Genomic DNA, 87327 nt, shown 5'->3' with positions numbered 1-87327 from the left:
CCCCAACATCTAACCCCCCCCGGGCTAGTCCGGGGGGCTCCGGCCCCGCCGATAATAAACCCACCTCGGGGCGCCCGGGGGGGGGCCCGGGGGGGGGGGGGCCCCGGGCGGGGCCCCGCCACGGCCGGCACCTGCTCCCCGTCGCGTCACCCGCACGAACCTCCAGGAACGAATCCATCGAGAACGCTTGGAGTTTCACATGAGAGTGCGTCCGAGGCAGCTGCTGTGCCTTCTCGCGCTAATGGTCTCCCTGCTCGCCCTCGCCGCTCCTGCCACACCGGCGAGCGCCGCCCCCGACCCGGTCAACGCGAAACCCGCAGTGGTGCCCGCCCTCCAGAAGTGGGAGGGCCGCACCGGATTCTTCGAGCTGAGCCGGCACAGCCGCATCGTGTTCGCCGGAGCGCACCGCGACCGTCTGCGCGATCAACTCGCCACCCTCCCCGACGAGATCGAGCAGGTCACGGGGCGCAAGCCGGCCCTGTCGCCGCGCCAACCGCACAGTGGCGACATCGTGCTCTCGATCGACCCCACCGTGCCCGAAGCGGTGGACAGCGCCCGGTTCGAGGAAGAGGGCTACACCTTCACGGTCACCGGCGAGAACGTGCGGATCACCGCGCCGACCGCGAAGGGCGTCCACTACGGCACCCGTACGCTCCTGCAGATCCTGCTGCTCGACGACGGCCGTGACTCCGTCCCCGTGGGCACCGCCGTGGACTGGCCGAACTACAAGGTGCGGGGCTTCACGCTGGATGTCGGGCGGCGCTTCTTCACCGCGGACTTCATCCGCGACTACATCCGTCTCATGGGTTGGTTCAAGCTCAACGAGTTCCAGATCCACCTCAACGACAACGGATTCAAGGGCGACCGGCCCTGGAGCGAGGCCCAGGCCGGTTTCCGGCTCAGGACCGACGACCCCGCACTGTCCGGCCTGGCCTCGAAGGACGGGGCGTACGACCGGCGCGACTGGGACTCCTTCGAGGACACCGCCGCCGCCAACGGCGTCACGCTCGTCCCCGAGTTCGACGCCCCTGCCCATTCGCTCGCGTTCATCCGGTTCAAGCCGTCCCTGGGCCTCAACAACGGCGACTCCGACCACCTGGACCTGTCCAAGCCGGAGACCACCGCGTTCATGAAGTCGGTGTTCGACGAGTTCACGCCGTGGTTCCGCGGCCCGGACGTGCACTTCGGCGCCGACGAGTACCGGTCGGACAAGCCCCGCTACAAGACCTACTTCAACGAGATCGCCGCCCACATCCGCACGCTCGGCAAGCACCCCCGCGCCTGGGGCAGCCTGTCCCTGATGACGTCCGACACCACGGGCTTCGACCGCGACGTCACCCTCAACAGCTGGAACAACTCGTGGTACGGCCCACAGGCAGCCAGGAAGGACGGCTACTCGTTCATCAACACCAACGACGCCCTGCTCTACATCGTCCCGTTCGCGAGCTACTACCACGGCCACGGCCTGGACGGTAAGTACCTCTACGACAACTGGGAACCCAACGTCTTCCCCGACGGCCAGAGCGTCGCACCGAAGGACCCCCAGCTCCTCGGCGCCATGTCCGCGGTGTGGAACGACCTGACCAGGTCCAGCTACACCGAACTCGACGTGCACAAACTGGTCGAGCCCACCTTCGGCGTCCTCGCGCAGAAGATGTGGGGCGGCGCCAACCAGGGTGTCCCGTACAGCGATTTCATGTCGACCGTGCGCAAGCTCGGCGTGGGGACGGGGCTTACCGAGGTCGCCACGACACTCGCCACCCCGGCCAACAGCGAGCTGAGCGCGGGCGAGCCGGCGTCCGCGTCCGCGGGCACGGCCGACGCGGCGTTCGACGGGGTGAGCACCACCAGGTGGCAGAGCGGCCGGGGAGACCACGCCTGGCTCCGCGTGGACCTCGGCCGCCCCCGGATCGTCACCAGGGCCGACCTGGAGTGGGCGCCCGCACACGGCCGCGACTACGCGATCCAGGTGTCCGGCGACGGCACGACCTGGACCACGGTCGCCCACCGCACCGGCCGCATGTCGGCAGGATCCGACACGCTCACCTTCGAACCGGTCACCGCCCGGTACGTGCGTCTCGTCGGCACCGAAGCGGCCCGTCAACAGGACGGCTACGCGCTGTGGAGCATGCGCGTCTTCGACGCGCCGGACCTGGCGTTGCACCGGCCGACCACCGCGTCGTCGTCCGAAGTGCCCAGCCTGGGACCGGAGAACGCCACCGACGGCGACCCGGCGAGCCGCTGGGCCAGTGCCTACCGCGACAGCGAATGGATCCAGGTGGACCTGGGCCGGGTGCAGACGGTCCGCCGTGCCCTGCTCGACTGGGAGACGGCGTCCGGAAAGGACTACGACATCCAGGTCTCCGACGACGGGACGAACTGGAAGACGGCCTCCGCCGCCCGGGACAGGCCCGCGGGCGCCCGCGTGGACGACCTCACCTTCGCACCCGTGTCCGGCCGGTACATCCGCATGCAGGGCATCAGGCGCGCGTCGTCCTTCGGCTACTCGCTCCGGCGCCTCGAAGTCAGGGCCGCGAGCCCGGCGACGAACCTCCTGGGCCGCTGAGACGTGTGTGCCGGCCGGTGACGGCACCGGCCGGCACCGCTGTACAACCCCTGCCAGGCACAGCACAGTCGCTATGGGAGAAAGGGTCACTCGGCAGTGAGCAACAGCTATGGAAGGTTCGCTTCCTTGTTGGGGGTGATGATCGTCGCATCACTCCTGTTCGGTGTATCCACAACGAAAAAAGCGTCCGCGCAGCAGGTGTCCGGGAACGCTTCGTTCATCAACTCCTGGCTGGTCTCGGGACCATTCGAATCACCGGTGATCGACAAGCGATATGAATGTGAAGCCGACGACTCGAAGGCCCCGGTCGACGGGAAGACGGAGATCGCCCCGAAGGCCGGCGGTTCGTTGAGCTTCGGCAACGAAAGCAGGAAGTGGGAGTACTTCGACGACCGCATCTACAGCCGGAACTACGACGACTACCAGGATCTCTACGGATACTACTCCGTCAAGAAGGATGTCGATACGAGGAACAAGTACGTGTACGCGCACACGTACGTCTACAGCCCGGTCGAGCAGCAGGCATATTTCAACGCCGGTGCGAGCGGTTCGTACCGGCTGTATGCGAACGACAGCTGCCTGACGAACCCGAGCACCCCGGTGGAGGTGCAGAAGGATCTGACGAAGCAAGCCGTACAGCTGCACGCGGGCTGGAACAGGCTGATGCTTCAGATCAAGCACACCTACACGGAGGACGTGAATTCAAACGGTGTGCCGACAGCCAAGGACCAGAACGTCGCCTATCTCGGGTTCTACGGCCGGGTGGCGGACCGGAACGGCAACAGGATCGATGGCCTGGTCAATTCCGTGACCGGGCCGTCGGAGAGACTGCAGATCGTGTCGCAAGGACTCTCGACCGACGATGCGATACACACTCCGCTTCCGAAGAACAACATGCCTGTCGGCTACAAGGAATGGCCGTACGTCTGGAACAAGTCGGCGTCCGGCAACAAGTACGGCGTCAGCGCTTCGGCTTTCCAGTTCATGGCGGCCGGTGGCGCGCCGGGCTATACCTGGAAGGTCACCGACGGGAAGCTGCCCGATGGTCTGGAGCTGAACACCGATGGCTCCGTCGCGGATGGACCGGTCGACGGGAAAGTCGATCTGAACAGCACCAAAGGCATCGTTGGCGTCAACACCGAACCAGGTGACTACCACTTCACCGTCCAGGTGGCCGACAGGGAAGGGAACACTGCTTCGAAGGACTTCAGCATCACGGTGAAGGAACGTCCGAACAAGTGGTTCGAGGAAGGCAGGGTCGGCGCGCTGACCCATTCCACCGCGACGTACAACTACTTCGTGGATCCGAACTACTCCGTTGATCAATGGGCAGCGAGAGCGAAGCGTGAAGGACACTCGCTGGTTTCGATCGAAGCTCTGCAGCAGAACTACTTCTGGCCGTCGAAATTTGCCGATCCGAAACACATCAGGGCGGAATACGTCCCCAAGGACGAGAACGGCAAGGTGGTAGACGGATTGAAGCAGTACGAGCAGGCGGTGAAGCGGTACGGCATGAAATTCGGCCTGTACTACGCGACCGAGGGCGGCGGCTTGCAGCATTACTCCACCGATGTGTTCGTGCAGAATGTGGAGGATCTCATCCGGCGTTACGCTCCGGAGTACCTGTACTTCGACGGTCCACAGGCGATGCCCAATGCCAACTACGACGCGATGTACAGCGCGGTACGCAACCGCAGCGATGAGATCATCGTGGACTCGAATGCCTGGGGGGCGGAGTACGGCGATCCGGATGTGAGAACCGGCGAGGCGTCGGGCATCTACGCCAATACGGGGAGGAACCATCTGCTCAAGCGGACCCCCATGGAACCGTGGAAGATGATCCACACCAAGAACATGCTCTCGCCGTACTACGGCAAGCGCGACGACTTCAGGCAGGTCACCAAGGAGATGGTGATGAATGCCGGTCGGGGCTATGTCGACAACAACGATCAGTCGGTTCTCGACAGCCGGGGACCGAACTGGGACTCTGCCCAGGACATCGCCACGAGGTATCCGAAGGCCGCCCAGGAGTTCATCGACGTGAGGGAGAACCTCGCCGGCTGGTTCGGTCCCGAGGACGGGCCGGAGAGGCACGAGTCCACGACGGGCACCACGCCGTACTTCCTGGCCGGCTACGGCTATGAGGACGATGGACGAGGGAACTACGAGAAGTTCGCTTTCCCCAACAGCACGACCGGCCCGCAATGGGGATATGCGACCGCCAGGGACAACAACATCTATCTGCACATCGTGAAGGGGCCGGACGGCAAGAGGGGCTTCGACGCGATCACCGACAGGTCCCTGACGATTCGTCCGGTCAAGGACCGGGTGAAGTCGGTGAGTTGGCTGAACAGCGACGTCCCGGTCACGTCGTTCAGCCAGAAGGGCGACAGCCTGACCATCGACCTGGCCGATGTGAAGGAAGACCCGATCGACACGATCGTCAAGATCGTGACGGACAACCCCGAGCGCGAGTACAAGCTGACCGACGTCGACGTCACCGGTGAGCAGCTGGCGCCGAAGGTGCTGAAGGTCAAGGCCGAGGGCTACATGACGTATCCCGCGCTGAAAGCCGGGCTTTCGGGCGTGACCTACAGCAGCGCGAACCCTGGGACGGCGAAGGTCCGCCCCAGTGGAATCGTGGATCCGGTGTCGGACGGCACGACGAGCATCACGGTCCGAGGCACTTACGAGGGTGTGACCGAGCAAGGCGTGCTGAAGGTGACCGTCAAGGACGGTCTCGTCCATGCCGCCGACATGCTCAGTGCGTCGTTGTCGGTGGAAGGGAAAGAGGCCTACGGCGAGTTCGGCCTGAACGACGGGCTCGCGTACGAGATACAGGGCAGGTCGGCCTCGGGCGGGCCCGTCGGCCTGGACGCGGCTCGGATCACATGGCATGGCGGAATCGTCGATCTGGCCGGGGGTGACAAATACAAGCCGGTCGCCATCAAGGAAGTGGACACGTTCACGTTCAAGGGGAACAAGATCATCACCCCGCAGGTCGCGGCACCCACGAGAGGGGTCGTCTGGGCGGACGTGACCCTGGACGGAAAGACCTACCGGACGAACAGGGTCTTCATGGACCTCCTGCCGTACCGGAACCTCGCACAGGGCGCCGAGATCACGGCCGGCCAGGGGCAGGACGCGTTGTCGAACCTCACCGACGGCAGGCTCATCGACGGCGAGCACTTCGATCGGTCGAAGTGGTCGGTGCCGGGAGGCGAAGAGGCTTGGATTCAATTCGAGCTGCCCGCTCAGTCGGATATCGCGAACATCGACATCGACTTCAACACGCTGGATCAGCAGTACGTCAACACGCCCAGGACGATCAAGATCCAGACCAGTGTCGACGGCGTGTCCTGGAGTGATGCCAGTACTGTCGACGGCCCGACGGGTACCGCCTATTTCGGGTTCCACGACCAGTACCCCCTCAGCGCGCGGGCCCAGTACGTGAGGCTGGTGTTCGACGGCGGCTCGAACGGGTCGACGACCGACCTGCTGGAGGTCGCCGTCAACGGGAGATAGCCGGCACGGCGACCGGCCGGCGTCGTGGCCCTCATCGGCGACGACACCGGCCGGCACCACCGCACAACTCGACCGCACCCTCCACGCAGGACACGAGACATATCGACGCATGTCGTTTTGGAGGAATCGTGGACAGAAGAAACTTCCTGATCGCCGGCGGTGTCGGTTCACTGGCACTGATCGCGACGCCGGCCCTCGCCCAGCCGGCGGCAGCAGCGGGGCCGGCGAACACGGAGCAGGCCGACCGCCCGTTGCGGATCAGGGCGGGATTCCTGTCGCTGGGTCTCGACCCGACGGGCCGGGTCGTCGAACTGAAGGACTTACGCACGGGAACCGACCATCTGGCGGCGGGCAAGTCGCTCCCCCTGGTGTCCGTCGTCCTGGGCGACGGGAAGCAGGACGCCCCCACCCGGGTGGAGGTCTCGCGGCGGGACCGGCACGTGCTGGTGTTCAGCGGCGACCGGACGACGGTCGAGGTCGAGGTCGTCGACCACGCGACATACGCGACGCTTGAGGTCGTCGGTCTGGACGCCGCACCGGGCGTGGACGTGCGGACCCTGCTGTGGGGGCCGCTGACCACCGGCGTCACCGACACCGTCGGCGAGGCCGTCGGTGTGGTCCGCGACAGCGGCTTCGCCCTCGGCATCACCCCGCTCAACGACAAGACCGTCGGCGGCTGGCCCAAGGAGTTCGACGCGTACGGGTTCGGCTCGGAGGTGAAGCCGAAGCCGTACGGGGAGGCCGGGACGCAGAACGAGTGGGGCGCCGCGGCGAAGACGTCGTGGGGCAGCATTCTGCGCGCCTACTCCTACGACTACAGCACCGTTCGGACCCGCGAGGACGGCATCCGGATCGGCCCGCTGCCGGGCTTCGAAGGCCGGATCCTCGGATCGAAGCTGGCCGTGTACGGCAGCACTCCCGATCTCGTGCTCACCGTGCTCAGCCAGATCGCGCAGGGCGAGCACCTGCCGTACCCGACCATCGACGGGCAGTGGCAGAAGACGGCCCGGGCGACCCGGCAGCCCTTCCTGGCCCTGTCGTTCCTCGGCACCTCGAACCTCTCCGACGCCATGAGGTTCGCGAAGCAGGCGGGCATCAAGAACGTCTATTCCGTGCAGGGCGCGGCCGGCCCCTGGAAGTCGACGGGGCACTACCGGTTCAACAGCGGCTTCGGCGGCTCCGACGCCGCCGCGGCTCAACTGGTGGCGACCGCCGCCGCCGGCGGCATGCGGGTCGGCGTGCACACCCTGTCCAACTTCATCCAGGCCGGCGACCCGTACATCTCTCCCGCACCGGCCGACCAGCGGCTCACGGTCGGCGCGACCGTGCAGCTGACCCGCGCTCTGGCCGCGTCGGACACGACCCTGTACGCCGACGGGGACTCAGGCGGCGGCGGTCACGTCATCGGCCGCAGGCTGCGCATCGGCGACGAGTTCCTCACGTACTCCGGTGTGACGCAGGCCGACGCCGGCGAGTGGCAGTTCACCGGCGTCAGCCGGGCGCAGTGGGGATCGGCCGCGGCGGCCCACCCCGCCGGGGCCGACGCCACCCGGGTCAGCGAGAACCAGTACGGCGGTGCACGAGGCGATCTGCCGGTCATCGACGAGATCGCCATCCGCCTCGCCACGATGGCCAACACCACCGGCGTCCGGAGCATCTCGTACGACGGGCTGGAGGAGGTGTCCTGGAGCGGCTGGCGCGGTCAGGGATTCGCTCACCTGGTCAATGGGATCCACCGCCGGCTCGACTCCCCGGACGGTTTCATCTGCGAGGCCTCCAACCCGTCGTCCAACTCGTGGTTCGCCCAGTCGCGGATCAGCTGGGGCGGCATCGGCTGGTCCGACTCCAACTACGCGCAGGTGATCAGGAACAACAACTTCTACCGGGCCAACTTCCTTCCCGCCATGGGTGGTTCACTCCCGATCGGCGGCGGCACGAGCATCCTCGGCGTCGAGCACAACCTGGCCCTCGGCGCGTCGATCGGCGCGAACTTCGGCTGGTTCGAGACGAGCACGGACAGTCTCGCCGAGGGATCCGACACCGCGGCGGTCCTCACCGCTGTGCGGATCTGGAACTCCGCCATCGAGGCCGGCGCCTTCACGCCCGCCCAGCAGCAACTCATGACCGACGAGAAGAAGAACTGGCATCTGAGCGAGGTGACCGAGGGGAAGGAGTGGTCGCTGCAGGAGCTGGACCCGTCCGGCAGTCCGGTCGGGTCGGCTCGGCCGGTGCGGGCGCCGAAGCCCGGTTTCACGACACCGGAGCCGGCCGACGGCCGCGTGGGTGAGCTGTACGCGTTCAAGGTCACCTCCAGCTCGCCCCGGACGGTCCGGTACGAGGTCACATCCGGCGCGCTGCCCGCCGGACTGAGTCTGAACAAGGACACCGGCGGCATCACCGGAGTCCCCACCGCCCCGGGCACCAGGCGGTTCACGATCACCGCGCGCAACAACGGCACCATGGCCGACGCGGAGGTCACGTACAGCCTGCGGGTCGGGATCATCAGCTAAGGGCTGCACCGATCCTGGTCACACACCGTGCGCCGGACGGCGCTCATGCGGTGTGACCGGGGTCGGTGCCCGCCGTCAGGCCCCGGACGGGCAGAGCGCCCACGGCCGGACCCGCGGCGGGCGCGCCGGAGGTCTTCGCGGCTCTGCCGTAGCGCCGGGCGAGGGGAGCGGACGTGATGCCGTGCGCGAGGACGCTGAGCAGCACGGTGCAGACGACCACCGGGACGATCGTCCGTGCGGCGGACGGGGCCAGGTCCTCGACCGCCAGCAGACCGAAGATGACCGATGCCAGGCCGCGCGGGCCGAACCAGCCCACGAAGAGGACGGTTCTGCTGTCCAGCCCGCTTCCGATCAGGGACAGGGCCACCGGCACCATGCGCAGCACCGTCAGGCTCAGTACCGCGTAGAGCAGGACCTGCCAGTTGAGGTGGGTGACGGCGGCCGGTACCAGTACGGCACCGAAGAGCAGCCAGACCAGCACGGAGAGCAGCGAGGAGGACTGCTCGACGAACAGCAGCACGCGCTGCGAGGCCGCGTGTGCCGAGCCGAAGGCCAGACCGGCGATGAAGGCGGCGACAAAACCGTTGCCGCCGATCGCGATGGACGAGGTGTAGCTCAGCAGGGCCAGTGCCAGGACGCCCGGCGCGGCGACGGCTTCGGTGGTCCAGCCTCTGCGCAGGGCGGAACGCAGCAGCCACCCGGCCGTCAGCCCCAGCACCGTGCCGTAGGCCAGGCCGATGGCGAGTTCCACCAGCGCGCCCTCGGAGGCATGGGCGCTCGACGTGCTTCCGGCCGCGGCGACCGCGGCGAGGGCGACGACGACGAACGGGGTGGCGATGCCGTCGTTCAGACCGCTCTCGACGTTGATGAGCCGGCGGATCCGCTCGGGCACCACCGGATCGACCATCATCGTGGCGCCGAGCGCGGCGTCCGTCGGGGCGAGCGCGGCCGCGACGTACAGCGCGGCCCAGCCCGAGACTCCGGGGAGCAGGACCACGGCCATGAGCGCGCCGAGGCCGATGCACATCGGCAGGGCGAGCAGCAGGAGCCGCAGGTACGGCCCGAGGTCGGGACGCAGGGCCCGGAAGGACAACCGTGCGGCGTCGGTGAAGAGCACCCAGGTCAGGGTGGTCTCGGCGAGCGCCCGCACCGTACCGGGCGAGGGGGCCAGGTCCAGTACGCCGAGCCCCTCGGCCAGCAGCAGGCCCAGAGCCACGAACGCCACGGGGGCGGTGAGTTCGACGCGTGCCAGTCGCTGCGAGTACAGACCCCAGAGGAAGAGAAGCAGGAGAATCAGCGAGAGGGTTCCATCCACCGTGCACTCCGTGATCGTGGCCGCAAGGCCGGCGGAGGGCCGATTCTCGGTGGTCGCGGTGGCATGCGGGTCCAACCGGAGGGTGTGACCACAGCTTTCACCCGAGTGGGGCCCGGGCGGCGGAACGGATCACACGAGGCCGCCACCGCCGTGCGGGGCGTAGAGATCGAGGAGACGCACCCGGGCGGCCTGCAACCGGTGGGCGAGGACCTGGCCGACCCAGTGGCCGATGGCCGAGCCGAAGGCGGGGTCGGCGTCCATCGCCATCCGTACCGTCACCGCGTCGAACTCATGGGTACGGACGGGAGTCATCGCCTCGGCGCCGAGGTGCCAGACATAGGGATCGAACAGCCAGGACCAGCCCACGAGTTCGCCGGGCCCGAGGTTCTCGATCGCGGCCCGGGCGGTCCCGGGGACGCGGAAGTCCAGCGTGACGGTGCCCGAGCGCAGGATCCAGAACCGGTCCGCGTGGTCCCCCTCGTCGAAGAGGCGGGTCCCCTCCTCGAAATTGACCTCCTGCCCGATCTCCATCAGGCGGGCGCGGTACGGGGCGGGCAGGGCCGAGGTGATACGGGTGGGAGAAGCGCTCATGGCGGGTGGCCTCCTCTGCGGCTTCCGAGAGTTTTCCATGAGCACCTCCCGGCGGGTTCCGCCCGATGCGCCGCCCCTCCACTATCTGCCTCCCGCGCACCCCGGGCCAGCCGGATGGTGCGCTCCACATGCGCCGCCGGAGGATCTGGGGTACTTGTCGGATGAAGAGGACCCGTGCCCGGCGCGTCTGCGCAGCTGCTCGACCCCGTCGATCCTCTGCCGCCGTTCCGGCTTCCTGAGAGACGGAGGCATTTCGTCATGGAGCCAGTCGTCACCGTCGGCCTCGACGGGTCGCCCGAGAGCCTGGCCGCAGCGCATTGGGCCGCCGACGAAGCCGAGCGGCGCAAGCTCACGCTGCGCCTGCTGCACGCCTGGCCGCTGCTGGCGGAGGAACCGGCCGGCGTTCCCGCCGAGAAGGACCAGAACTACTGGGCGAGACGCATCGTGGACACCACGCGGGTGGAACTCCAGGCGCACCACCCGGGCCTCACCGTCGTCGGCAGCCTGGTCGCCGACGACGCAGAGCACGCCCTGCTGCAAGCGGCGGCGGAGTCCGAGATGACCGTGCTCGGTTCGCGTGGGCTGGTGCCCGTCGAGAGCTACTTCCTCGGTGACATCAGCCTGCCCGTCGTGGCCCGCGCCGAACGGCCGGTGGTCCTGGTGCGGGCCGGTACGGGGGACGACGGCCGGCGGCCCGCCCCGGGCGGGACGAGCGGTGTGGTGGTGGCGGTCAAGCTGCACGGACCCTGCGAGGACCTGCTCCGATTCGCCTTCGAGACCGCCGCCGCGCGCGGCATGCCGCTGCGGGCCGTCCACGGCCGGAGCCTGCCGGTGGAGGCGTACGTGCCCTGGGGCGTGGACCACGACGTGGCCGAGGAGATCGTCCAGGACACGCGAAAGCTCCTCGGCCGTACCCTCCTTCCCTGGCGTGAGAGGTTCCCGCAGGTGGACGTCACCGACGGCACGGTGCTGGTGAGCCCCGCCAAGGCCGTCGTGCAGGCCGCCGAGGGTGCCGATCTGCTGGTCGTCGGCCGGGGCAGGCGCCACCGTGGCCCGGCACCGTCCCTGGGCCCCGTGGCCCAGGCCGCCATCCATCACGCCCGCTGTCCCGTCGCGGTCGTCCCCCACGAGTGAGGCGCGGGGGTCTGGAGCTTCGGCCCGGTCGCGCGCATCCTGTGGAGGCGTACGGCGTACGTGCGTACGCCGCCGAGCGGGAGGTACGAGCGACATGGTGGACGCCGACCCGGGGCTCTTCGGGCCCGAATCCGTCACCTGGCAGATGCACGGCGACCCGATGATGTGGATCGCCGGAGTCCGGGCGCTCTACCTCCAGGCGCTGCACCCGCGGGCCGTACGCGGCGTCGTGCAGAACTCCGACTTCCGCAAGGACGCCTGGGGAAGGCTGATGCGCACGGCCGACTTCGTCGGCACGATCACCTACGGCACCACCGAGGCCGCCGAGCAGGCCGGTGCCCGGGTCCGCAGGATCCACCGGCTCATCAAGGCCACCGACCCCCGGACCGGCGAGAGCTACGGCGTCGACGAGCCCGAACTGCTGCTGTGGGTGCACTGCGCGGAGGTGGACTCCTACCTCCAGGTCGAACGACGGTCCGGCTTCCCCCTCACCACCGCCCAGGCCGACCGCTACGTCGACGAGCACCGCCACAGCGCCCGCCTCGTAGGCCTCGACCCCGTGGACGTCCCGGCCACCACCGCACAGCTCGCCGCCTACTTCGAGGGCGTACGTCCCCGGCTCGCCGCGTCCGCGGAGGCGCTGGACGTCGACGACTTCCTGCGCCGGCCCCCCGTCCACCCGCTGCTCGTGCCGGCGCGGGCCCTGCTGTGGCGGCGCGTCGCGGAACTCGCCTACCAGTCACTGCCCCCGTACGCCCATGAGCTCTACGGCAGACCCGCCGCACCGGTGCGCACCGTCGACCGGCGCCTTCGCACCACCGGAACCGTGCTGCGCAGCATCCCCGCCCGGCTCCGCTGGCGGCTCCCGCCCGGTCACATTCTGAACGCGATGGCCCGGCTCGGTCCCGGCAGCCGCCCCACCCCGTACAAACTGCGAAGCCGGGCCGCCATACTGGACGGGCCGGGGAGGGCGCAGCAGCAGACAGCAGGCGGAGCAGACGGGGGCGACAGCAGGAGATGGCGGACACCAGGCTGATCCAGAGCCGGTACCGACTGCTCGATCTGATCGGGCGCGGGGGCATGGGTGAGGTGTGGCGCGCCCGCGACGAGTCGCTCGGTCGCCATGTCGCCGTCAAATGCCTCAAGCCGATGGGGCCCCAGCACGACCAGTCCTTCACCCGCGTCCTGCGCGAACGCTTCCGCCGCGAGGCCCGGGTCGCCGCCGCGCTCCAGCACCGCGGCGTCACCGTCGTCCACGACTTCGGCGAGCACGAGGGCGTTCTCTACCTGGTCATGGAGCTCCTCGACGGGCGCAACCTCAGCCAGATCCTGGAGGACAACAAGCAGCACCCGCTGCCGGTTCCGGACGTCGTCGACATCGCCGAACAGGTCGCCGACGCCCTCGGCTACACCCACCAGCAGGGCATCGTGCACCGCGACCTCAAGCCCGCCAACATCATGCGGCTGGCCGACGGCACGGTGAAGATCTGCGACTTCGGCATCGCCCGGCTCGGCCACGACATCGGCTTCACCTCCCGCCTCACCGGCACCGGCATCGCCATGGGCACCCCGCACTACATGTCGCCCGAGCAGATCAGCGGCGGCCAGATCGACCACCGCAGCGACCTCTACTCACTGGGCTGCGTGCTGTACGAGATCGCCACCGGGGTGCCGCCGTTCGACCTCGACGACGCCTGGGCCGTCCTCGTCGGACACCGTGACACCCAGCCCCGCCCGCTGCGTACCCACCGGGCCGAACTGCCGGGCTTCTTCGACCGGGTCGTGCTGGAACTGCTGGCCAAGACCCCCGAGGAGCGGCCCGTCGACGCGGGCGATCTGCGGCAGCGGATCGCCGTCGGCCGCACCGGTGAGCAGCCGCACCTGCCGCCCACCGGGCGGGTGCCGCTCGCACCGCCCGTCCCCGTCGTGCTCCCGGGGCAGCAGCTGCCCGCCTGGGCCCGCTCCATGACCACCGGGCACAGGGCGACCGGTACCCACGCCGTGCTCGCCCCGCCCGACCACTGGGCAGGGCTCACCGGCGAGTGGACCACCGGCACCGACCTGCGCGGCCTCACCGGCGAACTGCCGCCGGTCAGGGCCGAGCGCCCGACCCCGTCGCCGGAACTGCTGGCGGTCCTCGCAAGCCGGCACAGCGCGGGCCTCAACCTGGGCCGCCTCGGCCACTGGGAGGAGGCCGGCGAAGTGCATCGCGCGGTCGCCGCCGAACGGGAGCACGCGCTGGGCCCCGACCACCCCGACACGCTCGCCAGCCGCTACGAGATCGGCTTCACCCTCAGCCGCACCGGACGTGCCACGGACGCCCTGCGGGAGTTCGAGCGCGTCGCCCGGGGCCGCGAGCGCGCCCTGGGCCCCGACCACCCGGAAACCCTGGCCGCCCGCCAGGAGTCGGCGTACGTGCTGGGCCGGCTGGGCCGGCACTTCGAGGCCCATCAGGTGTACGCCGAGGTGCTCGCCTCCCGGGAACGGTCCATGGGCCCCGACCACCCCGACACCCTGCGCTGCCGCCACAACCTCGCCTTCAACCTCGGCAGGCTCGGCCGCCTGGAGGACTCCTGCCGGATGGCCAGGGACGTGGCGGCGGCCCGCGGCCGGCTGCTCGGCGCCGACCACCCCGACACCCTGGTCACGCTCTACGAGGTGGCATACACCCTGGGCCGGCTGGGGCGCTGGACGGAGGCCCTGCAGGCGTACCGGGACGTCGCCCGGGCCCGGTCGAGATCGCTCGGCCCCGACCACCCCGACACGCTCTCCGCCCGCTACGAGGTCGGCATCAGCCTCGGCCGCCTGGGCCGCAGCGCGGAGGCCCTGGAGCTGTACTGCGCCCTCGTGGCGGACCGGACCAGGGTGGGTGGCGCCGCCGACCCCGAGACGCTCCGCGCCCGTCACGGCCTCGGCGTCAACCTGGGGCGCCTGGCCCGCTGGGAGGAGGCGCTCGCCGAGGCGCGCGACGTGTGCGCGATCCGCGAACGCGTGCTGGGCCCGGACCACGCCGACACCCTCGTGAGCCGTCGCGAGGTCGCCGTCGGCCTCGGGTGGCTCGGCCGCTGGGCCGACGCCCTCACCGTCTACCGCACCGTCGCCGCGGCCCGCGACCGGCTCCTGGGCGCCGATCACCCCGACGCCCTCGCCGCCCGCAACGACGAGGCGCACTGCCTGGAGCAGCTCGGCCGGGGCACGGAGGCCGTCGAGCTCTACCGGCAGGTCGCGGCGTTGCGCAGTGGGCAGCGGCCGCCGCACTGACGGGGTACCACGGGCTGTGGTCACGCGGCAGGTCGGCGTTGCGCAGTGGGCAGCGGCCGCCGCACCGACCGGGCACCACGGCCTCTGGCCACGGGCGATCGCGCCGTGCTACGAAGGGTCATGCCCGCACCCGACAGCTATGACGCAGTGATCGTGGGCGGCGGCCACAACGGTCTGGTCGCCGCCGCCTACCTCGCCCGTGCCGGACAGTCCGTCCTGGTCCTGGAGCGGCTGGCCACCACCGGGGGAGCGGCCGTCTCGACCCGCCCCTTCGACGGGGTCGACGCCCGCCTGTCGCGCTACTCGTACCTGGTGTCCCTGCTCCCGAAGAAGATCGTCGGCGATCTCGGACTGGACTTCGCGGTACGGAAGCGGACCGTCTCCTCGTACACCCCGACCGTGCGCGGCGGCCGTGCCACCGGGCTGCTCGTCGGCGGGGAGGGCACCCGGGACTCGTTCGCCGCGCTCACCGGCTCCGACCGGGAGTACGCGGCCTGGCAGCGGTTCTACGGGATGACCCGGCACGTCGCCGAACGAGTCTTCCCGACCCTCACCGAACCGCTGCCCGGCCGCGACGCCCTGCGCGAGCGGATCGACGACCCGCAGGCCTGGCGGACGCTCTTCGAGGAGCCCATCGGCGTCGCCGTCGAGAAGAACTTCACCGACGACCTGGTACGCGGCGTCGTCCTCACCGACGCCCTGATCGGCACCTTCGCCGACGCGCACGATCCGTCGCTGCTCCAGAACCGCTGCTTCCTCTACCACGTCATCGGCGGCTCCACCGGCGACTGGGACGTCCCCGTCGGCGGCATGGGCGCGCTCACCGACGCCCTGGCCGGCGCCGCCCGCGCGGCCGGGGCGCACATCCGGGTCCGGCACGAGGCGACCCGGATCGACACCGACGGGACACGGGCCGAGGTCACCGTCCGCTCACCCGAGGGCGAGCAGACCGTCGCGGCCCGCAAGGTCCTGGTCAATGCCTCCCCGCAGGCGCTCGCCGCGCTCCTCGGGGAGGAACCGCCGGCCCCGGCCGAGGGCGCGCAGCTGAAGGTGAACATGCTGCTCACCCGGCTGCCCCGGCTGCGCGACCGCTCCGTCGACCCGCGCGCGGCCTTCGCCGGGACGTTCCACATCGCCGAGGGGTACGGGCAGCTCGCCGACGCCTACCGGGACGCAGCGGCGGGGCGGCTGCCCGCCGCCCCGCCGTCCGAGATCTACTGCCACTCGCTGACCGACCCGTCGATCCTCGGTCCGGACCTGGCCGCCCGCGGCTACCAGACCCTCACCCTCTTCGGTCTGCACACCCCGGCCCGGCTCTTCGCCGCCGACAACGCGGCGACCCGCGCCGAACTGCTCGCGGCGACGCTCGCCCAGCTCGACGCGCACCTGGACGAGCCGCTGACCGACTGCCTGGCCCGCGACGCGAACGGCGAGCCGTGCATCGAGGCGAGGACCCCGCTCGACCTGGAGCGGGATCTGCGGCTGCCCGGCGGCCACATCTTCCACCGGGACCTCGCCTTCCCGTACGCCACCGGGTCGACCGGCCGGTGGGGGGTGGAGACGGCACACGCCAATGTGCTGCTCTGCGGGGCCGGTGCGGTGCGCGGCGGCGGGGTCAGCGGGGTGCCCGGCCACAACGCCGCGATGGCGGCGCTGGGCCGGTGACCAGGAGCTGCCGCTACTGGCCGAACACACCCCGCAGCGCGCCGAGCTTGCGCGGCAGGTCGTACTCGGCACCGCCCTCGTGCCCGTTGTACGTGAACACCTCGATCTCGGCCGGACCCGCGTAGCGGTGGTAGGCGGCGAACACCGTGGACGAGGGGCAGATCCTGTCCATCAGGCCGACCGAGAACCACGCCGGGGCGTTCGCCCGTGCCGCGAAGTTGACCCCGTCGAAGTAGGACAGCGTCTCCATCGCCTCGTCGATCCGGAAGCGGTGCCCGGACAGCCAGCGGGCGATCTCCGCGTACGGTCCGGCGTCCGTGATCTGCGAGGCACGCCGGTAGTGGCACAGGAACGGAACATCGGCGACGGCGGCCACGACGTCGTCCCGCAGCCCGGCGACGGCCAGCGCGAGCCCGCCGCCCTGGCTGCCGCCGAGCACCGCCACCCGCGAGGCGTCCACCGCCTCGTGGGCCTTCGCCGCGTCCACCGCCCGCACCGCGTCCGTGATCAGCCGCCGGTAGTAGTGGCGGTACGGGTCCTCGATGCCCCGGGTCAGGAAGCCGGGCGAGGAGGAGCCGTGCCCGTCCGGGCCGATGTCCGGGGTGTCCGCGGTGTTCTTGCCGCCGCCGCCCTGGCCCCGGTTGTCCATCACCAGATGGGCGTAGCCGAGCGCGCTCCAGGTCAGCCAGGAGTACGGGATGCCCCGGCCGCCGTTGTAGCCGATGTACTGCACCACGGCGGGCAGCGGGCCCGAACGCGTCCTCGGCAGCATCAGCCAGGCCTTGACCGGCTGGCCGTCCCAGCCCCGGAACGTCACGTCGAACACGTCGACGGTCGCGAACCCGGCGTCGTACGGGACGAACTCGGCGTCCAGGCCGTGGCGGGCCGTCTCGGTGAGCGTCTTCTCCCAGAAGGCGTCGAAGTCGGCCGGCTCCTCCGGTTCCGGCCGGTATTCGCGCAGCCGGTCCAGAGGCATGTCGAACAGCAAGGGTCTAGCTCCTCTTCAGGGTGAGGTTGAGGGTTGCGCCATGGCGTCCGGTGGTGTCGGCGGTGATCCGGATACCGCTGCCGATGGGCGCGGCGCTGACACCCGGATCGGCGGAGACGACGCTCAGGCCGCGCTGCGCCAGGTCCAGCACGACCGAGGACCGCAGCTGTGTCGGGTCGGACAGCGACACCTTCACCGTCTTCCCGTCCGGGCGGACCAGCACCGAGGCGGGGCCGTCCGAGGACAGGTCCTGCGCGGTGCCGGCCGTCCAGAAGTTCGCGGCGACCAGCCCGTCCGCGCAGCGGCGCACCGCGTGCACGGCGGTGGAGCGGGCGATCAGCTTCACCGGCGGCGCGGCGGACCACTGCTTCGTCCGCTCGGCCGAGGCCGCCGGGGCCTGGAGCCAGAAGTAGCCGGCCCCGCTCGGGGCGGCTCCGTGGTCCTGCCAGAGCGTCAGGTACGGGCGGGTGACCGAGGTGTCCGTGCCGTACTTGAGGTTGATCTCGCGCCAGGTCGCGGTGCGGTCCTCGCGCAGACCGTTCAGCGTGACGGGCTCGGGGAAGACATAGCCGCCGGTTCCGGCCACGTGCAGCCACCGCACCTTGTCGAGGCGGGCCGACCAGCCGGCGTCCGTGGGCGCCGCCGTGCCGTTGACCAGCAGGGCGGCCTTCGGGTCGCGCAGCTTACGGTTCTCCACGACCGTCTCGGCCGTGCCCGCGTCGGCGTCGATGCCCGAGCCGACGCAGGCGATCACGTCGTCCAGGCAGAACCAGCTCTTCAGCCCGTGCAGCGAACTGCCGTACGCGCGCAGCTCCATGCCGTACGCACCGAGCGTGGTGCCCGGCAGCGCGGTGCCGCCCGCCCAGTCGGCGGTGCTGGTGGTGCGCTGGCCCGCCGCGTCCGCGGGGCGCCCGGCGATGACCGTGGTGCCGGGCAGCCGGGCCGGGTCGATGGTCGGCCAGTAGTCCTCGCTGTAGTGCCCGAGGTCGTCGGTGTAGAGCAGGACCATGCCGTCGGAGAGGTGCCAGGCGTGCAGGTTCTCGTTCTGGATCGACTCGTAGTTGTAGATCCGGGACGAGTACGCGGAGATGCCCAGCGAGAAGGACGGCCGGCGGTGGGCCGCCTTGTCCATCCGCGGGTGCTGCTTGTGTGCGACCAGCGGCCCCCGGGCGGGCACCGGGGAGGCGATGACCTGCCGGGCGGCGACCAGCGAGGCCAGGTCGGCGACGGCCAGGAAGTCCCGGTAGGTGTCCTCGGCGATCCACTGCTTGACCAGGGCGGTGAACCGGTCGGCCGTCTCGCCGGGGAAGCTCGGGATCAGCCGCACCACCGCCTCGATGACGGTCTGCGCCGACACATGGCCCTGCTTGCTGGGGCGGGCGATCTCGCGCCCGCACACCGAAGCCATCACGTCGCCGCGCACCAGCAGCGGGTCGAAGCCGTCGTCCACCCAGCTGCGGATGTTGTCGAGGTCGGGGTCGGTGACCGCCCACGTGGTCCCGGCGAGGAGGTTGAGCAGCCGGGACAGGTTGTTCAGCAGTTCCTTGCCGTACCCGCCGTTGTACGGGTGCTTGTAGTGCTGGAGGAACGAACCGTCGGAGTAGAAGCCCTCGCCGGTGCCCTCCGCCGCGGCGCTCGCGTCGTTGAAGGCGAGGACGCTGTTGGCGCCCGAACCCTCGACGTCCGAAAGAGCGTCACGGACCCGGGCGAGATCGTCGCCCGTGCCGCTGAGCACCGCGTTGACGGCGACCACGGTGGAGATCCACACCCGGTTGGCGCCGGTGGCGATCTGCCGGTCGGCCCGCCAGAGGTTCGGGTCGGGCGTGTAGTGCCGTACGGCCGCGGTGATCCGGCCCAGCCGCTCCGTGCCGAGCGCGTCGTACAGCAGCACGGTCGCGTCGTTGAGGGCGAGCGCGGAGCCGATCTCCCAGTCCCAGTCGTTGTCGAACCGGGTGTGGCCGGCGCCGTAGCGGTTGGTCAGCATCCAGTCGATACCGGCCAGCAGCAGATCGCGCAGCGCGGTGTCGCCGTACTGCGGGGTGCCGGGGACGGCCCACGCGGTCGCGACCGTGGCGAGCCGTTTGAACGACGTCGTCACGTGGTTGGAGAGCGTGGTGCTGGTCAGATCGGGGAACAGCCCGTCCGTCCGGGCCGGGTCGAGGCCCTTGGCCGAGGTGGTCGCGGCCTTGCCGATCCTGGCCACGGCCGCGGCGATCTGCGGGTCCGTCAGGTCGAGGCCGGGGCCACCGGTGAGCAGGGTGTGCCAGCGGGTGCGCAGGGCGGTGGCGTCGTCGATGACGGTGGGCCCGTCCGCCGCGTGCGCGGTGGACGCGGCGGCGGTGAGCGTCAGCGGCAGCGCGGCGGCCGCGCCGAGAGCCGCGGCACCGACGAGAACGGTGCGGCGGGTGGTGCCTGGAGTGGTGCCCGGGTTCGTCATGCGGCCCTCACAGGAGATTTCGGCGGTCTACGGCCGCTGCCAGTGCGGCATGACCGGAAGGATTGGGGTGGAGTCCGTCCCCGCTGTCGTACGCGGGCAGCAGCCGTGCCGGGTCCGCCGGGTCGCGCAGCGCCGCGTCGAAGTCGACGACGGCGTCGAAGACCCGGCCGGTGCGCACCGCCGCGTTGATCCGCTGCCGCACCGCTTCGAGCTCCGGCGTCCAGCGGATCCAGCCGCCGAACGGGGCGATGGTCGCGCCGACCGTCCGCAGCCCGGCGTTGCGGGCACGCAGCACCAGCTGCCGGTATCCGGCCAGCACGCGTGCCGGATCGGTCTGGCTCGGCGGCTGCTGGAGGTCGTTGACGCCGAGATGGACGAGTACGGTGCGCAGTCCGGGCAGCGACAGCACATCGCGGTCGAAGCGCGCCTGCCCGCCCGGCCCGAACCGGGCGTCGTCCAGCAGCAGCCGGTTGCCGCTGATGCCGAGATTGGCGACGGCGGAACCGGGGAGCCGCCTGGCCAGCTGGTCGGGCCAGCGCAGATCGGCGTCGTCGGGGGTACCGACGCCCTCCGTGATGGAGTCGCCGAGCACCGCGACCACGGGCCCGTGCGCGCCCGTCACCTCGACGCCGGTCAGCAGGAACACCGAGGTGGTGCGCTCGCCGTCGACGGAGTGCGAGGCGTGGGTGTTGCGGTGGAAGGAGAGCGGACCGGTGGGGCCGGGCAGCCTGGTCTCGACCGTCAGCCGCGCCCCCTCGGCGACCCGCAGCCCGGCGACCGCGTCGCTGGTCAGGGTGGCCCCCGCGGCGATCCACGCCTGCTGCCGCCCGCCGAACGTCACCGGCAGGCCGCCGGCCGTCACCGGGCCGACGAGGACCGGGGCCGTGCCGAAGGCGTTCCCGTAACGCAGCCGGACGGTTCCGCCCGCCGAGAGCCGTACGTTGGCGACGCAGGTGCCGTCGGTCAGGCCGACGCTCGCCACCGTGTCCGTGGCGGTGGGCGCGGTCTGCGCGGTCGACCAGGACGTCGTCCAGCGCGACCGGTTCGCGCCGCCGCCCGGCCGGTCGGCCGCCTGCGCCGCCGGCGCCGCGGCCGCGACCGCCGCCAGAGAGGCCGCCGCCGTCAGTACCCCGCGTCTCGCGGGTCCCCGCCCGGTCACTGGGGGCACGCACCCGTCGGGTCGTACTCGCTGCCGTAGGTGCCGACCGCGTCGCCACCGGTGTTGCCGCTCATGGTGTTGGTGCACACCGGACCCTGCGGGGTGCGCATGAACTTGATGCCGCCGCCCGCGTTACCGGTGATGGTGTTGCCGTAGACACTGGTGTTGGTGCCGTCCGTCGCGGTGTCACCACCGAGCCGGATGCCCGCGCCGACGTTGTCGTGAATGGTGTTGTAGCGGAAGATGTTGCCGCTGCCGCGCGCGTCCAGGCCGCCGGAGCTGGAGTCCTTCTGACCGCTGCAGTCGTTGTACTCGACGTAGTTGTTGGTCGAGTTCTCCTTCACGTCGACGCACTCGTTGCCCTGGGTGGCGATGGTGTTGTGATGGATGCGGTTGTTCTTGCTGATGTCGGGGGCCGCGTCCGGGGCGCCGTTCGCCCCCTGCTGCTCCGGGGCCGTGCCGAGGTAGATGCCCTCGCCGTTCTTGCCGCCGCCGCCGAACTTGAAGTCGGCGACCCCGCAGTTGGTGATCGTGTTGTCGGAGATGTCCGCGCCGGTCACCAGGTAGCGCACCCGAAGGCACTCGTCGGCGGCGTTCTTCAGCGTCATCCCGGTGATCCGCAGCGCCCCCACCCCGTTGCCCGGAGTTGTGCTCATGACATAGATGAGTTTGAGGCGGTATCCCGACACATCGGTGGACGACCCGTGCAGCCCGTCCACGGTGAAGCCGCTGAGCGTCGTCGAGTCGTGCTGCACCTGGATGATGCGGGCGTCACCGGCCCCCTTCACCACGGCGTTCGCCGGACCGGTGATGGTGACACCGGAGCGCTTGGTCACGACGTCCTGCTTGTACGTACCGGCGGCGAGGTTGACCACCGCGCCCGTCGGTGCCAGGTCGACCGCCTTCTGGATCGTGGCGAGCGGGGCGCCCGCCGACGTACCGGCGTTGGAGTCGCTGCCGGACGGCGACACGTAGTACGCGGTGGCGGCCTCGGCGGCCACCGACGGCGGGGGGAAGGCGAGCGGTGCGCCGGCGGCCAGCGCGGCGACGAGGGTGGTGCGCAGTACACGGCTCATGGGGTGTGCCTCCTGGGGTCTGCGAAGGACAGAGCGAGCAGTACGGGGATGCTGGGGCCGAGGAGCAGGGGCCCCAGCGGTACGACGAGGGAGATCAGCGCGGCGGAGATCACCGCGCCGAGCAGTGCGGTGCCACGGGCCGCCGAGCCGAAGCCGAGGGCCAGCGCACCGCGCGACCAGGTGCGGACCGTGCCGTGCGGCGAGCGGCCCGCCTCGGCCGCGAGCGCCACATGATGGATGGTGAGCGCGGCCGCGATGCCCACCTGCGCGGCGAGCAGCACGAACGTCCACGGCTCCGGACGGCCCAGCAGATGGACGATGTTGGCGGCCAGGACGATGCCTGCCGCGGTGGACGCCAGACTGTGGCGCCACAGGGACCGCCAGTACTGCGGGAAGGCGGCGAAGGTGTGGGTGAAGCAGCGGCTGTCGCCCTCCTCCCGCCACCGCTGGAGGGCGTGCCCCATCGCGGCCAGCGCGGGGAGCCAGGTCACGACACCGAGCGACAGCAGGGTGAAGGCGGCCCCGGCGGCCGCCGGGTAGGCCACGAACTCCAGCCGCCGCAGCAGCGTCGGCCAGCCCGACGAGAGGGTTGCCCGCATGGTGATCAGCCGACCTTTCCTGTGTACGGCTCCGGTACATCGAGCAGCACGCGGCCATCCAGCTCCAGCCGGGTGGCCGCCACCACGTACGGGGCCGAGCCCTGTGCCCCGAGCAGCACCGCCGCCGCGTCGGCCGACACCGAGGCGGTACGGATGTGCCGTTCGACGGGGGAGAGGAGCACGGTCTCCGCGCCGAACGTGACGCCCTGGCCCTGCGCGCACTCCACCCGCTCGGCCGGGGCCGGTGCCGGGCCCGGGACGATCGCGGTGAGGAAGAGCGCCTGTGCCGAGGGTGAGGTCGTCGCGCGCAGCGTGTGCAGCGTGCGGGTGAGACGCAGCTCCGGCGTGCTCGACGTCGGGTTCGCCTCGACCTCGGTGGCCTCGGAGACGACCGACACGTCCTGCGGCGCGAACCGCCGTACCAGGGCACAGGCCGCCCCGGACCGGATCAGCCGGCCGCCGTCCGGCCCGGGTTCGGTGGGCCGGTCGGTCTGGAGCAGGAACGACCACTCCCGCTCCGTGTCCGCCTCCGCGAGGTCCAGCAGTACGAGCCGACCCGACGGGGTGAACACCAGTGTCCGGTCCAGCCGCCGCACCCCGAGCGCGGGATCGTACATCGCGGCGATCTCCGCCGTGGCATGCGCCCACGCGCAGTCGGGACCGGCGAGCACATCGCGCTGCCGGGCCTGCCGCTCGTACGGAATGTCCTGGTAGACGTGGTAGCGGTCCTCGTCCGCGTACCCCTGGCCGTCCACCAGCAGCAGATTGTGGTGCGCGGCCCGTTTGCGGTTGCTGTACCCCTCGTCGACCGCGAGGAACTCACCCTGCGACACCAGCACGAACGAGCCCGAATCGGGGTGGTGGTGGCCCTGGTTGAGCGTCTCCCAGCCCCGTTCCGCCCGGTGCTTCGCGGAGGTCTCCCACGCCTTGTGGCCACCGCCGGGGCTCGCCTTGAACGAGACGAGCGTGGCGTCGTCGTCCCATCCGGTGCGGGCCGAGAGCAGCCCGAGATCCGGGAAGAACGCCCGGGTCCCGGTCGGACGGGCAGCGGCCACCGACGGGTCGTACCAGAGGTATTCGAGATACGCCTCCGGCAGGATCCCCGGCCGCACCCCGCTCTCGGCCGCCTCCTGCCAGAGCAGTTCACCCGAGGCGAGATCGCCCAGCCACTGCGCCTGGGGAATCCCGTACTGTGCCGCGAGCCGGTAGTACAGGCCGGCGCTGTGTCCGCTGCGCCGGTCGTGGCAGTCGCCGTGGTCGACGTTGAACGCGAAGCCGGGAGCCAGCTGGTGCAGCCGGTAGTGGAACGTGTTCGTGAGGAAGCCGCCCCGGTCCCACCAGTCGATGCCCTCGGCCTCCTGGAGGAGGTCCAGGTGGATGGCGAGGAAGGGCACGCCGTAGCGCCAGTAGACGACCCCTTCGGCGTGCGAGCCGTCGTCCGGCATCAGATCGAGGACCGTACCGAGGTTGTCCTTGGCGCGTTCGGTCCACTCCTCCTTGCCCAGCACGTAACCGGCCGTCGCCAGACCGGCGTAACAGATCCAGTTGTGGTTCTGCCAGTACGACGACGACCACCAGCGGCCCTCGCTCGCCACCGCGAACTCGTACATCCGCCGCCCCTGGAGCAGCAGCTTGTACCGCAGCAGGGCCCGCACGCCGTCCGGCAGATCGTCACCGATCCACCGGTAGGCGAGCGAGAGGTGGTGCAGCAGCCAGCCGGCGTCCAGGTCGTGGTCCGGCATATGGGCCCTGCCCCAGTGCGGCAGCCTGACCGCGGCCTCGATCCAGCGCCGGCTCTCCGCCAGATGGCCCGGGTCGCCGCTCACCCGGTGGGCCAGCGCCGGGTTGGAGGCGGCGGGGCCGAGCCAGGTGATGCTGGCCAGGGGGTGTGTACGCGGCGGGGTCAGCCCGCGGTGGCGGGCGGCCTCCTCGTACAGCCGCGCCTGCTGTGCGGGGCGCGGGCCGGGCGGCGGGGTCGCCGAGAGCAACAAGGGTCAGTCCTCCGTCCGGAACCGTGCGGTGCCGCCGTCGGTCAGCGAGACCGTCAGCACCCCGTCACCGTCCAGCGTCACGTCGGCCACGGCGGGCCCGGCCGACGCTGCCTGGTACACCGAGGCGAAGGTGACCTCCTGCGACTGCGCGGTGAAGTCGACCCGGGTGCGCACCCGTTGCGGGTCGTCCGCCGGCCCCGGGCCCGGCCGGGAGACCGGACGCACGGTGGCGCCGGGGGTGTGGGTGTGCCAGCCGTGCAGGGTCTCGTCGCCGTACCAGGTGGTGCGGACCTCGCCCGAGGCCTGGAGCTGGACGTCCAGCGCGACACCGGGGCGCAGCTGCGCGGTGAGGCGCCGCTCGTCCTCGGCCCGCACCGTCAGCAGATCGACCAGATAGCTGTCACCGAGCACCACCCGGCGCACCGCGCGCACACCCTCGTACGCGGTCGTCACCTCGGCGGTCACGGACGAACCGTCCGAGCCGAGCAGCCGCCCGGTGCACTCGGCCTGTTCCGCGCCGTTCGCCCGGAACGCCGGATGGGCCTCGGTCGACGCGTACAGATCCCGGAACTCGGCGTGTGCGTAGGGCACTTGACCGGGGTCGGGCTGCCACGGGGTGGTGTCGCCGTACAGATACAGCGACAGCTTGTCGCGGTGGCCGTGCGAACCGCCGTGCGGACCGAAGTCCAGCAGCGCGTGGACGCCCGCGTGGTGCAGCACCGCGTACCCGGCGGTCGCGAACACCGTCACCGGACCGGGGGCGGGGCGCTGCGGCAGCGGCGGGCCGGCGAACCAGCCGTCCAGCTCCCGGTCGAGCCCGTCGTCGCCCGCGCCGAGCTCGGCACGGGCCCGGCCGGCCACTGCCTCCAGAGCCGGAGACGGCACCAACTGCTGGGCCAGTGCCACGAGTTCGAGCCACTCCAGAGCGAGCGGACCGCGCAGATACGGGCCGTCGTGCAGCGCAGGCAGGATGCCGCCCGGCGTGGCGATCGCCGCCAGCACATCCGTCATCCCGGCCAGCACGTCCACCACGTCGGACGGCACGGCCGCGGGGTCGGTGCCCCGCAGCGCCAGCAGCGCCGCCCGCAGCACGAACCCGTGGTAGTAGGTGCTGCCCTCCCATTCCCAGCCGTCATCGGCGACCGCGACCCGCAGATGCGCGTACAGCCCGTGCTCGCCCTCCAGCCACTGCCCGGCACCGTCCCACTCCTGGCCACGGGCCGCCGCGGCCCCCCGACTCGCCGCCACACCGGCCGCGTTGAGCCACGCGGTGTAATTGGAGGCGAGGTGGCCCTGACCGGTGAGCACGTCCCGGGCGTCGAGAGCGGCCCGCTCCAGCGCGTCCAGCAGCGGCAGCACCGGCGCCAGGTCCTCGGTCGACTGCTCGGCGAGCGTGATCACGGCGTGCCCGACGTTCACCGCCCAGATGGCGTCAGTCAGCGCCTGGTGGAAGAGCCGGCCGCGCAGCATCCAGGACTGGGCCTCGCCGTGCCGCTCGGTGGCCAGCGAGGCGTACAGCCCCGCGTACTCCACCAGCCGCGACACGGACTCGGCGCGCTCCTTGCGGTGGGCGAGCACCCGCAGGTGCCGCGCCCACGCCTGGTGCGAGAGCACCAGCCAAGCGCCCCGCACCGCCTCGTCGTCCACCCGGCAGCCGTACGCGCAGCGCGCACCGCCCTCGGGGAACACCCCGGAGAGCAGGTCACCGTGGTCGAGCTCCACGCCGTGCGCCGGGCAGACGTACGCGTGCCACCAGCCGCCCCGCTCCCGGGCGATCCGCCTCAACGCGGCCACACGCCACCGTCGATGTCCACGGTGGTGGCGGTGAGGAAGCCGGACGACGGCGACGCCAGGTGGACGACCGCGGCGCCGACGTCCTCGGGGGTGCCGGCCCGGCCGACCGGGATGCCGGCCTCCATCGCCTGCTGCGCCTCGGGCGCGGTGAACGTGTCGTGGAAGGCGGTGCCCTTGATGAAGCCGGGCGCGACGGCGTTCACGGTGATGCCGGTGCCACCGAGCTCCTTGGCCAGGCCCTTGGTGAACCCGCGCACACCGGCCTTGGCCGCCGCGTAGGCCACCGAACCGGGGCCGCCGCCGTTGTGCGCGGCCAGCGAGGCCATCGTGATGATGCGGCCGGCCGCCGACTGCTTCAGGTGCGGGATCGCGGCGCGCACGGTGCGGAACGTGGACGTCAGATTGGTGGAGAGGACCTGGTCGAAGTGGTCGTCGGACATCTCGGCGATGGTGGCCCGGCCGATCAGATGACCCGCGTTGCAGACCAGCACGTCCAGCCCGCCGAGGAAGCCGGTCGCCTCTTCGACGAGCCGGTCCACATCGCCGGTCACCGTGACATCGGCCTTGAACGCCTTCGCCCGGCGGCCCAGCGCCTCGATCGCCAGGACCGTCTTCGCGGCCTCGTCGGCGGAGGAGTGGTAGTGGACGGCGACGTCCGCGCCGGCTTCGGCGAGCGCGACGGCGATGGCGCGGCCGATGCCGTGGCCCGCCCCTGTCACCAGTGCGCGGGAGCCGTTGAGATCAGCAGACATGGAGTAAGTACCTTTCGAAGAACGGTTGTTCGGGCGAAAGCCGGTGACGTGCGGCCTGCTCCGGTCACGGGGGACCGGAGCAGGTCACTTGAGACCGGCGGTCGCGAAGCCCTGCACGAAGTAGCGCTGGCCGATGAGGAAGAGAATGACCATGGGCAGGGTGGCCAGCGTGGTGCCGGCCATCAGGAAGTGCCACTGGGGGCCGTTCTCCGTCTTGAAGACGGAGAGTCCCACCTGGATCACCCGCAGGCTGTCCGTGCGGGTCACCAGCAGCGGCCAGAGGAAGTTGTTCCACGACGACTCGAAGGTCAGCAGCGCCACGGTGGTGAGCGCGGGCTTGACCTGCGGCGTCATGATCCGGGCGTAGATCCGGAACTCGCCCAGACCGTCGAGCCTGGCCGCCTCCTCCAGCTCCACCGGAAGGTCCAGATAGAACTGGCGGAAGAGGAAGACCGCGAACGGGGTGACGGCGCCGGGAATGATCAGCGCCCACCAGGAGTCCAGCCAGCCGCTGCCGCCCTGGCCGAGGATGTCGTTGCCGCCGGCCAGCGGCATGAAGCGGACGATCAGGAATTCCGGCAGCACCTTGGTGTACGTGGGGATCATCAGCGCGGCGATGAAGAGGTAGAAGATGACCTCGCTGCCCCGGAACTTGATCCGGGCCAGGGAGTACCCGGCCATCGACGCCACGACCACGTTGATGAGGGTGTGACTGAAGGCGATGATGAAGCTGTTGCGCGCGTACGTCGCGAACGGCGCCGCCTTCAGCGCGTCGACGTAGTTCCCGAACGCCCAGTGTTCCGGCAGCAGTCCGGCGTCCTGGGAGGCGATCTCCACCGGAGTCTTGAGCGAGGTGAGCACCATCCAGACGAACGGCACCACCATCAGCAGTGAGACGACGGTGAGGGTGACGTAGAGCCCGATCCGGCCGGCGGTGAGCGGCTTGCCGTTCTTCACCGGCCGGGGCTTGCGTGTGGCCCCCGGCGCGTGCAGCTCAGTTGTGGCCACGGGTGCCTCCCATGATCCGCCGGTTCACCAGGGTGAAGCCCATCAGCAGCACGAACAGCACCAGTGACTGCGCGGAGGCGTACCCGATGCGGAACTCCCGGAAGGCGGACTTGTAGATCTCGAACGTCATCATCGTGGTGCTGTTGCCCGGGCCGCCGTCGGTCAGGATGTAGATCTGGTCGAAGGACTGGAACGCGCTGATCATCGACGTGATGAGGACGAAGAACGTAGCGGGCTTCAGCAGCGGCAGCGTGATCGAGAAGAACTGCCGCACCTTCGAGGCGCCGTCCACCGAGGCCGCCTCGTACAGCTCCTTCGGCAGGGACTGCAGCGCGGCCAAGTAGATGAGCATCTTCATGCCGATGCCCTGCCAGATGCCGACCAGGATCACCGAGGGCATCGCCCACGTGGTCGACGAGAGCCAGGCCGGGCCGTCGATCCCGAGGAAGGACAGGAGTGTGTTCAGCAGCCCGTTGCCCGGGTTGTAGATCCACAGCCAGACCAGTGCGATCGCGACGGTGGCCGTCACCTGGGGAATGAAGACCGCGGTACGGAAAATGCCCCGCGACTTCAGTCCGGTGTGCAGTGCCAGGGCCACGAGCAGCCCCAGCGCCATGCCGAACGGGACGGTGAAGAAGGTGTAGACGACGGTGTTGACGATGGACTTGCGGAACACCGCGTCGTCCAGCATGTCGCGGAAGTTGTCCAGACCCACGAACTGCGGCGCCGTCAGCACGTCGTACTTCGTGAAGGCCAGGACCACCGATGCGAGGACCGGCAGGCCGATCCAGAGTGAGGCATGCAGCAGCGCGGGCGCCACCATCAGCATGCCGGCGCGCTGCCTGCGGCGCCCCGGCCCCGTCGGGGCCCGGCCGGAGCGCTTCTTCGGGACCGTGCGCCCGGCGGGGGCGGAGGGCGGCGCGGGGCGCGCCTTCAATACGGATGTAGCTCCCACAGTGACGGGTCCTTACATCCGGCCGATCGCGGCTTCGGCGAGCCGGCCGAGTTCCGCGATGGCGTCCTTCGCCGACTGGTTGCCCACGATCGCGGGCTCCAGCGTGGGCTTGATCTTCTCGCGGATCTCCATCCAGGCGGTGGTGCCGCCCTCGGAGCACGCGTCGCCCATGCTCTGCAGGGAGAGATCGACGAACTTGTTCTCCTTCACGTACGAGGTGTCGTTGAGGTCCTTCAGACCGGGCACCGAACCACGCTGCTTGGCCGCACCGAGGATCGACTCGGGCGAGGCGAGGTACTCGACGAGCGCGCGGGCCGCCGCGGGGTGCTTGGAAGTGGCGGACTGGGTGACGAGGGTGCCGCCCTGGAGCATCGCGGGCTTGCGGTTGGCGAGGACGAACGCTCCGAGCTTGTCGTCCTTGATCAGGTCCGGCGTCTGTTCCCCGACCTGGGTCCACAGGGCACTGGTCGTCATCATCATCGACGCCTTGCCGGTCTGCACGTTGGTCGGGGCGCCGGCGTCCGTCTTCTTGGCGTAGTCGGCGGAGCCGTCCTTGATCAGGTCCTTGAAGAACTGCAGCGACTCGACCCCGCGGGCGTCGGTGAACAGCACCTTCTTGCCGTCCTCGCTGAACAACTGGCCGCCGTTGGCGAAGAGGAAGGTCTCCCAGCACTGGCGCAGATGGATGGAGAACGGGTCGAAACCGACCCGGCCGTTCTTGGTCAGCTGCTTGGCCACGGCACGCAGTTCGGCCCAGTTCGCCGGGGTCTTCTTGATGCCGGCCTCGGCGAAGTGGTCCTTGCGGTAGACGACGATGCGGGTGTCGAGGACGACCGGCAGCGCGTACAGCTTGCCGTCGTACCGGGACGGCTCCAGCACCCGCTTCTCGTAGTCGTGCGCGGTGGCGAACTTCTCGGGCAGCTCCGCGATCGCCTTCTTCGAGGCGAACGGCGGGATCCAGCCCACGCCCATCATCAGCACGTCGGGCAGCAGACCGCCCGCGAGCCCCGTGGTGATCTTCTCGTTGAGCTGGTCGTACGTGGTGTAGTCCACGTTCACCTTGACGTCCGGGTACTTCTTCCGGAAGCCGCCGAGGATCTCCTGCTCCAACAGCTTCTTGCCGTCGGCACCTTCGTAGATCGGGGTGAGCAGAGTGATCTCACCCTCGGCGGGGCCTTCGGCGGAGCCGCCCGTCGAAGTGCCGGTACCGCACGCGCCGAGCGCGGCGACAGCGGATCCGGCGCCGATGGCGGCAAGCAGCGACCGTCGGTTGAGTTGCATGGGACACCCCTTTTGAGGTGGAGACTGTGGATCGATCCAGCGATGAGTCCCAGCCATGGCTGGGAAGTGCTGGTAAATCGATGCACTGATGCTAGGAAGGCCTTGAGAGTGACGTCAACAGCTGATGCACATCAATTTTCGGGGATGTTAACGGGTGTACCGGTAAACGAAGTTCGGTAAATCGATACACTGGTATGGTCTAGCGAGTTCCGAACCGGAGGTGGCATGAGCGGGGTAACGATCCATCAGGTCGCGGAGGCTGCGGGGGTCTCCGCGAGCACGGTCTCCAACGTCCTGAACGGGCGGACGGACCGTATGCAGGCGGCCACGCTGGCCCGCGTGGAGCAGGTGATCGAGCAGCTCAGCTACCGGCCCAACCGAGCCGCCCGGATGCTGCGCACCGGCCGCATCAAGGTCATCGGCCTCATCGTGCCGTCGGTGGCCAACCCGTTCTGGGGGGCGCTCGCCCGGGAGCTGGAGGCCATCGCGCTCGCCGAGGGCTATCACGTACTGCTCTGCAACAGCGAGCGCGACGCGGCCCGCGAGCTCAAGTACGGCGAGGAACTGCTCGCGGACGGGGTGAGCGGAGTGGTGCTCTGCTCCTCGCTGCCCTCGCTCGACCACATGACGCCGCTGCTGAGCCGCGGGCTGAAGATGGTCGCCTTCGACCGCACCGCGCAGGCGGGCGATCCGCCGTCGCTGGCCTCCATCAGCGTCGACAACGCGATGGGCGCCGAGATCGCCACCCGTCATCTGATCGAACTCGGTCACCGCCGGCTGGCATTCGTCTCCGGCTCGGTCAACAGCGTCAACCGCCGCGAACGACTGCGCGGCTTCCAGGCCGCCCTGGAGGCGGCCGGTCTCGACCCGGCCGACGCGATCGTCTGGCCCGGCGCGGACGCCACCGAGTTCGGTGACAAGGACGCGGCCGAACTGGGACGCAACGCCGCCAGGGAGCTCCTCGCCGGCCCGCGCCCGCCCACCGCGTTCGTCGCGATCAACGACATGTGCGCGATCGGGATCTGCCGGGGGGCCAAGGACGCCGGGCGCAGCGCCGGACAGGACGTCTCCGTGGTCGGCTTCGACGACATCCTCCTCGCCGACCTCTTCGAACCGCCGCTCACCACGGTCCGCCAGCCGTTGCCGGAGATGGCCGCGGAGACCTTCCAGCAGTTGCGGGCCCGGATCGACTCGGCCCCGGCGGCCGGACGTTCACTGCTCATCCGGCCGAGGCTGGTCGTACGGGAGTCCACCGCCCCGGCGCCGGCCGGTGCGACCGCCGCGATCCCGGCACCGGCCGCCGCCGAGCAGCCGGTCGCGGGCCGGACGGAGTAGGGCGCCGCGGTCACTCCGGCGGAGTGCCGGTCCGGCTCCTCGGAGAGCGCCGCCCGTAACGCGTCGTGCCGGGAGCCGAGCGCGAGGTGTCCGGCCCATGGACCTACCGGCGCTGACCACCCCGATCCATCACAGGCGCTGTTCGGCCAGATCCAGCCAGTGCTCGACCTCGCCCGGGGCGAAGTGCCGGATCGCCCAGTCGGTCATGCGTAGACTCATATGGGCCCAGCAGGGACGCAGGATCTCCTCGGGCAGGGCGTCCAGGACGTCGTCCAGGCGGCGGACGACGCCCGGCGGCTGCTCCTTCGCGTGCAGTCCGAAGCGCAGGGTGACCAGGTCGAACCGGCGGTCCCCGCGCCCGGCGCCGTCCCAGTCGATGACCCCGGTGATCGTGCCGTCCACCGCGAGCAGGTTGCCGTGGTGGAAGTCCAGGTGCACGACGTCGTGTCCGGCCAGCCGGCCGGGAGAACCGGCACCCACGGATCTGATCCGCCGCTCCAGGGCGGCGCCGCGCGGGCCGTGCCGGCGCAGTGGTTCGTGGAGGCAGTACCCGGGGCCGTCGTCGAGCAGGTACAGGTTCACCGAGGGGACTTGCGGGTGCTCGGCCAGCAGTCCCGCCTGCGACGCGTTGAGGGCGAGTGCCCGGTCCAGCCCGCGGTGGTCCAGGAACTCCACCGGTGTGCCCGGCAGAAGTTCCTGGACCAGTACCACCGCATCGCCCACCTGGAGCGCCAGCTCCGTCGCGGGGCAGGGGTACCCGTGGGCGCCCAGCACTTCGCAGACCGCCAGCGGACCCGCTCGCAGCTCCTCGATCCGGGCGCCCGGCCGCCACTTGAGGACCGAACGGCGGCCGTCGGGCCACCGCACGTACGCGGCACCGACCTCACCACCCGGACAGGGCCCCTCGACCATCAGCCGCACACCGGTCAGGGCGTGCACGGCTGCTGCCGTCCGGTCGGCGTCCAGGCGCTCGGCGCGTGCCCAGCTCTGCGATGACGATGTGCTCATCGGGACATTGTCCGGTGCGGCTCCTGGTGCGGCCCGGCGCGGGTCAGTCCGCCGACGCCGTCCAGCCCAGCGCCTCGATGCGCGAGGCGTCGCCGGACCGGTTCTCGTCGAAGAGAGTCCGGTTGCCCTCCTCGACCCGGACGGCGTTCACGTACGCCCCGCGCCCGACGTACAGCTGGTCCGTCGTGTACCGCCACCTCAGCCGGACCTCCTTGCCGTGCCAGGCGGCGAGGTCCGCGTCCAGGCGGTGCCACACCCGGCCGGACCAGCCGGAGACCGCGCCGGTGGGGTGCGGTTCGGGCTCGGGGAGGGGTTTTTGCGAGGTCGGGACGGTGGTGAAGGGAACCGGCTGCCAGGTCGCCCCGGCGTCCGCCGACGCCTCCAGGAAGAGGAAGTCGGACCCGGGCTCGGTGTCCCACCACAGCGCCGAGGTCAGCCGGGCGTGCGAGGAGGCGATCCGCAGCGGCGGCAGGGTGAGCGTGGCCGAGGCGGCGCTCGCCATTCCGGAGAACCACGCCGTACGGCCACGGGCGGGACGGACCGCTACGGCGCGCGCCAGCTGATTGGCCGTGGCGACGCGCGGTGCGCTTCCGGAGCGCCAACTGCGCACCGGGTGAACCGAGTTGCCGAGGACGATCAGGAACGAGTCGGTCGTCGGGTCCAGTACGAGACTGGTGCCGGTGAAGCCGGTGTGGCCGGCGGTGCGCGGGGTGGCCATCGCCCCCATGTACCAGTGCTGGTAGAGCTCGAAGCCGAGACCGTGCTCGTCGCCGGGGAACGCGGTGTTGAAGTCGGTGAACAGCAGGTCGACCGATTCGGCGGAGAGGATCCGCGCGCGGCCGTAGACCCCGCCGTTGAGCAGCGTACGGGCGAGGATCGCCAGGTCCCAGGCGCAGGAGAAGACCCCGGCGTGGCCCGCGACCCCGTCCAGGCTGTACGCGTTCTCGTCGTGCACCTCGCCCCAGACCAGCCCGCGGTCCAGCCCCGACCAGGGCAGCCGGGCGTCCTCGGTCGCGGCGATCTTCGGCTTCCAGGAGGCCGGTGGGTTGTACCGGGTGCGGTGCATCCCGAGCGGGGCGGTGATCTGCTCCCGGAGCAGGACGTCCTGCTTGCGGCCGGTGATCTTCTCCAGGACCAGCTGGAGCGAGATCAGATTGAGGTCGGAGTAGAGGTACACCGTGCCGGGCGGGTTGGCCGGCACCTCGTTCCACAGCAGCTGGAGCTTTCCCTCCCGGGTCGGCGCCTTGTACAGCGGGATCCAGGCGCGGAAGCCCGAGGTGTGCGTGAGCAGCTGACGGATCGTGATGTCCTGCTTGCCGCCGCCCGCGAAATCGGGGAGGTACGAGGCGACCTTCGCCTCCAGCTCCAGCGTCCCGCGCTCGATCTGCTGCACGGCCAGGATCGAGGTGAACAGCTTCGAGACCGACGCCAGGTCGAAGACGGTGTCCTCGGCCATGGCGATCTGCTGGTCCGGCGGGAACTCCACCCCGGTGTCGGACTTCTCGTCGTACGCCGCGTAGCGCACGGCCTTGCCGATCGGCCGGTGCAGGGCCACCGTGCCGCCCCGCCCGGCGAGCAGCACCGCACCCGCGTACCAGGGGTGCTTCGGGGAGGCGGCGAGGAACTTCTCCGCGTCGGCGACCAGTTGGTCCAGCGGCTCCTGGAGCAGCCCGGCGCGGTCGGCCGGGCCGCGCCGCAGCGTCGGCCTGCCGTGCCCCGGTGCGCCGCTCCCGGTGACCCCTGTACGCATGTCCGACGACCCCGTCCCCGACTCCATGGCCGACGCCCGCTCCGCGAACGGAATCGGCGCCAGGGCGAGCGCCCCGCCCAGGGCCAGCATCCCACTGCCCAGCCTCCGCCGGCTGATCCCTCTGTCCGCCGCGTCCTCGGTCATCCGGAACCCCTTCTCACTGCGCGAAAGTTACTTTCGAAAATTCGTCCGGCAATGAAACTTCCTGCCGCCGCAGAGATTACTGTCACCCCCCGCCGTCACGGAGGCCCCCTGCGTCACAAAGAATCTGACACTGCATCAGAAAATCTCTTCCCTCGGGGGACCGGCTGCGGCATCCTGCGCCCCATGGAGACGGAGCTGAGCAAGAAACTGGGAGTCGAGCACGCCATCTTCGGCTTCACGCCGTTCCCCGCGGTGGCCGCGGCCATCACCCGGGCCGGCGGATTCGGCGTACTCGGCGCGGTCCGCTACACCGCCCCCGACGACCTCGCGCGCGACCTCGACTGGATGCAGGAGCACACCGACGGCAAGCCGTACGGCCTGGACGTCGTCATGCCCGCGAAAAAGGTGGAGGGGGTGACCGAGGCCGACGTCGAGGCGATGATCCCGGCCGGTCACCGCCAGTTCGTCCAGGACACCCTCGCCAAGCACGGCGTCCCCGAACTCCCCGAGGGCGAGGCGTCCGGCTGGCGCATCACCGGCTGGATGGAGGAGGTGGCCCGCAACCAGCTCGACGTCGCCTTCGACTACCCCATCCGGCTCCTCGCCAACGCCCTCGGGTCGCCGCCCGCCGACGTCATCGAGCGCGCCCACGACCACGGCGTGCTCGTCGCCGCCCTCGCCGGCAGTGCCAAGCACGCCCGCCATCACGCCGACGCGGGCATCGACATCGTCGTCGCCCAGGGATACGAGGCGGGCGGCCACACCGGCGAGATCGCCTCCATGGTCCTGGTCCCGGACGTGGTCGACGCCGTCGGAACGCTGCCCGTCCTCGCCGCCGGCGGCATCGGCAGCGGCGAGCAGATCGCCGCCGGACTGGCCCTCGGCGCCCAGGGCGTCTGGCTCGGCTCCCTCTGGCTGACCACCGAGGAGGCCGACCTCCACTCCCGCGCCCTGACCCGCAAACTCCTCGCCGCCGGCTCCGGCGACACCGTCCGCTCCCGCGCCCTCACCGGCAAGCCCGCACGGCAGCTCCGTACCGAATGGACCGACGCCTGGGACGACCCGGCCGGACCCGGCACCCTTCCCATGCCGCTCCAGGGACTGCTGGTGGCCGAGGCCGTGTCCCGCATCCAGAAGTACGAGACCGGCGCGCTGCTCGGCACCCCCGTCGGCCAGATCGTCGGACGGATGAACAGCGAACGCAGTGTGCAGGCCGTCTTCGACGACCTGACCCGCGGCTTCGAGCGAGCCGTGGACCGGATCAACCGCATCGCCGGACGGAGCGCGTCATGAGTCAGCCGCCCAACGGCTTCTGGGCCCAGGCCACCGCCGACCCCGACCGCACGGTCCTGACCGCACCCGACGGCGAGAGCTGGACGGCGGGCCGGTTGCACGCCGCCGCCAACCGCCTCGTCCACGGACTGCGCGCGGCCGGGCTGCGAACGGGCGACGCGTTCGCCGTCGTGCTGCCCAACGGCGTCGAGTTCTTCACCGCCTACCTCGCCGCCGCCCAGGCCGGCCTCTACCTCGTACCCGTCAACCACCACTTCGTCGGCCCCGAGATCGCCTGGATCGTCGCCGACTCCGGCTCCAAGGTGCTCATCGCCCACGAACGGTTCGCACAGGCCGCGACCGAGGCCGCCGACGAGGCGGAGCTGCCGGCGAGCCACCGCTACGCCGTGGGCACGGTCGACGGCTTCCGCCCGTACGCCGAACTGCTCGAAGGACAGCCCGAGGACGCCCCGCAGGACCGCACCCTGGGCTGGGTCATGAACTACACCTCGGGCACCACGGGCCGCCCGCGCGGCATCCGCCGCCCGCTCTCCGGCAAGCTCCCCGAGGAGAGCCACCTCGGCGGATTCCTCGGCATCTTCGGCATCAAACCGTTCGACGGCAACGTCCACCTGGTCTGCTCGCCGCTCTACCACACCGCCGTCCTGCAGTTCGCGGGCGCGTCCCTGCACATCGGACACCCGCTGGTCCTGATGGACCGGTGGACGCCCGAGGAGATGCTGCGGCTCATCGACACCCACCGCTGCACCCACACGCACATGGTCCCGACCCAGTTCCACCGCCTCCTCGCCCTCCCCGACGAGGTGAAGCGGCGCTACGACGTCACGGCCATGCGGCACGCCATCCACGGTGCCGCGCCCTGCCCCGGCCATGTCAAGCGCGCCATGATCGACTGGTGGGGGAGATGCGTCGAGGAGTACTACGCGGCCAGTGAGGGCGGCGGCGCCTTCGCCACCGCGGAGGACTGGCTGAAGAAACCGGGCACGGTCGGCAGGGCCTGGCCGATCAGCGAGCTCGCCGTCTTCGACGACGACGGCAACCGGCTGCCGCCCGGCGAGCTCGGCACCGTCTACCTGAAGATGAACACCGGCGGCTTCAGCTACCACAAGGACGAGACCAAGACGAGGAAGAACCGCATCGGCGACTTCTTCACCGTCGGCGACCTCGGCATCCTCGACGAGGACGGCTACCTCTTCCTCCGCGACCGCAAGATCGACATGATCATCTCCGGCGGGGTCAACATCTACCCCGCCGAGATCGAGGGCGCCCTCCTCGGCCATCCAGCCGTCGCCGACGTCGCGGTCTTCGGCATCCCGCATCCCGACTGGGGCGAGGAGGTCAAGGCGGTGGTCGAACCGGCCGAGGGGCACGAGCCGGGCCAGGAGCTCGCCGCCGCGATCCTGCGCCACTGCGAACAGCACCTGGCCGGGTACAAGCGCCCCAGAAGCATCGACTTCATCGACGCGATGCCCCGCGACCCCAACGGCAAGCTCTACAAGCGGCGGCTGCGCGACCCGTACTGGGAAGGCCACTCACGGGCCCTGTGACCCGCCGTCCGGCCGCCGCCCGACGCGCGGGCCCGCACCCGCTCTGGCAGGGTGTGGCCCATGAACGCGCTCGCGACGGTCCGGACACTGGCCACCCGGTGGACGGTGGTCGTGCCGGTCGTCGCCGCGCTCGCCCTGGTCTTCAGCTGGGGCCGGGAGCTGCCGGCGTTCGCCGTCGCCGTGGTCGCGCTCTGTCTCGCGGGCGCCGTCCTGGCCGCCGTGCACCACGCCGAGGTCATTGCGCACCGGGTCGGCGAACCGTTCGGATCGCTCGTACTCGCCGTCGCCGTCACCGTGATCGAAGTGGCCCTCATCGTCACGCTGATGGTGGACGGCGGCCCCAAGACGTCCGCGCTCGCCCGGGACACCGTCTTCGCCGCCGTGATGATCACCTGCAACGGCATCGTCGGCCTGTCGCTGCTCGTGGGCGCCGTCCGCAGCCGCGTCGTCGTCTTCAACGCCGAGGGCTCCGGGGCCGCCCTCGCGACCGTCGCCACCCTCGCCACGCTCAGCCTGGTCCTGCCGACCTTCACCGTCGGCAAACCGGGCCCCGAGTTCTCCCCCGCCCAGCTGACCTTCGCCGCCGTCGCCTCGCTCCTCCTGTACGGACTGTTCGTCGCCGTGCAGACGGTGCGGCACCGCGAGTACTTCCTGCCCCTCACGCCCGAGGGCGCGCTCAAACCCGACGAGCACCATGTCGCGCTGCCCGGCCGGGGCGCCACCGCGCTGAGCCTGGTGATGCTGCTGATCGCTCTGGTCGCGGTCGTCGGCGACGCCAAGTCCGTGTCGCCGACCATCGAATCGGGGGTGGAGGCGGCCGGGATGCCCCAGGCGGTGGTCGGTGTCGTCATCGCGCTGCTGGTGCTGCTGCCGGAGACCCTGGCGGCGGTACGGGCCGCCCGCCGCGAACGCGTCCAGACCAGCCTCAATCTCGCCCTCGGCTCGGCGATGGCGAGCATCGGCCTGACCATCCCGGCCATCGCGCTCGCCTCCGTCTGGCTCGACGGACCGCTCCATCTCGGTCTCGGCGCCACCCATATGGTGCTGCTCGCCCTCACCGTGGTGGTCGGCGCGCTGACCGTCGTACCGGGACGGGCCACCCTGCTCCAGGGCGGCGTCCATCTCTCGATCTTCGCCGCGTTCGTCTTCCTCGCGATCAGCCCCTGATTCCTCGTGACCGGTCCCTGTCCGCCCCCACCGGGCGGGCGGACAGGGACCGGTCGCACCGCGAGGAGCTACCGGCGTTCGTGGACCCGTACGATCCGCAGCGCCGGCGAGCGCATGATGTCCTTCTCGCAGAACCGGGACGTCACCCACCGCTCACCCGAGTACAGCTCGGTCTGGTCGCTGTAGTGCGCCGAGCCCGGGTCGGAGGACTGGGAGTACGTGAGCAGGGTGCGTGCCACCGGGCACTTGCCGCCGTTCCAGCCGACCGCCTGGATGTAGCTGGAGCCGGCCGACACCTCCTGGTATCCGCCGGCCGCCGCGTCCCACACCGGCTCCGTCTTGTTCCAGATGCCGAGCGACTCCGTACCCCCGCCGATCGGGATGCGCTTCCCGTTCCGTTCCACCCACTGGTGCCGGCCCAGCGGGGCGTCCGGCGCGATCCCGGCAGTCCGCAGTTCGGCCACCGTGTCGGCGAGCGCCCTGGCGACGCCGGGCGCCGAGGTGTTCAGCGTGTTCGGCGTACCGACCGGATCGGCGGGGGAGAAGGGCACCTTCCACAGCTCGCTCTGCGGGACCGCGGCCGTCACCCTGCGCCAGAACCGGTCGAAGAGCAGCGCGCCCCGGCTGCCGGTGTCGGTCTTCCGGTCCCAGCGCCGCAGCACCTCGCACGCCGCCGACACATCGACCGCCGTGCCGTTGCTGCCGGCCGCGCTGCCGCCGGGCAGCGCCGCGCAGGCCGCCGCCAGGTCCGCGGCGGTCAGATCACCGGCCGGGGCACGGTTCGCGAACTGCTGGCCCTGGAGATCGGCCACGGTGAGCCGGCCCCTCGCCGCCATCGCGGAGACATCCTCGATCGCGCCCCGGGTCCGCATCGAGCGGGGCGTGCCGACCGTGCCGAACACCCGCTCGTACCCGGCCAGCGGCGCGTCCGCGTTGGTCAGCCAGGCGCTGTCGTTGGAGTTCTCCACGTACGGGGCGTCCTTCACGGTGGGCATCCGGCCCGGCCCGAAGATCCCCGGCTGCACGGCGTCCGGGTCCGACCCGATCGCGCAGTCGCTCCTGGAACCGTCCAGCACCGCCAGCCCGGACGCCGGATACGTCGCCCTGCCCAGTGCCGTGGAACACCGCCCCGCGAGCTCGTCCGTGATCCTCGGCAGCACCTGCGACTGCGAGAAGAACGCGTGCCCGGACGCATCGGCGGCGATGGTGTTCACCCACGGCAGCCCCTGGGTACGGCGCAGCGCCGCCTCGATGTCCGCGGTGCTGCGCGCCCGGCCGAGCCCGAGACCGGCGTCCGAGAAACGCAGATTCACCGCGTTGGGGTCATTGAGCGCGTACGCGGTCGTCGTCGTCCAGGGCAGCGGCAGCCCGGTGCCGAGCGAGGTGATGACCGGCCCGTACCGGGTCGAGAACTGGGTGCGGGTCACCGCACCGCCGCCCTTCACCGCGACCGAGACCGTACGCTTCGTCATCCGCTCGGGTCGGCCGTCCACCAGATACACGGTCGGATCGGCCGGATCGAGGGTGAGCTGATGGAGGTTGGCCGGGACACCGGTGGCGACGGTGTGGCTCCACGCGATGTCCGCGTTGTGCCCGATCGAGACGACCGGCGCGCCGAGCAGCGAACCGCCCGCCACGTCCAGCTCGCCGGGAATCGTCTGCTGGGACTGCCAGAACCGCCGCCCGCCCTGCCACGGGTAGTGCGGATTGCCCAGCAGCAGGCCCCGCCCGTTCGCCGTCGTGTCGCCGCGGAACGCCACCGCGTTGGAGCCCATGTCCGCGTTCCGGGTCGACAGCAGCCGCCGGGCCGCGTCCGCCGCGTCGCCCGGCGACGGCACCTCGGGCGTCCCCGCCGCCCCGGTCGGCGGCTGAGCGCCCGTGATGCCGTCGATGCCGCGCCCCTGACCGCCGAGCACCGACAGCGCGTAGCCGCGCGCCACCACGTCCAGCGTCGTCACCGGCCGCACCCAGTCGGCACCCCGGCAGGCCGGGTCGTCGATCCGGTTCTGTGCCAGCCAGGCGTTGTAACCGGCCGCCCAGCCGCGCTCCAGCTCCCTGACAGCACGGCTCTGACCCGCCGGCGCGGGCTCCTTCAGCAGCTTCTCCAGGGTGCGGGCCTCGCGGATCCGGCGGAAGTACAGATCGCTGGAGAGGTTCTTCGTCGCGGCGGACAGCGATCCGTCCGGAGCCGCGTCCGGCCCGAAGTACCTCGACCGCTCGCCGCGCAGCGTCACGAAGCCGTCGGCGAGGGTGCACACCTGGTCGGCGGCCTGGGCCCAGCCGTTGCCGAAACCCAGGTTCGCGTAGTCCTTCGCCACGATGTGCGGGATGCCGTACTCGGTGTACCGGATCGTGGCGGACAGCCCGCCGCCCGCCGGACGGTGGGAGCGCGGGCCGTCGGCCGCGGCGGGCGGCAGCGACGCCGAAACGGTCAACAGCGCGAGGCCGGATATCGCAAGAAGTCTCAGACGGTTGCGGAGCGGCAACGGTCCTCCCAACTGTGCAGGTGCGAAAGGCGGTTGCCCGAGGGTTCGAGCCGCCACGCGCAACTCAGCCAGCACCCTCGCACCCCTGTCAACATCCGCACCGGTGACCAGACCCTTGACCCCCGGGTTCCGGCCGCACAGGATCACGCCATGACAGGTGTACGGAGCAGCACAGTCGACGGAGTCCTGGCCCGGAGCGCCCGGCGCACCCCGGAGCGCACCGCCCTGCGGTACGCGGACAGGTCATGGACGTACGCGGAGCTCGACACCGCCGTGAGCACCGCCGCCGCCGTCCTTGCCGGCGAGCACGGACTGCGCTTTGGCGACCGGGTCGCCTGCTACGCGCACAACTCCGACGCGTATCTGATCGGCTTTCTCGGCTGCGCCCGCGCGGGCCTGGTCCATGTACCGGTCAACCAGAACCTCACCGGCGACGACCTCACGTACCTCCTCGAACAGTCCGGCAGTGCCCTCGTGCTCACCGACCCGGACCTCGCCGACCGGATCCCGGCCGCGTTCCCCGTACGCCCGCTGCGTGACGCCCCCGACTCCCTGCTGGCGGCGACCGCTGCCCCGCGCCCCTTCGTCCCGGAACGCGAGCCGGCCGCGACGGACCTCGTCCAGCTGCTCTACACCTCGGGCACCACCGCGCAGCCCAAGGGCGCGATGATGACCCACGGGGCGCTCGTGCACGAGTACGTCAGCGCCATCACGGCGCTCGACCTGCGCGCCACCGACCGGCCCGTCCACTCGCTGCCGCTCTACCACTCCGCGCAGATGCACGTCTTCCTGCTGCCCTGCCTCGCGGTCGGGGCGCGGAACACCATCCTTGACGCACCCGACGCCGACCGGATCTTCGACCTCGTCGAGACAGGACAGGCCGACAGCGTCTTCGCCCCGCCGACCGTCTGGATCGGCATCTCCCAGCACCCCGGCTTCGCCACCCGCGAACTCGGCGGCCTGCGCAAGGCGTACTACGGCGCGTCGATCATGCCCGTACCCGTACTGGAACGGCTCCGCGAACGGCTGCCCGCGCTCGCCTTCTACAACTGCTTCGGGCAGAGCGAGATCGGCCCGCTCGCCGCCGTCCTCGGACCGGACGAGCACGAGGGCCGGATGGACTCCTGCGGCAGGCCCGTCCTCTTCGTCGAGGCCCGGGTCGTCGACGAGGACGGCAAGGAGGTCCCCGACGGCACGGCCGGCGAAGTGGTCTACCGGTCACCCCAGTTGTGCGAGGGCTACTGGGACAAGCCCGAGGAGACCGCCGAAGCCTTCCGCGACGGCTGGTTCCACTCCGGCGACTTGGCGGTGCGCGACGCCGAGGGCTTCCTCACCGTCGTCGACCGGGTGAAGGACGTCATCAACTCCGGCGGCGTCCTCGTCGCCTCCCGGCAGGTCGAGGACGCCCTCTACACCCACCCCGCCGTCGCCGAGGCCGCGGTCGTCGGACTGCCCGACGAGCGCTGGATCGAGGCCGTCACCGCCGTCGTGGTGCTGCGCGGCGACGCGACGGCGGCCGAACTCATCGACCACGCCCGCGAGCGGCTCGCCCACTTCAAGGCCCCGAAGAAGGTCCTCTTCGTGGACGAACTGCCGCGCAACGCCAGCGGGAAGATCCTCAAGCGGGAGCTGCGCGACCGGTTCGCGTAGGGCCTCTCGTCCGGATCGGGCCGGGCCCGTCCAGCCGAAGGCCCCGGCCGGCGGCGGACGGCCCGGAGCCCTCAGGGCGTGCCCGCACGCCCGTCGCGCTCGTCCACGATCCGCCGGAACTTGCCGACCGACCGCTCCAGCGTCTCGGGATCGACGATCTCCACCCCGACCGACACCCCGATCCCGTCCTTGACGGCCGCCGTGATCGACGCCGCGGCGGCCGTCCGCTGCTCCGGGGTGGCCCCGGCCCGTGCCTCGGCCCGCACGGTCAGCGCGTCGAGACGGCCCTGGCGGGTCAGCCGCAACTGGAAGTGCGGCGCCACCCCCGGGGTGCGCAGCACGATCTCCTCGATCTGCGTCGGGAAGAGGTTCACACCGCGCAGGATCACCAGATCGTCGCTGCGCCCGGTCACCTTCTCCATCCGCCGGAACACCCGCGCCGTGCCCGGCAGCAGCCGGGTCAGGTCCCGCGTCCGGTAGCGGATCACCGGCATGGCCTCCTTGGTGAGCGAGGTGAAGACCAGCTCGCCCTCCTCGCCCTCGGGCAGCACCTCACCGGTGAACGGGTCGACGATCTCGGGATAGAAGTGGTCCTCCCAGATGTGCAGCCCGTCCTTCGTCTCGACACATTCCTGCGCCACACCGGGCCCCATCACCTCCGAGAGCCCGTATATGTCGACGGCGTCGATGGCGAACCGCTCCTCGATCTCGCGCCGCATCTCCTGTGTCCACGGCTCGGCACCGAAGATCCCGACCTTCAGGGAGGTCGACCGCGGATCGACACCTTGCCGTTCGAACTCGTCGAGCAGGGTCAGCATGTACGACGGGGTCACCATGATGATCTCGGGACGGAAGTCCTGGATCAGCTGCACCTGGCGGGCGGTCATGCCCCCCGAGGCGGGAATGACCGTGCAGCCGAGCCGCTCCGCCCCGTAGTGCGCGCCGAGCCCGCCGGTGAACAGCCCGTATCCGTACGCCACATGGACCTTCTGACCGGGGCGCCCGCCGGCGGCCCGGATGGAGCGGGCGACCACGTCGGCCCAGGTGTCCAGGTCCCGCTGGGTGTAGCCGACGACGGTCGGACGGCCCGTCGTCCCGCTGGACGCGTGGATCCGGCGCACCTGCTCCTCGGGTACGGCGAACATGCCGAAGGGGTAGTTGTCCCGCAGGTCGGCCTTGGTCGTGAAGGGGAAGCGGGCGAGATCGGCGAGCGTACGACAGTCGTCCGGGCGCAGCCCGGCCCGGTCGAACGCGGCCCGGTAGTGGCCGACGTTCTCGTACGCGTGGTGCAGCGTGGCCCGCAGCCGTTCCAGCTGGAGCGCTTCCAGCTCGTCCCGGCCCAGCCGTTCCGCCTGGTCCAGCGCAGACGTCATCGGGATCTCCCTCCTCCGAGCAGGCGACCGATCATTCGGTCGATCTTTCGGTAGCAGTAATTCAGTATGTTCCGCCCGATGGCAAGAGGGGCGACGCGGCTGATCCACATCGGGGCTTCGCTCATACCGAACACGGCTGCGCCGCCCGTCGGGCGCTGTTTGGATGGCGGGCATGCCGATCTTCCACGCATACGACGGGACCGAACTCGCCTACCGCCTTCTCGGGAAGGGCGCACCGCTGATCTGCCTGCCCGGCGGGCCGATGCGGGCCGGTGCGTACCTCGGGGACCTCGGCGGCCTCTGCGCCCGGCGCCGGCTCGTGGTGCCGGATCTGCGCGGCACCGGGGGCTCCGCCGTACCGCAGGACCCGTCGAGCTACCGCTGCGACCGGCTGGTCGACGACGTCGAGGCGCTGCGCGAACACCTCGGCGAGGAACGTATCGACCTGCTCGCCCACTCCGCCTCCGGCAATCTGGCCGCGCTGTACGCCGCCAGGTACCCGGAGCGGATCCGTACGCTCACGCTCGTCACCCCCGGCACCCGGGCGGTCGGCATCGACGTCACCGACCAGGACTGGCGCGAGGCGAGTGAACTACGGCGCGACGAACCCTGGTTCGCGCAGGCGCGGGCCGCCCTGGACGACCTCCTCGCCGGTCGCGCCCCCGGCCAGGTCCGCGCCGCGGTCGCACCGTTCGCCTACGGGCGCTGGGACGATGCCGCCCGTGCCCATGCCGCCGAGGCGGCCGCACAGACCAACTCCGGGGCCGGCTCGGTCTATTACCAGGACGGCGTCTTCGATCCGCCCGCCACGAACGCCGCGCTGGCGGCGGTCACCGCACCGGTGCTCGTCCTCGCGGGGGAGTACGACGCGGGACCGACACCGGACCGCGCCGCCGAACTGGTCGCCCTCTTCCCCGACGCCGAGTTCGTCGTGCAGCGCGGCGCCGCGCACTTCCCCTGGCTGGACGACCCGGGCGCCTTCGTCCGTACGGTGGAGGCGTTCCTCGACCCGGAGGTGCACAGCGTGCACGCCGGTGGCATCCGGCTCGCCCACCGGGTGTGGGGAGACCCGGCGGCGCCCCCCGTCGTGCTCGCCCACGGCCGCTGCGACAACAGCGGGACCTGGACCGAGGTCGCAGAACGCCTCGCCTCCCGACACCGGGTGTACGCCTTCGACTTCCGGGGCCACGGACTCAGCGACTGGCCCGGCCGCTACTCCTTCGAGCTGTTCCGGGACGATCTGCACGCCTTCCTGGAGGCACGCAATCTGGCGGGGGCCACCGTGATCGGCCACTCCATGGGCGCCGCTGCCGCCTGTCTGCTCGCCGAGCGGGAACCCGGGCTGATCGGCCGGCTCGTCCTGGAGGAGATGCCACCGCCGTTCCCGCTCGATCCGCCCCGCCCCCTCGCCGAACGGCCCGACGGCGAACTCGACTTCGACTGGGCCCTGGTGCCGTCGACCGATGCCCAGCTCAACGAGCCCGATCCCGCCTGGGCGGAACGGCTCGGCGGGATCACCGCCCCCACCCTCGTCATCGGCGGCGGCCCCACCAGCCAGGTCGCCCAGGAAAGCCTGGCCTGGCTGGCGGGGCGGATACCGGACGGCCGGTTCGTCACCATCGACGCCGGACACCTCGTCCATACCGACCGGCCGGAAGAATTCCTCTCGGCGCTACGGGCGTTCGGCCTGTCCTGAGCCCGCCGCCGGCGCCGCCGGCCAGGTCAGGAGCGGTGCAGCAGAGTGGTCAGGACCTCGTGCAGGGTGCTCTCGGCATCCGCCGCGGGGCCCGTGGCCCGCCAGGCCACGAAGCCGTCCGGACGCACCAGCACGGCGCCCTGGGCCGTGGTGCCGTGGAGCTCGGCCCAGTCCGCGCCGTTCTCCGGCTCCAGATCGGCGCCCGCACCGATGCCGTACGCCTGGAGCCGCACCGAGAGCCGGTCGGCGACCCGTGCCGCGGCCCGCCGCCAGTCCACGTCCGCACCGTCGGTGAGCAGCACGAGCGTGTGTTCGTACAGATCGAGTGTGGACTTGCGCTCACCGCCCTGATGGACCCACAGATGCGGTGCGCGACTACCAGGTTCACCGTTCAACTGCACGCCCTGCGGCACCACCGGCTGCTCGGGGTCGGTGCCCAGCACCGCGCCGCGGACATAGCGGTAGCCCAGCGCCACGCTGAGCATGCCGCCCTGCTTCCCGCCGCCCACGCCCGGCGCCGCCGAGTACCCCGGGTGGCTGTGCTCGCTGGAGCGCGCCGATGCCCGCCGGCTCGTCGCCCGCGCCACCGGCAGCCGCTCCGCCTCGTAGGTGTCCAGCAGGCCGGGGCCCGCCTCGCCCTTCAGCACGGCGGCGAGCTTCCACGCCAGGTTGTGCGCGTCCTGGATGCCGGTGTTGGAGCCGAACGCGCCGGTGGGGGACATCTCGTGCGCCGAGTCACCGGCGAGGAAGACCCGGCCGGACGAGTAACGCTCGGCGACCCGCTCCGCGGCGTGCCACGGTGCCTTCCCGGTGATCTCGATGTCGATCCCCGGCGCGCCGACCGCGGTGCGGATGTGCTCGGCACACCGCTCGTCGGTGAAGTCCTCCATGGTTTCGCCGAGTTGGGGCTGCCACGGCGCGTGGAACACCCAGTCCTTCTTGTTGTCGACCGGCAACAGGGCACCGTCCGCTGCCGGGTTGGTCAGATAGCAGACGATGAACCGCCGGTCACCCAGCACATCGGCCAGCTGCCGGGAGCGGAAGGTGATGCTGACGTTGTGGAACAGGTCGCCGGGACCCGTACGGTCGATGCGCAGCTGCTCACGGATGGGGCTGCGCGGGCCGTCGGCCGCGACGAGGTAGTCCGCGCGCACCCTGATGTGCTCGCCGGTCTCCCGGTTCTTCAGCGCCGCGTCCACCCCTGACGGGTCCTGGTCGAAGCTCTGCATCTCGGTGGAGAACCGCAGGTCACCGCCCTGTTTCCGGGCCTGCTCCATCAGCACCGGCTCCAGGTCGTTCTGGCTGCACAGGCACCAGCCGGTCGGGCTGAACCGGGCGATCCCGCCCCCCGGGTCGATCTCCTTGAACAGCCACTCCTGATCGTCCCCGGTGAGTGAACCGGCCTGCAGGATGCCGTGGTTGTCGGCGAGGACCGAGGCTGCCCGCCGGATGCCCGGCTCGGCGCCCGCCGCACGGAACACCTCCATCGTGCGGACGTTGTTGCCGCGGCCGCGCGGGTGCGTGGAGGTGGACCGGTGCTTCTCGACCAGCAGGTGCTCGATCCCGAGCCGGCCGAGGAATAGCGAGGTGGACAGGCCCACCAGGGAGCCGCCCACGATGAGGACCGGTACGCGGATGTCGACGTTCTCGTTCATCAGTTGCTCCAGCTCGGAGACCTTTCGGATGCAATGTTCAATGCCCTGGTGAGAGCGGTTCGGACGCCTGCTCACCTGAACGGTTCATAAATCTCGCGCCGCCCGGACCAGCGTTTCACGATCGGTCACGGAGACGACGCCCGCGGCCCAGGGGGCGGACCGATCACATCCGCCGGGAGAGTCCCCGCTCCGAATCCACTCGCCAACCGACGGTTGACGGCGTGCCACCCGGTACGGCCGGCGAACCGTCCTCGAAGGAGATCGAAAGATGACCACCACCCTCTCGGAACGGATCTCCCAGTCCGCCTTCGACGGTTCCCGGCTGCGCGTCGTGCTGCTGCTGGACCTCTACGACGGTGCCCAGAAGGAGTTCCTGGAGGCGTACGAGCACCTGCGCAACCAGGTGGCATCCGTTCCCGGGCACATCAGCGACCAGCTGTGCCAGTCCATCGAGAACCCCTCCCAGTGGCTGATCACCAGCGAATGGGACAGCGCACCCCCGTTCCTCGCCTGGGTGAACAGCGAGGAGCACGTCGCCACGGTCCAGCCGCTGCACAACTGCGTGCGCGACACCAGGTCGCTGCGGTTCAGCGTGCTGCGGGAGACCGGGAAGGCCTTCGAGATGGCTCCCGAGCCGGCCAAGGGCCGCCTCCAGGCGTCCCCGCGCCTGGGCGACGGCGTGGTGCGCCACGCGCTCACCTTCACCGTCAAGCCGGGCACCGAGGACATCGTGGCCAAGATCCTCGCCGACTACGACTCCCCCAACGCACGGGTCGACGAGGACACCCGACTGCGCCGTACCTCGCTCTTCATGCACGGAAACCGCGTCGTGCGGGCCGTCGAGGTCGAGGGCGACCTGCTCGCCGCCCTGCGCCACGTCGCCCGGCAGCCCGAGGTCAGGGCCGTCGAGGAGGCTATCAACCCGTATCTGGAGCAGGACCGGGACCTCAGCGACCCGGACTCCGCCCGGATGTTCTTCACCCGGGCGGCGCTCCCCACCGTCCACCACGTGACCGCCGGCCGGCACAAGGCCGAGGACGTCCGCCGCCACGCGCTCTTCTACCAGGCCAAGGAGGGCTGCGGCATGGCACTCGCCCGGCTCCTGGCCGAGCACGACGAGGAGGCGGCCGACGACCCGGCGAGCATCATCGACAGCAGCACCATCTTCCAGCGCGACGACGTCGTCGTCCGCCTCCTCGAAGCGGTCGAACCCATCGACGCCCAGCCCGCCCAGGCGGTGGGCATCGACGGCACCGGCAAGGTGGCAAGGCTCGGGCGTCTCCTCGACGGCGGGAACAACGCCGTGCCCACGGACGAGCGGGGCATCTCGCGCTTCCTCACGCAGTCCGAGATGACCCTGATCACCGATCGGCGGGCCATGGAGTCCTGAACCGCGCATCCGCACCCTGGGGGGTTCTCGCTCAACCCGTCAATACAACGCGCAATGCGCCAGGAGGAAAGCAGTCATGACCATGCACCGGCCACGCATCGTGGACCTCAGTGAGACGCAGCCCAACCGCAGGCGCGGAGGAGACCTGCGCGCCATGCTCACGCCGACAGCGGTGGGAGCCACCAGTGGCTTCATGGGGCTGGCGATCGTCCAGCCCGGCGACCGCATCGGCGAGCACTACCACCCGTACTCGGAGGAGTTCGTGTACGTCGTGAACGGGCTGCTGGAAGTGGACCTGGACGGTGAACCGCACCGGATGCGGCCCGACCAGGGCCTGCTGATCCCTCCCCATGTACGCCACCGATTCCGCAACGTGGGCGACGTCGAGGCCCGCATGGTCTTCCACCTCGGCCCGCTCGCCCCGCGCCCCGAACTCGGCCACGTCGACACCGAGCACACCGAATCCGCCGACCGTGTCGCACCGCCGGAACGAACGGAGGCCGCTTCATGACCCGCCGCGTGGCGGTCACCGGTGTCGGTGTCGTCGCCCCGGGCGGCATCGGCGTACCGGCCTTCTGGGACCTCCTCGCGAACGGACGCACCGCAACCCGGGGCATCACGCTCTTCGACCCGGCCGGCTTCCGCTCCCGGATCGCCGCCGAGTGCGACTTCGACCCGGCGGCGCACGGCCTGGACGCCGGCACCGTCGACCGGTCGGACCGCTACATCCAGTTCGCGATGGTGGCGGCCAGGGAGGCCCTCGGCGACGCGGGCCTCGACCCGGAGAAGGTGGACCCCTGGCGCATGGGGGTGTCGCTGGGCACCGCGGTCGGCGGTACCACCCGGCTGGAGCACGACTACGTCGCGGTCAGCGAGAGCGGTACGCGCTGGGACGTCGACCACCGGCCGGCCGGCCCGCACCTGGAGCGGGCCTTCTCACCCAGCTCGCTCGCCTCGGCGGTCGCCGAGCAGGTCGGTGCGCACGGCCCGGTGCAGACCGTCTCCACAGGCTGCACCTCCGGCCTCGACGCGATCGGGTACGCCTTCCAGTCCATCGAGGAGGGCCGCGTCGACGTGTGCGTCGCCGGGGCGTCCGACTCACCGATCACCCCGATCACCGTGGCGTGCTTCGACGCGATCAAGGCCACCTCGGCGAACAACGACGACCCGGAGCACGCCTCCCGGCCGTTCGACGCCCGCCGCGACGGCTTCGTCATGGGCGAAGGCGGCGCGGTCCTCGTCCTGGAGGAGCTGGAACACGCCCGTGCCCGCGGTGCCACCGTGTACTGCGAGATCGCGGGCTACGCCACCTTCGGCAACGCCTACCACATGACCGGGCTGACCCCCGAGGGCCTGGAGATGGCCGAGGCGATCAACCGGGCGCTGGGCCACGCCCGCATCGACGGCTCGCAGATCGACTACGTCAACGCGCACGGCTCGGGCACCAAGCAGAACGACCGGCACGAGACCGCCGCCGTGAAGCGGGCACTGGGCGCGCACGCCTTCGACACCCCGATGAGTTCGATCAAGTCCATGGTCGGCCACTCGCTGGGGGCGATCGGGGCGATAGAAATCGCGGCCTGCGTACTCGCCCTGGAGCACCAGACGGTGCCGCCGACGGCGAACTACGAGAGGCCCGACCCCGAGTGCGACCTCGACTACGTGCCCCGCACCGCACGCCCGATGAAGCTGCGCAGCGTCCTCTCGGTGGGCAGCGGCTTCGGCGGCTTCCAGTCCGCGGTCGCCCTGACCCGCACAGGTGGGAGGACACCATGAGAACCCGCAAAGCCCGGCGCACCGTCGTCACCGGCATCGGTGTGGTCGCCCCCAACGGCAACAACACCGAGGCATTCTGGAAGCGGACGCACGAAGGAATGAGCGTCCTGGACCGGGTCACCCGCGAGGGCTGCGAACACCTGCCCCTGCGGGTCGCGGGCGAAGTGCGGGGATTCGAGCCGGTCGAGCTGATCGAGGAGCGCTTCCTCGTCCAGACCGACAAGTTCACGCACTTCGCGATGGCCGCCGCGGACATCGCGCTGGACGACGCCCGGCTCGGCCGCGCCGACTACGAGGACTCACCCTTCGACGTCGGCGTCGTCACCGCGGCCGGGTCCGGCGGCGGAGAGTTCGGCCAGCGTGAACTCCAGCGGCTGTGGGGACAGGGCTCCAGCTATGTGGGCCCCTACCAGTCCATCGCCTGGTTCTACGCGGCCAGCACCGGCCAGATCTCGATCCGCGGCGGCTTCAAGGGGCCGTGCGCGGTCGTGGCCAGCGACGAGGCCGGCGGTCTGGACGCGCTGGCGCACGCCGCCCGTTCGATCCGGGGCGGCACCGAGGCGGTGGTGGTCGGCGCGGCCGAGGCCCCGCTGGCGCCCTACTCGGTCGTCTGCCAGCTCGGGTACGACGACCTGAGCACCGTCGAGGACCCCACCCACGCCTACCGGCCGTTCACCTCGGGAGCCTGCGGCTTCGTGCCGGCCGAGGGCGGCGCCATGCTGGTGGTCGAGGAGGAGCAGTCGGCACGCCGGCGCGGCGCCAGGGTACGGGCCGAACTCGCCGGGCACGCCGCCACGTTCACCGGAGCGGCCAGGTGGGAGGAGTCCCGGGAGGGCCTCGCCCAGGCGATCATCGGCGCCCTGCGGGAGGCCGACTGCGCGCCGGACGAGATCGACGTCGTCTTCGCGGACGCCCTCGGCGTACCCGCGGCCGACCACGCCGAGGCACTGGCGATCGCCGACGCGCTCGGCGCGCACGGCAAGCGGGTCCCGGTGACGGCGCCCAAGACCGGGATAGGGCGAGCGTACTGCGGTGCACCGGTGCTGGACGCGGCCGCAGCGGTGCTCTCCATGGAGAACGCGCTCATACCGCCCACACCGAACGTCTTCGAGGTGTGCCACGACCTCGATGTCGTCACCGGCTGCGCCCGCCCCGCCGAACTGCGGACGGCGCTGGTGCTCAGCCGCGGGCTCATGGGCTCGAACGCCGCGATCGTGCTGCGGTGCTCCACCGACCCCCGAACGTGAGAAGGAGAAGTCCTCATGACCGACCGACTGACCTACGCGGAACTCGCCGTCCTGATGAAGAAGGGCGCCGGAGTCTCCGTCGACCCGCTCGACATGGAGCAGCGCCCCGGTTCGGCCTTCGACGAGTACGGCCTGGACTCGCTGGGCCTCCTCGGCATCGTCGGTGTGCTGGAGAACCGGCACGGCCGGCCGCTGCCGGCCGACGCGGACCGTTGCAAGACCCCGCAGGAATTCCTCGACCTCGTCAACAACAGCCTCATGACAGGAGCCTGAAGTGCCCGGACACACCGAGAACGAGATCACCATCGCCGCCCCCCTGGACCTGGTCTGGGACGTGACGAACGACCTGGAGAACTGGCCGCGGCTGTTCAGCGAGTACGCCGCGGTCGAGATCATCGAGCGGGACGGCGACAGCACCACCTTCCGGCTGACGATGCACCCCGACGAGAACGGCAAGGTGTGGAGCTGGGTCTCCGAGCGGACCGTGGACCGAGGTGGGCGCACGGTCCGCGCCCGTCGTGTGGAGCCCGGTCCGTTCCAGCACATGAACATCCGGTGGGAGTACTCCGAGGTGCCCGGCGGCACGAAGATGCACTGGACCCAGGACTTCGCGATGCGTCCCGACGCACCTGTCGACGACGCCTGGATGACCGACAACATCAACCGCAACTCCAAGGTCCAGATGGAGCTGATCCGGGACAAGATCGAGCAGCGTGACCGGGAGCGCCGTACCGCCTCGGTCGGGGCCAACTGACCCGCCATCCGCCCACGGCCCGCCACCCGCCCCCTCGGGGCCGGGTGGCGGGCCGGGAACCAGAAAGGCATCTCCCGATGCACCACGCTCTGATCGTCGCCCGGATGGCACCGGGTTCGGCGCCGGACATCGCCGAACTGTTCGCGGCCTCCGACAGCGGCGAACTGCCCCATCTCGTCGGCGTGACCAGGCGCAAGCTCTTCCAGTTCGGCGACGTGTATCTGCACCTGATCGAGTCGGAGCAGCCGCCGGGCCCCGAGATCGCGAAGGTGACCGAGCACCCCGAGTTCCGGGACATCAGCGACAAGCTCACCGCCTACGTCAGCGCGTACGACCCGAAGACCTGGCGGAGCCCCAAGGACGCCATGGCCCACGAGTTCTACACGTGGGAGCGCGGCACCCCCGCCTGAGACGGACGATCGCCCCGGGTCCGGCCGAGAGGCCGGGCCCGGGGCGATTCGCATGCCCGGGGAGGGGAGGTCAGCCGGGGACCACGCACTCGAACGCGTCCAAGTAGGGGTTGACCGCGACGATGTCGCCGATCAGCAGCCCGGCGTCCGAGATCCGGGTGACCAGGCTCTCCCTGGTGTGCTTCGCGCCGCCGACATTCAGGAGCAGCAACAGGTCCATCGCGGTGGTGAACCGCATCGAGGGGGTGTCGTCGACGAGGTTCTCGATGACGACGACCCGGGCGCCCGGCCGGGCCGCCGCGATCACATTGCGCAGCGTCCTGCGGGTGCTCTCGTCGTCCCACTCCAGGATGTTCTTGATGATGTAGAGATCGGCGTCGACGGGGATGGCCTCACGGCAGTCCCCGGCGACGATCCGGGTCCGGTCCACCAGCGCGCCCTCGTCCCGCAGCCGCGCGTCCGCGCGGGCCACCACGCCCGGCAGATCCATCAGCGTGCCGTGCAGCGAGGGGTCCTTCTCCAGCAGGCTCGCCAGTACGTGCCCCTGGCCGCCGCCGATGTCGGCGACCGTGGACACCCCGGTGAGGTCCAGGAGTTCGGCGACGTCCAGCGCGGACTGCATGCTGGAGGTGGTCATCGCACGGTTGAAGATCTGTGCGGACTCGTGGGCCTCCTGGTGGAGGTAGTCGAAGAAACCCTTGCCGTGCACGTCGGCGAAGACGCTCTTGCCGGTGCGCACCGCGTCGTCGAGGCGCGGCCAGACGTCCCAGGTCCAGGGCTCGGTGCACCACAACGAGATGTCGCGCAGGCTGTGGGGGTCGTCCTTGCGCAGCAGGCGGGACATCTCCGTGTGGGCGAACTGCCCGTCCGGGGTCTCCGCGAAGATCCCGTAGCAGGACAGGGCGCGCAACAGCCGTCGCAGCGGCGCCGGCTCGGCGTTCACCAGCGCCGCGAGGTCCTGCGCCGTGGCGGGCGTCTCGCCCAGCGCGTCGGCGACGCCCAGGCGGGCGGCGGCGCGCACGGCGGCGGCCCTGGCCGCGCCGAAGACCAGCTCACGCAGTTGCATGGCCGGCTGCGGGGGAGCGACGGGGTGCGGGAGGGCGGCGTGTACGGGGGAGGGAGTGGGGGGCGGGGTGGGGCTCACAGTGGTCATGCTGTCTCGCTTCTCCTCGTGCGGGGGTGCACCGGTCAGCACATGCCGGCCGGCGCGGACTTGGCACAGACGTTGTCGGCGAAGGTGTTGTTCTTGCCGGTGTCCCCATTGGCGAGGTCGGCCGGCTTGTTGCCGAGCACGACGTTGCCGCTGATGGTGTTGCCGGTGTTCTTCGTGCCGACGAAGCTCTTGAACAGGACGACACCGCCGGACATCGGGGTGGTGCCGGAGTTGTCGCGGATGGTGTTCGAGCGCACCTTGGTGTCCGCGGCCCCGGTGAGTACGAGGCCGGAGCCCTGGAGGGCCGACAGCCGCTCGGTCGCGGAGCAGAACTTGTTGTTGCCGGTGATCTTGTTGGACTCGATGGTCATGGCGCCGGCCTGCGGCTTTCCTTCGTCGCCCACGACGAACACACCGGTGCAGTTGCCGGAGACGCTGTTGTCGTGGACCGACAGGTTCCGGACCCGCCTGGCGGTGAATCCGATCCGGTTGTCCTTCAGCGCGTTGTCCCGGACCTCGGTGCCCCGGGTGTCGGTGGCACCGCCCTCCTCGTCGACGGTGTTCGCGACGAAGATGCCGGCGTCGCCGTTGGCACGGGCGGTGTTGCCGATGAACGCGCCGCGGGTGGAGCGCTCCTGGGCGATGCCCCAGACACCGTTGTGCTCGGAGGTGACCCGGCGCACGGTCAGCCGGTCCGTCCAGGAGGCCCAGACGCCGTTCTTCTTGAACCCGGAGAGGGTCAGCGATTCGACGCGGACGCCGTCGACGGTCTTGCCCGACCGGCCCTGGACGCAGATTCCGCTGCCGGCCTTCGCGCAGGTGTCGGCGGCTTTCGTGGCCGGCCGGAGCACGGTCCTGGTGCCGGAGCCGCGCAGCGTCAGGTCGGGCTTGGTGACCAGGACGCTCTCCCGGTACGTGCCGGGCAGCAGGACGATGGTGTCACCCGGCTGGGCGGCGTCCACGGCCTTCTGGATCGACTCGCCAGGACGGACCTCGTGCGAGTCCGTGGCCGAGGCGGAGGACATTCCGCACCCCGCGGCCGAGAGGACGATGATCGGGACAAATGCCCTGATGTTTCGTTTCTTCATGAGTAGAAGCTATGGGCGATCTCCCCCTGTTGCCACATAGCGTGAGCTGACGGGTTCGGAGCGTGCCCGAATGGGTGACGCGGGCTCCGCCGCCGGGTGACCGGGCCCGGTCCGCCCGCGCGGCCGGGCCCGCCCTCACTCCCCGGATCCGGGTCGTGGTGCGACGACCGAGCGGGCCCACCGGTAGTCGGCCTTGCCGCTCGGTGAGCGCTGGATCCGGTCGGCGATCACCAGCCGGCGAGGGATCTTGTAGCCCGCCAGCCGGGTCCGGCAGTGGGTCTGGAGATCGTCGAGCGTGGGCTCGGCCACCCCCTCGCGCAGTTGCACCACCGCCGCGACGCGATTGCCCCACCGCTCGTCGGGCACCGCTGCGACCAGTGCGTCGTACACGTCCGGATGGGCCTTCAGCGCCTGCTCGACCTCCTCGGGGTACACCTTCTCGCCCCCGGTGTTGATGCACTGCGAGCCGCGGCCGAGGACCGTGACGATGCCCTCCTCGTCGACCGTCGCCATGTCCCCGAGCAGGACCCATCGCTCGTCGCCCCGCCGGAAGAAGGTCTCCGCGGTCTTTGCGGGGTCGTTGTAGTAGCCGAGCGGCACGTGCCCGCGCTGGGCGAGCCGTCCCGGCTCACCCGGAGCCACCGGCTCGTACGTCGCCGGATCGACCACCGCAGTACGGGAGTTGACACGGAGCCGGAAGCCGTTCTCCGGGCCCGAGTCGGCCGTCGCCGTGCCGTTGAACCCGGACTCCGACGAGCCGAAGTTGTTCAGCAGCATCACCGTCGGCACCAGTTCCTGGAACTCGGCGCGCACCGAGTCCGACATGATCGCGCCCGAACTGGACACCGAGAACAGCGAGGAGCAGTCGGTGCCCTTCAGTGGGCCCCTCAGTGCGTCGATCAGCGGTCGCAGCATCGCGTCCCCCACCAGCGACACGCTGGTGACCTTCTCCTTCTCGATCGTACGGAGCACCTCCTCGGGCACGAACTTGCGGTGCACCACGACCCGCTGCCCGAAGTTGAAACCGATGAAGGCGGTGAGCGTCGAGGTGCCGTGCATCAGCGGCGGGGTGGGGAAGAAGGTGATGCCGTCACCGCCCGCGGCGACCCGTTCGGCCAGCTCCTGCGGGGACTTCACCGGCTCGCCGGTGGGCGCGCCCCCGCCGAGGCCGGAGAAGAAGAGGTCCTCCTGGCGCCACATCACACCCTTGGGCATTCCGGTGGTGCCACCGGTGTAGATGATGAACTGGTCGTCGGCCGACCGCGGCGGGAACCCGCGCTCCGGGCTGCCGGACGCCTCGGCATCGGTGAGGGCGACGGCGTCCGGGCCGCGCCCCCCCGCCTCCGGCGCTCCCACCCGTACGAGATGGCGCAGGCCCGGGGCCTTCGGCGCGGCGGCCGCGACCCGCTCGTCGAACTCGGCGTCGAAGACCAGTGCGGCCAGATCCGCGTCACGGTAGAGGTAGATCAACTCCTCTTCCACGTAACGGTAGTTCACGTTGACCGGGACGATCCGGGCCTTCAGGCAGGCCAGCACGGTCTGGAGGTACTCCACCCCGTTGTAGAGGTGCAGCCCCAGATGCTCGCCCGGAGTGATGCCCGCCTCGATCAGGTGGTGGGCCAGCCGGTTGGCCGCCGCGTCCAGCTCCGCGTACGTCAGCCGGCGCTCCGCGCCCGTGCCGGGACGGTCGACGTACACGAGCGCCTCGCGTTCCGGGACCGCGTCGACGACCGACTCGAACAGGTCGGCAAGGTTGTACTCCACCGTTCCTCCTGACCCCGGAAGCTGACTGGCTCGGCGGTCATTAGAGCGCCGGGAGGCGCAACTGGGAAGGGGTGCCGCGAGGAAATCTGACTAGCTGTCAGAAAACTATTGAACTGGGCCACCACCTACTGCAACCTGTTCTAGGTCTTTAGACGGGAGGCGGACAATGGGTGGTACGGAACACCTCGACGTGCGGCGCGAGGGCGCCACGCTGGTGCTCACCCTGAACAGGCCGGAGGCGAAGAACGCCCTGTCCCTGCCGATGCTGGTCGGGCTCCACGACGGCTGGCTGGCGGCGGACGAGGACGACGGCATCCGCTCGGTGGTCCTCACCGGCGCGGGCGGCTGCTTCTGCGCCGGCATGGACCTCAAGGCCCTGGCGGGCAAGGGAATGGAGGGCGAGCAGTACCGGGACCGGATGACCGCCGACCCCGATCTGCACTGGAAGGCGATGCTGCGCCACCACCGCCCCCGCAAACCGGTCATCGCCGCCGTGGAGGGCCACTGCGTCGCGGGCGGCACCGAGATCCTCCAGGGCACCGACATCCGGATCGCCGGGGCGGGCGCCACCTTCGGGCTCTTCGAGGTGCAGCGCGGGCTCTTCCCCATCGGCGGCTCGACGGTCCGGCTGCCGCGCCAGATCGCCCGGACCCACGCGCTCGAAATGCTCCTGACCGGGCGTGCGTACAGCGCCGAGGAGGCCGCCGGCATCGGGCTGATCGGCCGGGTCGTCCCCGACGGCACGGCACTGGAGGAGGCCCTCGCCGTCGCCGAACGCATCAATGCCTGCGGACCGCTCGCCGTCGAGGCCGTCAAGGCGTCCGTGTACGAGACCGCCGAGATGACCGAGACCGAGGGGCTGGCCGCCGAACTCAAGCGCGGCTGGCCGGTGTTCGCGACCGAAGACGCCAAGGAAGGCGCCCGCGCCTTCGCCGAGAAGCGCCCGCCCGTCTACCGGCGCGCCTGAGCCGAGGAGTCAACCGTGCCCGAAGCCCTCAGCGCACCGCTGGTGGTCGAATTCCCCTTCACCCGCTCCCTGGGGCCGGTGCAGAGCGCCTTCCTCACCGGACTGCGCGAACGCACCGTCCTCGGCGTGCACACCGCCGACAGAAAGGTCCTGGTCCCGCCCGTCGAGTACGACCCCGTCACCGCGGAGGAACTCCGCGAACTGACCGAGGTCGCCGCCACCGGCACCGTCACCACCTGGGCCTGGAACCCCGCCCCCCGCCCCGCCCAGCCCCTCACCACCCCCTTCGCCTGGGTCCTGGTCCGGCTCGACGGCGCCGACACCGCACTGCTGCACGCACTCGACGCCCCCGGCCCCGACGCCGTGCACAGCGGCATGCGGGTACGGATCCGCTGGGCCGCCGAACGCACCGGCGCGATCACCGACATCGCCTGCTTCGAGCCGTACGACGGCGGTGACACCGGGCGATCGGCCCCGCACGACGGCGAGTTCACCGACCCCGTCACCGGCATCGTCACCCCGGCCCGGCTCGACTACCGGTACACCCCCGGCCGCGCCCAGAGCGCCTACCTCGGCGCACTCTCCCGGCAGCACATCGTCGGCGAGCGCTGCCCGTCCTGCCACAAGGTGTACGTACCGCCCCGCGGCGCCTGCCCCACCTGTGGTGTCGCCACCACCGAACAGGTCGAGGTCGGCCCGCGCGGCACCGTCACCACGTTCTGCATCGTCAACATCAAGGCCAAGAACCTCGACATCGAAGTCCCCTACGTCTACGCGCACGTCGCGCTCGACGGCGCGGACCTCGCACTGCACGCCCGGATCGGCGGCATCCCGTACGACCAGGTACGCATGGGCCTGCGCGTCGAACCCGTGTGGACCGAGGACGGGCGGCACCCCGATCACTACCGGCCGACCGGCGAGCCGGACGCCGACTACGACGCGTACAAGGAGCTGCTCTAGATGCGAGACGTGGCGATCGTCGCCTTCGCGCAGACCGACCATCTGCGGCAGACCGACGAACTCTCCGAAGTCGAGATGCTGATGCCCGTCCTCCACCAGGTCCTCGGCGCGACCGGGCTCAGGGCGAGTGACATCGGCTTCACCTGCTCCGGCTCCAGCGACTACCTCGCGGGCCGGGCCTTCTCCTTCACCATGGCGCTCGACGGCGTCGGCGCCAACCCGCCGATCTCCGAGTCCCACGTGGAGATGGACGGGGCCTGGGCGCTGTACGAGGCCTGGGTGAAGATCCAGACGGGCCAGGCGGACACCGCGCTCGTCTACTCCTACGGGAAGTCCTCGCCCGGCCAGGTGCGCGACGTCCTCACCCGCCAGCTCGACCCGTACTACGTCGGCCCGCTCTGGCCGGACTCCGTGGCGCTCGCCGCCCTCCAGGCCCAGGCGCTGATCGACGCGGGCGACACGGACGAGGCCGCGCTCGCTGCGATCGCCCACCGCAGCCGCACCGCCGCCGCGGACAACCCGCACGCCCAGCTCAAGGGGCCGGTCCCGGCCGGCGACTACCTCGTGCAGCCGCTGCGCACCGGCGACTGCCCGCCGATCGGCGACGGCGCGGCAGCCGTGATCCTCGCCGCCGGTGACACCGCACGGGCCCTGTGCCCCCGCCCCGCCTGGATCCGCGGCATCGACCACCGCATCGAGGCCCACTCCCTCGGTGTGCGGGAGCTGACCGACTCACCGTCCACCCGGATCGCCGCGACCCGCGCCGGGTTCTTCGAACGGCCCGTGGACACCGCCGAGTTGCATGCACCGTTCACCTCCCAGGAGGTGGTGCTGCGCAAGGCGCTCCGGCTCGACGACAGTGTCGACGTCAATCCCTCCGGCGGCGCGCTCGCCGCCAACCCCGTCATGGCCACCGGGCTGATCCGCCTCGGCGAGGCCGCTGCCCGCATCCACCGCGGCGAGTCCGACCGGGCACTCGCCCACGCCACCTCCGGGCCCTGCCTGCAGCAGAACCTGGTCGCCGTCCTCGAAGGGGAGAGCGCTCATGCCTGAGGAGCCCGTGGCCGTCGTCGGCATCGGCCAGACGAAGCATGTGGCCGCACGCCAGGACGTCTCCATCGCCGGACTCGTCCGCGAGGCCGCCGTCCGCGCACTGGAGGACGCGGCCCTGACCTGGGCGGACATCGACGCCGTCGTCATCGGCAAGGCCCCCGACTTCTTCGAGGGCCTGATGATGCCGGAGCTCTATCTCGCCGACGCCCTCGGCGCGGTCGGCAAACCGATGCTCCGGGTGCACACCGCGGGCTCGGTCGGCGGCTCCACCGCGCTGGTCGCCGCCAATCTGGTCTCCGCGCGGGTGCACCGCACCGTCCTCACCCTCGCCTTCGAGAAGCAGTCCGAGTCCAACGCCATGTGGGGGCTCTCGCTGCCCATCCCGTTCCAGCAGCCGCTGCTGGCCGGAGCGGGCGGCTTCTTCGCCCCGCACGTACGGGCGTACATGCGCCGGACCGGGGCGCCGGACACGGTCGGCTCCCTCGTCGCGTACAAGGACCGCCGCAACGCGCTCAAGAATCCCTACGCGCACATCCACGACCCGGACATCACCCTGGAGAAGGTCCGCTCGGCACCGATGCTCTGGGACCCGATCCGCTACTCGGAGACCTGCCCCTCCTCCGACGGGGCCTGCGCGATGGTCCTCACCGACCGTGCCGGGGCGGCCCGTTCACCGCAACCGCCCGCCTGGGTGCACGGCGGCGCGATGCGCAGCGAGCCGACCCTCTTCGCGGGGAAGGACTTCGTCTCGCCGCGGGCGGGCCGCGACTGCGCCGCCGATGTGTACCGGCAGGCGGGCATCAGCGACCCGCGGCGGGAGATCGACGCCGTGGAGATGTACGTGCCCTTTTCCTGGTACGAGCCGATGTGGCTGGAGAACCTGGGCTTCGCCGACGAGGGGGAGGGCTGGAAGCTCACCGAGTCCGGTGTCACCGAGCTCGACGGCGACCTGCCGGTGAACCCGTCGGGCGGCGTGCTCTCCACCAATCCCATCGGCGCCTCCGGCATGATCCGCTTCGCCGAGGCCGCGTTGCAGGTACGGGGGCAGGCGGGCGCACACCAGGTGGCGGGGGCCCGGAAGGCGCTCGGCCACGCCTACGGGGGCGGGGCGCAGTTCTTCGCCATGTGGCTGGTCGGAGCCGAGCCGCCCAGCAGCTGACACCGGTCGGTCCCGGGCCGGCGGAAGCCCCCTTCGCGCCCTGTCCGGGACTGCCGGGGGTGGCTACCCTTTGGCCCGGGACGACAAGTGGGAGGAGCCGAAGTGGCGGAGCGCACCACGGCCCAGCACCCCTTCGCGGGCTGGGACAAGCCGGATCTCGACCTCGGCAACGCGCAGTGGAGGTCGGGCAGTCAGGGCGTGGGGGACGTCCAGATCGCCTTCGTCGAGGGATTCATCGCGATGCGCAACGCGGGGAAACCCGGCAGCCCGTCGATCGTCTTCACCCCGGCCGAATGGCGTGCCTTCGTGGTGAACGCACGCGACGGCGAGTTCGACCTGACCTGAGGGCGCGCCGCGGCCTGACACGACGCGGTTCCGGGGCCGGGGCCGGCCGGGGGCTCCGGACCGCGACCCGTCGACCCGTGATCACCCGACCGGCGGCACGGCGGGACGGAAAGCGGCCGGCGGGGCCGCGCACCGAGGGTGGCGCGGTCGCCGCGAGCGGTGAACGTGATCTCCGCACGCGGCCGAGCCGGACCGCGGCCGGGGCCGGACCCCGGCCGCGGAATTCTCCCCGGAGCCGGCCCGCGTCCGCTCCGGGGCCCCGGCCTGCGCGGACCCGGCTCCGCAAGGTGAGCCCGGACACGTAACATGTCTGCATGTCCTTCCTCCGCCGCCGTAGCGCCGCCACCCCCGCGGGCCCCGACTTCGACGTCCTGGCCATGGACCCGGGCGACTGGCCCGGAAACCTCGGCGCCGGTCTGCTGCCCGCTCCCGACGGAAGCTGTCAGGGCGTCTTCCTGCGCTACGACCTGTTCGGCGGCCGCGGCCCCGCGATGATCATCGGCAACCTCCCGGAGGGCTCGCCCGCCCGCGAGACCGAGGAGGGCCAGGTCCCGTTCGAGGTCGCCCAGCTGCTGCTCGCGCTGGAGAACGACGAGCCGGTCGAGGTCACCGGCACGGAGGACATGCCCGTGATGCAGGGCGACAACCTGCTGATCGTGCGCCGCGTCAAGCTCTCCGAGAGCCGGATCTCCTGCGTCCAGTTCGACCGCAGCGACGGTGTGCTGGTCACCATCGCCAGCTGGGACCGGCCGATCACCGACGACCTGTACACCCTGCTCAAGCCACTGCCCGCCGAGCTGTTCCAGCAGGGCTGACTTCACACCGCTCGCAGGCCGCCCGCAGGTACCGGGCGGCTGCGGGGGCGCACCCGCCGACATCCGTCCAAGTACTCGCGGCCTCCGTCCAAGAGGCCGCTTTGTCATGCTCCTTGTCGGGTCAGTCGTCGGACCTTTACGGTCGGCCGCATGACATCCGGGATCACGCGACGTACCACCGTGAAGACAGCGATAGGGGCAACTGGTGCGCTGGCACTGGGGATCCCTGCCCTTTCCGGCATGGCTGCTGCTGCCGGTACCTCCGATGAATCGGTGAGAGCCGCCGACTCGAAGAAACAGGCGGAGCCCATGCTCCGGTACGACGCGCCGGCTGCGAGCTGGGAGCGCGAGTCGCTGCCCATCGGCGGCGGTGCCCTCGGCGCGAGCGTGTTCGGCACACTCGCCTCCGAGCAGCTCACCTTCAACGAGAAGACCCTGTGGACCGGCGGCCCTGGCTCCGCTCAGGGCTACGACTTCGGGAACTGGACCGCTCCCAGGCCAGGCGCCCTCGCCGACGTGCAGCAGCGCCTCGACAGCCAGGGCGCACTCGGCCCGGACGCCGTCGCCGCCGAACTCGGGCAGCCGCGCCGCGGCTACGGCGCCTACCAGGTCTTCGGTGACCTGAGACTGGATCTGCCGAACGCCCCGGCCGCCCCCGACGCCTCCTACCGCCGCACCCTCGACCTGCGCAACGCCCTCGCCGCCGTGACCTACACCCACCAAGAGGCCAGGCACACACGGGAGTTCTTCGTCTCCCATCCGGGCAGGGTCATCGCGGGCCGCCTCGGCGCCGACCGCCCGGGCCAGGTCTCCTTCACCCTGCGCTACACCTCGCCCCGCAGCGACTGCACCGTCACCGCCGACCGGGACCGGCTCACCGTACGCGGCACCCTGAAGGACAACGGTCTGCGCTTCGAGGCCCAGATCCGCGTCCGGACCAGCGGCGGCACCGTCACCGCGGGCACGGACGGCACCCTCACGGTCACCGGCGCCGACAGTGCCTGGTTCTTCCTCGCCGCGGGCACCGACTACGCCGACAGCTACCCCGCCTACCGGGGCGAGGACCCGCACACCGCGGTCAGCGCCGCCGTGGACCTCGCCGCCCGTGGCTCGTACGAGAAGGTCCGCGACGCCCACGTACGCGACCACCGCGCCCTCTTCGACCGGGTCGCCCTCGACATCGGCCAGGAACTGCCCGACCTGCCCACCGACCGCCTGCTCGCCGCCTACACGGGCGGGACGAGCCCCGCCGACCGGGCCCTGGAGGCGCTGTTCTTCCAGTACGGCCGCTACCTGCTGATCGCCTCCTCGCGGGCCGGCTCGCTGCCCGCCAACCTCCAGGGCGTGTGGAACAACTCGACCACCCCGCCCTGGTCCGCCGACTACCACAGCAACATCAATCTGCAGATGAACTACTGGCTCGCCGAGGTCACCAACCTCGCCGAGACCACCGCACCCTACGACCGCTACATCGAGGCGATGCGCGCCCCGGGCCGCAGGACGGCGAAGGAGATGTTCGGGACCGACGGCTGGGTGGTGCACAACGAGACCAACCCGTACGGCTTCACCGGCGTCCACGACTGGTCCACCGCCTTCTGGTTCCCGGAGGCGGCCGCCTGGCTCACCCAGCAGATGTACGAGCACTACCGGTTCAGCGGATCCACCGACTACCTGCGCTCCACCGCCTACCCGGCGATGAAGGAGGCCGCCGAGTTCTGGCTGGCCAACCTGCGCACCGACCCGCGCGACGGACTGCTCGTCGTCACCCCCAGCTACTCACCCGAGCACGGCGACTTCACCGCCGGTGCCGCGATGTCCCAGCAGATCGTGCACGATCTCCTCACCAACACCCTGGAGGCCGCCCGGACCCTCGGTGACACACCGGCCTTCCGGGGCAGGCTGGAGACCGCCCTCGGCCGGCTCGACCCCGGACTGCGGATCGGGTCGTGGGGGCAGCTCCAGGAGTGGAAGACCGACCGGGACGACCCGGCCGACGACCACCGCCATGTCTCGCACCTCTTCGCCCTGCACCCCGGGCGGCAGATCGAACCCGGCAGCAAGTGGGCCGATGCGGCCGAGGTCTCCCTCGGGGCGCGCGGCGACGGCGGCACCGGCTGGTCGAAGGCGTGGAAGATCAACTTCTGGGCGCGGCTGCGCGACGGCGACCACGCCCACCGGATGCTCTCCGAACAGCTGAAGAACTCCACCCTGCCCAACCTCTGGGACACCCACCCGCCCTTCCAGATCGACGGCAACTTCGGCGCCACCTCGGGCATCGCCGAGATGCTGCTGCAGAGCCAGCACGACACCGTCGACATCCTCCCCGCCCTCCCCTCGGGCTGGCCGGACGGATCGGTGCGCGGACTGCGCGCCAGGGGAGGCTTCACCGTCGACATCGAATGGGCCGCCGGGCAGGCCCGCCGTGTGGTGGTCACGGCGAGCCGCACCCGCGAAGTGACCGTCCGCAGCTCGCTGTTCGCGGGTGGCGAGAAGGTCTTCAAGGCACGTGCCGGTGGCCGCTACACGCTGACCGCCGAGGGCTGAGCGAACAGCGCGGTCACCCGCGCCGCCGACACACCGAGCCCCGTGGGACCGCTGAGGTGCCACGGGGTGCCGGTGCCGCGCAGCAGGTCCTGCTCCCGGTAGCGCCGGCAGTCCCGGTGCCAGATCAGGATGCCCGCGATCCAGTGCTTCAGCTCCTGGACGTACCCGGCCAGGACCTCCCGGGCCTCCGCGTCCAGTCCGAAGTCGTCGTAGAGCACGGGGAGTTCGTGCTCGGCGACGTGCAGGAACTGCCTCAGCCTCGACTTCATCAGGTCGTGCACGATCGCCACCCCGGTCGGATAGTCCACCCCGAAGAAGTTCTGCACGACCAGGACGCCGTTGTGCACCTCGCCCTCGAACTCGATCTCCTTCTGGTACGAGAACAGGTCGTTGAGCAGACATGCGTAGTCCGCCGCCGCGTTCTCCAGGGAGCGCAGCGGCCCACTGCGGTAGACCTCAGGCGGAACCTTCCTGCCGTGACCCAGCCGGCTCAGGCTCATCGTGAGGTCGGAGCCGAACGTCATGCGCCGCATCTCGATGTAGTCCACCGGGTCCGGGATGCGGTTCTGCACCTGGTTCGCCAGCTCCCACACCCAGCTGGCGGTCATGTCCTGGACCGACGTGCGGAACGCGCGGCGCCCGCTCGCGTCCATCGGGGCCGAGGTCCGTGCCCAGAGATCGGCGAGCCCCCGCTCCAGGGCGTTGACCGGCTCGGGCGTCCCCGACCCGTCCAGCGGCATGAACAGCGACAGCCGCTCGTTGGCGAGCTCGGCGCCCGCCAGATCGCGGGCCCGCCCGTGCACCACCGGGAACCAGTCGTCGCCGTACGTCCCCCAGGTCAGCCACTGGGAGGAGAGATCCAGCTCCTGCGGTGTCGCGTCCGGGTGCAGACCCGCAGCGCACAGCGGCAGATCGGCCGCCAGGAGCCGCGCCTCGTCCCAGATGTGCGAACCGGGCACCCCCGGCTGGGCCTCCAGAAGGCCCATCCGGCGCGCCCAGTCGACGATGCGGACCCGCGCCCCGTCCAGATGCGGACTGAGCCTTGTGTCGAAGGGCAGTTCGATGGCGGGCACCAGCGACGGGCCGACGCGCCGGTAGGGCACGTGGGTGTGGCTGCGCAGCCGGGCCGCCTCCGAGCGCGCGGTGAACCGGATCGACGCCGCGGCCATCCCGAAGCCGGTGGTGGCCGCTTCGACCGCGCCGTCGTTCATGTAGCGGCTGGAGCGCATGTGCCACTCATGGCCGCCGGACTGCCAGTCCTGCAGGCCCTTGACGTACGCGAGCACCGCCGCGGTCTGCGCCGGGTCGAGCCCCTTCCGGGCGCAGAGCGGCCCGAGTTCGGTGAGCGCGGTGTTCTCGAACTGCTGGAGCCGGGACGTCAGAAGGTCGTTCACCGCGTCGGCGGCCTCCTGCGTGGAACAGCCGAGGAAGTGCTCCAGGACGAGCACACCGTTGCTGTTCTCGCCCTCGTCCTCCACCTCCCGCTGGTACGAGAAGAGGTCGTTGCGCAGATGCACGGCGTCGGAGAAGGCGTCGCGCAGCACCCGCAGCGCACGCTCGCCGGCCACCGCCTCGGGGACCTCGGCGCCCGCCGCGTACTCCACGAGCCCCGCCGACCACGGGGCGCCGCCCACCTTGCGGCGCATCTCGATGTACTCGACCGGGTTCGCGACGCGCCCCTCGTTGATGTTGGAGAGCTCCCACAGCGACTCGTTGAGCAGGTTCTCGGTCGCCACGGCGAACCTGGCCCGCCAGGCGTCGGACATGCCCGGCACCGTACGGGTCCACAGATCGGCCAGCCCCGCCTCGACCGGATTGACCGGCTCCGGCATCGGGGCCCCGCGGTCCATCGGCATGAACGCCGGCAACCGGTCCAGATAGCGCTTGGCGCCCTCACGGTCGGGGTTGCGTTTGAAGAGTTCCAGGAAGTGGTCGTCGAAGAAGAAGACCCACACGTACCAGTCGGTGACCAGGGAGAGCGCCTCGGCCGAGCAGTCGGGATGGGTGTACGCGCACAGCAGCGCGTAGTCGTGGGAGTCGATGTCCTTCTCCTCCCAGATGCCCGAACCCTCCACCATCCCCATGCTGCGCGCCCACTCCTTGGTGTGTACCCGGGCCTCTTCGACATGGGCGTTGAGCCGCGCCGGATACGGAACGTAGAAGTCCGGCAGGGTGAAGGGCTGAGCCATGTGCGTACGGCCTTTCCTGGGGCGCCGCGCGGGGCTCGCGCGGACGTGATCGTGTCGGCGCGAGCACTACCCTTCGTCCGTTCGAGGCACGCACATTCGGGATTAGTCACATAAAAGGAGTGTGTGCGGATGGGTCTCCGGCGCGCTCGGGCGGCCGTCCGCACGGTGCCCAGGGCCCAGGCAACAGGCCGTCGGATGTGCCTGGTTGATTCTTTCCTTCGCAGGTCAGACGCCCTGCCAGTGGTCTGGTCCACTGGCTCGGTCAGCGACCCCCACGGATCCCTTGACGCGCTGTCATCTCAGGTCGGAGAGTGTGCGCGCACAGCGGATCAATGAGAACGGAACACGCACGGCTCCAGCACGCACGGCTCCAAGAAGGGTTGTCATGACGTCCAAGCAGAGGACCGGACTCGCAATCGCGCTGACAGGCGTCGGCGCACTGAGCATGGCGCTGCTCAGCCCCGTGGCGCAGGCCGGTGCGGACGGGGTGCGACCGGAATGCCCGCGCAGCCTCTCGTGCGACTGGGTGCCGGCGGCCTACCAGCAGACGGGTGACCCGGCCGACAAGGAGACGTACGGGAACTACGACACCGCGGACCGGCCGCACACCAACAAGGTCCGGTTCATCGTTCTGCACGACACCGAGGAAGACTTCGACACCACCCTGAAGATCTTCCAGAACCCGCTGAAGCAGACCTCCGCCCACTACGTCGTGCGCTCGGGCGACGGTCATGTCACGCAGATGGTCAAGGGCAAGGACGTCGCCTGGCAGGCCGGCAACTGGTACGTCAACAGCCACTCCATTGGCATCGAGCAGGAGGGCGTCGCCGTCGAGGGCGCCAAGTGGTACACCCCCGAGATGTACCGCTCGACCGCGAAACTGGTGCGCTACCTCGCCGCCAAGTACGACATACCGCTCGACCGCCAGCACATCATCGGCCACGACGGAGTGCCGCCCACCAGCGCGTCCGGCACCAAGAACATGCACTGGGACCCGGGCACGTACTGGGACTGGAACCGCTTCATGAAGCTGCTCGGCAAGCCCACCGTGCCGAGCGCCCCCAAGAACAGCGAACTGATCACCGTCAGCCCGGACTTCAAGAAGAACCAGCAGGCCTTCCGCGACTGCGAGAAGGGCGTCGACCTGCCGGTCCAGGGCTCCAGTGCCGTCCCGCTGCACACCGCGCCGTCCGCCGACGCGCCCCTCTTCTCCGACCCCGGCCTCCACACCGACGGCTCGCCCGGCACGAACTGCGCCGCCGACTGGGGCAGCAAGATCAGCGCCACCCAGCAGGCCGTCGTCGCGGACCACGCACCCGGATGGACGGCGATCTGGTGGTACGGCCAGAAGGCCTGGTTCGAGACCCCGGCCCGCAGCGGCAACACCACCCCCACCTCCGGCTACGTCGTCAGGCCGAAGGTCGGCCGCACGGACGTCCCGGTGTACGGGGTCGCCTACCCGGAGAAGTCCGAGTACCCCGCGGACTTCGCGGACAAGCGGGTGGGCGCGCCGCTCCAGTACAAGATCAAGGCCGGCCAGTCCTACCCCGGCGGCGGCGAGGCACCGACGGGATTCTTCTACGCGCCGACGATCGACTCCTCGTACCCGCTCGACCACGCGTACTTCCGCGGCGCGGAGAAGTACGTGACCGTGCAGATCGGCCACCGGATCGCCTTCGTGAAGGCGTCCGACGTGGACATCGTGCGCACCCGCTGAGACCGCACCGGGGCCGTCGCCGCGGCGGCGGGACGCCGGGAATCCGTAAAGCCGAGAAGGAGGACCTCATGTACAGGCCGACCAGGACCGCCGCCACCGCGGCCGCGGGCATCGCCATGGCGCTCGCACTCACCGTCGCCCCGGCCGCCCTCACCGTGGCCACGGCCTCGGCCGCCGCCGCTTCCGAGACCGGGGCACAGGGCTGGGACGTCTCCGGCACGTTCGACACCCAGCAGGAATGTGTCGCGGCCGGGGACGCGGGCGTCGCCGACGGGAGCTGGGCACAGTACCGGTGCGTGCTGTTCGAGGCCCGGTGGGACCTGATGACTCCGGCGTGACCGTCTGACGCGTGACCGATGCCCCTCCGCGCGCGGAGGGGCATCCGCGCTCACCCCGCGACCAGCCGGTTCACCTGCGCGGGGGACAGCGCGTGCTCGATCGCGAGGATGCCCGCCCCCACAGCCGCCGCGTTCTCGCCCGTACGGCTCGGCTCGATCCGCAGCAACTGGGTGGCCAGCGGATGCGAGCGCCGGTACACCGCTTCCCGGACCCCCGCGAGCAACTGATCGTGTACGGCGGCCAGCGCGCCGCCCATCACCACCGTGTCCGGATTGAAGAAGTTCACCAGACCGGCGAGGACCTCGCCCACCGCCCGCCCGGCCTCCCGCACCATCCGCACCGCGTCCCGGTTCCCGGACCGCACCAGGCGCACGACGTCACTGCCCGACGTCGCGTCCAGCCCCAGCCCGACCAGCTTCGCCGCCAGTGACGCACCGCCCGCGACGGCCTCCAGACAGCCCGAATTGCCGCACCGGCAGGGATCGTCCAGATCCCCGACCCGGATATGGCCGATGTCGCCCGCGCACCCCTGCGCGCCCCGGTGCAGCTTGCCGTCCGCGACGATCCCGCAGCCGATCCCCGTACCGACCTTGATGTACAGCAGATAGCGGCAGTCCGGGAACGCGCGCCGCTGCTCGCCCAGAGCCATCACGTTCACATCGTTGTCGACCAGCGCCCGCACCCCGAAGCGGGAGGCGAAGAACTCCGGGATCGGGTACTGGTGCCAGCCCGGCATGATCGGCGGATCGACCGGACGGCCGGTGGAGAACTCCACCGGACCCGGCACTCCGACACCGATGGACCGCAGCGTCGTCGGATCCCGGCCCGTCTCCTCCAGCAGTGCCCGCACGGTGCGTTCCACGTGCCGCAGCACGGAATCCGGGCCGTCCCCGATCAGCAGCGGTTCTTCGTGCGCAGCGAGCGTGGTCCCGCCGATGTCCATCAGTGCCACCCGGCAGTGCGAGGCCCCCAGGTCCACCCCGGCCACCGCGTGCTCACGGGTGCTCAGCGCCAGCCGACGCGGCGGACGGCCGCCGGTGGAGCCGCCGTCGGCGTCCTCGTCCACGAGACCGTGCGCGATCAGCGCGTCCACGCGCTGGGAGACCGTCGAGCGGGCCATTCCGGTCACCCGGGCGATGTCGGCACGGGTCGCGACCGCCCCCGAAGCGATCAGCGTGAGCACCTCGCCGGGCGAGTGCGACACGGCAGCCAAATTGCGATCCGACGGCGAAGACATGGCAGTCACCCTAGGGACGACTTCCGCTGCTCACAAGGCATCCGCTGTTCGTTCATCGACATAAGTACGTGCCAAGTCACCTGAAAACAAAGGCGCTTGAGCCCTTGACACTCCCAATGTCTGTCACGACTCTGCTTTGCAGACCACTGAGCGAGGAGCAGTTCGATGCTGACGATGCAGGGTGTGTCCAAGAGCTTCCTCGGGGTGCGTGTGCTCGACGGGGTGGGGCTCGACCTCGAAGCCGGGGAAGTGCATGCCCTGGTGGGGGAGAACGGCGCCGGAAAGTCGACCCTCATGAAGATCCTCGCGGGCGAGCACCTGCCCGACGAGGGGACCCTCACCATCGACGGCACCGCCCACTCCTTCAGCCATCCGGCCCAGGCCCAGGCCGCCGGGGTCGGCATCATCCACCAGGAGTTCGCGCTCCTGACCCACCGCACGGTCGCCGAGAACGTCTTCCTCGGCCGCGAACCGACCAGATACGGCCTGGTCGACCGGCGCGCCATGGAACAGCGCACCGCCGAACTCCTCGCCGAACTCGACGAGACCGGCATCGCCCCGCGCACCCCCGTCCACGAGCTGTCCGTCGCGCGCCGGCAGACCGTGGAGATCGTCAAGGCCCTCGCATCGGATGTCCGCATCCTGGTGATGGACGAACCCACCGCCGCGCTCGCCGACCACGAGGTCGAGCGACTCGGCGCCCTCGTCCGCCGCCTGACCGCCCGCGGAATCGGCATCCTGTACATCTCGCACCGGCTCCGCGAGGTGTTCGACCTCTCGCAGCGCATCACCGTCCTCAAGGACGGCCGCCGCGTCACCACGCTCACCACCCGCGAGACCGACGCCGACACAGTGGTGCGCGCCATGGTGGGACGGGAGCTCGGCGCCTACTACCCGCCCCGGGCCGGGCCGGGAGAGCCGGGCGAGGAGCGGCTCACGGTGCGCGGCGGCGGCAACTCCAGGATCTCCGGCATCGATCTGACCCTGCGGGCCGGCGAGGTCGTCGGCGTCGCCGGCCTCCAGGGCTCCGGCCGGACCTCCCTGGCCCGCGCCCTGTTCGGCGCCGCCCCCTTCACCACGGGCACCATGACCGTCGGCGGACGGGCGCTGCGCCCGGCGAACCCCCGGGAAGCCGTCCGGGCCGGGATCGCCCTGGTCACCGAGGACCGCAAGGGGGAGGGCCTCGCACTGCACCAGTCCGTGGCCGACAACGCGCTGCTGGTGACCCGGGCCGTCCCTGCGCGCCGCGGACCGGCCGCGTGCCGCGAGGTGACCGCACTGCTGGAGCGCGTACGCCTCCACGCCCACGGCGAGGACCAGCAGGTCCAGTACCTGTCCGGCGGCAACCAGCAGAAGGTCGTCATCGCCAAATGGCTTGCCGCAGGCCCCCGGGTGCTCCTCTTCGACGAACCGACCCGCGGCGTCGACGTCGGCGCCAAGGCGGCCATCCACACCCTGGTACGGGAACTGGCGGGCGAGGGCCTCGCCGTACTCATCATCTCCTCCGAACTGCCCGAGCTGATCGGGATGAGCGACCGCGTCCTCGTCATGTCCGAAGGCCGCCTCGCCGGCGAACTGCCCGCCGGAGCCACGGAGGAGGCGGTCATGCGCGTCGCCACCGGCGGCCCCGTCACGGAGGGAGCAGCATGACCGCACTCCGGACCGGCCCGGAAACCCGGCCCCGTACCGCCCCGCCCCGGACGGCCCCACCGCGCCTCACCGGCCCGGTGGCCGGGGTCTGGCTGGCCGCCCTCGCCGTCACCGTGCTCGGCTGGATCGTCGTCGCGGCCCGCGGCGGGGACTTCCTGACCATGACCAACGTGGTGACGATCCTTCAGAACTGCGTCGCCCTCGGCCTCGTGGCCGTCGGCCAGTCCGTCGTCATCCTCACCGGATCGCTCGACCTCTCCGTCGCCTACCTCATCGGTCTGGGCACCCTCGTCGCCGCGGAGACGATGGAGAGCGGCAGCGTGCTCGTCGCGGTGATCGCCGTGCTCGCCCTCAGCGCCGCCGTCGGCCTGGCCAACGGGCTCATCGTCACCGGCCTCAAGGTCAACGCCTTCATCGCCACCCTCGGCACCGCCTTCATCCTGCGCGGCTGGATCGAGGACAACTACACCGGCCCCGCAGGCAAGGTCCCCGCCTCCTTCCAGCACCTCGGCTACGACCGGATCGGACCGGTCCCCGTCTCCCTCTTCCTCCTCCTCGCGGTCGCCGCCGCCCTCTGGCTGATCACCCGCCGCACCCGGCTCGGCCACCACATGTACGCGACCGGCGGCGACGAGCACGCCGCCCGGCTCTCCGGCGTCCGCACCCGGCGCACCGTCGTCGCCGCGCACCTGCTGTGCTCGCTGTGCGTCGGCGCGGCGGCCCTCTTCCTCGCCGCGCGGCTCGGCGCCGGTGCTCCCTGGGCGGGCACGGAAGCCCGCTACGACCTGGAGTCCATCGCCGCCGTCGTCCTCGGCGGCACCGCGCTCGCCGGCGGGCGCGGGGGAGTGGCGGGCACCCTCGGCGGAGTACTCGTCCTCTCCGTGCTCGACAGCGTCTTCAACCAGCTGTCCGTGGACCCGTTCTTCAAGAACGTCGTCCGGGGCGTCGTCATCATCGCGGCCGTCGCCCTCTACGCCCGAGGCCGCCGCACCCCGAAGGAGCGGACCGCATGACCACCGCCCAGGCGCCCGCCGGCCGCCGCGTCCTGCGTGCCCTCACCACCGGCACACCCGTCTACCTCCTGCTCGCGGTGCTCCTGGCCGCACTCGCCCTCACCGACCCCGGCTTCTACGAACCCGACCGCTTCCTCGCCTTCGTCAAGCGCGCCGCCCCCCTCGTCATCCTGGCCGCCGGCCAGTACCTGGTCATCGTCTGCGGCGAGTTCGACCTCTCCGTCGGAGCGATCGTCACCGCCGGGGTGGTCGTCGCCGCCGAACTGTACGGCTCGTTCCCGGCCGCGCCCTGGCTCCTGGTCACCGCGGTCCTGCTGCTCGCCGGAGCCCTCGCCGGACTCGTCAGCGGACTGATCACGACCCTGCTGCGCGTGCCGTCGTTCATCACCACGCTCGGCATGATGCTGATCCTCGAAGGCGCCGTCTTCTTCTGGACCGGGGGTTCACCCCACGGCGCGCTGCCCGCCGAGTTCCGCAGGCTCGGGCGCGGCACCGCGTTCGGCTGGCTGCCGTGGGCCGTACTCGCCTGCGCCGTCGCGGGCCTGCTGGCCGTACGCCTGATGCGTTCCGACTTCGGTCGTACGCTGCTGGCCACCGGCGACAGCGAACGCGCCGCGGCGCTCGCCGGCGTCCGGGTCGCACGCGCCCGGACCATCGCCTTCGTCCTCTCCGGCGCAGCGGCCGCGCTCGCGGCGGTACTCGTCGGCGGCTTCTCCGGAGTCTCGGCACAGGCCGGCCGCGGCTACGAGTTCGAGGCGATCACCGCCGTCGTCCTGGGCGGCGTGGTGCTCGGCGGCGGCCGGGGCTCCGTCGTCGCGGCGATGGCCGGGGCGTTCTCGCTCCAGGCACTGTTCACCCTGCTCAACCTCCAGGGCGTCTCCGGCGCACTGGAGTCGACCGTGCAAGGCGTCATCGTCATCGCCGCCGTCGCCATCGGCGCAGCCGACTGGTCCCGGCTGCGCCGCCGCGGCACCGAACACCCGGGAGCGAAAACCTCATGAGTACGCGAAAGCTCGGACACCTCCTCGCGCCGGTCGCCGCCCTGCTCGGCGCGGCCCTGCTGGCCGGCTGCACCAGCGACGCCCCGCCCGACGCCCCCACCGCCGGAGCGAGCGGCGGCACGGGCGACCCGGGCACCGGCAAGCAGTCGGAGTTCTTCGACCGGGCCGAGTACGACCGTCAGCTCGGCCTCGCCGAGGTCACCCCGCAGGGCCCCGCCGGAAAGCCGTGGGAGCAGATGCTCCGCCCGGAGCTCGTCGACACCGGTCAGTACAAGAAGAAGGGCTCCGGCGGAATCCACCTCTGCTTCTCCAACGCCGGGGTCTTCAACCCCTGGCGCCAGGTCGGCCTCAAGAACATGCGGGCCGAGGCCGGGCTCCACAAGGAGATCACCGAGTTCACCGTGCTCGACGCGCAGGGCAAGGACGACAAACAGATCTCCGACATCCAGGAGCTCGCCGGCCGGGACTGCGACGCCCTGATCGTCTCCCCGAACACCACGGCCACCCTCACCCCCGCCGTCGAGCAGGCCTGCGGCAAGGTGCCCGTGATCGTCTTCGACCGGGGCGTCGAGACCGACTGCGCGGTCACCTTCATCAACCCGATCGGCGGCTACGGATACGGGGCGGTCGCCGCCGACTTCCTCGTCGGGAAGGTGAAGCCCAAGGGGAAGATCCTCGCCCTGCGGATCTCACCCGGCGTCGATGTGCTGGAGACCCGCTGGTCCGCGGCGAAGCTCGCGTTCGACAAGAGCGGACTCGACGTCGTGGACGTGAAGTTCACCGACGGCGACCCGGCGAAGACCAAGGCGATCGTCACCGACGCCCTCACCCGCAACGGCGACATCGACGGCGTCTGGATGGACTCCGGTGCGACCTCCGTCGCCGCCGTCGAAGCCTTCGAGGACGCCGGCAAGGACGTACCGCCCATCACCGGCGAGGACCAGCAGGACTTCCTTGAGGCATGGAAGGAGAAGAAGCTCACCGCGATCGCCCCCTCGTACCCCACCTTCCAGTGGCGCACACCGGTCATCGCCGCGCTGCGGATCCTCAAGGGGCAGCAGGTCCCCAAGGAGTGGAAGCTCCCGCAGCCGACCGTCACCCAGGACACCCTCGACCAGTACTACAAGCCCGGCATGCCGCCCCTGCACTACGCGATGTGCGGCTGCGAGAACCTGCCCGGATTCCCGGAGAACTGGGGAGGCAAGAAGTGACCGCAGCCTTCCCGCTCGGCGCCAACCCGTGGATCTGGCACTCGCCGGTGACCTACGAAACGCTCGGTGACGTGCTGCCGAAGCTGTCCGGGTGGGGCTTCGACTGCGCGGAGATCCCGCTGGAGAACGAACGGGACTGGGCGCCCGCATCCGTGGCCAAGCTCCTCGATGCCTCCGGAATCGCCCCCGCCGCGGTGATCGCCGTCATGCCGCCCGGCCGCGACCTCGTCCGCACCGAACCGCGGACCGTCCACGCCACCCAGGACTACCTGTACCGCTGCGTCGACGCCGCCGGGGCCCTCGGCGCCCCCACCGTCGCCGGACCCATGTACGCGGCGGTGGGCCGCACCTGGCGGATGGACCGCGCCGAACGCGCCGCCGCCTACGAGGAGTTGCGCGAGAACCTCGCCCCGGTCGTCGAGCATGCCCGCGCGGCGGGTGTGCGGCTCGCGGTGGAACCCCTCAACCGGTACGAGACGAGCCTGCTCAACACCGTGGAGCAGACCCTCGAAGCGCTGACCGGGCTCCCCGAGAGCACCATCGGCCTCGCGCTCGACGTGTACCACCAGAACATCGAGGAACGTTCGCTGCCCGGTGCCGTGCACCGCGCGGCGGGCCGCATCGTCCACGTCCAGGTGTGCGCCAACGACCGGGGCGCCCCCGGCGCCGACAGCATCGACTGGCCCGGCTTCCTCGCCGCGCTCGCCACGTGCGGCTACTGGGGCCCGCTCTGCATCGAGTCGTTCACCGCGCACAACGACGCCATCGCGGTCGCCGCCTCGGTCTGGCGGCCGCTCGCCGGTACCCAGGACAGCATCGCCACCGAAGGCCTGGCCTTCCTGCGCCAGGCCCTGAGCGCCGTCCCGTAATCCACCCCCTGGCCCCGCTCGTCCGTCCGCAACCCGCAGAGAGGACCCGATCGTGAGCCGTCACCGATTGCGCTGTCATGCTCGTGACATGCGCCGTACGTTCATCGCGCTGGTGGGCGCACTGCTCCTCGCGCTGACCGCACTGCCCGCGTCCGCAGCCACCACCGGCAAGGCGCCCGCCTTCCGAGCCCTGCTCTTCACCCGTGCCGTCGGCTATGTACACGCCTCCATCCCGGCCGGCATCCAGATGTTCAAGGAGGAGGCCGCCGCGGGCGGCTTCGAACTGGTCGAGACCGCCGACGCCGCGGTCTTCGATCCGGAGAAGCTCAAGGACTTCGACGTCGTCGTCATGCTGCAGAACTCCGGCATGGTCTGGGACACCGACGCCCAGCGCGAGGCGATGCAGTCCTACGTACGTGGCGGTGGCGGCGTCGTCGCCCTCCACAACACCCTCGACATGGGCATCGAGGAGACCTTCCCCTGGTGGGACGAGGCCATCAACGGCGGCGTGCACATGCCCGCCCACTCACCCGGTGTCCTCCAGGGCACCGCCAAGGTCGCCGACCGTGTCCACCCCTCCACCGCGGGACTCCCCGAACGCTGGGAGCGCCCCGAGGAGTGGTACAACTTCGACCGGAACCCCCGTGGTGACGTCCACGTCCTGGTCACCGCCGACGAGACCACGTACAACCCCGGCGGTTCCGCCATGGGCGCCGACCACCCGATCTCCTGGTGCCGCAACACCGAGGGCGGCCGGGTCTGGGCGACCGCCATGGGCCACGACACCGCCTCGTACACCGAAGCCGCCTTCCGTACCCACGTCATGGGCGGCGTCAGGTGGGCCGCCGGCAACAAGCCCGGCGACTGCGGCGGCACCGTCTGGAGCGGTTACGAGAAGGTGGCCCTCGACGACAACACCGCGGACCCGATGGAACTCGACGTCGCCAAGGACGGACGGGTCTTCTACGTCCAGCGCAGCGGCGAGATCAACATCTACGACCCGGCGACCCACGCCACCACCACCGCCGGAAAGCTCGACGTCTACACCGGCGGCGAGGACGGCCTGGTCGGCATGGAGCTCGACCCGGACTTCATGAAGAACCACTGGATCTACCTCTACTACGCCCCCGCGGCCGCCACCGAGGACGTCAACCGGCTCTCCCGCTTCACGGTCAAGGGCAACACCCTCGACCCCGCCAGCGAGAAGAAGCTCCTCGACGTCCCCGCCTACCGCGACCGCACCTTCCCCGAGCCCGGACACACCGGAGGCGCCGTCGAGTTCGGCCCGGACCGCACGCTCTACCTCGGCGTCGGCGACGACACCCCGCCCAACCTCGACCCGAACTGGCAGGGATACGCCCCGCTCGACTGGCGCGAGGGCAAGCAGATGCTGGACGCCGCCCGCACCGCGGGCAGCACGAACGACCTGCGCGGCAAGATCCTGCGCATCAAGCCGAAGGACTCCGGCGGCTACACCATCCCCAAGGGCAACCTCTTCGCCCCCGGCACGGCCAAGACCCGTCCCGAGATCTACGCGATGGGCTTCCGCAACCCGTTCCGCTTCACCGTCGACCCCAAGACGGGCTACGTCCACGCCTCCGACTACGGTCCGGACCGCGGGCTGCCCACCACCGACCGAGGACCCGAGGGCCTCGTCGAGTACAACGTCATCAAGAAGGCAGGCAACTTCGGCTGGCCGTTCTGCCACGGCAACAACCAGGCATACGCCCCGTACAACCCCGACACCAAGGAAGTCGGCCCCAAGTTCGACTGCGCCAACCCGGTCAACCCCTCGCCCAACAACACCGGCCTGACCCAGCTCCCGCCCCTTCAGCAGCCGGAGATCTGGTACGGCTACGGCGCCTCCCCGGATTTTCCCGAGGTCGGCAGCGGCGGGTCCGCCCCGATGAGCGGCCCCGTCTACCACTACGACGCGAAGAACCCGTCCACCACGAAGTTCCCCGCCTACTTCGAGGGCGCGAGCTTCTTCTACGAGTGGTCGCGCAACTACGCCAAGGAAGTCCGCTTCGACAAGGACGAGAAGGTCCTGAAGATCAATGACTTCCTCTCCACCCAGAAGTTCAACAAGCCGATGGACATGACCTTCGGGCCCGACGGATCGCTGTACGTCCTCGAATGGGGAAGCTCGTTCGGCGGCGGCAACAACGACTCCGGGCTCTACCGCATCGACTACGCCCAGGGACAGCGCGCCCCGGTGGCCAAGGCCGCCGCCTCCGCTACCGACGGCCCCGTACCGCTGAAGGTCGACTTCTCCAGCGAGGGCAGCAACGACCCGGACGGAGACGCGCTCAGTTACGCCTGGGACTTCGACGGCGACGGTACCTACGACTCCACGGAGGCGTCCCCCAGCCACACCTACACGGCCAAGGGAGACTTCGCCGCCCAGCTGAAGGTCACCGACTCCACCGGCAAGTCCGGCTACGCCAACATCCCCGTCACCGCGGGCAATACGGCACCGAAGGTGACCATCGAGTTCCCGGTCAGCGGCAAACTCATCGAGTTCGGCGACAAGATCCCGTACAAGGTCACGGTCACCGATCCCGAGGACGGCCCGGTCGACTGCACCAAGGTCACCGTCAACCCGGCCCTGGGCCACGACGACCACGAGCACCCCACCACCGACATCCCCGGCTGCGAGGGCACCGTGGACACCGGTGACCTGGGCGGCCACCCCGAAGGAGCGGACCTCACCTACGTACTCAACGCCAAGTACACCGACAAGGGCGGCGACGGCGTCTCGGCCCTGACCGGTTACGGCCGCGCCGTGCTCCAGCCGAAGCACAAGCAGGCCGAGTACTACGACGGCCAGTCCGGCACCCGCGTCATCGCCCAGGAAGGAGCCGAGAACGGCAAGCGGATCGGAGACGTCTCCGACGGCGACTGGGTCGCCTTCGACCCGATGAGCGTCGAAGGCATCGGCACGGTCAGCTACCGGCTGTCCTCACCCTACGGGGTCGGCGCGATCGAACTCCGAGCGGACTCCGCCGACGGCCCGCTGCTCGCCACCACCCCGGTCCCCAACACGGGCGGCTGGGACAACTACCAGGCGACCGAGCCCGTGCCCGTCCAGGAACTGAAGGGAACCCACAAGCTGTACCTCGTCTTCACGTCCCCGCAGAACAACTCGTTCGACGTGGACGCGGTGGACTTCAAGAGCCCCTGACCGTACTTCGGCGCGCTGCGGGCCCGGTGTGTCGGCACCGGGCCCGCAGCGCGCATCCCCCTGGCAGGGTCAGCGGGTGCCGACCGCGGCACGCACGGCCCTGCGGGCCATCGCGCAGTCGTCGTGCAGCCGGCGCAGCAAGAGTCGCTGCTCCTCGCTCGACGACAGCGCACCCGGGCGCTCCTGACCGGCGCCCGAGGCCGTCGAATCCCGCATGGCCCGCTGGACCGCCGTCTCGTACGTACGGATCTCGCGGGTCAGTACCAGCATCAGGTTCACCAGGAACGCGTCCCGTGCGGCGGGTCCGTTGGCCTGCGCCAGCTGGCTGATCTGGCGTCGCGCCGCCGGTGCGTCACCGAGGACCGTCCAGAGCGTCGCCAGGTCGTAGCCGGGCAGATACCAGCCCGCGTGCTCCCAGTCCACCAGCACCGGACCCGTGGGCGACAGCAGGATGTTGGAGAGCAGTGCGTCACCGTGACAGAACTGCCCCATGCCCTGCCGGCCGCCCGCGTGCGCCAGACCGTGCAGCAGCTTCTGTAGATCGCCCAGATCCCGGTCCGTGAAGAGCCCCAGCTCGTGATAGCGCGCGATCCGCGAGGCGTAGTCGAGCGGGGCGTCGAACAGCCCCGGCGCCGGCCGCCAGGCGTTGACCCGGCTGATCGCGCCCAGCGCGGCCCGGATATCGGCACGGGGCGGAGCCTCCGAGGGATGCCGGGTCAACGCGGCCACCCGGCCGGGCATCCGTTCGATCACCAGGGTGCAGTTCTCCGGATCGGCCGCGATGAGACGCGGCACGCGCACCGGCGGACGGTGCCGGACGAACGCCCGATATGCAGCTATTTCGTGACGGAACCGCTCCGACCACGCGGGGGAGTGGTCCAGTAAACACTTGGCGACCGCGGTCGCCCGTCCGGTGGAGCCGATCAGCAGCACCGAACGGCCGCTGCGGCGCAGCACCTGGACCGGGTTGAACTCGGGGCAGATCCGGTGCACCGAGGCGATCGCCATTCTCAGCTGCGCCCCCTGCGCGCCGGACAGGTCCAGCCGGCCGCTGAGCGGCGGGCCGACCATCCCGGCCGGCCGTCGCGGCCGGACCGTGCCGGGGGCCGGGGCAGCGGCGTGCGGGGAGAGGTACGGACCGCCGCCCGCCCCCAGGGGACGGAGCGGCCGGGGCGGGGCGGTCACGGAGGACGATGCTGTGTACATGGGCGAGACAGATCCCTTCGCGCGCCGACAAGTTGCGTGCACCGCCCCGGCCGGCGGCCGTTCGGCACCCTGGGGAGTACCTAGGGCTGCCGGGCGGGGTGGCGCTTTCCTACCTGACACCGGCAGGCGGGTGGCAGACCAACTGGCGGACCCTGGCGAACCCTGGCGAATTGTCGCAAGGCCTCTGACAGGGGGTTACTGTCAACACAGCCGAGAACCTGGGGGCTTGACGTGACCGGAGAACCCAACACCCGCCTGTCCGACCTGTTCGGCCTCGCCGGCTGGTCCAAGGGCGAACTCGCGAGAATGGTGAACAGGAAGGCGGCGGCCATGGGCCACCCGCAACTGGCCACCGACACCTCGCGGGTGAGGCGATGGATCGACATGGGGGAGTCCCCCCGCGATCCCGTGCCCAAGGTGCTGGCTGCCCTGTTCACCGAGCGACTCGGTCGTGTCGTGACCATCGAGGACCTCGGGTTCGGCCGACGCGGGCGTGTGGGGAAACGGCGGGAGGCCGGGACGCAGGACAATCCCGACGGACTGCCGTGGGCGCCCGAGCGGACGGCAGCGGTCCTCACCGAATTCACGGGAATGGACCTCATGCTCAACCGACGCGGCTTGGTGAGCGCGGGCGCCGCGCTCGCCGCAGGATCGACCATCACCGGCCCCATGCACGACTGGCTGCACTCCGACCCCGTACTGGCGGCCGACGCCCCACGGATCGATGACCCGCTGCACGCGGACCCGGCCGGTTTCGACCGGTACGAGGCCGCGCCCATCGGGTCGGACGAGATCGAGGCGCTGGAGCGGTCCGTCGAGGTGTTCCGCGCCTGGGACGCCTCACGGGGCGGCGGACTCCAGCGCAAGGCCGTGGTGGGCCAGCTCAACGAGGTGGGCGGCATGCTCGCCTTCCGCCACCCCGATCATCTCCAGCGCCGGCTCTGGGGCGTCGCTGCCAACCTCGCGGTGCTCGCGGGCTGGATGTCCCACGACATCGGCCTCGAACCGACCGCCCAGAAGTACTTCATCATCGCGGCACACGCGGCGCGCGAGGGCGGCGACCGCCCCCGCGCGGGCGAGGCGCTCTCCAGGGCGGCCCGTCAGATGGTCCACCTCGGCCGTCCCGACGACGCCCTGGACCTGATGAAGCTCGCCAAGTCCGGCTCCGGGGACATGGTTCTGCCCCGCACCCAGGCGATGCTGCACACCATCGAGGCCTGGGCACAGGCGTCCATGGGCCGCGGGCAGGCCATGCGGCGCACACTCGGCAAGGCCGAGGAACTCTTCACCTCGGACAAGAGCGATGTGCCGCCGCCCAGCTGGATGCAGATGTTCGACGAGGCGGACATGCACGGCATGCAGGCCCTGGCCTTCCGTACGCTCGCCGAACACGACCCGTCGGCCGCGATCGTCGCGCAGCGCCACGCCAAACTGGCGCTGGAGCTGAGGGCCAACGGACGCCAGCGGTCCAAGATCTTCGACTACATCTCGCTCGCCTCGGCCTGCTTCATCGCCGACGATCCCGAACAGGCCGACCGGTACGCACGACTCGCCCTGGTGACGATGGGGGAGACCTCCTCGCACCGCACCTGGGACCGGCTGCGCGAAATGTATCGGCTCACGGGCCAGTTCGCGGGCTACGCGAAGATCGAGGACCTGAGAGAGGAGATCAAGCTCTCCCTGCCGCAGAACTCCATCATCAAGCAGCGCAGGCGGTCGTCGGAGGCCTGACGATGCGGGCGCCGCGACGAAGGGGCACCGAGCACAGACCGTCCGACCACCGGCGTTCCTGCCACCAGCTGTCCGAGCACCGTACCCGTAGGCGGGCACGCCCTCCTGCGTACTGCCCCGTGTCCGGCGTTCCGCGTTGGTCCGTGCCCTGTACGCGCCCAGCCGTGCGCTATGCCCCGATGCGGGCGATCAGCACGCAGGCGTCGTCCAGACGCTCGGTGCCGCCGAACTCCGCGACGACGGTCCGCAGGCACTCCTGTGCCGAACGGGCCTGCGCGAACCGCGGGGCCAGGGTCAGCAGCGCGTCCGGGCCCGCACTCCGGTCGCTGTGACGGTTCAGCCCGTCGGTGTGCAGTACCAGCACGTCACCGGGCAGCAGGTGCACTTCCTCCTGCTCGTACGCGACCCCGGAGGCCGCACCGAGCAGGACCCCGTCCGGCGCGGGCAGCGGACGCCCCACTCCGTCGCGGAACAGCAGCGGCGCGGGGTGTCCGGCCTGCGCCCAGGTGAGGGCACCGGTGGACGGATCCAGGAGGCAGCACACCGCGCTGCCGAGAGCGGGTTGGACGGAGGACTCCAGCAGCTGATTGAGATGCCCCATCAGGGAGCCCGGCTCGATGCCGGCCACGGCCATGCCACGCAGCGCGCCCAGCAGCATCGCCATGGCCGAGGTGGCCTGGATGCCATGACCGGTCAGATCACCGACCGTGAGCATGGTCCTGCCGTCCGGCATCTCCAGCGCGTCGTACCAGTCGCCGCCGATGAGTGAACTCGACTCCGACGGAAGGTAGTGCGCAGCGATGTCCAGGGTGCCGGGCCCCTGCGAGGGAAGCCGCAGCGAGCCACGCCACGGAGGGAGCACGGCCTCCTGGAGCTCGACGGCCAGGCGGTGCTCGGTCCGTGCCCGGTGCTCCCGGCTGCGCAGCGACTCGTGGCTCCGGCGCACCGCCTGCTGGCTGCGCCGCAGCTCGCTGACGTCGCGCAGCACCGCCCACATGGAGGCGGTGCACCCGTTCGAATCGAGGACGGGCTCGCCCATCATGTGGAGCGTGCGCACCGGGCCGTCGGTCCGCATGATGCGGAACTCGCCGTCTATCGGCTTGCCGTCCACCAGGCAGTCGGTCACCAGGGCGGTGAGCAGAGGCTGGTCCTCGGGAAGCAGCATGGACGGGAGCTCGTCGAGCGAGAGCGGCCCGGCGGCGGGGGGCCTGCCGAAGATCTGGAACAGTTCCTCGGACCAGCTGACGCCGTCGGTGAGCAGATTCCACTCCGCGCTGCCCACCCGGCCGATCAGCGATCCCGGCTTCGGGCTGTCGTAAGGCTCCTGCGCGCTTGTCTCAGCCGCGTCCTGCGGGCCCTGCTCCGTCGGCGGGGCCGAGGTTTCTGCGAGGTGCTGCGCGGTCCCGGGCGGCAGGCCCTCCTTGAGCTGGCCCAGGTGCGTGCCGAGGTCGTCGAGATGGTGGACCGCCAGATCACAGAGCGCCCGCTGCCAGCGCAGCTGCGGGTCCTCCTCGTCGATCAGCACCGCGTCCCGCCGCACGGCATCCACATCGCCACGGAGCCGAAGGGTCCGGTTGATCAGCGCATCGACGGTATCGCGCTCGGGTGGCTGTGGGGCGGGGCGGTCCGCGGACAGATGGGACGGCATCTCGTACTCCGATACAGGCGCGGCACGACCAGGTCTGAAGGTGGACCGAAGACGACTGTTGCACAGCCTGCCGGAGCCCGTAAGGGATTTGGCAACACTCGAGACGTTGTTGCTTCCGGCATATGTCACGGGCTGCGCAGGGCGCCGAACCGTCGAACACCTTTGCCATCGACGGACGTTGGCGCAAGTCATCCGGCGTGTGAGGACGGTTGTGCGCCCGAGTGAACCGGCTTGCCACCGCGCGCCCGGTCCGATCGGGGGCATATGCGAGACGCCGTCGGCCGTGCGGCGGGAATGCGGCAGCGGCTCGCCATGTTACGTGAGCAGAACGAAAACGACACCCATTCCCACCAGAAGGGGATGGGGTCGGCATGGAAGTCTGGAGGCGCCCATGGCCCGCAGTGAGACCCGCCCCGTCGTCACTCTCCGGTCGACGGCCGGAACGGGGCAGAGTTATGTGACCCGCAAGAGCCGCCGGAACAACCCCGACCGGCTGGTGCTGCGCAAGTTCGACCCCGTGGCGGGGCAGCACGTGCTCTTCCGTGAGGAGCGCTGAGCGCGGATCCGTCGGGAAGTCGCATTCCGTGCCGTGGATCACAGTGCGGGGTGCGCGTTTCCGGGAACGGGACGCGGTGGTTTATCGTTCACCTATATGTGGATGCCGCGCATCGCGCCCACCGCTGAGCCGCCCCGGCTGGATTCCCCCGATCCGGCCGGGGCTTTCCCTTTTCCTGGGCATCGTCACAGGTCAGCCCCGGGATGCCGCTCCGCGAACGCCCTCGATGAGCAGTGCGCCCGCCGCCGGCACCACCGCCACCGCCGCTGCCGCGTCGGGCCACAGGCGCACGGCCAGCGCGGTCACGGCGGCGCCCGCCACGACCGCGGCCAGCCGGCCGGCCACCCAGCGGTCACCCTGCTCCCACGACCGAAGAGCCGCCCGGCCGACGAGGGCGGTGAGCGTGCCGGTGAAATAGTTGGTGGGTGTCGCGCGGATCCGGCCCTGGATGCCCATGGCCACAGCGATCAGCACCAGCAGCCCCAGCCGGTCCCCGTCCGACGAGGTCGGCCCCAGCGCCCACAGCACGGCCCCCGCTGTCAGCAGGGCCACCTCCAGCAGCAGCATCACCGGCAGTGACCATCGTGACCGGTCGCTCATCCACGCACCGCAGCCGACGCCGACGGCGTAGGCGACCAGCGCGGTGATCACCCGCAGCGCCACCCCGTGCTCTCCGCCACCGGCGGCAGAGGCACCCAGCAGCACCAGATTCCCGGTCATCACCCCGGCGAAGACCTGGCCGACGCAGATGAAGACGAACGCGTCGGCCGCCCCGGAGGCGGCCGACAGGAGCAGCAGGGCCCATTCGCCCCAGGGGCCGGGCCCGGAGTGGCGGGTGGTGACGGAGGGATGCGCGGGAGTGGACACGCCTGCATTCTCGGTTCGAGCCCGGACCGCCGCCACGAATGAGTCCGGCGGTTCGCGTGCCGTGAGCGGCACGGGGAAGGGCTGCTCATCCTGTTCCTGGTGCTCGGGGTGGTCACAGACATCGCCACGACCACCACGTCCACTTGGTCGAACGAGCCCACCGGCAGCAGCATGGGAAACCCCTGCCCCCTGTCCGATGCCGCCGCGGGCGAGGCATGATCACGTCATGACATGGACAGCACCTGAGGTTGTGCGCACATCCGGTTCGCTCGTGGCCGAGGAGCGCGAGATGCTCACCGGCTATCTCGCATGGTTCCGCAGCTGCCTGCTGCACAAGTGCGCGGGACTGACCGGGGAGCAACTCGCCGAACAGACGGTGGAGCCGTCGAACCTCACCCTGCTGGGACTGATCCGTCACATGGCCAAGGTCGAACGCGTCTGGTTCCGGGAGCGGTTCGCCGGTCAGTCGTTCGACCCCATGTACGACCCGGAGAAGGGCAAGGACGCGGACTTCGAGGATCTGGACCCGTCCCGGGCGGCCGAGGACTACGCCCGTCTCGTCGAGGAGTGCCGGCTCGCGGACGAGATCGTCGCCAAGGCCTCGCTGGACGACACCTTCGTCCACGGCGGCGAGGAGTACTCGCTCCGGCTGATCCACCTGCACATGATCGGTGAGTACGCGCGCCACACCGGCCACGCGGACCTGGTGCGCGAGCGCGTCGACGGTGCGACGGGCTGGTGACGCCGCGGGCCGCCATGCCGTGGGCCGGGACGGCGGCGAGGCGCCGACACCTTGACGTGAACGCGTCGATGGGTATGGTCTAGTCCAAGTGCAGTGCCCTGCCGGACGTCGCGAGTCCCGGGCGTACGCGGCAGCGGTTCCTGCCGTGCCCTTCGCACCTCTTGGCCCCCACACCGGAGAGGCAGGTCTGCCACCACCGGGTCCCCATAGCCCGCTCGTGTGCGGCGACGCCTCACGTGAAGGAGAAGCATGCACGCGAAAAGGAAGACAGCCGCAGTCATCGGTGCCTTACTCGCCCCCGTACTGGTCCTGAGCCTCCCGGTCGGCTCCGCCAGTGCCCACGGATACATCTCGTCGCCCCCGAGCCGTCAGGCCCAGTGCGCCGTCGGGACCGTGAGCTGCGGGGACATCAAGTACGAGCCGCAGAGCGTGGAAGGCCCCAAGGGGCTGACCAGTTGCAGCGGCGGCAACAGCCGGTTCGCGGAACTCGACAATGATTCCAAGGGGTGGAAGGTCACCCCGGTCGGCCGGAGCACGTCGTTCCAGTGGGTCCTGACCGCCCGGCATGCCACGAGCACCTGGCAGTACTTCGCCGGCGGCCGGAAGATCGCCGAGTTCAACGACAACGGCGCGCAGCCCGGCGCCACCGTCACCCACCAGGTCGACTTCGGCGGCCTGACGGGCAGGCAGAAGGTGCTCGCGGTGTGGAACATCGCCGACACCGCCAACGCCTTCTACGCCTGTGTCGACGTGAACGTCGGCTGACCGGCGAGCCAGGCCGGCGGCGCGCCGAGGCCCGCGCGAGCGGGTGAGGGCCTCGGCGCGCCGCCATCGGCGTACGTCGGGCGGGACAGCCGCCTCGGCCGCATCCCCCTGCGCCGGATCGGGTGCCCGATGGTGCACACGTAACCGCCCGATCCCTGTGCCGGCACGGCGGGGGGGGTGCCCCTATGTCTTTGGTCAAGCTGGTCGGGTGTGAGTTCGGGGCGTCTGGAACGATGTGTCCGTGCATGCTGATGATCAGGTTGGTG

65 protein-coding genes are annotated in these 87327 nt (G+C 70.7%); 39 read left to right on the top strand and 26 right to left on the bottom strand.

The window, feature by feature from the left end; genetic code table 11:
* Positions 1-199 precede the first annotated feature (199 nt).
* The 3 genes from ACFYY1_RS36380 (at position 200) to ACFYY1_RS36370 (ending at position 8601) form a co-directional block, all read left to right on the top strand.
* The gene (locus ACFYY1_RS36380) at positions 200-2566 is read left to right on the top strand and encodes a discoidin domain-containing protein (protein ID WP_388593319.1); all 2367 of its coding nucleotides are present in this window, start codon (positions 200-202) and stop codon (positions 2564-2566) included.
* A gap of 96 nt (positions 2567-2662) precedes the next feature.
* A complete protein-coding gene (locus ACFYY1_RS36375) occupies positions 2663-6091 on the top strand; it encodes a putative Ig domain-containing protein (protein WP_388593317.1) in 3429 nt (1142 codons plus the stop codon).
* 128 nt (positions 6092-6219) lie between these two features.
* Positions 6220-8601, top strand: coding sequence for an Ig domain-containing protein (locus ACFYY1_RS36370; RefSeq protein WP_388593315.1), 2382 nt, complete (start codon positions 6220-6222; stop codon positions 8599-8601).
* A gap of 43 nt (positions 8602-8644) precedes the next feature.
* On the opposite strand, the gene ACFYY1_RS36365 is transcribed toward ACFYY1_RS36370, so the two are convergent.
* Together ACFYY1_RS36365 and ACFYY1_RS36360 are read right to left on the bottom strand one after the other, a co-directional pair.
* Entirely contained in the window at positions 8645-9916 is a 1272-nt protein-coding gene (locus ACFYY1_RS36365; RefSeq protein WP_388593312.1) for a cation:proton antiporter, read from the bottom strand.
* Positions 9917-10045: 129 nt separating this feature from the next.
* On the bottom strand, positions 10046-10507 hold the full coding sequence (locus ACFYY1_RS36360) for a Crp/Fnr family transcriptional regulator (protein ID WP_388593309.1): 462 nt from the start codon (positions 10505-10507) through the stop codon (positions 10046-10048).
* Positions 10508-10765: 258 nt separating this feature from the next.
* On the opposite strand from ACFYY1_RS36360, the gene ACFYY1_RS36355 reads away from it, so the two are divergent.
* From ACFYY1_RS36355 to ACFYY1_RS36340, 4 genes are all read left to right on the top strand, one after another.
* A complete protein-coding gene (locus ACFYY1_RS36355; RefSeq protein ID WP_388593307.1) occupies positions 10766-11641 on the top strand; it encodes a universal stress protein in 876 nt (291 codons plus the stop codon).
* Between the two features lie 94 nt (positions 11642-11735).
* Positions 11736-12677 (top strand): oxygenase MpaB family protein, encoded by a 942-nt coding sequence (locus ACFYY1_RS36350; protein ID WP_388593304.1) that lies wholly within the window; start codon positions 11736-11738, stop codon positions 12675-12677.
* The gene (locus ACFYY1_RS36345) at positions 12659-14902 is read left to right on the top strand and encodes a tetratricopeptide repeat protein (protein WP_388593302.1); all 2244 of its coding nucleotides are present in this window, start codon (positions 12659-12661) and stop codon (positions 14900-14902) included. The genes ACFYY1_RS36350 and ACFYY1_RS36345 overlap by 19 nt, the downstream gene beginning before the upstream one ends.
* Before the next feature lie 120 nt (positions 14903-15022).
* Complete coding sequence (locus ACFYY1_RS36340; RefSeq protein WP_388593300.1) at positions 15023-16567, top strand: phytoene desaturase family protein; 1545 nt, start codon at positions 15023-15025, stop codon at positions 16565-16567.
* Between the two features lie 13 nt (positions 16568-16580).
* Here ACFYY1_RS36340 and ACFYY1_RS36335 read toward each other — a convergent pair whose 3' ends face one another.
* The 11 genes from ACFYY1_RS36335 to ACFYY1_RS36285 form a co-directional block, all read right to left on the bottom strand.
* On the bottom strand, positions 16581-17555 hold the full coding sequence (locus tag ACFYY1_RS36335) for an acetylxylan esterase (RefSeq protein WP_388593299.1): 975 nt from the start codon (positions 17553-17555) through the stop codon (positions 16581-16583).
* A 4-nt stretch (positions 17556-17559) separates the two neighbouring features.
* Entirely contained in the window at positions 17560-19992 is a 2433-nt protein-coding gene (locus ACFYY1_RS36330; RefSeq protein ID WP_388593298.1) for a polysaccharide lyase 8 family protein, read from the bottom strand.
* Between the two features lie 7 nt (positions 19993-19999).
* The gene (locus tag ACFYY1_RS36325) at positions 20000-21151 is read right to left on the bottom strand and encodes an SGNH/GDSL hydrolase family protein (RefSeq protein WP_388593296.1); all 1152 of its coding nucleotides are present in this window, start codon (positions 21149-21151) and stop codon (positions 20000-20002) included.
* Positions 21148-22227, bottom strand: coding sequence for a DUF1565 domain-containing protein (locus ACFYY1_RS36320; protein ID WP_388593295.1), 1080 nt, complete (start codon positions 22225-22227; stop codon positions 21148-21150). The genes ACFYY1_RS36325 and ACFYY1_RS36320 overlap by 4 nt, the downstream gene beginning before the upstream one ends.
* A complete protein-coding gene (locus tag ACFYY1_RS36315) occupies positions 22224-22826 on the bottom strand; it encodes a DUF624 domain-containing protein (protein ID WP_388593292.1) in 603 nt (200 codons plus the stop codon). The genes ACFYY1_RS36320 and ACFYY1_RS36315 overlap by 4 nt, the downstream gene beginning before the upstream one ends.
* 5 nt (positions 22827-22831) lie before the next feature.
* Entirely contained in the window at positions 22832-24817 is a 1986-nt protein-coding gene (locus ACFYY1_RS36310; protein ID WP_388593289.1) for a hypothetical protein, read from the bottom strand.
* Positions 24818-24820: 3 nt separating this feature from the next.
* Positions 24821-26611 carry a heparinase II/III family protein gene (locus tag ACFYY1_RS36305; protein WP_388593286.1) on the bottom strand — a complete coding sequence of 597 codons (1791 nt, stop codon included), beginning with the start codon at positions 26609-26611 and terminating at the stop codon, positions 24821-24823.
* Positions 26599-27363, bottom strand: coding sequence for an SDR family NAD(P)-dependent oxidoreductase (locus ACFYY1_RS36300; RefSeq protein ID WP_388593283.1), 765 nt, complete (start codon positions 27361-27363; stop codon positions 26599-26601). Before ACFYY1_RS36300 ends, ACFYY1_RS36305 begins: the two co-directional genes overlap by 13 nt.
* 84 nt (positions 27364-27447) lie before the next feature.
* On the bottom strand, positions 27448-28371 hold the full coding sequence (locus tag ACFYY1_RS36295; protein ID WP_388593282.1) for a carbohydrate ABC transporter permease: 924 nt from the start codon (positions 28369-28371) through the stop codon (positions 27448-27450).
* Positions 28358-29326, bottom strand: coding sequence for a carbohydrate ABC transporter permease (locus ACFYY1_RS36290; RefSeq protein WP_388593280.1), 969 nt, complete (start codon positions 29324-29326; stop codon positions 28358-28360). Before ACFYY1_RS36290 ends, ACFYY1_RS36295 begins: the two co-directional genes overlap by 14 nt.
* Before the next feature lie 12 nt (positions 29327-29338).
* Positions 29339-30607 carry an ABC transporter substrate-binding protein gene (locus tag ACFYY1_RS36285; protein WP_388593277.1) on the bottom strand — a complete coding sequence of 423 codons (1269 nt, stop codon included), beginning with the start codon at positions 30605-30607 and terminating at the stop codon, positions 29339-29341.
* Positions 30608-30832: 225 nt separating this feature from the next.
* On the opposite strand from ACFYY1_RS36285, the gene ACFYY1_RS36280 reads away from it, so the two are divergent.
* Positions 30833-31942, top strand: a complete 1110-nt coding sequence (locus tag ACFYY1_RS36280) for a LacI family DNA-binding transcriptional regulator (protein ID WP_388593275.1) — start codon at positions 30833-30835, stop codon at positions 31940-31942.
* Between the two features lie 129 nt (positions 31943-32071).
* Here ACFYY1_RS36280 and ACFYY1_RS36275 read toward each other — a convergent pair whose 3' ends face one another.
* The gene (locus ACFYY1_RS36275; protein ID WP_388593272.1) at positions 32072-32950 is read right to left on the bottom strand and encodes a phosphotransferase; all 879 of its coding nucleotides are present in this window, start codon (positions 32948-32950) and stop codon (positions 32072-32074) included.
* Between the two features lie 43 nt (positions 32951-32993).
* A complete protein-coding gene (locus tag ACFYY1_RS36270) occupies positions 32994-34844 on the bottom strand; it encodes a serine hydrolase (protein WP_388593270.1) in 1851 nt (616 codons plus the stop codon).
* A gap of 183 nt (positions 34845-35027) precedes the next feature.
* On the opposite strand from ACFYY1_RS36270, the gene ACFYY1_RS36265 reads away from it, so the two are divergent.
* Genes ACFYY1_RS36265 through ACFYY1_RS36255 form a run of 3 tightly spaced genes read left to right on the top strand, consistent with a single transcriptional unit; the run spans position 35028 to position 38851 of the window.
* A complete protein-coding gene (locus ACFYY1_RS36265; RefSeq protein WP_388593267.1) occupies positions 35028-36137 on the top strand; it encodes an NAD(P)H-dependent flavin oxidoreductase in 1110 nt (369 codons plus the stop codon).
* Complete coding sequence (locus ACFYY1_RS36260; RefSeq protein ID WP_388593266.1) at positions 36134-37684, top strand: acyl-CoA synthetase; 1551 nt, start codon at positions 36134-36136, stop codon at positions 37682-37684. The genes ACFYY1_RS36265 and ACFYY1_RS36260 overlap by 4 nt, the downstream gene beginning before the upstream one ends.
* 60 nt (positions 37685-37744) lie before the next feature.
* Positions 37745-38851, top strand: a complete 1107-nt coding sequence (locus ACFYY1_RS36255) for a calcium:proton antiporter (protein ID WP_388593264.1) — start codon at positions 37745-37747, stop codon at positions 38849-38851.
* Positions 38852-38919: 68 nt separating this feature from the next.
* Here the strand turns inward: ACFYY1_RS36255 and ACFYY1_RS36250 are convergent, their stop codons facing one another.
* Positions 38920-41337, bottom strand: a complete 2418-nt coding sequence (locus ACFYY1_RS36250; protein ID WP_388593261.1) for a penicillin acylase family protein — start codon at positions 41335-41337, stop codon at positions 38920-38922.
* A 150-nt stretch (positions 41338-41487) separates the two neighbouring features.
* On the opposite strand from ACFYY1_RS36250, the gene ACFYY1_RS36245 reads away from it, so the two are divergent.
* Positions 41488-42987 (top strand): acyl-CoA synthetase, encoded by a 1500-nt coding sequence (locus ACFYY1_RS36245; RefSeq protein ID WP_388593259.1) that lies wholly within the window; start codon positions 41488-41490, stop codon positions 42985-42987.
* A gap of 71 nt (positions 42988-43058) precedes the next feature.
* Here ACFYY1_RS36245 and paaK read toward each other — a convergent pair whose 3' ends face one another.
* Complete coding sequence (paaK, locus tag ACFYY1_RS36240) at positions 43059-44360, bottom strand: phenylacetate--CoA ligase PaaK (protein ID WP_388593257.1); 1302 nt, start codon at positions 44358-44360, stop codon at positions 43059-43061.
* Positions 44361-44532: 172 nt separating this feature from the next.
* On the opposite strand from paaK, the gene ACFYY1_RS36235 reads away from it, so the two are divergent.
* Positions 44533-46056: an alpha/beta fold hydrolase gene (locus ACFYY1_RS36235; RefSeq protein WP_388593255.1), complete on the top strand. Its 1524-nt coding sequence runs from the start codon at positions 44533-44535 to the stop codon at positions 46054-46056.
* A gap of 26 nt (positions 46057-46082) precedes the next feature.
* Here the strand turns inward: ACFYY1_RS36235 and ACFYY1_RS36230 are convergent, their stop codons facing one another.
* The gene (locus ACFYY1_RS36230; RefSeq protein ID WP_388593253.1) at positions 46083-47711 is read right to left on the bottom strand and encodes an FAD-dependent oxidoreductase; all 1629 of its coding nucleotides are present in this window, start codon (positions 47709-47711) and stop codon (positions 46083-46085) included.
* Between the two features lie 268 nt (positions 47712-47979).
* Here ACFYY1_RS36230 and ACFYY1_RS36225 point away from each other — a divergent pair, with 268 nt between their 5' ends.
* From ACFYY1_RS36225 to ACFYY1_RS36195, 7 genes are all read left to right on the top strand, one after another.
* Entirely contained in the window at positions 47980-49101 is a 1122-nt protein-coding gene (locus ACFYY1_RS36225; RefSeq protein WP_388593250.1) for a SchA/CurD-like domain-containing protein, read from the top strand.
* Positions 49102-49177: 76 nt separating this feature from the next.
* Positions 49178-49612, top strand: a complete 435-nt coding sequence (locus ACFYY1_RS36220) for a cupin domain-containing protein (RefSeq protein ID WP_093551855.1) — start codon at positions 49178-49180, stop codon at positions 49610-49612.
* On the top strand, positions 49609-50877 hold the full coding sequence (locus ACFYY1_RS36215; protein WP_388593248.1) for a beta-ketoacyl-[acyl-carrier-protein] synthase family protein: 1269 nt from the start codon (positions 49609-49611) through the stop codon (positions 50875-50877). The genes ACFYY1_RS36220 and ACFYY1_RS36215 overlap by 4 nt, the downstream gene beginning before the upstream one ends.
* A complete protein-coding gene (locus tag ACFYY1_RS36210) occupies positions 50874-52124 on the top strand; it encodes a beta-ketoacyl synthase N-terminal-like domain-containing protein (RefSeq protein ID WP_388593246.1) in 1251 nt (416 codons plus the stop codon). Before ACFYY1_RS36215 ends, ACFYY1_RS36210 begins: the two co-directional genes overlap by 4 nt.
* Before the next feature lie 15 nt (positions 52125-52139).
* Positions 52140-52397, top strand: a complete 258-nt coding sequence (locus ACFYY1_RS36205; protein ID WP_388593245.1) for an acyl carrier protein — start codon at positions 52140-52142, stop codon at positions 52395-52397.
* 1 nt (position 52398) lies between these two features.
* Entirely contained in the window at positions 52399-52878 is a 480-nt protein-coding gene (locus ACFYY1_RS36200) for an SRPBCC family protein (RefSeq protein WP_376623805.1), read from the top strand.
* A 77-nt stretch (positions 52879-52955) separates the two neighbouring features.
* Positions 52956-53288: a TcmI family type II polyketide cyclase gene (locus ACFYY1_RS36195; protein ID WP_356087529.1), complete on the top strand. Its 333-nt coding sequence runs from the start codon at positions 52956-52958 to the stop codon at positions 53286-53288.
* A 70-nt stretch (positions 53289-53358) separates the two neighbouring features.
* Here ACFYY1_RS36195 and ACFYY1_RS36190 read toward each other — a convergent pair whose 3' ends face one another.
* The 3 genes from ACFYY1_RS36190 to ACFYY1_RS36180 all read right to left on the bottom strand — a co-directional run bounded on the left by ACFYY1_RS36190 (position 53359) and on the right by ACFYY1_RS36180 (position 57293).
* On the bottom strand, positions 53359-54441 hold the full coding sequence (locus ACFYY1_RS36190; protein WP_388593244.1) for a methyltransferase: 1083 nt from the start codon (positions 54439-54441) through the stop codon (positions 53359-53361).
* A gap of 35 nt (positions 54442-54476) precedes the next feature.
* The gene (locus tag ACFYY1_RS36185; RefSeq protein WP_388593242.1) at positions 54477-55529 is read right to left on the bottom strand and encodes a nitrous oxide reductase family maturation protein NosD; all 1053 of its coding nucleotides are present in this window, start codon (positions 55527-55529) and stop codon (positions 54477-54479) included.
* Positions 55530-55664: 135 nt separating this feature from the next.
* The gene (locus ACFYY1_RS36180; RefSeq protein ID WP_388593240.1) at positions 55665-57293 is read right to left on the bottom strand and encodes an acyl-CoA synthetase; all 1629 of its coding nucleotides are present in this window, start codon (positions 57291-57293) and stop codon (positions 55665-55667) included.
* A gap of 166 nt (positions 57294-57459) precedes the next feature.
* On the opposite strand from ACFYY1_RS36180, the gene ACFYY1_RS36175 reads away from it, so the two are divergent.
* The 7 genes from ACFYY1_RS36175 to ACFYY1_RS36145 all read left to right on the top strand — a co-directional run bounded on the left by ACFYY1_RS36175 (position 57460) and on the right by ACFYY1_RS36145 (position 65136).
* Entirely contained in the window at positions 57460-58260 is an 801-nt protein-coding gene (locus ACFYY1_RS36175) for a crotonase/enoyl-CoA hydratase family protein (RefSeq protein ID WP_388593239.1), read from the top strand.
* 15 nt (positions 58261-58275) lie between these two features.
* Positions 58276-59220, top strand: coding sequence for a Zn-ribbon domain-containing OB-fold protein (locus ACFYY1_RS36170; protein ID WP_388593238.1), 945 nt, complete (start codon positions 58276-58278; stop codon positions 59218-59220).
* Positions 59221-60273, top strand: a complete 1053-nt coding sequence (locus tag ACFYY1_RS36165) for a thiolase domain-containing protein (RefSeq protein WP_388593235.1) — start codon at positions 59221-59223, stop codon at positions 60271-60273.
* The gene (locus ACFYY1_RS36160) at positions 60266-61432 is read left to right on the top strand and encodes a thiolase domain-containing protein (protein ID WP_388593233.1); all 1167 of its coding nucleotides are present in this window, start codon (positions 60266-60268) and stop codon (positions 61430-61432) included. Before ACFYY1_RS36165 ends, ACFYY1_RS36160 begins: the two co-directional genes overlap by 8 nt.
* 102 nt (positions 61433-61534) lie before the next feature.
* Positions 61535-61777, top strand: coding sequence for a DUF397 domain-containing protein (locus ACFYY1_RS36155; RefSeq protein ID WP_388593230.1), 243 nt, complete (start codon positions 61535-61537; stop codon positions 61775-61777).
* Between the two features lie 314 nt (positions 61778-62091).
* Positions 62092-62592: a hypothetical protein gene (locus ACFYY1_RS36150; RefSeq protein WP_018550733.1), complete on the top strand. Its 501-nt coding sequence runs from the start codon at positions 62092-62094 to the stop codon at positions 62590-62592.
* Between the two features lie 309 nt (positions 62593-62901).
* Positions 62902-65136, top strand: coding sequence for a glycoside hydrolase N-terminal domain-containing protein (locus tag ACFYY1_RS36145; RefSeq protein WP_388593321.1), 2235 nt, complete (start codon positions 62902-62904; stop codon positions 65134-65136).
* Here the strand turns inward: ACFYY1_RS36145 and ACFYY1_RS36140 are convergent.
* Positions 65112-67325 carry a germacradienol/geosmin synthase gene (locus tag ACFYY1_RS36140; protein WP_388593228.1) on the bottom strand — a complete coding sequence of 738 codons (2214 nt, stop codon included), beginning with the start codon at positions 67323-67325 and terminating at the stop codon, positions 65112-65114. The genes ACFYY1_RS36145 and ACFYY1_RS36140 overlap by 25 nt on opposite strands.
* Before the next feature lie 385 nt (positions 67326-67710).
* Between ACFYY1_RS36140 and ACFYY1_RS36135 the strand changes: the two genes are divergently transcribed.
* Together ACFYY1_RS36135 and ACFYY1_RS36130 are read left to right on the top strand one after the other, a co-directional pair.
* Positions 67711-69042: an N-acetylmuramoyl-L-alanine amidase gene (locus ACFYY1_RS36135; RefSeq protein WP_388593225.1), complete on the top strand. Its 1332-nt coding sequence runs from the start codon at positions 67711-67713 to the stop codon at positions 69040-69042.
* A 68-nt stretch (positions 69043-69110) separates the two neighbouring features.
* Complete coding sequence (locus ACFYY1_RS36130) at positions 69111-69380, top strand: hypothetical protein (protein ID WP_388593222.1); 270 nt, start codon at positions 69111-69113, stop codon at positions 69378-69380.
* A 50-nt stretch (positions 69381-69430) separates the two neighbouring features.
* Here ACFYY1_RS36130 and ACFYY1_RS36125 read toward each other — a convergent pair whose 3' ends face one another.
* Positions 69431-70585 (bottom strand): ROK family protein, encoded by a 1155-nt coding sequence (locus ACFYY1_RS36125; RefSeq protein ID WP_388593221.1) that lies wholly within the window; start codon positions 70583-70585, stop codon positions 69431-69433.
* Positions 70586-70783: 198 nt separating this feature from the next.
* Between ACFYY1_RS36125 and ACFYY1_RS36120 the strand changes: the two genes are divergently transcribed.
* The 6 genes from ACFYY1_RS36120 to ACFYY1_RS36095 all read left to right on the top strand — a co-directional run bounded on the left by ACFYY1_RS36120 (position 70784) and on the right by ACFYY1_RS36095 (position 79546).
* Positions 70784-72268 carry a sugar ABC transporter ATP-binding protein gene (locus ACFYY1_RS36120; protein ID WP_388593218.1) on the top strand — a complete coding sequence of 495 codons (1485 nt, stop codon included), beginning with the start codon at positions 70784-70786 and terminating at the stop codon, positions 72266-72268.
* Entirely contained in the window at positions 72265-73281 is a 1017-nt protein-coding gene (locus ACFYY1_RS36115) for an ABC transporter permease (protein WP_388593217.1), read from the top strand. The genes ACFYY1_RS36120 and ACFYY1_RS36115 overlap by 4 nt, the downstream gene beginning before the upstream one ends.
* Complete coding sequence (locus tag ACFYY1_RS36110) at positions 73278-74282, top strand: ABC transporter permease (RefSeq protein WP_388593214.1); 1005 nt, start codon at positions 73278-73280, stop codon at positions 74280-74282. The genes ACFYY1_RS36115 and ACFYY1_RS36110 overlap by 4 nt, the downstream gene beginning before the upstream one ends.
* Positions 74279-75493: an ABC transporter substrate-binding protein gene (locus tag ACFYY1_RS36105; protein WP_388593212.1), complete on the top strand. Its 1215-nt coding sequence runs from the start codon at positions 74279-74281 to the stop codon at positions 75491-75493. Before ACFYY1_RS36110 ends, ACFYY1_RS36105 begins: the two co-directional genes overlap by 4 nt.
* The gene (locus ACFYY1_RS36100) at positions 75490-76362 is read left to right on the top strand and encodes a sugar phosphate isomerase/epimerase family protein (RefSeq protein WP_388593209.1); all 873 of its coding nucleotides are present in this window, start codon (positions 75490-75492) and stop codon (positions 76360-76362) included. The genes ACFYY1_RS36105 and ACFYY1_RS36100 overlap by 4 nt, the downstream gene beginning before the upstream one ends.
* An 88-nt stretch (positions 76363-76450) precedes the next feature.
* A complete protein-coding gene (locus ACFYY1_RS36095; protein WP_388593207.1) occupies positions 76451-79546 on the top strand; it encodes a ThuA domain-containing protein in 3096 nt (1031 codons plus the stop codon).
* A gap of 69 nt (positions 79547-79615) precedes the next feature.
* Here the strand turns inward: ACFYY1_RS36095 and ACFYY1_RS36090 are convergent, their stop codons facing one another.
* Positions 79616-80752, bottom strand: coding sequence for an aminoglycoside phosphotransferase family protein (locus tag ACFYY1_RS36090; RefSeq protein ID WP_388593206.1), 1137 nt, complete (start codon positions 80750-80752; stop codon positions 79616-79618).
* A 231-nt stretch (positions 80753-80983) separates the two neighbouring features.
* On the opposite strand from ACFYY1_RS36090, the gene ACFYY1_RS36085 reads away from it, so the two are divergent.
* Complete coding sequence (locus ACFYY1_RS36085) at positions 80984-82483, top strand: hypothetical protein (RefSeq protein WP_388593204.1); 1500 nt, start codon at positions 80984-80986, stop codon at positions 82481-82483.
* A gap of 169 nt (positions 82484-82652) precedes the next feature.
* Here the strand turns inward: ACFYY1_RS36085 and ACFYY1_RS36080 are convergent, their stop codons facing one another.
* Entirely contained in the window at positions 82653-84131 is a 1479-nt protein-coding gene (locus tag ACFYY1_RS36080; protein WP_388593203.1) for a PP2C family protein-serine/threonine phosphatase, read from the bottom strand.
* 391 nt (positions 84132-84522) lie between these two features.
* On the opposite strand from ACFYY1_RS36080, the gene rpmG reads away from it, so the two are divergent.
* On the top strand, positions 84523-84687 hold the full coding sequence (rpmG, locus tag ACFYY1_RS36075) for a 50S ribosomal protein L33 (RefSeq protein WP_360544966.1): 165 nt from the start codon (positions 84523-84525) through the stop codon (positions 84685-84687).
* Positions 84688-84879: 192 nt separating this feature from the next.
* Here the strand turns inward: rpmG and ACFYY1_RS36070 are convergent, their stop codons facing one another.
* Entirely contained in the window at positions 84880-85554 is a 675-nt protein-coding gene (locus tag ACFYY1_RS36070) for a YoaK family protein (protein WP_388593201.1), read from the bottom strand.
* A 226-nt stretch (positions 85555-85780) separates the two neighbouring features.
* Here ACFYY1_RS36070 and ACFYY1_RS36065 point away from each other — a divergent pair, with 226 nt between their 5' ends.
* Entirely contained in the window at positions 85781-86296 is a 516-nt protein-coding gene (locus ACFYY1_RS36065; protein ID WP_360927774.1) for a DinB family protein, read from the top strand.
* A 249-nt stretch (positions 86297-86545) separates the two neighbouring features.
* Positions 86546-87061 (top strand): lytic polysaccharide monooxygenase auxiliary activity family 9 protein, encoded by a 516-nt coding sequence (locus ACFYY1_RS36060; RefSeq protein WP_388593199.1) that lies wholly within the window; start codon positions 86546-86548, stop codon positions 87059-87061.
* Positions 87062-87327: the final 266 nt, after the last annotated feature.

This window comes from Streptomyces sp. NPDC001890 (assembly GCF_042891445.1).
GTDB lineage: Bacteria > Actinomycetota > Actinomycetes > Streptomycetales > Streptomycetaceae > Streptomyces.
Note: the sequence above shows the minus strand (reverse complement) of the source record. Positions and strands in the feature narration are given on the sequence as shown.

Coding starts and splice junctions, on each gene's coding strand:
- ACFYY1_RS36380 (WP_388593319.1), top strand. CDS start 200: ATGAGAGTGCGTCCGAGGCAGCTGCTGTGCCTTCTCGCGCTAATGGTC.
- ACFYY1_RS36360 (WP_388593309.1), bottom strand. CDS start 10,507: ATGAGCGCTTCTCCCACCCGTATCACCTCGGCCCTGCCCGCCCCGTAC.
- ACFYY1_RS36355 (WP_388593307.1), top strand. CDS start 10,766: ATGGAGCCAGTCGTCACCGTCGGCCTCGACGGGTCGCCCGAGAGCCTG.
- ACFYY1_RS36350 (WP_388593304.1), top strand. CDS start 11,736: ATGGTGGACGCCGACCCGGGGCTCTTCGGGCCCGAATCCGTCACCTGG.
- ACFYY1_RS36345 (WP_388593302.1), top strand. CDS start 12,659: ATGGCGGACACCAGGCTGATCCAGAGCCGGTACCGACTGCTCGATCTG.
- ACFYY1_RS36340 (WP_388593300.1), top strand. CDS start 15,023: ATGCCCGCACCCGACAGCTATGACGCAGTGATCGTGGGCGGCGGCCAC.
- ACFYY1_RS36330 (WP_388593298.1), bottom strand. CDS start 19,992: ATGACGAACCCGGGCACCACTCCAGGCACCACCCGCCGCACCGTTCTC.
- ACFYY1_RS36320 (WP_388593295.1), bottom strand. CDS start 22,227: ATGAGCCGTGTACTGCGCACCACCCTCGTCGCCGCGCTGGCCGCCGGC.
- ACFYY1_RS36315 (WP_388593292.1), bottom strand. CDS start 22,826: ATGCGGGCAACCCTCTCGTCGGGCTGGCCGACGCTGCTGCGGCGGCTG.
- ACFYY1_RS36300 (WP_388593283.1), bottom strand. CDS start 27,363: ATGTCTGCTGATCTCAACGGCTCCCGCGCACTGGTGACAGGGGCGGGC.
- ACFYY1_RS36285 (WP_388593277.1), bottom strand. CDS start 30,607: ATGCAACTCAACCGACGGTCGCTGCTTGCCGCCATCGGCGCCGGATCC.
- ACFYY1_RS36280 (WP_388593275.1), top strand. CDS start 30,833: ATGAGCGGGGTAACGATCCATCAGGTCGCGGAGGCTGCGGGGGTCTCC.
- ACFYY1_RS36275 (WP_388593272.1), bottom strand. CDS start 32,950: ATGAGCACATCGTCATCGCAGAGCTGGGCACGCGCCGAGCGCCTGGAC.
- ACFYY1_RS36270 (WP_388593270.1), bottom strand. CDS start 34,844: ATGACCGAGGACGCGGCGGACAGAGGGATCAGCCGGCGGAGGCTGGGC.
- ACFYY1_RS36265 (WP_388593267.1), top strand. CDS start 35,028: ATGGAGACGGAGCTGAGCAAGAAACTGGGAGTCGAGCACGCCATCTTC.
- ACFYY1_RS36260 (WP_388593266.1), top strand. CDS start 36,134: ATGAGTCAGCCGCCCAACGGCTTCTGGGCCCAGGCCACCGCCGACCCC.
- ACFYY1_RS36255 (WP_388593264.1), top strand. CDS start 37,745: ATGAACGCGCTCGCGACGGTCCGGACACTGGCCACCCGGTGGACGGTG.
- ACFYY1_RS36245 (WP_388593259.1), top strand. CDS start 41,488: ATGACAGGTGTACGGAGCAGCACAGTCGACGGAGTCCTGGCCCGGAGC.
- paaK (WP_388593257.1), bottom strand. CDS start 44,360: ATGACGTCTGCGCTGGACCAGGCGGAACGGCTGGGCCGGGACGAGCTG.
- ACFYY1_RS36235 (WP_388593255.1), top strand. CDS start 44,533: ATGCCGATCTTCCACGCATACGACGGGACCGAACTCGCCTACCGCCTT.
- ACFYY1_RS36230 (WP_388593253.1), bottom strand. CDS start 47,711: ATGAACGAGAACGTCGACATCCGCGTACCGGTCCTCATCGTGGGCGGC.
- ACFYY1_RS36225 (WP_388593250.1), top strand. CDS start 47,980: ATGACCACCACCCTCTCGGAACGGATCTCCCAGTCCGCCTTCGACGGT.
- ACFYY1_RS36220 (WP_093551855.1), top strand. CDS start 49,178: ATGACCATGCACCGGCCACGCATCGTGGACCTCAGTGAGACGCAGCCC.
- ACFYY1_RS36215 (WP_388593248.1), top strand. CDS start 49,609: ATGACCCGCCGCGTGGCGGTCACCGGTGTCGGTGTCGTCGCCCCGGGC.
- ACFYY1_RS36210 (WP_388593246.1), top strand. CDS start 50,874: ATGAGAACCCGCAAAGCCCGGCGCACCGTCGTCACCGGCATCGGTGTG.
- ACFYY1_RS36205 (WP_388593245.1), top strand. CDS start 52,140: ATGACCGACCGACTGACCTACGCGGAACTCGCCGTCCTGATGAAGAAG.
- ACFYY1_RS36195 (WP_356087529.1), top strand. CDS start 52,956: ATGCACCACGCTCTGATCGTCGCCCGGATGGCACCGGGTTCGGCGCCG.
- ACFYY1_RS36190 (WP_388593244.1), bottom strand. CDS start 54,441: ATGACCACTGTGAGCCCCACCCCGCCCCCCACTCCCTCCCCCGTACAC.
- ACFYY1_RS36185 (WP_388593242.1), bottom strand. CDS start 55,529: ATGAAGAAACGAAACATCAGGGCATTTGTCCCGATCATCGTCCTCTCG.
- ACFYY1_RS36175 (WP_388593239.1), top strand. CDS start 57,460: ATGGGTGGTACGGAACACCTCGACGTGCGGCGCGAGGGCGCCACGCTG.
- ACFYY1_RS36165 (WP_388593235.1), top strand. CDS start 59,221: ATGCGAGACGTGGCGATCGTCGCCTTCGCGCAGACCGACCATCTGCGG.
- ACFYY1_RS36160 (WP_388593233.1), top strand. CDS start 60,266: ATGCCTGAGGAGCCCGTGGCCGTCGTCGGCATCGGCCAGACGAAGCAT.
- ACFYY1_RS36150 (WP_018550733.1), top strand. CDS start 62,092: ATGTCCTTCCTCCGCCGCCGTAGCGCCGCCACCCCCGCGGGCCCCGAC.
- ACFYY1_RS36145 (WP_388593321.1), top strand. CDS start 62,902: ATGCTCCGGTACGACGCGCCGGCTGCGAGCTGGGAGCGCGAGTCGCTG.
- ACFYY1_RS36140 (WP_388593228.1), bottom strand. CDS start 67,325: ATGGCTCAGCCCTTCACCCTGCCGGACTTCTACGTTCCGTATCCGGCG.
- ACFYY1_RS36135 (WP_388593225.1), top strand. CDS start 67,711: ATGACGTCCAAGCAGAGGACCGGACTCGCAATCGCGCTGACAGGCGTC.
- ACFYY1_RS36130 (WP_388593222.1), top strand. CDS start 69,111: ATGTACAGGCCGACCAGGACCGCCGCCACCGCGGCCGCGGGCATCGCC.
- ACFYY1_RS36120 (WP_388593218.1), top strand. CDS start 70,784: ATGCTGACGATGCAGGGTGTGTCCAAGAGCTTCCTCGGGGTGCGTGTG.
- ACFYY1_RS36115 (WP_388593217.1), top strand. CDS start 72,265: ATGACCGCACTCCGGACCGGCCCGGAAACCCGGCCCCGTACCGCCCCG.
- ACFYY1_RS36110 (WP_388593214.1), top strand. CDS start 73,278: ATGACCACCGCCCAGGCGCCCGCCGGCCGCCGCGTCCTGCGTGCCCTC.
- ACFYY1_RS36105 (WP_388593212.1), top strand. CDS start 74,279: ATGAGTACGCGAAAGCTCGGACACCTCCTCGCGCCGGTCGCCGCCCTG.
- ACFYY1_RS36095 (WP_388593207.1), top strand. CDS start 76,451: ATGCGCCGTACGTTCATCGCGCTGGTGGGCGCACTGCTCCTCGCGCTG.
- ACFYY1_RS36090 (WP_388593206.1), bottom strand. CDS start 80,752: ATGTACACAGCATCGTCCTCCGTGACCGCCCCGCCCCGGCCGCTCCGT.
- ACFYY1_RS36080 (WP_388593203.1), bottom strand. CDS start 84,131: ATGCCGTCCCATCTGTCCGCGGACCGCCCCGCCCCACAGCCACCCGAG.
- rpmG (WP_360544966.1), top strand. CDS start 84,523: ATGGCCCGCAGTGAGACCCGCCCCGTCGTCACTCTCCGGTCGACGGCC.
- ACFYY1_RS36065 (WP_360927774.1), top strand. CDS start 85,781: ATGACATGGACAGCACCTGAGGTTGTGCGCACATCCGGTTCGCTCGTG.
- ACFYY1_RS36060 (WP_388593199.1), top strand. CDS start 86,546: ATGCACGCGAAAAGGAAGACAGCCGCAGTCATCGGTGCCTTACTCGCC.